Source organism: Caulobacter sp. GW822-FHT07D08, from assembly GCF_058798735.1.
Window position 1 is genome coordinate 1 of record NZ_JBXAKU010000001.1, and the last position, 110,549, is coordinate 110,549.

Genomic DNA, 110,549 nt, shown 5'->3' on the forward strand with positions numbered 1-110,549 from the left:
GGCGCGGCGTCCTCGGCGGCGATGGCCGCGACGGCCTCCGCGGCCGCGACGGTCTCGGGCGAAGGCGGCGGAGCCAGGCGGCGGGCCTGGGCGGCCAGGGCCAGCGAGCCGGCGCCGGTCGCGGCGGTCAGGGCGCCGCCCAGCACCAGGGTCAGGCCCACTCGCAAGGCCGAGGCGCGGCCTCGCGGCTGCAGGATCGCCGACAGGCGCAGGGCGGCCAGGTCGCGGTCGCGGCCGGTGAAGGCCGACTCGAAGGCCAACTTAGGCGAGGGCTGGGCGTTCATCTTCAGGGCCTCGACAAGCACGCGGGCATAGTCGCGGCGGGCCTCGGGGGCGGCGCCGTCCAGGGCGGTCAGGTCGCAGACGGCTTCGCGGGCGGCCAGCATCCGGCCGCGCAGGGCCTTGACCGGCGGGACCAGCCAGAACAGGCCCGCCAGGGCTTCCTCGGCCGGGATGCGCCAGTTGTCGCCACGACGCAGGTGGGCCAGCTCGTGGCCGCAGACCAGCTCCAGCCGGCGGGTGTCGCCGCTCTGCGCCAGCGCCTTGGGCAACAGGATCACCGGGCGGCGGGCGCCGGCGAGCAGCGGTTCGGAGACGGCGTCGCTGATCCGCACGCGCGGCGCGCTGACCCCCAGGCGGGTGGCGCGGAGGCGGACGGCCTCGACCAGGGCACGGTCCTGGCACGGCTCGGCGGCCGCGCGGACCTGGGCCAGGCGACGCCGGCCGCGGTTCCAGCGCCAGCCGCGCGTCAGCAGGCCGGCGGCCGAGAGACCGACCAGGCTCCAGGCCAGGCCGTTGGTCAGGACGGGCGAGGGCGACCAGGTCGGGGCCGCCGCCGCGGGCTGCGCCACGTCGGGCGTCATCTCGACCACGGCCATACGGACCGGACCCGGAACGACCATGGCGGGCGGCGCGACCGGCCGCGGCGCGGCCGGGGCGAAAGTCAGGGCGATGGTCGCGGCCAGGGCGCCGGCCGGCAGGGCGTAGGCCAGGCTCCAGGCGGCGGCGCGCGGGCGCGGGTCGTCGGTCAGGCGCTCGACCAGGCGGCCGAGGCCAAAGCCCAGGGCGCCGACGGGCCAGGCGGCGACCAGGCCCAGGGCGGTGGAGGTCAGCAACGGATGCATCACTTGGACTCCTTGTCGCCTGAGGGCTGGATGGTGTTGAGCAGGGTTTCCAGTTCCTCGATCTCGGTCTCGGACAGGATCTGGCTGCCGGCGAAGGCCGAGGCGGGCAGGCGGCCGTCGATCTCGAGCAGCCCCCGCAGGCGGTTCAGCACGCCGCCGATCACGTCGACCTTGCCCGTCCGGGCCTCATAGACCGCCAGGCCGTGCACCGAGCGACGGACCAGCAGGCCCTTGGCCACCATCCGCTCCAGCACGGTGCGGGTGGTCGAGGCGCTCCAGCCCAGCTCCGGCTCGATCAGGCCTTGCGCCTCGCGGGCGCTCATCGCGCCGCCGCGCCAGAAGGCCTTCAGCACTTCCAGTTCCAGGTCGGAGGGTTCGGTCATGGGGAACGGCTTTCGTGATGTCGTGAGTACGCTACAAATGTAACGCACGCGCGTCAAGCGTGGTGACCAACGTTCTCTAGTGACAAACATGGCGTCTTGATTTACGTATGTACATCTAATTTACGTGCGTGAGTTCAGCTATGGCGACGGATCAGGTTCGTATCGGTAAAATCCCCCTCACAGGGCGTGCGCCAAGCCGCTGGCGCTGGGTGGCGGTGGCCATCGGCTTCGCGGTCCTGATCGGCGTGGGCTTGGCGGTCACGGCGCGCCACGATCGCGCGGTTCAGGCCCAGCGGGACGCCTTCTGGCGAGTCGAGGGCCCGCCCTGCGCGCCACTGGAGCCCCTGACCTTCCGCAGCCTCCGCAAGCTGCCGCAGGCCACGCCCTATGACGACGTGTTGTTCCGGCGTCTGGGCGGGACGATGACCTGCACGCACCTGATCGACCGGACGGGCGGCGCGGCGGCGCGCTATCCGGTGTGCAAGTTCAACGCGCCCGACTATCTGGTCGTGTCGGTCGGAGGCCATGATCGGTTCTACGACCTGACCGGCGGACACTCCGCCGCCGTCGAGGTGCGCGGCGGCCAGGTGCGTTGCGCGGTCATCCCGCCGTTCCGGATGTAGTCGCCCGCTTGCGCATCCCGAATTCTCATAGCAAGCTATATAGCGTGCTATGAATTTGGAGGCGCGCTATGGAAGTCGATCTGCTGGCGGGGTTTGGCGTGGGATTCCTGGGCAGCCGCCTTAAGCGGCTGGCCGAGCGGATGCAGGCCGACGCGGCCGAGGTGGCGCGGTCTTTGGACCTGCCGGTGCAGCCGGCCCAGATGTCGCTGCTGATGACTATCCGCCTGCATGGCCCGATCGCCGTGGGCGAGTTGGCCCAGCGCCTGCGACTGGCCCAGCCGACCGTCACCCGGGCGCTCGGAGCCCTGGAGCGCGACGGCTTCGTCGAGGCCCGCCGTACGCCGGGCGACGGCCGCTCCAAGCGCTTGGCGCTGACGCAAGCGGGCGAGGCGCTGATGGTCCGGGTGCAGACCGAGCTTCTGCCGCGCATCGAGCCCGCCGCCGCCGAACTGGTCGAGGGGCTTTCCGGCGACTTCATGCAGGGCCTGGCCAAGGTCGAGGCGCGGCTGGACGCGGCCTCGCTGCTGACGCGGATCCAGACCGCTGGCGTGCCGGCCCTTTGGGCGCGCGACTTCTCCGACGACCTGGCGGAGGCGTTCTACCGGATCAACGCCGAGTGGATTGAGGACATGTTCGTCCTGGAGGACAACGACATCGCCCTGCTGTCGCGGCCGCGCGAGCTGATCCTCGACAAGGGCGGGGTGGTGCTGTTCGCGCAGACGGCCGAGTTGGGCGTGGTCGGGACCTGCGCCCTGATGGTCTCGAAGGACGGCTGGGTGGAACTGACCAAGATGGGCGTCCTGGCCAGCGCCCGGGGCCTGAAGGTCGGCGAGTTCCTGCTGGCCAAGACCCTGGAGCGCGCCGCCAGCCTGGGCATGGACAAGGTCTATCTGCTGACCAATCGCAAGTGCGGGCCGGCCATCCACCTCTACGAGAAGCTGGGCTTCGTCCACGACGCCGAGATCATGGCGATGTTCGGCGCGCGCTATGAACGCTGCGACGTGGCCATGTCGTACCGCCCGCGCGGCTAGGCCTTGGCGAGGACCTTGCGCGCCAGCCAGCGCCGGACCGGCTGGTCATAGAGCTTGAGGCAGGCCCAGGCGATCGCCACCGCCAGCACGAACACCCCGGCCCCGACCAGGGCGCCCTGGGCCGGCCCGACCTTCCTGTCCACGACCCAGCCGGTGTAGATATAGATCAGCGGATAGTGGGTGACGTAGAGCGGGTAGGAGAGGTCGCCGAAGAAGCGGGCGATCCGTACGCTGGGGCCATGCCAATCTCCTTTGGCGACATCCTTCTCGCCCGCGCCGATGGCGACGATCAGCGGGAACAGCAGGATGATGCAGGCTGCCTCGTAGAGGCCGTTCACCCAGCGAAGCTCGCCCATGCCGAAGCGTGGCAGGGACAGGCTGGCGATCAGCAATAGGCTGCACACGGCGAAGGCGTTGGGGACCTTGATCCGCTTGCCCAGGCGCATCAGCAGAACGCCGGCGAAGAACGGGAACATCACCCGCGTCAGGCCGATCTGGACGCCGCTCCTGTCCAGCGCCCAGCCGCCGATCACGTCGCCGCGCGGGCCCAGGACCAGCAGGCCGATCAGCGCCAGCGCCGACGCCGCGACCAGCGCGCCCAGCCAGCGGTTCGACAGCTTCCGCAGGCCCACGGCATAGAGGATGTTGGCGATGTACTCGTAGAACAGCGACCACTGCGGTCCGTTCAGCGGATAGATCTCGCCCCAGCCGCGCGGCTCGGCCGCCGGGGTCATGGGGATCATCACGAAGCCCAGCAGCACCATCACCAGCACCTGCAAGGCGGTGACGGTCGCCAGCTTGGGGAACAGCGACCAGTGCTGGAAGCCCAGCAGGGCCGCGCCGATCAGCGCGCCGACGATGATCATCGGCTGCAGGCGGACCAGGCGGCGCTTGTAGAATTGCCAGACGCTCATGCCGCCCCAGTGGTCGTCATAGGCGTAGGCGACCACGAAGCCCGACAGCAGGAAGAAGAAGTCCACCGCCAGGTAGCCGTGATTGATGATCTGCCGTTCCGGGTCGCCGCCGGCGTGGGCCTCGAACAGGTGGAACAGCACCACCATCAGGGCGGCGACGCCCCGCAGTCCATCGAGGATGACGTAGTGGCTCTTGGCGGGCGCGGTGGCGTCGGTCGAGGTCGCGGCGGCGTCGGAACTCATGCGCGATCAGGGCCTCCCCGCCCCTTTTCAGTATTGGGCGGGAGGCTTGCTGTATTCGTCGGCGGACGACAAGGGGGTTTTCGAATTTGTCCCTAGGACAAATTCAAGGATCACTTCGCCGGCTTGCGCGTGAACGCGACCTTGTCGTCGCGCAGGATCAGGGCGCCGTGGTCGGGATCGCTGAACACGATCCTCAGATCCTGGGCGGTGATGAAGAAACTGCTGGGCGTGTCCGGAAACAGCGGGTCGACGACGCCGGTCCAGATGTCGGCCGCCAGCCGATCGCCATCGCGACGGATCGTGAAGTCGCCGGCCTCGCCGATCGTGAAGGTCCCGACGAACTTGGCCTGCTCGGCCATCGGCGCCGGAATGACGGGACGTTCGATGGGGTGATAGTCGGGCCAGCCATATTCGATCGCGACGGCGCGGACGATCGCCTCGCTGAGCTGGTAGCCCTGGTCGCCGTTGGTCAGCACGACGACGCCGTCGCCGGTGTCGGGATAGGCCAGGATCACCGCCTTGTACCCGGCGTTGGACCCGTTGTGATAGAAGTACTTGCGCGCCGTGGCGCCCTGGACCGACAGGCCAAGGCCATAGCCCGACTTCACCGGCGTCAGCATCTCGCGAGCGGTCTTGGGCGACAGGACGTGGCCGCTCTCGCCGTTCGCCGACTTCGCCAGGTCGATCACGAACTTGGCCAGGTCGTTGGCGGTGGTCCACAGGCCGGCGGCGGCCATTTCCGGATAGGTGTGGGGACCGCCCGCGACGGGCGCGCCCTTGGTGTCGTGCGGCCAAGCCGCGTGGGCCGCGCGCGCGGCGTCCAGCGGCTGGTCCTCGGTGCTGCGGGTCATGCCGATCGGCGCGAACACCTTGTCGCGGACGACGACGGGGAAGGTCTGGCCCGTGGCGTCGATCATCATCTGCTGGGCGATCGAATAGCCCCCGCCGGAATAGCGATAAGCGCTTCCCACGGCCTGATCGACGACGACGGGGGCGGAGTTGGCCGGCGCTGTGCCGCTCAGCACCTGGGGAAGGGTGGGGACGGGCGCGCCGGCCGCGTAGCCGGCGAAGCCATGCACACTGGTTCCGGCCGTGTGCGACAGCAGCGCGCGCAGGGTGACCGGCGTGGTCGCGGTGAAGGGGCTGGCCGGCAGGGTCCAGCTCTTGAGGGTCTTGTTGACGTCGGTGTCCAGCGACAGTCGGCCGTCCTGGACCACGGCCAGGGCCGCCATGGCGGCGACCGGCTTGCTGACCGAACCGGCCTGAAACAGGGTGTCGGCGGTGACCGGTTCGCCGCCCTGGCGGGTGACGCCGAAGCCGCGCGCCCACTCGACCTTGCCGCCCCGGATCACCGCGATGGCGACGCCCGGCACGTGCAGGGCCGCCATCTGGTTTTCGAGCGTACGCCTGGCCGGCGGCGCGCCCTTGATCTCGACGGCGGATCGCAGGCCGGTGGTGACGCTTTGGACGCGCTGCTCGACCGTCGGGCTCGCGGCCCAGCTTGGCGCCGCGATGGCGCAGGCGATCGCGAGGATGCCGGCGGGTCTGATGATGGTCATGTGGCGAGCCCCCTTGTGCGGCAAGGAGTTCAGAGGCTCCGGACCGCGAGGGCAACACAACAATCGGTAATGTACGCTCGCGCCTAGTCGACCTTGGCGAGCACCTTCCGGAGCGTCTCGACCATCCGGTCGATGTGCGTCTTCTCCAGGATCAGGGGCGGCGACAGGGCGATGATGTCGCCGGTGACGCGGATCAGCAGGCCTTCGTCGAAGCAGGTCTCGAACGTCTCCATCGCCCGGGCGGTTGGCGCGCCGGCGCGGGGAGCGAGCTCGATGCCGGCGACGAGGCCGAGGTTGCGGATGTCGATGACGTGGCGGGCGTCGGCCAGGCTGTGCAGGGCGTCCTGCCAGTAGGCCTCCATCGACGCGGCGCGATTGAAGAGGTCGTCCTCCTGATAGGTCTCCAGGGTGGCGAGGCCCGCCGCGCAGGCCAGGGGGTGGGCCGAATAGGTGTAGCCGTGGAACAGCTCGATCGGCGCGTCGGCGCCTTCGAGCATCGTGTCGTAGATCTGGGTGGAGGCCGCCACCGCGCCGCACGGGACCGTGGCGTTGGTCAGGCCCTTGGCCAGGCAGATCAGGTCGGGCGTGACGCCGAAGCGGTCGGTGGCGAACGGGGCGGCCAGGCGTCCGAAGCCGGTGATCACCTCGTCGAAGATCAGCAGGATGTCGTGCTTGTCGCAGAGGACCCGCAGGCGCTCCAGATAGCCCTTCGGCGGAACCAGCACGCCGGTGGAGCCGGCCACGGGCTCGACGATCACGGCGGCGATGTTGGAGGCGTCGTGCAGGGCCACGATCCGCTCCAACTCGTCGGCCAGATGGGCGCCATGCTCGGGCTGGCCCTTGGCGAAGTGGTTGCCTGGGACGCCGTGGGTGTGGGGCAGATGGTCGACGCCGGTGAGCAGGGAGCCGAAATACTTGCGGTTGGTCGGGATCCCGCCGACCGAGATGCCGCCGAAGCCGACGCCGTGATAGCCGCGCTCGCGGCCGATCAGCCGGGTCTTGGTCCCCTTGCCTCGGGCGCGGTGGTAGGCCAGGGCGATCTTAAGCGCGGTGTCGACCGACTCCGAACCGCTGTTGGTGAAGAAGATCCGGTCCAGCCCCTTCGGCGTGATCTGCGCCAGGCGCGAGGCGAACTGGAAGGCCAGCGGATGGCCCATGTTGAAGCAGGGCGCGTAGTCCATCTCGGCCGCCTGCTTCTGGATGGCCTCGCGGATCCTCGGGCGATCATGGCCGGCGTTGACGCACCAGAGGCCCGCCGTGGCGTCCAGCACCTCGCGGCCCTCCGGCGTCTTGTAGATCATGCCCTTGGCGGACGAGAGCATCCGGGGATGGGCCTTGAATCGCCGGTTCGGGGTGAACGGCATCCAGAAGGCGTCGAGGTCGTTGGCGCTGGGCATGGCGGGTCCTTCGCGAGAGCCTTGCATTGTGATCGCAATTTGATCTTCTTCGGAAGTGTTCTCTTCCATCCGATCTCCCCGGCGAATGCCGGGGCCCAGATGGAAGAGCGCTGAAGCGCGTTCCAGAAGCGCGGCGCCCATCCCATCAGCATTGACGCTTTGGGATCTGGATCCCGGCGTTCGCCGGGAAGATCGGAAGGAGGTGGAAAAGATGGTTCAGACCCGCCGTCCGCTGGCCGACCAGACCGCCGTTCATGACCAGGTCTATGAGGCCATCCGGCAGGCCCTGATCACTGGCCGGATCGCGCCCGGCAAGGGCGTGTCCCTGCGCAGCCTGGCCGCCGAACTCGGCGTCAGCCCCATGCCGGTGCGCGACGCCGTGCGCCGTCTGGTCGCCGAGCGGGCCCTGGCGATCAATCCGGCCAACAAGCGATTGTCCGTCCCATCGCTGACCGCCGACCGGCTGGAGCAGCTGTCCCTGGCCCGGCTATGGGTCGAGCCGGAGCTGGCGGCCCGCGCCGCGACCCACGCCGACGCCGGCCTGGTTCGCCAGCTGCAGGCGATCGACGCCGATGTCGACGAAGCGCTGCGGCTGGGCGATGTCGACCGCTACATGACCGCCAACCACGCTTTCCACTTCGCCCTCTATGAGCGGGCGGGGGCGGACGTACTGCTGTCGATGGCCGGCGGCCTGTGGCTGCAGGTCGGACCGTTCATGCGGGTGGTGTTCGGCCGGGTGGGGGCCGACGGCCTCATCGCGGATCGCCATGCCGAGGCCATCGACGCCCTGAAGGCTGGCGACGCGGACGGCGCCCGCCGCGCCGTCGCCGCTGACCTGTCCGAGGGCATGGACAAGATGCGCGTCGCGGTAGACGCGGCGAGATAAAGTCGGATGCTTGACACTTCCGGTGGTCCGGCAAACTGTGATCACAATCAGTACGGATATCCCGCGTGACCTTGCCCGCCGACATTGCCGAGCGTCTCGCCCGACTGGAGCTGCCCTGCCTGGCGGTGATCGACGGCGCGCGGGTCGAGGCCGTCACGGGGGCGACCTTCCACAATGTCTCGCCGCGCGACGGCCGGGTGCTGAACCTGGTGACGGCCTGCCAGCCCGAGGACGTGGCCCTGGCCGTGTTCAGCGCCCGCACGGCCTTCGAGGATGGCCGCTGGCGCGACCAGGGCCCGCGCGCCAAGAAGAAGGTGCTGTTCCGCCTGGCCGAACTGATGGAGCGCGACGCCGAGGACCTGGCGCTGCTGGAGAGCCTGGACGTCGGCAAGCCGATCAGTGACGCGCGCAATGTCGATGTGCCGTTGGCGATCAACACCTGCCGCTGGTACGCCGAGGCGCTGGACAAGGTCTATGGCGAGGTCGGGGCCTCGCCGGTCGACCGCCTGAGCTACGCGGTCCATGAGCCGCTGGGCGTGATCGGGGCGATCGTGCCGTGGAACTTCCCGCTGCACATGGCGATGTGGAAGGTCGCGCCCGCGCTCGCCATGGGCAATTCGGTGGTGCTGAAGCCGGCCGAACAGTCGCCGCTGACCGCCCTGAAGCTGGGCGAGCTGGCCCTCGAGGCTGGGCTCCCGGCGGGGGTGCTGAACGTCGTCCCCGGCCTCGGCGGCGTCGCCGGCGAGGCCCTGGCCCTGTCGATGGACGTCGACATGATCGCCTTCACCGGCTCGGGTCCGGTCGGCCGCAAGCTGATGGAATATTCGGCTCGCTCGAACCTCAAGCGGGTCAGCCTGGAGCTGGGCGGCAAGTCGCCCCAGATCGTCTTCGCCGACTGTCCGGACCTGGACGCCGCCGCCCAGGCCGCCGCCTGGGGCGTGTTCTATAACCAGGGCGAGGTCTGCACCGCCGCCTCGCGCCTGCTGGTCGAGGCTTCGATCAAGGACGAATTCCTGGAGAAGGTCGTGGCCGTCGCCAGGGGCATGGTCGTCGGCGATCCGCTGGATCCGGCCACCCAGTTCGGCGCCATGGTCAGCGAGCGGCAGATGAACACCGCGCTGGACTACATCGCCACCGCCGACAGCCAGGGCGCGCGCCGCGTTCTGGGCGGCCAGCGCATCCGCCAGGACAGCGGCGGCTTCTATGTCGAGCCGACCATCTTCGACCGGCTGGACGCCGACCACACCCTGGCCCGTGAGGAGGTGTTCGGGCCGGTGCTGGGGGTGATGAGCTTCAAGTCCGAGGACGAGGCGCTGCAACTGGCCAACGACACCGTCTATGGCCTGGCCGCCGGCCTGTGGACGTCCGACATCAACCGCGCCCTGCGCGGCGCGCGGCGGCTGAAGGCGGGGCTGGTCTGGGTCAATGGCTGGGACGCCTGCGACATCACCATGCCGTTCGGGGGCTTCAAGCAGTCGGGCTTTGGTCGCGACCGCAGCCTTCATGCGTTGCACAAGTACGCCGACCTGAAGTCGGTGTCCGTGACGTTGAGGTAGCCCGCCCATGACCAGTTCTTCCCGCCTGAATCTCGTTGAAACCGAAGCCTTCATCGACGGCCTCTGGATCGAGGGCGACGCGACGTTCGAGGTGCTCAATCCGGCCGACGGGACGGTGATCGCCAACGTGGCCGACCTGGGCGCCGGCGAGACGCGGGTCGCGATCGAGGCCGCGCACCGCGCCTTCCCGATCTGGGCCGCCAAGACCGCCAAGGAGCGTGGGGCGATCCTGCGCAGGTGGAGCGACCTGATGCTCGCCCACGCCGACGACCTGGCGCGGCTGATGACCGCCGAGCAGGGCAAGCCCTTGGCCGAGGCGAAGGGCGAGGTGGCCTATGGCGCGGCGTTCATCGACTGGTTCGCCGACGAGGCCAAGCGCGGCTACGGCCACACCATTCCGACCCCGATGCCCGGCAAGCGGCTGATGTCGATCAAGCAGCCGGTCGGAGTCTGCGCGGCCATCGCGCCGTGGAACTTCCCGATCGCCATGATCACCCGCAAGGTTGGGCCGGCCCTGGCCTCGGGCTGCACGGTGGTGGTGAAGCCCGCCGCCGAGACGCCGCTGTGCGCCCTGGCCATCGCCCGGCTGGCGGTCGAGGCGGGCGTGCCGGCCGGGGTGCTGAACGTCGTCACCGGCAAGGATTCCAGCGCCATCGGCAAGGCGCTGTGCGAGGACGGCCGGGTCCGCAAGCTGTCGTTCACCGGCTCGACCCCGATCGGAAAACTCCTCTACGCCCAATGCGCCGGCACGATGAAGAAGCTCAGCCTGGAGCTGGGCGGCAACGCGCCCTTCATCGTCTTCGACGACGCCGACCTGGAGGCCGCCGTCGACGGCGCGATCGCCAGCAAGTACCGCAACACCGGCCAGACCTGCGTCTGCGCCAACCGGCTGATCGTGCAGGCGGGAATCCACGACGCCTTCGCCGCGCGGCTGGCCGAGAAGGTCGCGGCGCTGAAGGTCGGTCCGGGCACGGGCGACGGGGTCCAGATCGGTCCGCTGATCAACGACAAGGCGCTGTGCAAGGTCGACCGCCTGGTGACCGAGGCGGTCCGCGACGGGGCCAAGGTGCTGACCGGCGGCGACCTGCACGGCCTGGGCGGCCTGTTCTACCAGCCGACGGTGCTGGTCGACGCCACGCCCCAGATGGCGCTGTTCCAGGAGGAGATCTTCGGCCCGGTCGCGCCGATCGTGAAGTTCGAGACGGAAGCCGAGGCCATCGAGCTGGCCAACGCCACGCCGTTCGGCCTGGCGTCCTACTTCTACAGCCGCGATGTCGGCCGCTGCTGGCGGGTGGCCGAGGCGATCGAGGCCGGCATGGTCGGCATCAACGAAGGCCTGATCTCGACCGAGGTCGCGCCGTTCGGCGGGGTCAAGGAGTCGGGCCTGGGCCGCGAGGGTTCGTCCGAGGGTTTGGACGAGTATCTGGAGACCAAATACCTGTGTTTTGGCGGGGTGGGATGAGACAAGCGTCCGCCATCCAAATTTGTCATCCCGGACAAGCGCGTAGCGCGCCGATCCGGGACCGCCAGGAGCTCAGCGTTTCCGGCGGTCCCGGGTCTTCGCCCGGGATGACAGTTTTCATCGAGGCCGCGGGATGATCGCCGACCTCACCCGCTCCCTCTCCGACCTCCTCGCCAGCGAACGCGCCCGCTTCCTCGCCGAGCATCCGCGCTCGATCGCCATGGCCGAGGCGGCGGCCGTCCACTGGCGCGGCGGCGCGCCGATGCACTGGATGAACGACTGGGCCAGCCCCAGCCCGATCTTCGCCGTTCAGGGGGTGGGCGCGCAGGTCACCGACGTGGACGGGAAGTTGTATGACGACTTCTGCCTGGGCGACACGCCCGCGATGTTCGGACACGGCGATCCATCCGTGGCGGCCGCCGTCGCCGACCAGATCCGGCGCGGCGCGGGCTTCATGCTGCCGACCGCCTCGGCCGCGATTGTCGGCAAGCTGCTGGCCGAGCGCTTCGGCCTGCCGCTGTGGCAGACGGCGACCACGGCCAGCGACGCCAACCGCGCGGCGATCCGCTGGGCGCGGGCGGTGACCGGGCGGCCGGTGATCCTGGTGTTCGACGGCTGCTACCACGGCATGGTCGATGACGCCTTCGTGGTGCTGAAGGACGGCGCCCGGGTCATGAAGCCGGGTCTGCTGGGCCAGGTCCACGACCTGACCGCCACCACCTGGGTGGTTCCGTTCAACGACCTGGCGGCCCTGGAGAACGCGCTCGCGTCCGACCAGGTCGCCGCCGTGCTGGCCGAGCCGGTGATGACCAACTGCGGCATGATCCTGCCAGAGCCGGGTTTCCATGACGCGCTGCGCCGGCTGACCCGCGAGGCCGGGACCCTGCTGATCCTCGACGAGACGCATACGATCTCGACCGGCCCCGGCGGCTATACCCGCGCCCACGGGCTGGAGCCCGACATCTTCGTCCTGGGCAAGGCCGTCGCCGGCGGCGTGCCGGCCGCCGTCTGGGGCGTGACCGCCGAGCTGTCGGCGCGGATGGATGAGGCCCAGGCGCGGATCGGTCCGGGCCAGTCCGGCATCGGCACGACGCTGTCGGGCAATGCGCTGGCCATGGCGGCCATGCGGGCCATGCTGTCCGAGGTGATGACCGACGCGGCCTACGCCAAGATACTGGCCGGCGCCGAGCGGCTGGTCGCGGGGCTGAAGGCCGTGATCGCCGCGCGCGCGCTGGCGTGGTCCGTCGCCCATGTCGGCGCCCGCGTCGAACTGGTGTTCGCCGATCCTCCGCCGAAGAACGCCGCCGCGATGCGGAAAGTGCTGGACCATCAGGCGGTGGAAGCGCTGCACTTGTGGCTGATCAACCGGGGCGTCCTGATCGCGCCCTTTCACAACATGATGCTGGTCTCGCCCGTCACTGAAGACGCCGCGATCGACCGGCTGGTCGCGGCCGTTGATGGGTTCGCGGCCGCGATGGGGGAGATGCCTGGATGAACGCTTCAAACATCCGATCTTCCCGGCGAATGCCGGGACCCAGATCCGACTTGAGCTTTTGCCGCGATTGGCGCGTCCCAGCCTTACGATCTGGGCCCCGGCATTCGCCGGGGAAATCGGATTTTGGTGGGGCGCGGGCATGAGCATGGTCGCTGATCTCAAAGAATGCCGCGATTTCCTCGCCGCCAATCCGCAGGTGAAGTTCGTCGAGGTGTTCTTCACCAGCATGACCGGCGTGCCGCGCGGCAAGCGGCTGCGGGTGCATGAGCTGGAAGCCATCTATGAGTACGGCCGCTTCCTGCCCGGCTCGGTGCTGGTGGTCGACACCAACGGCGCCGACTGCGAGGACACCGGCCTGGTGTGGGAGGACGGCGACGCCGACCGCCGCGCGCGGCCCGTGCCCGGCACCCTGACCCTGGCCCCGTGGCTCGGTCCCGACGTCGCCCAGGTCATGCTGTCGATGTACGAGCTGGACGGGACGCCCAACGACCTGGACCCGCGCCACGTGCTGCAAAGGGTGCTGGACCGCTACGCCGCCGACGGCCTGACGCCTGTCGCCGCGTGCGAGCTGGAATACTACCTCGTCGACCTGCAGCGCGGCTCGAACGGCGAGCTGCAACCGGCCAAGTCGATGCAGACCGGCCTGCGCCCCACGGGCATCCAGGTCTATGGCCTGCCCGAGCTGGAGGCCCACGCCCCGTTCCTGCGCGAGCTGTGGGACACCGCCGACGTGCTGGGCGTGCCGCTGGAGGGCGCGATCTCGGAGTTCGCCCCCGGCCAGGTCGAACTGACCCTGAAGCACAAGCCCGACGCCCTGCGCGCGGCCGACGACGCGGTGCTCTACAAGCGCGCCGCCAAGGGCGTCGCTCTGCGTCACGGCTGCGAGGCCACCTTCATGGCCAAGCCGTGGAGCGACCGGGCCGGCAACGGCTTCCACGTCCATCTCAGCGTCAATGACGCCGACGGGAACAACCTGTGCGCCGCCGAGGATCTGGAGGGCTCGCCGCTGCTGAAGCAGGCCATCGCCGGCATGAAGGTGCTGCTGGGCGAAGGCATGGCGATCCTGGCGCCGAACGCCAACAGCTATCGCCGCTTCAAGGCCAACAGTTACGCGCCGGTCGCCCCGACCTGGGGCGTCAACAACCGCACGGTCAGCTTGCGCGTGCCGGCTGGTCCGCCCAAGACCCGCCACGTCGAGCACCGCGTCGCCGGCGCTGATGGCAATCCGTACCTGGTGATGGCGGTCCTGCTGGCCAGCGCCCACCACGGCATCGCCAACAAGCTCGATCCGGGCCCGGCGGTGGTCGGCGACGGCTACGCGGCGGCGGCCAAGGAGAACATCCGGCTGCCGTCCAACTGGTTCGCGGCGGTCGACCTGTTCGAGACGTCCGCCGTGCTGCGCGACTATCTCGGCGACCGCTTCGTGGACATGTTCGTCTCGGTCAAGCGTACCGAACAGGCGCGCTTCTTCGAGGTCGTCACCGAACTCGATTTCGACTGGTACCTCCGCAACGCCTGATGGTGGTGTGGTGAATAGGGTTTCTCCCTTCCCCCTCTGATGGGGGAAGGGTTGGGGATGGGGGTGACAGCGGTTCAGGATGTGGCGCGAACGGAGCGCTACCGGCCGACCGTGTCACCCCCACCCCCGCCCCTCCCCCATCCAAGGGGGAGGGATCCAGATTGTGCGGCGGCCGTCATGTCCGTCATCGGACGTCCTAGAGGGAGATAGGGACCATGAGCAGCATCACTCAGAGAGGCGCGAACCGGCGCTCGCTTCTCACGGCCTTCGGGGCGGCGGCCATCGGCCTGTCGTTCACGGCCTGCGGCGAGAAACCCAAGCCGGCCGGCGCGAACGGCGAAGAGCCCAAGCTGAACTTCTACAACTGGGACACCTATATCGGCGAGACCACGCTGGGCGACTTCAAGAAGGCGACCGGCGTCGACGTGAACATGAGCCTGTTCGCGACCAACGATGAGCTGTTCGCCAAGCTCAAGGCCGGCAATCCGGGCTTCGACGTGATCGTGCCGTCGAACGAGTTCGTCACCCGCATGGGCCAGGCCGGCATGCTCGAGGTGCTGGATCACGCCAAGATCCCGAACATGAAGAACATCGACCCGTCCTTCCTGAACCCGGACTTCGATCCGGGCCGGAAGTACTCGATGCCCTACACCTGGCTGCTGCTGGGCATCGGCTATCGCAAGAGCAAGGTCCAGGGCGTGCCCGACAGCTGGAAGTGGCTGTTCGACAGCGACAAGTACAAGGGTCGCATCGCCCTGCTGTCGGAAAGCGCCGACCTGGTGCGCCTGTCGGCCAAGTATCTGGGCCACAGCGTCAACGACATCCCGGCCGACATGCTGCCGAAGATCGAGCAGATGCTGATCAAGCAGAAGCCGTTCGTGAAGGCCTTCCACGACGACAACGGCCAGGACCTGCTAGTCTCGGGCGAGGTCGACCTGGTGCTGGAATATAACGGCGACATCGCCCAGGTGATGAAGGACGACCCGGACCTCGATTTCGTGGTGCCCAAGGAGGGCTCGTTGATCAACAGCGACACCCTGTGCATCCCCAAGGGTGCGCCGCGTCCGAACAACGCCCACGCCTTCATCAACTACCTGCTGGACGCCCAGGCCGGGGCCGAGATCACCAAGACGATCCTCTACCCGACCCCGAACGCGGCGGCCAAGGCGCTGATGCCGGAGAGCTACCGCAACAACCCGGTGATCTTCCCGCCGGCCGACATCATGGCCAAGTGCGAGTACGGCGCGTTCGAAGGGGCCGAGAAGGCCAGTCAGTACGAGGAAATCATCACGCGGGTGCGGGCGGCTTAGGCCGTAAAAGCTGTCATCCCGGCCAAGCGCGAAGCGCGCCGAGCCGGGACCGCCGGAAGCTCCGTATTTCCGGCGGTCCCGGGTCTCCGCCGCGCTCCGCCCGGGATGACAATCTAGGGAGTGGGGAATGGAACAATCCTGGAAACAGGCCAAGGCCGTTTTCGCCGCCGCGCTGGGACCGCCGCTGGTGTGGTTGGTGGTGTTCTTCCTGGCGCCGATGGCGATCGTCTGGGCCTACAGCTTCGGTCACAACGAGGGCCTGACCGAGATCGCCATCACCGGCACGTTCCACAACTACGCCCGGGCGATCGAGCCGCTGTATCTGAAGATCTTCCTGAAGTCGGCCTGGGTGGCGGGGCTGACCACGGGCCTGTGCCTGGTGCTGGGCTTTCCGGTCGCCCTGGCCATCACCTTCGCGTCCGACAAGGCCAAGACCTGGCTGCTGCTGATGATCATGCTGCCGTTCTGGACGAACCTCCTGATCCGCACCTACGCCCTGATCGCCGTGTTGCGCACCGAGGGCTATATCAATCAGAGCCTGGAATGGCTTTGGAAGGGCGGGGGAGGACTGGCCGCCCTGGTCGGCCTGCAGCCGCTGGGCGACTTCCAGCCGCTGGGGCTGCTGCACAACAATTTCGCGGTGATCCTGGGCCTCGTCTACGTGCACCTGCCGTTCATGGTGCTGCCGCTCTATTCGGCCCTGGACCGGCTGGACAAGTCGCTGCTGGAGGCCAGTCTCGACCTCGGCGCCGGGCACATGCGGACGATCTTCAAGGTGGTCGTGCCCCTGGCCCTGCCGGGCATCGCCTCGGGCGTGCTGATCACCTTCATCCCGGCGCTCGGCGCCTATCTGACCCCGGACCTGCTGGGCGGGCCCGACAGCCAGATGATCGCCAACGTCATCGAGCGCCAGTTCAAGCGCGCCAACGACTGGCCGTTCGGCGCGGCCATGTCGTTCGTGCTGATGTACCTGACCTTCATCGCCATCGCGATCCAGGCGGTGCTGGCGAAGAAGACGCCGGAGGCGAAGGCATGATGGTTCCGTTTCATGATCCCTCCCCCTTGATGGGGGAGGGTAGGGTGGGGGTGATGCGGCGGTTCGGCGCGCGCTACGTCCTGACGCGCTGTCACCCCCATCCCCAACCCTTCCCCCATCCAAGGGGGAAGGGGGAGGTGTTCGCATGACCAAGAAATCGCCTCCCGGTCCGCTCGAATACCTCCGCCGCTGGCCGATGCAGGCCTGGCTGGCGATGGTGGGCATCTTCCTCTACGCGCCGCTGGTCGCCCTGATGGCGTTCAGCTTCAACGACAGCCGGCGCAACATCGTCTGGAAGGGCTTCACGCTCAAATACTACGACAAGCTGTTCAACGACTCCGCCCTCCTGGAAGCGTTCGGCAACAGCCTGACGATCGCGGCGGCCTCGACGGTGATCAGCCTGATCCTCGGCGCCTCGGCGGCCCTGCTGCTGTGGCGCTTCCGCTTCCCGGGCAAGACGGTCCTGGACGGCGCCCTGGCCCTGCCGATCGTGGTGCCCGAGATCTGCATGGGCGTGGCCATGCTGGTGTTCTTCGCCCGGGTCATGCCCTGGCCGCAGGGCCTGCCGTGGCCGCTGAACCTGGGGGCGATCATCATCGCCCACGTGTCGTTCTCGTTCCCGTTCGTGGCGGTGGTGGTGCGCGCCCGCATGGCCAGCTTCAACCGCGAGATGGAGGAGGCGGCCCGCGACCTGGGGGCCGGCGAGTTCCGCACCATCAAGGACGTGATCCTGCCGCACATGGCGCCGTCGCTGGTGGCCGGGGCGCTGCTGGCCTTCACGCTGAGCCTGGACGACTTCGTCATCACCTTCTTCACCGCCGGCCCGGACACGGTGACCTTCCCGGTCAAGGTCTATTCGATGGTCCGCTTCTCGGTCACGCCGGAGGTCAACGCGGCCTCGACGGTGCTGATCGTGCTGACCGTGCTGCTGACCGCGGCGGCGCTGAAACTGCAGGGGGACCCGGCGGCGACTGCCGGTCACGGGACGGGGGATCCGAAATGAGCGCTCGCTTCCTTCCGATCTTCCCGGCGAAAGCCGGGACCCAGATTCAGCCTGAGCTTTGGCCGTACCTGGCGCTTCCCAGTTTTACGATCTGGGCCCCGGCTTTCGCCGGGGAAGTCGGGGTTCTGTGTGTCGGGGGACAAGCCCAGTGAGCCAACCGAAACCCATCATCACCTTCGAGAACGTCACCAAGCGCTTCGGCAAGCTGGCGGCGGTCGACAACGTTTCCCTGACCGTGACCGAGGGCGAGTTCTTCGCCCTGCTGGGCCCGTCGGGCTGCGGCAAGACCACCCTGCTGCGGATGCTGGCCGGCTTCGAGACGCCCACCGAGGGGCGGATCCTGATCGACGGCCAGGACATCTCCAAGGTGCCGCCCAACAAGCGGCCGGTGAACATGGTGTTCCAGTCCTACGCCGTGTTCCCGCACATGAGCGTGGCCGACAACGTCGCCTACGGCCTGGTGGTCGACAAGGTGAGCAAGGCCGAGCGCGACCGCCGCGTCGAGGAGGCGTTGGAACTGGTGCAGCTGGGCGGCTACGGCGACCGCAAGCCCGACCAGCTGTCCGGCGGTCAGCGCCAGCGCGTGGCCCTGGCCAGGGCCCTGGTCAAGCGGCCCCGCGTCTTGCTGCTGGACGAGCCGCTGTCGGCCCTGGACGCCAAGCTGCGCGAGCAGATGCGCACCGAACTCTGCACCCTGCAGGAGAAGGTCGGCATCACCTTCATCATGGTCACCCACGACCAGGACGAGGCCCTGGCCCTGGCGTCGCGTTGCGCGGTGATGAGCCGGGGCGTGCTGCAGCAGGTCGCCACGCCCAGCGATCTCTACGAGTTCCCCAACAGCCGCTTCGTGGCCGACTTCATCGGCAGCGTGAACCTGTTCGAGGGCGTGCTGGCCGTCGACGAGCCCAGCCACGCGGTGATCCGTTCGCCGGACCTGCCGGTCGACATCTTCCTCGACCACGGCGTCACCGGCGCCCGCGGCGGCACGGTCTGGGCGGCGATCCGTCCCGAGAAGATCGAGCTGCACAAGAAGGACGGCGACGAGCCGCCCAACCTCGGCGACTGCCCGAAGGGGACCAACGCCATCGCGGGTGTCATCAAGCATGAGGCCTATCTGGGCGGTCAGTCGACCTATGAGGTGGAGATCGAGGGCGGGCGTCGGATCAAGGTCCAGCGCTCGAACCTGACCCGCTGGGACCAGGAGGACTTCAAGCTGGGCGAGACGGTGTGGCTGTGCTGGCACGCCTGCTCGCCGGCGGTGCTGTTGTCGTGACCTATGCTTAGCCATAACCCGACCTTCCCGGCGAACGCCGGGACCCAGATTCACCCAGAGCGTCGATCGACGTCGCGCCTCCGGACTGCGCCGGCCCATCGGACCTTGGCGCCCTCGATCTGGGCCCCGGCATTCGCCGGGGAAATCGGAGGTCTAGAATGACCACCCGCCCCGTCGCTGGAATCATCTGCTGCACGCGCACCGTCGGGGTGGAGTCGGCCCAGGCGGTGATGAGCCGCTATGTCGAGGCGACCATGGCTCATGGCGACGTCGCGGCGCTGCTGGTCCCGTCCCTGCCGGGCCAGATGCGGGCGGCCGAGGTCGCCGGGCGACTGGACGGGCTGATGCTGACAGGCAGCCCCTCCAATCTCGACCCGGCGCTCTACGGCGAGGAGATCGGCGATGCGCCAGGTCCGTTCGACGCCGCGCGCGATGGCATGACCGCCGACCTGATCAAGGCCATGCTGGACCTCCGCAAGCCGGTGTTCGGGATCTGCCGCGGCTTCCAGGAAATCAATGTCGCGTTCGGCGGGACGCTGCGACGGGACATGGCCGCCAACGCCGACCTGATCGCCCACCACGCGCCGGACGACGTCGATTTCAACGGCATGTTCGACCACACCCACGCCGTGGAGCTGACGCCGGGCGGCGTCCTGGCCCGCGCTTTCGGCGTGGAAGAGGCTGTTGTCAACTCGGTGCACTATCAGGGTGTCGACCGGCTGGGCGAGGGGCTGACCGTCGAGGCGCGCGCGCCCGATGGCGTCGTCGAAGCCTTCTCCGCCACCGTCAACGGCGCGCCGGTGCTGGCCGTCCAGTGGCACCCTGAATGGAAGCCGGCGCAGAACCGGCAGTCGCAGATCTTCTTTGAAATCTTCGGACGCGCCCTCAGAGGCGCGCCGCTCGTCGTGTAAGGCCAGGAGCTTCAAGATGACCGTCCCCATCCGCAACCACGACGTCGCCGAGCTCAAGCGTCTCGACCTCGCCCACCACCTGCCGGCCCAGGCCGATCACAAGGTCCTGTTCGAGCTGGGCGGCAGCCGTGTCGTCACCCGCGCCGACGGGGTCTACATCCAGGACGGTGACGGCCACCGCATTCTGGACGGCATGGCCGGCCTGTGGTGCGTCAATGTCGGCTACGGCCGCACCGAGCTGGCGGAAGCCGCCTACGAGCAGATGCTGGAGCTGCCGTACTACAACACCTTCTTCAAGACGACGACGCCGCCGACCGTGAAGCTGGCGGCCAAGATCGCCGAGAAGATGGGCGGCCATCTGACCCACGTGTTCTTCAACTCGTCGGGCTCGGAGGCCAACGACACGGTCTTCCGCCTGGTCCGCCACTATTGGAAGCTCAAGGGGCAGCCGCAGCGCACCGCCTTCATCAGCCGCTGGAACGCCTATCACGGCTCGACCGTGGCCGGGGTGTCGCTGGGCGGCATGAAGCACATGCATGTGCAGGGCGACCTGCCGATCCCCGGCGTCCACCACGTGATGCAGCCCTATCCGTTCGGCGACGGCTTCGGCGAGGATCCGGCCGCCTTCCGCGACCGCGCCGTCAAGGCCGTCGAGGACAAGATCCTGGAAGTCGGCCCCGAGAACGTCGCGGCCTTCATCGGCGAGCCGGTGCAGGGCGCGGGCGGGGTGATCATCCCGCCGGACGGCTACTGGCCGGCGGTCGAGGCCCTGTGCCGCAAGTACGGGATCCTCCTGGTCTGCGACGAGGTGATCTGCGGCTTCGGGCGCCTCGGCCAGTGGTTCGGCCACCAGCACTACGGGATCAAGCCGGACCTGATCGCCATGGCCAAGGGCCTGTCGTCCGGCTATCTGCCGATCTCGGCCGTCGGGGTCGCCGATCACATCGTCGCCGAGCTGCGCGAAAAGGGCGGCGACTTCATCCACGGCTTTACCTATTCGGGCCACCCGACCTGCGCGGCGGTGGCGCTGAAGAACATCGAGATCCTGGAGCGTGAGAGCCTGGTCGAGCGCACCCGCGACGACACCGGGCCCTACCTGGCCAAGGCGTTGGCCAGCCTGAACGACCATCCGCTGGTGGGCGAGACCCGCTCGCTTGGTTTGATTGGAGCTATCGAGATCGTCCGCGAGAAGGGGACCAACCATCGCTTCCTCGACAAGGAGGGCGAGGCCGGCCCGATCGTGCGTGACCTCTGCATCAAGAACGGCCTGATGGTCCGCGCCATCCGCGACAGCATCGTCTGCTGCCCGCCGCTGATCATCACCCACGCCGAGATCGACAAACTTGTCGCGATCATCCGCCAGTCTCTGACCGAGGCCGAGCCCGTGCTGCGGGCGCTCAAGCCGGAGGCGGTGTCATGAGGTTAGAGCACCGAACTCACCTCCAACACCGCTCATCCCCGCGAAAGCGGGGACCCAAGCTGATGTTCAGTCAGGCGGTGCGGGTGGGGATGAACTCTGGACTCGGCTTGGGTCCCCGCTTTCGCGGGGATGAGCGGATAGAGGGATGGTCTCGCGAGGACCCGTCCGCTCCAAACTACTTTCGCCACGAGTACGGCGTGGGTAGCTGGTTAGGCGTCCCCAAGGATTTCAACCACTCTGCTACGCGCTCGTGCGGAACGACCCGACCGGCCGCGATGTCGGCATCGGCTTCAGCTTCCGCTCGACGTTCAGCTTCGTCTTCCAGTTCGTCGAAGATGTCCGGTTCCGGCTCGTCCATATCTCACGATAGCAGAAGCTGGAGCGCGTCATGAAGCCGAAACACAACAAGGCCAAGCGCGAGACCACGCTCAATCGGGGGGTCTCGTCGCTGGAAGAGGCCCAGGCCTGGTTCGCGCGGCAGAGCATTGAGGAGATCGAGTGCGTGGTGCCCGATCTGGCCGGCGTGGCGCGCGGCAAGATCATGCCGGTGCGCAAGTTCCTCGGCACGCCCTCGATGAACCTGCCGCTGGCGGTGTTCTACCAGACCATCACCGGCGACTTCCCCGAGTTCGAGGGGGCGGTCAGCGCGGTGCAGTCCGACACCGACATCTTCCTGACCCCGGACTTCGCGACCCTGGCCGCCGTGCCGTGGGCCCAGGACCCGACGGCCCAGGTGATCCACGACGCCTTCCATCCCGATGGCCGCCCCGTCGAGGAAGCCCCGCGCCAGGTGCTGCGGCGGGTGCTGGCCCTCTATGCCGAGCAGGGCTGGGTGCCGATCGTGGCGCCGGAGATCGAGTTCTATCTCGTCGACAAGAACACCGACCCGGACTACCCGCTCAAGCCGCCCATCGGCCGCTCCGGCCGGCCCGAGACCGGGCGGCAGGGCTATTCGATCAGCGCGGTCAACGAGTTCGATGCGCTGTTCGAGGACATGTACGAGTACTCCGAACGCCAGGGCCTGGAGATCGACACCCTGATCCACGAAAGCGGCGTGGCCCAGATGGAGATCAACCTCCGCCACGGCAATCCGCTGGAGCTGGCCGACCAGGTGTTCATGTTCAAGCGCACCATCCGTGAGGTGGCGCTGGAGCACGAGATCTACGCCACCTTCATGGCCAAGCCGATGGCCAGCGAGCCGGGCAGCGCCATGCACATCCACCAGTCGATCGTCGACAAGGATGGCCAGAACCTGTTCTCCCACCGCAAGTCGGGCGAGGAGACGGCGCTGTTCCATGGCTTCATCGCGGGGCAGCAGACCTATCTGCCGGCGATCATGGCCATCCTGGCGCCGTACGTGAATTCATATCGCCGGATCGCCAAGGACTCGGGCGCGCCGGTCAACACCCAGTGGGGTTACGACAACCGCACCTGCGGCCTGCGGGTCCCGCCGTCCGGGCCGGAGAACCGCCGGCTGGAGAACCGTATTCCCTCGTCGGACGCCAATCCGTACCTGGCCATCGCGGCCTCGCTGGCGGCGGGCTATCTGGGCATGACCCAGGGGCTGAAGCCGAGCGATCCGGTCGCGACCGACGCCAGCGTGGCGGGCGTGCAGCTGCCGCGCAGCCTGTCGGAGTCGCTCAAGCTGTTCGAGCAGTGCGAGCCGCTGGTCGAGATCCTGGGGCCGATCTTCTGCCAGGCCTATGACCGCGTGAAGCAGGCCGAGTACGAGACCTTCATGCGCACGATCAGTCCGTGGGAGCGGGAGTTCCTGCTGCTGAATGTGTAGGCCCTCGAAGCCCTTCCCTCCTCAGGGGGGAAGGGGATGAACTGGTATGAGGCCACGGTCCCCGACCGTCCCGACCTGCCGCCGCTCGACGGCGACACCCAGGCCGACGTCTGCATGGTCGGCGCCGGCTTCACCGGTCTGGGCGCGGCCCTGGCCCTGGCGGCCCGAGCCAAGGTCGTGGTGCTGGAAGCTGGCCGGGTCGGCTGCGCGGCGAGCGGACGCAACGGCGGCCAAGTCCATACCGGTCAGCGGCGCGATCAGGTCTGGCTCGAGAAGACCGTCGGCCGCGATGACGCCCGGGCCCTGTGGCGGCTGGCCGAAGACGCGCGCGCGCACTTCAAGACCCTGACCGACGCCATTCCGTGCGACTGGCGGCCAGGGATGATCCACGCGCGCCACAAGCCGAACGGCGAGGCCGAGGACGCCGACTACATCGCCCTGATGGCCGACCGCTACGGCTACGACCATCTGGCGCTGATCGACGTGGCCGGCCTCGCCAGCGAGCTGGGGACCGACGTCTATCACGGCGGCCTGATCGATCGCGGCGGCGGCCATGTGCATCCGCTGAAGCTGGCCCTGGGCATGGCGCGGCGAGCGATCGCGGCGGGCGCGATGATCCATGAGAACACCCGCGCCGAAAGCTGGACGCGAGCGGGCGGCAAGATCGTCGTCGAGACCGCGACGGGCCGGGTCACCTGCGATCAACTGATCCTCAGCGGCGACGGCCTGCTGAACGCCATGGCCGGCAAGGCGGGCGCGCGGGTCATGCCGATCAACAACTTCATCGCCGTCACCGCGCCGCTGGGCGGCCTGGCCGAGACGATCATCCGCTCCAACGCGGCGGTGTCGGACAGCCGGTTCGTCGTGAACTACTTCCGCAAGACGCCCGACGGCCGGCTGCTGTTCGGCGGCGGCGAGAACTATCGGCCCGGCTTCCCGCGCGACATCGCCGGCATGGTCCGCAAGAACCTCGCCAAGGTCTATCCGCGGTTGGCCGACGTCCCGATCACCCACGCCTGGGGCGGGACCCTGGGCATCACCCTGAGCCGCATGCCCTTCGTCGGCGAGGTCGCGCCGGGCGTCCGCGTGGCCTCCGGCTATTCCGGGCAGGGGGTGATGCTGGCGCCGTATGTCGGCAAGCTGCTGGCCGAGGCGGCCTTCGGCGAGACGGAGGGCGTCGACCTGCTCTCGCGCCTCCCCACCCCGCCGTTCCCGGGCGGGCGCCTGCTGCGCTGGCCGCTGACCGTGGCGGGGCTGAGCTGGTACGCGTTGCGGGATCGGCTGTAGCGCGCCTTCCTCCCCCTGAGGGGGAGGTGGTCGCGAAGCGGCCGGAGGGGGAAGTGCTTCCCCGCCGGCCTCTTCCCCCTCCGTCGTCTCTTCGAGCCGACACCTCCCCTGTCAGGGGGAGGATTTGGCGACGCTCCGATTGACACGCTCCCCGGCGCTCCGCTCTCCTCGCCGCATGACCACCACGACCGCCCAGCCCGCCATGAGTCTCGCCGCGGCGCTCGAACACGCCGAGCGTCTGCTGGAGGTCGATCCGCGCCTGGCGGCCGAACAGGCGCGGGCGATCCTGGAGGTCGTGCCGCGCCACGCCGACACCACCCGCGTCCTGGCCGCGGCCCTGCGGCTGTCGGGGGATCCCGAGGCCGCCGCCGCGACGGTCGGGCCGCTGGCCGAGGCCCTGCCGAACCTGCCTCTGGCCCAACTGGAACTGGCGCTGAGTCTGGAGCAACTGGGCCGCACCGCCGAGGCCGTCCGCGCCTTCGATCGCGCCAGCGCGCTTGAGCCGCGCCTTTCGGAGGCCTGGCGCGGGCTTTCCGAGAACCTGGCGCTGCTGGGCGACGAAGTCGGCGCCGAGAAGGCCCTGGCGCGGCAGCTGCGCGCCTCGACCCGCGATCCTATCCTGGTCGAGGCGGCGACGGCGCTATCCGACAATCGCCTGGGCGAGGCCGAGCGACTGCTGCGCGAGCGGCTGAAGGAAGACGCCGGCGATGTCGCCGCCATCCGCATGCTGGCCGAGACCGGCGCGCGCCTGGGCCGCTACGCCGACGCCGAGGGCCTGCTGACCCGCTGCCTTGAGCTGGCCCCCAACTTCGCCGCCGCGCGGCACAATCTGGCGACCATGCTCTATCGCCAGAACAAGAACCTGGAGGCCCTGAGCGAGATCCAGCGCCTGACCGACAAGGATCCGCGCCATCCCGGCTACGCCAACCTGCGGGCGGCGATCCTGGCGCGGCTGGGCGAGTACGACCAGGCCATCGCCGTCTGCGAGCGGATGCTGGCCGAATACCCCAACCAGCCCAAGGGCTGGATGAGCTATGGTCACGCGCTGAAGACCGTGGGCCGTCAGGCCGACGCCATCGCCGCCTACCGCAAGGCCCTGGCCCAGGCGCCGACCCTGGGCGAGGCCTGGTGGAGTCTCGCGAACCTGAAGACGGTGAAGTTCGACGCGGCCGATGTCGCGGCCATGACCGCCGCCCTCGACGCGCCGAGCCTGTCCGACGACGACCGCCTGCACCTGCGCTACGCCTTGGGCAAGGCGCATGAGGACGCGCAGGCCTGGGACGTGGCGTTCGAACACTACGCGGCCGGGGCGGCGATCCGCCGGAATCAGCTGGACTACGACGCGCAAGAGAATGCCGCCGAGACGGCGCGGGCCAAGGCGGTGTTCACGCCCGGCTTCCTGGCGGCGCGGGCGGGGCAGGGCGCCCAGGCCCCCGATCCGATCTTCATCGTCGGCCTGCCACGCGCCGGCTCGACCCTGATCGAACAGATCCTGGCCAGCCACTCGATGGTCGAGGGCACCATGGAGTTGCCCGACCTGATCGTCATGGCGAGGCGACTGGGCGGCAAGACCGCCAACCGGGCCGAGTCCAGCTATCCCGAGGTGCTGGCCGAGTTGTCGCCGGATGAGCTCCGCGCGCTGGGCGAGGAGTTCATCGAGCGCACCCGCGTCCAGCGCAAGACCGACAAGCCGTTCTTCATCGACAAGATGCCCAACAACTTCGCGCACGCGGGCTTCATCCACCTGATCCTGCCGAACGCGAAGATCATCGACGCCCGCCGACATCCGCTGGGCTGCTGCTTTTCGGGCTTCAAGCAGCACTTCGCCCGGGGGCAGGCGTTCAGCTACGACCTGACCGACATCGGCCGCTACTATGTCGACTACGTGGAGCTGATGGCCCACTTCGACGCGGTGCTGCCGGGGCGCGTCCACCGGGTGATCTACGAGGCGATGATCGAGAATCCGGAACGCGAGATTCGCGCCCTGCTGGACCATTGCGGCCTGCCGTTCGAGGAAGCCTGCCTGTCGCCGCACAAGAACGACCGCGCCGTCCGCACCGCCAGTTCAGAGCAGGTCCGCCGCCCGATCTTCAAGGACGCGGTCGAGCACTGGCAGAAATTCGAATCACACCTCGACCCCCTCAAGCAGGCATTGGGACCGGTCCTCGCCGCCTATCCGGACGCGCCCGTTATTTGACCATCCGCCCGGCGTCCTCCCCCGCGCCTGCCATTTCTGCAACACTTCAAGGAATTGACATCAAACTGAAATTTCCAATCTTGCCGGACGCTTGAGGCCGGCCGAACGTCGTTCCTTCAAAGCCGTAAGGGGAGCGACTGTATGTCGTTGGGTTCGGTTCAAAAGAAGAAGATCGGCGTCTGTTCCGCCGCGCTGTTAGCGACCACCATGTTCACCAGCGTCGCCCATGCTCAAGCGCAGGCGCCGCAATCATCGACCGCTCTGGAAGAAGTGGTCGTCACCGCGCAGAAGCGATCCGAAAATCTGCAGGATGTGCCCGTCAGCATTCAGGCGATGGGCGGCGAGAAGCTGGAGCAACTGCAGGTCGCGGCCTTCGTCGACTATGTGAAGTACCTGCCCAGCGTGTCGTTCACGACCTCCGGTCCCGGCTTTGGCCAGGTTTACATGCGCGGCGTGGCCAGCGGCGGCGACGGAAACCACTCCGGCTCGCTGCCCAGCGTCGGCGTCTATCTGGACGAACAGCCGGTCACCACCATCCAGGGCGCGCTGGACATCCACGTCTACGACATCGCCCGGGTCGAGGCCCTGGCCGGTCCGCAAGGCACGCTGTATGGCGCGAGTTCCCAGGCCGGCACGCTGCGGATCATCACCAACAAGCCGACGACCAGCGGCTTCTCGGCCGGCGTCGACGTCGAGGCCAACAAGGTCGATCACGGCGGCACGGGCCACACGGTCGAAGGCTTCGTCAATATTCCGCTGTCGGACAAGATGGCCGTGCGGGTGGTCGGCTGGGACGTCCGCGACGCCGGCTATATCGACAACGTGGCGGGCTCGCGCACCTATACGCGCGGCGATACCGATCCGACCAATGACGTGACGATCAACAACAAGTCCCGGGTCAGGGACAATTATAACTCCGTCTACACCCAGGGCGGCCGCGCGGCCCTGCGCATCGAGGTCGACGACAACTGGGTGATCACGCCCGCGGTCATGGGCCAGGTGCAGAAGGTGGGCGGCCTGTTCGCCTTCGACCCCAAGGTCGGCGACCTGAAGGTCTCGCACTTCTACCCGGAAAGCAGCAAGGACAAGTGGGTCCAGGCGGCCCTGACCATCGAGGGGCAGATCGCCAATCTCGACGTCACCTATGCCGGCTCGTACCTGAAGCGTAACGACGTCACCAACTCGGACTATACCGACTACTCGTACTTCTACGACCAGTTGGGCTCGGGCTTCGCCTGGACCGACAACGCCGGCAATCTCGTGAACCCCTCGCAGTACATCCAGGGCAAGGACCGGTACCGCAAGGAAAGCCACGAGATCCGCATCGCCTCGCCGCAGGACCAGAAGCTGCGGTTCGTGGTCGGCGGCTTCTACCAGAAGCAGAAGCACCACATCTTCCAGAACTACAAGATCGACGGTCTGGGCAGCACGCTGTCGGCGCCGGGACATACGGGCACCATCTGGCTGACGGCGCAGCAACGGATCGATCGGGACAAGGCCGTGTTCGGCCAGGCCGAGTATGACATCACCGAAAAGCTGATGCTGACCGCCGGTATCCGGTTCTTCAAGTCGAACAACACCTTGGCCGGCTTCTTCGGCTATGGGGCCGGCTATGGCTCGACCGGGGAGCGGGCCTGCTTCGCCTCGACGGTCAAGGTCGACGACGCGCCTTGCATCAACCTGGACAAGGGCACCAAGGAGAGCGGCAACTCGCCGAAGGTCACGCTGACCTACAAGCTCGACAGTTCGAAACTGGTTTACGCCACCTATTCCAAGGGCTTCCGGCCCGGCGGCATCAACCGCCGCTCGACCCTGCCGCCCTATCGCGCCGACTATCTGGAGAATTACGAAGCGGGCTGGAAGACCACCTGGCTGAACAACAGCTTCCGCTGGAACGGCGCGGTGTTCATGGAGGACTGGAAGAACTTCCAGTTCTCGATCCTGGGCGCCAACGGCCTGACCGAGATCAAGAACGCCAACCAGGCCCGCATCAAGGGCGTGGAAAGCGACATCACCTGGGTCCCGGTCCACGGCCTGACGATCAACGCCGCGGCCGCCTATACCGACGCCAAGCTGACGGCTAACTATTGCGGCTTCACCGACGCCTCGGGCAATCCGATCACCACCTGCGCCTCGCCGCAGGCGCCGGACGGCACGGTCCTGCCGATCACGCCGAAGTACAAGGCCAACCTGACGGCGCGCTACGAGTTCAGCCTCGCCGACTGGGACGCCTTCGCCCAGGGCACCGTCGTCGGCCAGTCCGGCAACTGGACCGACCTGCGCTTGAAGGAGCGGGCCATCATCGGCCGGCAGAAGGGCTACACGACCGCCGACTTCTCGGCCGGCGTCGACAAGGATGGCCTGTCGATCTCGGTCTATCTGAAGAACGCCTTCGACAAGCGGGCCAGCCTGAACCGCTACGCCGAGTGCGCCGAAAGCGTCTGCGGAACCCAGTACTACATCGTCCCGAACCAGCCCCGCACCATCGGGGTCAAGCTGGGCAAGACGTTCTAGGACCCGTTCAGGGCCTAGGGGGAAGGGGAGTCTCGATCATTCCCCTTCCCCGTCATTCCCGCCCCAAGGGCGGGAATGACGACAGAATAGCCGGAGCGGGATAGGGAGTGAGTTTAGAGTGAAGACCTCCAATCCAAGACCCCTGGGCCTGTGGATGTGCACGGCCCTGGTCGTGGGCAACATGATCGGCTCGGGCGTCTTCATGCTGCCGGCCTCGCTGGCGCCCTATGGCTGGAACGCCGTCATTGCCTGGTTGATCACCATCGGCGGGGCGCTGTGCCTGGCGCTGGTCTTCGCACGACTGGCCCGGGCCTTTCCCCGCGCCGGCGGCCCGTTCGCCTATACCGAGGAGGCGTTCGGCAGACCCGCGGGCTTCATGGTCGCCTGGTCGTACTGGATCTCGGTCTGGGTCTCCAACGCGGCCCTGGCCATCGCCGCCGTCAGCTATATGAGCGTCTTCGTTCCGGACCTGGTCAAGACCCCAGGTCTGGCGGCCCTGGTCACGGTCGCGATGGTGTGGATCGCCACGGCGATCAACTGCGCCGGGGCCCGCACGGCCGGCTGGACCCAGCTGGTGACCACGATCCTCAAGTTGGCGCCGCTGGTCGCCGTGGCCGGCCTGGCCGGCCTCATCCTGCTGCGCAAGGGACCCGCGGCGATCGCGCCCTTCGAGCCCTCGGCCCTGTCGGGAGGCAGCGTCACCGCCGCCGCGGCCCTGACCCTGTGGGCGTTGCTGGGCGTGGAGTCGGCCACCATTCCCGCCGAGCAGGTTGACCAGCCCGAGCGCAATATCCCGCGCTCGACCCTGTTCGGCACGGCCTTCACCGGCCTGATCTATCTGCTCGTCTCGTCGGGCGTGCTGCTGCTGACGCCGGTTTCGGTGTTGCAGGGCTCCAACGCCCCGCTGGTCGACTTCATGGCCTATCACGGCGGCGGCGACTTTCGCCTGGCCCTGGCCGCCTTCGCCGCGATCAGCGCCCTGGGCGCCCTGAACGGCTGGGTGCTGCTGCAGGGGGAATTGCCGGCGGCCATGGCTCGCGAGGGCGTCTTCCCCGCCTGGATGGGCAAGACCACGGCCAACGGCACGCCGGTTCGCGCCCACCTGATGTCCAGCGTGCTGGTGACGATCCTAGTGGTGATGAACTACGCCAAGTCGATGGCCGACACCTTCACCTTCATGGCCCTGCTGGCCACGGCGTCGAGCCTGTTCGCCTATCTCTTCTGCTCGCTGGCGGTGCTGAAGCTGGGGCGCGAGAAGCGGATGCCCGTCTCGCCGGCCTTCGCCGCCATCGCCGCCTTGGCGGCGGTCTACTCGGCCTGGACCTTCTACGGCGCGGGCTGGTCGGTGACCTTCTGGGGGCTGGTGCTGCTGGCGGCCGGCGCGCCGGTCTATCTGCTGATGCGCCGCGCGCGCCTGGCTCGCGAGGCCGCCCGATGATCGCCCGCCCCTGGATCGCCTATCTGACCGCCGCGGCCCTGCTGGCCGGGCTCGTGGCCACCGCCGCATCGGCCGGCGAGGCGTCCTATGTCCGCGCCGGGCGTCTGATCGACCCGCAGTCGGGCAAGGTGCTGACCGACCGGCTGATCCGCGTCGAGGACGGCAAGATCACCGCCGTCACGGCCTGGACGACCGCGCCGAAAGATGGCCCCGTGACCGACTGGTCAAGGCTGACCGTCCTGCCCGGCCTGATCGACATGCACACCCACCTGGTCGACCAGGAGCAGACCGAGAACATCGCCGAGCCGCTGCTGACCACGGCCGCCTACCAGTCGTTCATCGCCGCCGATCACGCCCGCAAGACCCTGATGGCGGGCTTCACCAGCGTGCGCGACGTCGGGACCTGGCGGGCGTTCGGCGACGTGGCCCTGCGCGACGCGATCAACAACGGTCTCGTGCCTGGCCCGCGCATGTCGGTGGCCGGCGCCTACATCACCGCGCCCGGCGGCGGCGGCGAGGTGACCGGCATCGCCGCCGACGTCGGCATCCCGGCCGAGATGCGGGTCGGGGTTGTCGAGGACGCGGCGGATGCGCGCCGCAAGGCCGCCAATATCCTGGCCCACCACGCCGACTTCCTGAAGCTGATCGCCACCGGGGCGGTGCTGACCGTCGGCACCGAGCCGGGCCAGCTGGAGCTGTCGGAAGACGAGATCCGCGCCGCCGTCGAGGAAGCCGCCCGGCGCGGGACCTACGCCACCGCCCACGCCCACGGGGCCGAGGGCATGAAGGTCGCCATGCGCGCCGGCGTCCGCTCGATCGAGCACGGCTCGCTGATGGACGACGAGGCCATCGCCATGATGAAGGCCAAGGGCGTGTTCCTGGTCGCCGACATCTACGACGGCGACTGGATTGACGAATACGGCAAGGCCCACGGCTGGCCCGCCGAAACCCTGCGCAAGAATTACGAGACCACCGAGGCCCAGCGCGAGGGCTTCCGCAAGGCGGTCAAGGCGGGGGTCAAGCTGGCCTACGGCACCGACTCCGGGGTCTATCCGCACGGCCTCAACGCGCGGCAGCTGCCCTACATGGTCAAGTACGGCATGACGCCGATGCAGGCGATCCAGTCGGCCACGACCGTGGCGGCCGAGCTGATGGGCAAGACCGGCAAGGTCGGCTGCGACGCGGCCGGCTGCTACGCCGACCTGATCGCGGTGTCCGGCGATCCGCTGGCGGACATCGGGATCCTGACCAGGATTCCCAAGGTCATGAAGGGTGGGGCGGTCGTGAAGGACGAGTAGCCCGGTCTCTTCCCGTGGGGGAGGTTGAGCTACAAATGCTCATTCTGAACCTTGGCCCGGACCATGCATTGTGCATCGCAGCGCAATTTGATTGTGCGAGAGCGAAACAACTGTCATGTCGACGTGGTTAGTTCTACGTTGAGTACGTCCAAGGAGGTCTCCATGACCGAGAACCACTATTACGTCCGCCCGGTCGCCGGTGTGTGGCATGTGACCTGGAACGACTCGGTCGAACTGATTGGCTGCTATTCCTCGCAACACGAAGCCGAGGCTCTGGCCCAGCTGCTGGCCCGCCACATGCGCCAGCAGGGCCGCAAGGCCCAGGTTCACGTCGACGCGCCGGAAGTCCGCACGCCCTCGTGGGGCCGCAACCGCGCGGCGCACCAGGCGGCCGCTGCTTAAGCCAGCTAGCCAGCTAGCCAGCTCTCCAGCGCGCGCGTCACGATCACGCGCGCGTCTTGCGGGCTGAAGGTCGCCGGGTCCAGGCACAGCTCCAGCCACAGGCCGTCGACGGTCGCCGTCAGGGCGATGGCGGCCAGGCGGGTGTCGGCGACGTCCGCCTCGCTCAACAGCCCTTCCAGTCGCGCCCGGAAGTCCGCGTAGGACGCCGCGTGGATCGCTGCGATGCGCGGCTTGGTCTTGACCAGGCTCCAGAACCCGATCCAGGCGGCCAGCAGTCGCGGATCCAGCACCGGCGGCGCGAAGCTGGCGCCAAGATAGGCCAGCAGCCGCTGGCGAGACGTCGGTCCGGCCGCGTCCAGCGCGGCGTCCAGCGCGCCGTCGATCCGCTGACTGACGGCCTCGTAGGCCGCCGCGATCAGGTCGTCGACCCCCTCGAAATAGTGGCGCAGCAGGCCCGGCGAGACGCCGGCCTCGGCGCAGATCGCGCGGACGGAGGTTCCGTCGACGCCTTCGCGCGCCAGGACGGTCTCGGCGGCGGCGACGAGGGCTTGCCGACGGACATCGGCGGTCTCGCGGGTGAAGGCGGCGCGCAAGATCTAGCCCTCCCCCTCGATGGGGGAGGGTTGGGTGGGGGGGATGCGGCGTTCGCCGTGCGAGCACCCCCATCCCCAACCCTTCCCCCATCGAGGGGGAAGGGAGCTTATCGCGATCCTCACCACCCCTCCGGCGGCCTTGCCAGCCGGCTCTCCGGGATCAGCGCCCGCATCTTGCGGCCGAAGCTGCGCAAGGACACCTCGCTGGCCGCCAGCGGTCCCGCCGTGAAGGTCCGCGAGGCCATGCCCTGCTGTACGCGCGCCACCAGCTCGGTGTCCTCGGCATTGACCTGGCGGTTGATGCGCCAGTTCAGATAACGCGCCGCCTTCATCTCGCGCCGGTCATCGGGCAGGGCGTAGGCGATCTCGCGGATCATGGTCTCCGTGGCCGAGATCGGGATGAACTGCATGAAGTCCACTTGGTCCGGATAGATGTCGAAGGCGAAGTTCGGCCACAGCTTGAAATAGGTCCACAGCCGCTTGCGATCGGCCGGCAGGTGCGGGACGTCGGGCAGCAGGTCCTGATAGAGCCGCTCGGACGGGCTCTCCGACGGCTCGTCGATCAGCTGGCCCCACATCTTGTCGACGAAGGTCTTGGCCTCGACGCCATAGCCCTTGCCGAACAGCCGCGTCAGGCCGGGGTGGGCGACGGGGATGTGCAGGCCATCCGAATAGTTGTCGCTGATGTTCTTCCAGTTGACCGCGCGCGGCCGCAGGGTGACCCGGCCGAACGGCTGCAGCTCCTCGAAGCGGTAGTGGGCGACCTCGTCCTCATAGGGGGCCATCATCGTCGCCACCGACGGCCCTTCCCCCTCGATCCGCACGAAGACGAAGCCGCGCCAGATCTCGGTCTCGATCGTGGCGAGCCCTTCCTTGGCCATGTCCAGCGCCGGATAGTCGTCGCGCATCGGCACGCCGATCAGCCGGCCTTCCAGGTCGTAGGTCCAGGCGTGGTAGGGGCAGACGATCCGGCCGCCACAGCGACCGACGGGGCCGTCCAGCAGCCGCGCGCCCCGGTGGCGGCAGACATTGGCGAAGGCCCGCGCCCCGCCGTCCTTGCCGCGCACCACCACCAGGCTCTCGCCCACGAAGTCGAAGGTGTGGAAGTCGCCCGCCTTGGGGATGTCGTTCAGGTGACAGACGATCTGCCACGACGGCCGGAAGATCCTGTCCTGCTCCTCGCGAAAGAAGCGCTCGGAGCCGTAGATCCAGCCGGGCAGACCCCAGTCGGCCAAAGAGTCGTTGGATTGAGGGTCTTCGTTGGAGATCTGGGTCATGAGCAGGCCCCCTCCACCGCCGCTCGGCGGTCCCCCTCCCCCAAGAGGGGGAGGAGATCTCTCTCTCCGCCCCGCTTGGGGGCGGACAGACCATGCGGAGCATGGTCAGGTGGGGGCCAGTGCTGAGCTAACCGCACGCTCACCGCCCCACCACCGACAGCTTCAGCGCCGTGACGAAGTCCTTGTCCCTCAGGATCTCCCGCGCCGCGTTCCGCCCCGGATTCCCAGACACCCCGCCGCCGGGGTGCGTGCCGGCCCCGCACATGTAGAGGCCGGCGATCGGCGCGCGGTGGCTGGCGTGGCCCAGGAAGGGACGGGTGGCCCACAGCTGATCCAGCGACATGTGGCCGTGCATGATGTCGCCGCCGATCAGGCCGAACTTCCGCTCCAGGTCCAGCGGCGACAGGATCGTGCGGCCCAGCACCGAGGCCTTGAAGCCCGGCGCCCAGCGCTCGACGGTGTCGATGATCAGGTCGGCGGCGGCTTCGCGCTCGTCGTCCCAGTTGCGGCCGTTCGGCAGGGTCGGGGCGAACTGCTGGCAGAACAGGCTGGCCACGTGCTGGCCCGGAGGCGCGAGGGAGGTGTCGATGGTCGAGGGGATCAGCATCTCGACGATCGGAGCCTTGCTGATCCCGTCCGCCTTGGCGTCGCGATAGGCCGCGTCCATGTAGTCCAGGCTGGGGGCGATCACGATGCCCGACTGGTGGTGCTCGGCGGCGTCCTTGCCGGGCAGGCACGTGAAGCTGGGCAGCTCCGATAGCGCCACGTTCATCCGGAAGGTGCCCGAGCCGTTCTTGTAGCCGTCGACCGTCTTGCGGAAGTCGGCGGTCAGGGCCGAGGGCGGGACCAGCTTTTTGTACAGTAGGGCCGGATTGACATTGGCGCTGACGATCGGGGCCATGATCTGGCGGCCGTCGACCAGTTGCACGCCCACGGCCTTGGCGCCGTCGATGTGGACGCCCTCGACCGGCGCGTTCAGCAGGATCTCGACGCCCGCCGCCTCGCAGGCCTTGGCCATCGCCTGGGTGATCGAGCCCATGCCGCCGACCGCGTGGCCCCAGGCGCCCTTCTTGCCATTCACCTCGCCGAAGGTGTGGTGCAGCAGCACATAGGCCGAGCCGGGCGTGTCGGGACTGGCGAAGTTGCCGACCACGGCGTCGAAGCCGAAGGCGGCCTTGACCGCGTCGCTCTCGAACCAGCCGTCCAGCACGTCGCGGGCGCTCTTGGTGAACAGGTCCAAGAGGTCGCGCTTGCGTTGGCGCGACAGCATGGCCAGCCGCCCGCCCTGGCGCAGGCCGCGCAGCAGACCCGGCAGGCCATCGCCCAGGTTCGGCGGCGTCTCCTGGGCGAAGTCGCGCAGCACGTCGCCGATCTCGTCGAGCATGGCGTAGTAGGCCGGCAGCACCTCGGCGTCGCGATAGCTGAACTGGCGGAACGCTTCCTGGGTGCGCTCCAGCCCGCCGCCCAGCTTCAGATAGCGCTCGTCGCTGATCGGCAGGAAGTTCGAGATCGGCCGTTCCAGGAAGGTCAGGCCGTAGTCGTGCAGGCCCATGTCGGCGATCACCCGCGGGTTCAGCAGGCTGACCGTGTAGCTGGCCACGGAGTTGCGAAAGCCGGGATGGAACTCCTCGGTCACCGCCGCCCCGCCGACCACGCCGCGCGCCTCGCAGACCGTGACCTTCAGCCCGGCCTTGGCCAGGTAGAAGGCGCAGACCAGGCCGTTGTGACCGCCGCCGATGATCACGGCGTCGCGGTTGGTGGTTTCGGCCATGGTGGTGCTCTCCCCAGAATAGGCGGAGAGGTTGCTATACGACTGTATAATAGGCAAGCCTTCTCCCTTCCCCCTTGATGGGGGAAGGGCGGGGATGGGGGTGATGCTGCCGTTCGGCCGCCAAGGCCGTAGTCACCCCCACCCAACCCTTCCCCCATCAAGGGGGAGGGCTCAGTCTTGTTTCCCGCGCGCCGTCAGCCAGTACATCACCGGCGTCGCCACGCGGCTGAGCAGCGTCGAGGTGATCAGCCCGCCGATGATGGCGATGGCCAGGGGCGAGTAGAGACCCGAGCGCTCCAGGGCCAAGGGCAGCAGCCCGCCGATCGCCGTCACCGAGGTCAGCAGCACGGGCAGGAAGCGCACCTCGCCGGCCTTTTCGATGGCGTCGTGCAGGTTCATGCCTTCGCGACGTAGCTGCTCGGTGAAGTCGACCAGCAGGATCGAGTTCTTGATCTCGATGCCGATCAGGGCGATCACGCCGATCGTGGCGGTGAACGACAGGGAATAGCCGGTCAGGGCCAGGGCCAGGACCGCGCCGAACACCCCGAACGGGATGATGCCGGCGACCACCAGGGCGGTCTTGAACTTCTGGAATTCCAGAACCAGCACCGCCAGGATCCCGAACACCGCCACCAGCACCGCCGCGCCAAGGCCGGCGAAGCTTTCCGACGCGGCCTCGGCCTCGCCGCCCAGCGACAGGCGGTAGCCCGGCGGCAGCGGCAGGTCCTTGTTCAGCCGCGCCAGGGCGTCCTGGGTCACGCCTGAGGCCAGGAAGCCGGTGCTGACCCAGGAGCTGACGGTCACGGTCCGCTCGCGGTCGAAGCGGTCGATGCGCGAGGGGCTGGACTTCAGGCGCGGGGTGGCGATGGCGTCCAGCGGCGCGGCCAGGCCGTCGGCGGTCGGAACATAGACGCCCTTCAGGGCCGAGAGCGGGTTGCGCGCCGCGCCGTCGGCCTGGGCCATCGGCAGCCGCACCTTGACCGCGTAGTCGTCGCCGTCCGGGTCGCGGAAGCGGGCGGTCTCCTCGCCGGACAGGGCCAGGCGGGCGATGCGCCGCGTGGCGCCGGCCTGGACGCCCAGGGCCGCGGCCCTGGCCTCGTCGATGCCGAGGTCGAGGTCGGTGCGGTCCAGGCGGACGGGGTTGGTGACGTCGCGGGTTCCGGGCGTGGCCTTGAGGATCGCCTCGGCCCGGGCGGCCAGGGCCTTGAGCACGTCGAGGTTCTGGCCCGTGAGGCGGATGGCGACAGGCGCGTCGATCGGCGGGCCGTTCTCGAAGGTCTGCACGCTGATCCGCGCGCCGGGATAGGCGGCGAACTGCTCGCGCAGACGGTCCAGCACCTGCTCGCTGCGGCCCGGCTCCCAGCGCTTGAGGCTGACAAACACCTCGGCGAAGGTCGTGGCGCTCTCGCGCTGGCTCTTGTTGTAGAAGATCTGCGGATTGCCGCGACCGAGGTTGGCGGCCGCCCAGACGACGTCGGGCTCGGCCCTGACGCGCTGCTCGACATAGCGCAGCACCTGGTCGGTGCGGGCCAGGGACGTGCCGTCGGGGGTCTCGATCCGGATCAGGAACTGCGGGGTCTCGGCGGCCGGGAACAGGCTGGAGCCGACCAGCTTCACCAGCGGGAAGGTGGTCAGGCAGATGGCCAGCAGGACGGCCATGGCCACCCACGGCCGGGCCAGGGCGCGGTGCAGCACCGGCCGGTAGAAGCGGTGGATGCCGTTGTTGACCGCGCGCAGCAGGGCGTTGCCCTCGGGATCGGAATGCTTGTCCAGCAGGCGGCTGGCCAGGAACGGGATGATGGTCATCGACACGAAGAGCGAGGCGGCGATGGTGCACAGCACCGTCACCGGCAGCGACTTGATATAGGCCCCGGAGCCCGCCGGCAGGGCCATCAGCGGCAGGAAGGCCAGCATCAGCGTCGCCGTGCAGCCCAAGACAGCCAGGCTAATCTGGCGGGTGCCGTTGATCGCCGCGTCGACCCGGTCCTCGCCCTCGCGCACCCGGCGGGCGATGTTCTCGGTGATGACGATGCTGTCGTCGACCAGCAGGCCGAGCGCCAGCACGAAGCCGGCGATCGACAGCTGGTTCAGGGTGAAGCCCAGCGCCTGCAGCATGGTCAGGCCGATCAGCAGCGAAAGCGGGATCGACACCATCACCACCAGGCCGGCGCGCGGCCCCAGCGGCAGCAGGGTGATCAGCACCAGGCACAGGGCGATGGCGAAGTCGCGGAACAGGTTGTTCAGGCGGTGCTTGACGTTTTCGGCCTGGACGAAGCCGCGCTCCATCTTCACCCCGGCGGGCAGGGTCTTCTCGTAGTCGTCCAGCACCCGCTGCACGCCCTTGGTGATCTTGGCGACGTCCTGGCCGTCCTTCTGGTTGACGGTCAGGAAGATGGCGCGCTTGCCGTTGAAGCGGGTCAGGTGGGTCGGTTCGGCCTGGGCCCAGGCCACCCGGGCGACGTCACGCACGCGGGTGACCTGACCGCCCAGCGAGCGGACCGGCGTGTCGCCGATGGTCGCCAGGTCATGGAAGGCCCCGCCGGACTTGACGTTGAAGCGCCGCTCACCCGCCTGCACCGCGCCGATCGGCGCCTCGGCCCCGGCCGCCTTCAGGGCGTCGACCACGGCGGTGGGCGGCAGCTTCAGGGCCGACAGGCGGGCCAGGTCCAGCGTGACCTGCACCTCGGACGGCGGCGCGCCCCAATACTTGGCCTCGCGCACGCCGGGCACCCGGTCCAGCCGTTCGCGCAGGCGGTCGGCGGTCTTTTCCAGGCGGCGCATGGGCAGGATGTCAGAGGTCAGGGCGACCTGGACGATCGACACCTCGGTGGTGCGGATCCGCTCGATCTCAAGCCGCTGGACGCCGGCCGGCAGGTTACCGCGGATGGCGTTCACCTCGCGCACCACCTGGTCGAACTTGCGCTCGGTGTCGACGTCCCAGGTGAAGTGGACGCGGATGATGGCCGAGCCGTCCACGGCGGTCGACTCGACCTTGTCGATGTCGTCGAGGCCGTCGACGGCGTCCTCGATCGGATCGACGATCAACTGCTCGATCTCGGACGGCTCGGCGCCGGGCAGGACCGCGCGGACGATGACGATCGGCGTCGGGAAGTGCGGGTCTTCCGAGCGCGGCACATTGTTGAAGGCGTTGATCCCCAGCATGATCAGCAGGCCGAAGGCGACCAGGGTGAACTGCCAGCGCCGGACGGCGAAGGTCGCGAGATCGAACTTCACGGCTTACTGACCCCTAGAGGCGTCGAGGCGCTTGGGGTCGATGACCCGCACGGCCTCGCCGTCGGCGACGAAGCCGGCCCCGGCCGTGATCACCTGGGCGCCGTCCGGCAGGCCCGAAACGAGGGCGTCGTCGCCGTCGAAGCCGCCGAAGCCGACGGCCATGCGCCGGGCCTTGCCGTGGTCGAACCGGTAGACGAAGGCGCGCTGGCCGTTGGCCTCCAGCACCGCCTCGGCGGGGATGCGGGCAAAGGCCGTCGTGGCGCCCGGCGCGGTGCGAACGGAAAGCGTGGCGTGGGCGACCTGGCCGCTGCGCAGGGCGGCGGGCGGGGCGGAGAGCTCGATCTCGACGCTGATGGCGCCGGTGCGGGTGTCGGCGGCCTCGCCGACGCGGGTGACGCGGCCGTTGAGCGCTTGGTCTCCGAAGTCCTCGACCCGAACCCGCGCCACATCGCCGACCCGGACCCGCGCGGCTTCGCGAGCGGAGAGCGGCAGGCGCAGGACCAGCGGACTGGAGAGATCGGCGATCCGCGCCACCACCTGGCCGGCGGCGACGACCTCGCCCGCCTGGGCCCGGCGCTCCAGCACCACGCCCGAAGCCGGCGAAACGAGGCTGGCCCAGCGGCGGTCGAAACGGGCGGCGTCGTAGGCGGCCTGGGCGGCCTTCAGCGCGCTCGTCCGGTCGTCGATGCGCTGGCGGCTGACATAGCCCTTCTCGAACAGGGTCTTGTCGCGCTCGATGTCGCGACGGGCGCGCTCCAGCTCGGCCATGGTCTGCTGCTGGCGGGCGTCGACCCCGGCCGGATCGATGGCGGCGACCAGCTGGCCGGCCGAGACGCGGTCGCCGGCCTCGACCTTCATGGCCGTCAGCACGCCGGGGATGCGGAAGGAAAGCGCCATCTCGCGGCGGCGCTCCAGCGTCCCGGCTCCGGTCACGGCGCCGGCCGCTTCAGGCGCGGCGACGCGGGCGGCCTCGACCGGCGTCGGCGGGGTCGCCGCCTCGGTCTTGGCCTTGCCGCCACAGGCCGCCAGCGCCGTCGTCATCAGCAGCGCCGCCAGGGGAGGGAGCGGGGTCCGCCACATAGACTGTTCCAAATCGATCAATGATAAGTTATCAGTGATTGATAGCGATGGCTTGTCAAGCTTGGATAGCAGTGGTCAACGACCTTCGATGAAGTCTCCCCAAACGCGTTCTCCACGCAAACCCAAGGGCCAGGGCGCCGAGCGCCGCGAGGAGATCCTCGACGCCGCCCAGAGCCTGTTCGCCCAGAAGGGCGTCCACGCCGTCTCGACCCGCCAGATCGCCGAGATCGCCGGCATCTCGCAGCCGGCCCTCTACGCCTATTTCACCACCAAGGACGACATCGCCGCCGAACTGTGCGTGCGGGCCTTCGCGATCCTGGGCCAGCGGATGGCCGATGCGCGGGTGAACTACACCCCGACGACCGAGAATTTCGATCGCTGCCTGCGGGTCTATATCGACTTCGGCCTCGACCATCCCGACGCGTACCGCGTGGCCTTCATGCTGGAGAAAAGCGTCGACGGCTCGTTTCTGGAGAAGACCGGCGGAAAGCCGATGGCCGCCGGCAAGGAAGTGTTCCAGGTGTTCGTCGAGATGGTCGGCGAGCTGCACGCCAGCGGGCTGATGGCCGGCGACGACGTGATGGCCGCGACCCAGTCGCTGTGGGCCGGACTGCACGGTCTGGTCTCGCTGCTGATCGCCCGGCCGGAATTTCCCTGGATCGAGCGCGAGACGTTGATCGCCACCCATGTGGCCATGCTGCGCAGAGGCGCGCTCAAGTAGGGGGCGTTGAAGTAGAGGGCTGGGACCTCTAAGTGAGCGCCTCGCTCTTTCGGGAAGGATCCCCATGGCCCAGCTCCTGCCGCTCCAATCGTTTAGCCTGCAGGAGACCGACGACGGCTACCGCCTGCTGGTCTCGGCCATCGGCGGCGAGTCGCTCTACGTCTCGATCACGCCCGACCAGATGGACGACATCATCGACAGCCTAGAGAACGCCATGGGCGGCGAGGGCGAAGGTGGGAGCGAAGTCGAGGACGACGGGGAGTTCTAGGAACACCCTTGTCCTGGTGGCAGGGTCAGCGCCCGCAGCGCCGTCAGCGCTTGGCCCAAGGTCGCGCGCTTGGTCGCCGCGCCCAGCGAGACGCGTAGGCCCTCACCGACCGCTCCCGGCGCCCGGAAGGCCTCTGCCCCCACAAGCGCCAGGCCTCGGTCCCTGGCGGCCGGCGTCGCGGTCGCGCCGGGCAGCCAGACGTGCAGGCTCTCGGGCCCGCCCGTCGCCGCCGGCAGCAGCGCCGCCGCCAGGGCGCGCCGGGCCGCCGCCTCCTCGCGGACGCCCTCCAGGATCCGGGTCGCGACGCCGTCGCGGATCCAGCCGGTGACCACGGCCGCCATCAGCGGCGCGGGCATCTGGGCGATGGCGTGCAGAGTTCGCGCCGCGCCCTCGGCCTGTCCCGGCGGGGCGACGATGTAGGCCAGGCGCAGGCCCGGCGAGAGCGCCTTGGCGGTGGTGGCGACATGGAACACGCCCTCCGGCCAAAAGGCGGCGAGGGCGGGCAGGGGCGCGGCGGGCAGCAGGCCGTAGGCGTCGTCCTCGATGATGGTCACGCCGGCCGCGCGGGCGATGGCCACGACCGCCTCACGCCGCGCAAGGCTCATGGTCGCCGCCGTCGGGTTCTGGAAGGTCGGGGTGCAGCACAGCAGGCGCGGGCGATGCTGGGCGATCATCCGATCCAGCGCTTCGGGCTCCAGCCCCTCGGCGTCCATCGGACAGGCCACGACGCTCAGGCCGCGCCGGGCGGCGGTGGCCAGCAGGCCCGGATAGGCGAAGGCCTCGGCCAGGATCACGTCGCCTGGCCTCGTCAGGTGGTCCAGCAGGGCCGACAGCGCCGTCTGGGCGCCGCTGGCGACGATCACCCGCTCGGCGGCCGCCTCGCCCAGGCTCGGGGCCAGCCAGGTCGCGCCGGCCGCGCGCTGGGCCAGGGAGCCGGCGCCGGGGTGATAGGCCATCAAGGTCGCCGGATCGGTCCGGGCCAGGATCGCGCCGGTCGCCTCGCGCAGCAGCGCCGCCAGGTTCAGCCCCGCGGGCGGCGGCGGCAGGTTCATCGACAGGTCGACCAGCCCGGCCTCGTCCTCGATCGTGCGAGAGCGGATGAAGGTGCCGCGTCCCGTGGTCCCCTCGATCAGCCCCCGCTCGCGGGCCAGGGCGTAGGCGCGGGTCACCGTCGTGAAGTCGATCCCGACCAGCCGGGCCACCTCGCGCTGGGCCGGAATCTGGTCGCCGGCCTGCAGCTCGCCCTCGGCCACGGCCTGCTCCATGGCCTCGGCGATCCGGCGATAGGCGGGACCGTCCAGGGCCTCGATGCGGCGCAGCCAGGCGGCGGCCGGATTCGGTGATCCCCTAGTTGCGGGCATGGCTCAATATCCATACATTAATCGCACAATGTATGGATCAATCCTGCGATTGTAGGAAGGGGCCACTGATGGCCGACTATGAAGTTTACGACTCCCCGACGCCGATCGAGGCCGGCTTCAAGTGCTGCTGCCCGCGCTGCGGCGAGGGCAAGCTGTTCGGCGGTTTCCTGAAGCTGGCGCCGAAGTGCGACCGCTGCGGGCTGGACTACAGCTTCGCCGACCCGGCTGACGGCCCCGCCTTCTTCGTGATGAGCGGCATCGGCATTCTGGTGATCGCCGTCTTCGCCTGGATCGAGGTGACCTATCACCCGCCGATCTGGGTGCATCTGGTGACGGTGTTCCCGGCGCTGATCATCGGCTGTCTGGCGACCCTGCGCCCGGTGAAGAGCTGGCTGGTCGCCTCGCAATATATCAACAAGGCCGAGGAAGGCCGCTTCGAGAGCCTGGGCCGCCACGACTTCGACTCGCGGCGGCTGTAGGGCTTCCCCAAATCCCCAATCTCCGATCTCCCCGGCGAAAGCCGGGGCCCAGATCTCATGGCGTTTGGGCTGATTGGAAGAGCGCGGCGCTCATAGAACCCGCCTCAGCGCTCCTCCGTCTGGGCCCCGGCTTTCGCCGGGGAGAGCGGGGGAGGGGCTGGCGCTAAACCCCCAGCGACCCGGCCACCTGGCGCGTGGCGGCGTTCAGGCGGTTCCAGACATTGATCGCCGAGATGGTGATCAGCAGGCCCGCCAGCGCCTTCTCGTCATAGTGCCGGGCGGCTTCGTCCCAGACCTCGTCGGAGACCGGGTCGGCCTTGTCGGCGACGCGGGTCACGGCTTCGGCCAGGGCCAGGGCGGCGCGTTCGGCCTCGGTGAAGTAGGGCGTATCGCGCCAGCCGGCGACGGTGGCCAGGCGCTCGGGGCTCTGGCCGGACTTCAGGGCGCCGCGGGCGTGCATCTCCAGGCAGACGCCACAGCCATTGATCTGGCTGACGCGCAGGTGCAGCAGTTCGTGCAGGGCTTCGGGCACGCCCTCGACATGGGCGGACTTGGACAGCGCCATCATCGCCTTCATGGCGTCCGGCAGCAGGTAGGCGGGCTGGGTCATCCTGGCGTTCATTTGGCGAGCTTGCATCGGTGTCTCCTTGCGATTTGGCGACGCCGCCGGTCACATCCGACGGCTTGCGTTCGTCGAAGAGGTGACGAAGCCCGACGGAGCGATGTGACCGATGCCCCAAGAGAATTTTGAGCAGAATTTCCTGGCCGACAGGTTCGAGGCCGACCGGGCCCGTCTGCGCGGCGTGGCCTATCGCCTACTGGGCTCGCTGCCCGAGGCCGAGGATGCGGTGCAGGAGGCGTGGCTGCGCCTGTCGCGCAACGGCGCCGGCGGCGTCGACAATCTCTCGGCGTGGCTGACGACCGTGACCTCGCGCGTGTGCCTGGACATGCTGCGGTCGAGGAAATCCCGCCGCGAGGACGTCCTCTCCAACGGCGCGCCCGAGCCGGCCGTCACCGCCGAGGAGGCGATCGAGCGCGAGACCATCCTGGCCGACTCCGTCGGCCTGGCCCTGCTGGTGGTGCTGCGGACCCTCAGCCCCGCCGAGCGCATCGCCTTCGTGCTGCACGACCTGTTCGACATGCCGTTCGAACAGATCGCCCCGATCGTCGAGCGCACGCCCGACGCCGCGCGCCAGCTGGCCAGCCGGGCGCGCCGCCGGGTGCGCGGCGGCGACAATCTCGACGCCGGCCAGGTGGCCCAGAAGAGCGTTGTCGACGCCTTCCTGCTGGCCGCGCGCACCGGGGACCTAGCCGGGCTGATGGCGGTGCTGGATCCGAACGTCGTGGTCCGCGCCGACGTCTTCGCCGGCGGCGGCCAGACCCGCGAGCTGGTCGGGGCGCAGAAGGTCGCGGCCTTCTACAACGGCAAGGCCCAGACGGCCCGTACGGTGCTGATCAACGGCGAGATCGGCGCGGTCGTGGCCCCGATGGGCAAGCTGCTGATGGCGCTCGACATCCGGATCGAAGGCGGCAGGATCGCCGAGATCACGGTCGTGGGCGACCCCGGCCGGCTGTCCGAGGTTGAGGTGTCGGCGCTGTAGCCTACTTCAGCAGCAACTGGCCGCGCCGCGACAGCTCGTCCTTGATCTTGCCGGCGGCCATGCCCAGCAGGCCCGGCAGGCTGATGTCGAGGCGGGCGTGGTCCTCCAGCACCTGGACGACGCCGGTGATGGTCGAGCCCATGGCGACGGCCGAGAAGTTCAGCACGTCGCCGGCCCAGCTCTGGGTGAAGCCCTTGGCGTCGCCGCCGGGGATCTGGCCGGCCAGTTGCGCCAGGCCCTGTTCCAGCCGCCGTTTGGCCTCGGCCGCGCCCAGCTGGTGGGGGATGTTGATGCTGATGGTCTTGGCCATGGGGTCCTCTGGGCGGCTTTCCTTGGGCGGCTTTCCGGCAAAACGCGGCGGGATACGAAACGGTTTGCGCGATCGGTTCAATACGTCCGATTCTGGCGCATGGCGCGATCAAGTTGGTCCTTACCAGATGAGGCCCCTCATCGGACCGGGGAAAAGACATGACCGACTTCGCCATGACCCAGCCGTTCGCCCGTCGTCCCCGCTTCGTGCGTCCGGGCCGTCCGGGCGGCGTTCTCGGCGCCGTCCACTATGCCGGCGTGCTGCTGGTCTGGCTGGCCCTGTTCGTCGTCGACCGTCCGCTGGCCCTGAAGGTGATGGCCGAGCGCCGCGCGGACTCGCCGATCCCCCGTCGCTGGGGCTGGTGATTTTGGGGGGCTGGTAGGACACCGCGAAACGCGGCATCCCTTCGGGCATGTCGATCGTCGTCTCCGTCCGCCCGGTGTCGCACCTGCTGAAGGCCCCGTTCCGCATCTCGCGCGGGGTCAAGACCGCCGCCGACGTGGTCGAGGCAGTCGCCTCGGCCGATGGTCATGTCGGGCGCGGCGAGAGCGTGCCCTATGGCCGCTACGGCGAGACGGTCGACAGCGTGCTGGCCCAGCTGACGCCGGCCCTGGCCTCGACGGACGTGGACGCCGCCTGCGCCGCCCTGCCGCCCGGCGCGGCCCGCAACGCCCTGGACCTGGCGCTATGGGATCTGCGGGCCAAGCGCACCGGGGTCAGCGTGGCCGCCGCCACCGGCCTGCCGATCCCTTCCGCCCTGGTCACCGCCGTGACGGTCAGCCTCGACACGCCCGAGGCCATGGGGGCGGCCGCCGGCGCCATGGCCGACGCGCCGTTGATCAAGATCAAGCTCTCGGCCGAGGACCCCGCCGCGCGCCTGCGCGCGGTGGCCGCCGCCGCGCCCAATTCCCGCTTCATCGTCGATCCCAACGAGGGCTGGACCTTCGACATCCTCGACGGACTGAAATCCCTGCTAGCCGACCTGCCGATCGCCCTGGTCGAGCAGCCGCTGCCGGCCGACGCCGACCATGAGCTGGAAGGCTGGGACCCGCCGTTCACGGTGTGCGCCGACGAGTCCGTGCATGTCGGCGGCGACCTGGCGGCGCTGAAGGGCCGGTATCAGGCCGTGAACCTCAAGCTCGACAAGACCGGCGGCCTGACCGAGGCCGTGGCCATGCTGAAGGCGGCCAAGGCGCTGGGTTTCCAGGTGATGACCGGCTGCATGGTCGCCTCGTCCCTGGGCGTCGCGCCGGCGCTGCATCTGGGCGGGGCAAGCGACTTCGCCGACCTCGACGGGCCGTGGTGGCTGGCGAGCGATCACCCCGGCGGCCTGCGGGTCGAGCGCGGCCGGATCACGCCGCCGAAGCCGGGCTTCTGGGGCGATGCGGTGACGGCCCAGGGGCTCTGGCTATAGCGAGATCCGTCCGTCCCGTGGTTTGGTGCGTATCTCCGTGGCCCAGCTCGAGGTCTCGACATGCCGCTCCTCACCGTTCTCGCCGTCAACGCCGCCGTCTCGGCCGTCGCCTTCCTGGCGCTCTGGCTCGTCAGTCTGCGGCTCAAGGACGTCAGCTTCATCGACGCCTGGTGGGGCCCGGGCATGGCGCTGCTGGCCTGGAGCACCCTGTTTCAGACTCCGGCGACACCGCATGGCCTGCTGCTGACGGGGCTGTGCACCGTGTGGGCGGCGCGGCTGGGCGGCTATCTGTTCTGGCGCTGGAGCACCCACGGGGCCGACCGGCGCTATGTCGCCATGATCGACCACGCGAAGACGCATCGCGGCTGGAGCTTCGCCAAGACCGCCCTGCTGCTGGTGTTCTCGCTGCAGTTCGCCCTGGGGTTCGTCGTCGCCCTGCCGGTGCAGATGGGACAACAGGCCGGACCGCTGGGACCGCTGGCGTTCGTCGGCGCGGTCTTGGCCGTGACCGGCATCGCCTTCGAGACGATCGGCGACGGGCAACTGGCCCGCTTCAAGGCCGACCCGGCCAACGCTGGCAAGGTCATGGACCGGGGGCTATGGGGCTACACCCGCCACCCGAACTATTTCGGCGACGCCTGCGTCTGGTGGGGGCTCTACCTGATCGCCGCCGAAACGGGCCTGGGCGCCTGGAGCCTGCCGGGGCCGATCCTGATCACCGTGCTGCTGACCCGCTGGAGCGGCGTGCCGACCACCGAGGGCAAGATGCGCAAGTCCAAGCCGGGCTATGAGGACTACGTGGCGCGGACCAGCGGCTTCGTGCCGTGGTTTCCGAAGAAGGGATGAGGAAACCCCTCTCCTTTAGGGAGAGGGAGCTTTCAGACCCCAAGCTTCTCGATCAGCGCCATCGCGGCCGCCGGATTGCGCACCTTCGCGCCGGCGATGAAGTAGGCGAACACGTCGCCGCGCTCGGCCCATTCGCGCGCCTGCTTCACCACCCCGTCCAGCTCCTCAGACGTCATCCCCGTCGGCTCGTCCGGCTTGCTGGACATCAGCCGCGCATAGGTGAAATCCGCCGTCGGCTGGTCGATGCAGGGCCAGGTCGGCTCCTCGTCGTCGACGGCGTAGACGATGGCCGCGCCGTACTGGGCGGCCAGATCGTAGAATTCCTGGCAGGCGAAGGTCGGGCTGCGGACCTCCAGGGCGTGACGAAGCTGGACGCCCTTCCGCTCCTTTGGCAGCAATTTCAGGAAACCCTCGAAATCCGCCGCGTCGAACTTCTTGGTCGCCATGAACTGCCAGTTGATGGGACCCAGTTTCGGCCCCAGCTCCTCGAGCCCCTGGGACAGGAATTTTTCGAGGGAATCGTTGTTTTCGGACAGCACCTTGCGGTTGGTGCAGAAGCGGCTGGCCTTGACCGCGAACACGAAGTCGTCCGGCGTCTCGTCGCGCCACTTCTGCCAGCTGTTGGGCTTGAAGGTCGAATAGTAGGTGCCGTTGATCTCGATGCTGGTCAGCTTCGACGAGGCGTATTTCAGCTCGTCCTTCTGCTTGAGATCGTCGGGATAGAAGGTCCCGCGCCAGGGCTCGAACGTCCAGCCGCCGATACCGGTTCGGATCTTGCCCTTGGCCATGTTTGTTCCCTTCCTGTTCACGGTGAAGCTAGTCGAGGATAACCACGGCGTCGAGGGGAGAATCTCTCCTCCCCCGCTTGGGGGAGGGGGACCGCCGAACGGCGGTGGAGGGGGTTTGCGCCGGGCCATCGAGTCATGACCGGCCCCCTCCGTCTCGTCGCGTATCCGCGCCGATCCACCTCCCCCATGAAGGGGGAGGAGTCTGCGTCTCCCTCAGCACTCCACCCGGTTGACCGACAGGCCCACCGCCAGACCGCCCATCGAGGTTTCCTTGTAGATCTCGTTCATGTCCTCGCCGGTGCGCTTCATCGTGGCGATGACCTTGTCGAGGCTGACCGAGTGCTGGCCGTCGCCGAGCAGGGCCAGGCGCGCGGCGTCGATGGCCTTGATGGCGCCCATGGCGTTGCGCTCGATGCAGGGGATCTGCACGAGACCGCCGATCGGGTCGCAGGTGAGGCCGAGGTTGTGCTCCATGCCGATCTCGGCGGCGTTCTCGATCTGGGCGTTGGTGCCGCCCAGCGCCGCCGCGAGACCGGCGGCGGCCATCGAGCAGGCCACGCCGACCTCGCCCTGGCAGCCGACCTCGGCTCCGCTGATCGAGGCGTTGCGCTTGTAGAGCGCGCCGATCGCCGCGGCGGTCAGCAGGAACACCCGGATCTGCTCGGGGCTGCCCTTGTGGAAGCGCACGAAGAACCGCAGCACGGCCGGGATCAGGCCCGCCGCGCCATTGGTCGGGGCGGTGACGACGCGGCCGCCGGCGGCGTTCTCCTCGTTGACCGCCATGGCCCACAGGTTGACGAAGTCCATGGCCGCCAGCGGGTCGCTCATCTGGCGCTCCATCCGGCCGAGGATCGTCTGGTGGATCTGGTGGGCCCGGCGCTTGACGGCCAGGCCGCCGGGCAGGACGCCGTCCTGGCGCATGCCGCGATCGATGCAGGCCTCCATGGCTCCGAAGATGCGGTCGAGGCCGGCGTTCATCGCGCCCTCGTCCATGCGGGCCATCTCGTTGGCGGCCATGACCTGGGCGACGGTCAGGCCGGCCTGGGCGGCGCGGTCCAGCAGGTCGGCGCCGCTCTCGAACGGGAAGGGGACGGCGGGGCCTTCCTCCGGCGGGGCGTTGCTGCCCATCTCGCGCTCGTCGCGGACGAAGCCGCCGCCGATCGAGAAGTAGGTGCGCTCGGCCAGCACTTCGCCGGCCTTGTCGAAGGCCGTGAAGGTCAGGCCGTTGGGGTGCTGCGGCAGGCGCTCGTGGCCCAGCCAGACGATGTCGCGGGCCTCGTCGAAGGCGATGGCGTGATCGCCGGCCAGATTCAAGGACTGGGTAGCCTGGCTCTCCAGCAGGGCGCGCTCGCCGGCGTCGGGATCGAGCGTCGCGGGGACAAAGCCCATCAGGCCGAGGATCACGGCCCGGTCCGTGGCGTGGCCGCGTCCGGTCAGGGCCAGAGAGGCATAGAGCCGGACCTCGACCCGGTGGACGCTCGTCAGCCTGCCGGCCTCGCGCAGGCGGCCGACGAACAGCACGGCGGCGCTCATCGGCCCCATGGTGTGGCTGCTCGACGGGCCGACGCCGAGTTTGAAGAGGTCGAAGACGGAGGCGGTCATGGGATGTTTTACGCAATAGAGCTTGTCATCCCGGCCGCAGCGAAGCGGAGAGCCGGGACCGCGGGAAACTCAGAGCTTCCGGCGGTCCCGGATCGCGCAAGCGCGTCCGGGATGACAGTTTCAAGATCCTACTTCCGCTGCGCGGCGGTCTTGTCGCGCAGGGCCTTGAACTCCGAGCCCGCCTGCCATTGCGGCCAGACGCGGCTGTTGGCCAGGTCGTGGCCGATCTCGTAGACGAGGCCCAGGTCCATGGCCTGGCCCGACAGGTCCCAGTCGGCCGACCATTCGTCCGCCGGCTGGTGGTAGCGCTTGTCGGTGTAGTCGGCCTCGGCCTTCTCGCCGGCCTCCTTGCCGCCCTTCACCAGGTCGTTGCCCGAGCCGATCGAGATGGCCGGCACGCCGCGCTTGGCGAACGGGAAGTGGTCCGAGCGGTAGAAGTGGCCGGCCTGCGGGACGGGATCCGGCGTGAAATAGCGGCCGTGCAGCTTGGCCTTGGCGACCAGCATGTCCTGCAGGTCGACCTTGCCGTCGCCCGAGGTGCCGATGTCCTTGGCCGGACCGGCGGCCGACAGGGCGTCGATATTTATGTCGCCGACCGTGGCAGCCAGCGGGAAAAGAGGATTCGAAGCGTAATATTCCGAGCCCAGCAGGCCCTTTTCCTCGGCGGTCACGGCCAGGAACAGGATCGAGCGCTGCGGCGCGGGCTGGCTCTTGAAGGCGCGGGCCAGTTCCAGCAGGGCGGCGATGCCGTCGGCGTTGTCGATGGCGCCGTTATAGATCTTGTCGCCCTTGGCGTCCGGAGCGCCGACGCCCAGGTGGTCCCAGTGGCCGCTGTAGATGACGGTCTCGTTCGGGAACTTCGCGCCGACGATGCGGCCGGCGACGTTCTTGGAGATGATCACCTCGTGCTTGACCTTGTAGTCGGCCGAGAAGGTGACGCCCTTCAGCTCGACCGGCTTGAAGTCGCGGGTCTGGGCCTGCTTCTTCAAGGCGTCGAAATCCAGGCCGGATTTCTTGAAGAGGTCGACGGCGGTATCACGCTGGATCCAGGCTTCCATCGCCGGGTGCGACTTGCCCGGCTCCTTGCGAACGATGTCGAACATCGTGTTGGTGTTGGAGTTCTTGACCGTGTTCCAGCCGTACGAGGCCGGGGCCGTCTCGTGGACGATCAGGACGCCGGCCGCGCCCTGGCGCGCGGCTTCCTCGTACTTGTAGGTCCAGCGGCCGTAATAGGTCATGGCCTTGCCGCCGAAGTCGCCGGAACCGGTCTCGAAGTCCGGGTCGTTGATCAGCACGACCAGGATCTTGCCCTTCAGGTCCATGCCCTTGAAGTCGTCCCAGTTGCGCTCCGGCGCCTTGACGCCATAGCCGACGAAGACCAGCGGGGCGTCCTTGATCGAGACGCTGTCGACATTGGTCATGGCCGCGCGGATGGCGACCTGCTCGCCCTGGGTCAGGGCCTGCTTGGCGCCGCCGACCGTGACGCTGGCGGCGACCGGGCCGGCGATCTCGAACTTGCCCAGCGGCACGTTCTGGGTCCAGGCGCGCTTGCCGTCCTTTTGCAGGTCGCCGGCGGGGGAGAGGCCGATGGCCTTCATCTGGTCGACGATGTAGCCGACGGCCTTCTTCTCGCCCTCGGTGGCGGGGCCGCGGCCCTCGAATTCGTCCGACGACAGCACCTTGATGTGGGCCGACAGCCTGGCGGGGTCGATCTTGGGCGCGTCGGCCGCGTGCGCCAGCATGGGCGCGGCGAGCAGGGCGGTGGCGAGCAGCAGGCGTTTCATCTGGGACCCTCTTTGGGGGGAAATCTTGGCGCGGACCCTAGAGAGGGTTTTGGAGTGTGGCTAGGTGGTTTGGTTGGGATGGCGGCGCCTGTACATCTCAACACAGAATCCGATCTCCCCGGCGAATGCCGGGGCCCAGATTCCGCCTGAGAGATTGGGTTGTTCGCGCCCTCTGCCTCGGCCGATCACAGAACGACCGTGGGTTCGATCTGGGCCCCGGCATTCGCCGGGGAGAGCGGTTCAAAAGCTCACTCGCCGACCATCCACCGCCCACCGCTCCAGCCGCTGGCCATCCCAGACGTGCAGGGCGTCATAGAGATTGATGGTCGGATCGCAGTGGCCAGGCTGCAGCCAGACCAGGTCGCCGACCCTGGGCGCATCAGCCGGGACGGCGCGATCGGGATCGGCGTCGGCGTCGGCCACGGCCCGGTCGAAGCTCAGCGGATCGCGGCCGCCGGCCTTCAGCACGTCGATCAGGGCCGGGTGGGCGATCATGCCGTGCTCGTCGCCCATCGGCCGCCAGAGGGAGCCCGGCGCGGCGCCGGCGACCACCCGGGCCGGCGGGCCGTCCATCGACACGGCCTTGAAGCCGGCGTCGACGGTGACGTGGCTCTTGTGGTTGGCCGAGACGACGGTGGAGGCGATGAACAGCGCCGGCTCGAACGCCCAGGCTTCGCCGTCCGGCGCGCCGCAGGCGTCGTACTCGACGTCCATGACGGCGTAGGACCCGGCCTGCAGTTCGGTATAGACGCCCGAGGCCAGGTCGAAGGCGTGGGCGCCCGTGCCGCCGCCCGTCACCACGCCCGGCGGCAGGCCGGCGGCGGTTAGCTCGGCGACCAAGGTCTTCAACACGACGTGGGACGCTTCGGCGGTGCTCCGACGCAGCGCCAGGTCGTCCATATGCTGGATATGGCCGAGATAGGCCTGGATCCCGGCGAACCGCAGGCCCGGCGCGGCGTCGGCGGCGCGGGCCAGATGCGGGGCGTCCTTGGGATAGGCGCCGGCGCGGTGGGTGCCGAGGTCGAGGTCGACGACCAGGTCCAGCGTGACGCCGGCCGCGACGGCGGCGTCGGACAGGCGATCGATCTGGCCCTCGTCATCGGCGACCACGCCGACGGTCGCGCCGGTCTTGGCTAGCGCGGCCAGGCGCGGCGGTCCCCAGGGCGGGACGGGGGCGGTGACGAGGATGTCGGTGATCCCGCCGGCCACATAGGCCTCGGCCTCGCCCACCGTCTGACAGCACAGGCCGACGGCGCCGCCTTCGACGATCAGGCGGCCCAGCGTGGAGCACTTGTGGGTCTTGCCGTGGGCGCGCAGGCGCACGCCGGCGGCGTCGCAGAGGGCCTGCATGCGGGCGAGGTTGCGGGTGAGCGCCGCGCGGTCGACGACCAGGAGGGGCGTCTGGGGGAGATGTTCGGCGCCTGGAAAGTTCACTTTGTTCCCATCCCTCATCGTCATCCCGCGTTTGATGCGCGGGACCTATTTGTCGGCCGCAAGGGCGAAGGAAAGCTAGCCCTCTCGTGCGAGCTGAACCATGGGTCCCGCGCATAAAGCGCGGGATGACGGTTTTGATCGGGAAGGGTGAGCCTAGATCTCACCCCGGAGCACGCTGGCGAACAAGCCCGGATCGACATTGCCGCCCGACAGCACGATCGCGGCCGTCCGGCCTCTCAGGTCGATCTTTCCGGTCAGCGCCGCCGTCAGCGCCACGCAGCCGCCCGGCTCGACCACCAGCTTCAGCACCGAGAACGCGTAGCGCATCGCCTCGGCGACCTCGGCGTCGGTGACGGCGGCGATCCCGCTCAGAGTCTTGCTGTTGATCGCCCAGGTCAGCTCGCCGGGGGTCGGGGTCAAGAGGGCGTCGCAGATCGAGCGGGCGTCCTTGTCGATGGTTTCGCGCCGGCCGCTCTCCAGCGAGCGGCGGGTCTCGTCGAAGCCGGCGGGCTCGGCGCCCCAGACCTCCGTGGACGGAGAAAGCGCCTTCACCGCCGTCGAGGTCCCGGCGATCAGGCCGCCGCCGCCGACCGGCGAGAGCACCCGGTCCAGCGTGACGCCCAGCGCCTTGGCCTGCTCGACGATCTCGATCCCCAGCGTGCCCTGTCCGGCGATGATGTGCGGATCGTCGTAGGAGGGCACGACCACGCAGCCGCGCTCGGCCGCGATCTGGTCGGCGATGGCCACGCGGTCCTCGGTGAAGCGGTCGTAGAAGCGGATCTCGGCCCCGAAGCCCCGGGTGCCCTCGACCTTCACGGCCGGCGAGTCCGACGGCATGACGATCAGGGCCGGGATCTCCAGCAGCTTGGCCGCCAGGGCCACGCCCTGGGCGTGGTTGCCGGACGAGAAGGCCACGACGCCCCGCGCCTTCTCCGCGTCGGTCAGCTGGCTGAGGCGGTTATAGGCTCCCCGGAACTTGAAGGCCCCGGCCCGCTGCAGGGTCTCGGGCTTCAGGAAGATCCGCCCGCTCAGGCGTTCGTTCAGCGCCGGGCTCTCGATCAGCGGTGTCTCGACGGCCAGACCCTTCAGGCGTCCGGCGGCGGCTTGGATGTCGGCGAGGCAGATGTTCATGCCCCCAGGTTTAGGGGTTGCGGCGGCGCTTTTGAAGCACCGCCGCCGCATCGGGGCAAAACCGTTCAAGGAGCGGTCCTGAAACAGTTTGCGACCTTCGTCGTTCAATCCATATAGGGATGGGCTGACTGTTCAGGACGACTCGATGAAGACCGCCATGTTCGCCGCCACGGCTGCTGTCGTGCTGGGGTGCGCCGCCCCCGCCATGGCCGAAGAGGCATTCGTCGGGGTCTACAAGCACGACGTGACCTTCATCGGCAACGCGGTCGGCCTGGGCGCCGCCGGGCGCGAGGACGGGGCCGACATCCACCTCGGCTACCGCACCGACAAGCTGGAAAACCTGCGTTGGCTGGGCAAGCCGCAGGTCCACGCCATGGTGTCGATCAACACCAAGAACACCTCGAACTTCGTGGCCGCCGGCTTCGACTGGAAGATCGAGCTGGGCCAGCCGGGCGGCTTCTATTTCCGCCCCGGGATCGGCCTGGCCTATACCGACGGCAAGGCCGGCCTGCCGCCCGCCAACGCGCCGGGCCTGACCCAGGCCGAGCGCGATCGCCGGACCTATCTCTATTATCACCGCATCGATTTCGGCTCGAAGGTGCTGTTCGAGCCGGAGCTGGCCCTGGGCTACCAGGTCAGCGACAAGGTGTCGGTCGAGCTTTCCTATACCCACCTGTCGAACGGCCAGATCTTCCACCAGGGCAAGAACCAGGGGCTTGACGACGCGGGGGTCAGGCTGGTTTACGCCTTCTGACTTCGCGCCGAGCCGATTTGACGGTTCGCGTGTCGCCCCTTGAAAACAAGGGTGGCCAAAACTGATTGAACGTCCGGGGTCGAGTCCTGTCGAAGGACCCCGCGACGTCACCCGGCAGGCGACAAGGCATATCTCCACCATGGCAAACGTGACCGTTGTCGGCGCCCAGTGGGGCGACGAAGGCAAGGGCAAGATCGTCGACTGGCTCAGCAACCGGGCCGATGTCGTCGTGCGGTTCCAGGGCGGGCACAACGCCGGCCACACGCTGGTGGTCGACGGCAAGGTCTACAAGCTGGCCCTGCTGCCCTCGGGCGTCGTCCAGGGCAAGCTGTCGGTGATCGGCAACGGCGTCGTGGTCGATCCCTGGCACCTGCTCTCCGAGATCGACAAGATCGCCGACCAGGGCGTCAACATCACGCCCGAGCTGCTGATCCTGGCCGACAACGCCTGCCTGATCCTGCCGCTGCACCGCGACCTGGACCAGGCCCGCGAGGCGGCCTCGACCCAGAAGATCGGCACCACCGGCCGCGGCATCGGTCCGGCCTATGAGGACAAGGTCGGCCGCCGCGCCATCCGCGTCGCCGACCTGGCCGATCCCGAAGCCCTGAAGCCGAAGATCGAGCGTCTGCTGAGCCACCACGGCGCCCTGCGGCGCGGCCTGAACCTGCCCGAGGCCAACGCTCAGGAGCTGTTCGACGCCTTGATGGAACTGGCCCCGCGCATCCTGCCCTACGCCCAGCCGGCGTGGCGGGTGTTGGACCAGGCCTACAAGGCCGGCCGCCGCATCCTGTTCGAAGGCGCGCAAGGCTCGCTGCTGGACGTCGACCACGGCACTTACCCCTTCGTGACCTCTTCCAATACAGCGGCGGGCCAGGCCTCGGCCGGCTCGGGCATGGGTCCGTCGGCGACCGGCTTCGTGCTGGGCATCGTCAAGGCCTACACCACCCGCGTGGGCGAAGGTCCGTTCCCGGCCGAGCTGTTCGACGACGTCGGCAAGCACCTGTCGACCGTCGGCCGCGAGGTCGGCGTCAACACCGGCCGCGCCCGTCGCTGCGGCTGGTTCGACTCGGTTCTGGTCCGCCAGTCGGTGGCCATCAACGGCATCCACGGCGTCGCCTTGACCAAGCTGGACGTGCTGGATGGGCTGGAGACCCTGAAGATCTGCGTCGGCTACAAGATCGGCGACAAGGTCCTCGACTACCTGCCGGCCGGCCTGCGCGACCAGGCCGCCGCCACGCCGGTCTACGAGGAGATCGCCGGCTGGACCGAAAGCACCGCCGGCGCCCGCTCGTTCAAGGACCTCAACGCCAACGCCATCAAGTATGTGCGTCGCGTCGAGGAACTGATCGGCGCCCCGGTCGCCCTGCTGTCGACCAGCCCCGAGCGCGACGACACCATCCTGATGCGCGATCCTTTCCAGGGATAGAGCGCAAAAAAGGCGCGGCGGACTGTCGCACGGTAAACGCTTGGTGAACCTTGTTCGCCTAGCCTCCCGCGACCTAGAGCAGGGCGGCCTGAAGCTCTAGTCTTGCGGGAGGAGCGTTTGGCTCTTCGAGATATCCTGGACGACGGACGAGAAGGCGCCTCGCTCTTGATGAGCCGGCGCAGCCGCGTCGCGCGCCTGATCGTCACCACCCTGGTGGGCGGGCTGCTGGCCTTTCACTTCGGCGCCGGGCCGGCCCTGGCCTGGGGCGCGGTGAATGTCGTCCTCGAAGGCTGGCTCGTCTATCTGCAACTGGTCTTCGAACCGCGTCAGACCGGGCGCACGCCGCTGGCTCTGCGGGTGGGGCCGCCGGTCTGCTTCGCGGCCGCCTGGTCGATCATGGCCGGCTGGAGCGCGGTGCATGGTCCGATAGCGATGAAGTTCGCCGCCGTGATCATCCTGTTCGGCATGGTGGTCGAGGGGCTGAAATACGCCACGGTCAGCTGGGCGGCCATGCTCGCCATCCTGCCCGGGCCGTTCGGGGCCCTGACCCTGATCGCCCTGCTGGCCAAGCGCTTCACCGTCTGGGACAAGGCCGTGGTCCTTGTGACGATCGCCGGCCTCATCGGCTACGCCATCGACGCGGTGCGCGTGATGCGCAAGTCCGCCCAGGCTCTCGAGCGCGCCGAGATCGAGGCCCTGGAGGCCAGTCGCGCCAAGTCGGACTTCCTGGCGATGATGAGCCATGAGCTGCGCACGCCGATGAATGGGATGCTGGGTCTGGCCCATGCCCTGCGCGGCACCAACCTCGACGCGCGCCAGATGGACTACCTGGACACGATCGAACAGTCGGGCCACGGCCTGATGACCATTCTCAACGACATCCTCGACCTGTCGAAGGTCGAGGCCGGCAAGCTCGTCCTGGATGTCGCGCCGTTCGACATCCGCAAGTCGGTCTCGCAGATCCGCCTGGTCTGGCGCGAGACCGCGCTGTTGAAGGGCGTCGAGCTGGCCGTCGAGATCGATCCGGCGACGCCGGCCTGGCTGGCGGGTGACGATGCGCGCGTGCGCCAGATCCTGCGCAACCTGATTTCCAACGCCCTGAAGTTCACCGACGCCGGCCGGGTTGTCATCCGCGTCGCGCCGAACGGTCCTGGAGAGGGCGACGGGATCGCCCTGTCCGTGTCCGACACCGGCGTGGGCATGGACGCCGCCCAGGTCGCCCAGCTCTTCACCCCGTTCGTCCAGGGCGACCGCACGACCGCCCGCCGGTTCGGCGGCACCGGCCTGGGCCTGGCCATCTGCCGGCGCCTGGCCGAGCAGATGGGGGGCGAGATCGGCGTGGAGAGCGCGCTGGGCGAGGGCTCGATCTTCACCGCCCGCCTGCCGCTACCCGCCGCCGCGGCGCCGGAGAACGCGTCGGACGACGCCGCCGCCGCCGACTTGACCGGAGCGCGGGTGCTGGTCGTCGACGACAACGCCATCAACCAGACCGTGGCCCGCGCCATCCTGGAAGCCGCCGGAGTCCTGGTGGCGACCGCCGCCGATGGCCACACGGCCCTGGCCCGCCTGCGGGTCGAGGACTTCGACGTCGTGCTGATGGACGTGCACATGCCGGTGATGGATGGCGTCGAGACCGTGCGCCGCATCCGCGCGGGCGAGGGCGGCCGGGTCGACCTGCCGGTTGTGGCCCTGACCGCCGACGCCATGGTCGGCGACGCCGAGCGCCTGCTGGCCCAGGGCTTCGACGACGCCCATCCCAAGCCGATCCAGCCGGCCGGACTGCTGATGACGGTGGCCAGGATGCGCGGCGCGGCGTCGGCGCCCGAAGCGCTGAAGGCCGCGAGCTAGAGCCTATTCCCCGATATAGCGGGCCAGTTCCTCCGGGGCGCCCGTGGGGAAGGATTCGAGCGACCCCGCGTCCCCGCTTCCGGTTGCGTGCGATTGAGCGAACGTCGTTTGGTTAGCGTTTGTTAGCCACCCCGGCCTTATGACGGCGTGTCTACACAAGGGGTTTTCGTGTCCGCACTCGCGCGTCGCCGCAAGCTGAAGCCGATCCACAAGTCCGATCGGATGATGCGCAGCCTGCGCGCCCTGGAGCGCACGGCCTCGACCAGCCGTGTCCTCAACCTGCTGGCCGTCGAAGCCGATAGCGCCCACCGGCCCGAATACGCTCAGGCGCCGCTGTTCCGGAACCGGACCCTGAACACCGCCATCGTGCTGAAGCACCGCCTGCGCAACGACGACATCTACCTGTTCGACGAAGCCCGGCCGACGGCGACCAAGATCATCATCCCGTTCGACCGCAAGGACCTGGGGCTGGGCGGCCAGTCGGTGTTCGTGGGTCAGCGCGGCTGGGCCGATCTGGTGGTCGAGGCCTGCAACGCCTCGGGCGACATGAGCCGCGATCTCGCCACCCTGCGCATGATCGACGTGCTGCCGTCACTGGATCCGTTCCTGCTGCGCGAGCACCTGCGCCGCCACGGCGTGCTGGTGGCCAACTGCTATTTCGCCCTGTCGACGGCCGACTACGAGAACATGCAGGGCTTCGTGACCCTGGAAATCTCGCGGCTGATCGAACTGGCCTATCGCGGGGCCGGCGGCGTCGGCCGCGCGCATGCCGCCCGCCTGGTCGAGGCCCTGCTGTCGACCGATGTCGACGAGCGCCTGGAGCCGCTGCGCGACACCCTGGTCATGGAGGGCGAGAGCTTCAAGGAGGGCGTCTTCAGCTGGAAGGGCTTCCTCTATTACAAGTGGATGCTGACCAAGCTGTGGCCGCAGCTGACCACGGTGGGTCAGGAGATCGGCCGCCTGATCGTCACCGGCAACAAGGACGCCGAGACCGCCAAGTTCGTCGACGACTCCCGCCGCCGCCTGCAGGGCGGGGTGCTGGTCGAGCGCTCGGCGATCCTGCGCACGCTGAAGGTCTATGACGACGCGTTCGAGGATCTGATCGAGAACGGCCGGCCCACGGCCTTCCGCGACTTCCTGTTGCGCGCGCCCGAGATGTTCCTGTCGCTGGGCGAGCGGGTGGGGGTGATCTCCCACATCTCCAGCTACTGGCGTTATCGCTTCCCCCAGAACGAGCCGCTGACGGTCGACGTCGAGGAGGCCATCGATATCCTGATGGACTTCGAGGCCGGCCTGTCGGTGCCCCTGGGCGCCTAGCGAGCGCACGGAGCGAGCACGACAAACTGACGCGATTAATCGCCGCGCGATTATAAGCGGATTTTTACATTCTGGGTCTATTCGTCGGGGTCTAGTTTCGAGGAGTCTGTGGTCCGTGTTCGACGGTAACGTCCGCACAATCCAGCGTGTCGCCGCCAAGGTGCAGCGAGTCATGGTCGTCGATCCGAATCCGGCGACGGCGCGCTTGCTGGCCGAGCACCTGCGCCCGCTGGGGGGCGTGCAGATCTTCGCCGCGCCATCGGCGGAGAAGGGCTACGCCATGGCCCGCGCCACTGATCCCCAGCTGATCTTCGTCGAGCACAACCAGGCCGGCGTCGACGGCCTGGCCTTCACCCGCAAGATTCGCCGCAGCGACCTGATGTGCCGCGAGGCCCCGGTGATCATGTGCACGGCCGAAGCCACCGCCGAAGCGATCTTCGGCGCCCGCGACGCCGGCGTGCACGAGTTCATGCGCAAGCCCTTCAATCTGGGCGATCTGGAGCGCCGCCTCGAAGCGGTGACCCTCAAGCCGCGCGACTGGATCGAGGCCGTGGCCTATGTCGGTCCCGACCGCCGCCGCTTCAACTCGGCCGACTACAAGGGCCCGCGCAAGCGCAAGGCCGACGGGGCCGGCACGCCCGGCGCGCGCCTGTCCCAGGCCCTGCGTATCGTCAAATCCGCCGCCACCGCGCTGGACAGCGATCCGGCCCAGGCCCGCCGCGCCCTGATCGCCCAGGCGGTCGAGTTGCGCAAGGTCGGCGAGTTCATCAAGGACCGCCGCCTGGTCGAGGCCGCCGCGGCGCTGGAAACCTGCATGGGCGCGGACCTGGCCGGTCCTGCGGCCCGCTTGGAGCTGGTCAAGCGCATTGACGCCCTGCTGGGCTTCATGGTCGGCGAGGACAAGGGCCGGGCGGCGTAGCGTTGCTCCTTCCTCTCTAGGGCAGGGGGGAACAACAAAAAAGGCGGCGTCCTCGCGGGCGCCGCCTTCTTCGTTTCAGGTTGTCGGTCCCCTAGAACGCCACGCGGGCGACCAGTTGGAACACCGGACCGGCCTTTTCGCGCTCGAGCTCGTACTCGTCGAAGTCGCGGGTCTGCTGGCTGGTCAGGGTGGTGAACTTGTTGAACGTCTCGCGCTTGTTGGCGTCCAGCAGGTTCGAGCCGGTCAGGCGCACGACCATGCTCTTGCCGATGCGTTTCTCGATGAAGGCTTCAAGGTCGGCGCCGTAGGTGGTGGTGACCTCCTCGCCGACGACGCGGCTGTAGGCCTCGCCCTGCTTGCGATAGGACATGCCGAACGACGCGCCGAACGACGGGATGTCCTGGATGAAGCCGACGTTGAACACCGACTCGGCCTGGCTGTTGAACCGGCGCTTGCCGAACTCGTCGCTGACCTTGGAGTCGAGGTACGAGTAGTTCAGGAACACCCCGGTATTCTCCAGGCCGATGATCGTCAGGGGCGTCGAGAGGTCGAACTCGATCCCGTAGACCTGGCCGTCGCCGGTGTTGCGGGCCGAATAGACCCAGGCGATGTCGTCCGGCGGATCATCGGCCGAGCCGCGCTTGCCGGTGTTGGCCAGTTCGATCAGGTCCTTGATGTCGCGGTAGAAGACATTGACCCCGAACACGCCGTCGCGGCCCATCCGGTGCTCGTAGCCGACGTCCAGACCCCAGGCCTTTTCCGGGTCCAGGTCTGGGTTGCCGACGAAGTCGTTGGAGCCCAGCTCTTCCTCGAGCAGCACCGGCGAAAGGTGCTGGAAGCTGGGACGGCGCACCGTGCGGGCGGCCGAGGCGTAGATCTGGTCGGCGCCCGACAGGTTGTAGCGCACCGAGGCCGACGGCAGCAGGATCTGGTAGTCCTTGTCCGCCTTGGTCCTCAGGACGTAGTCCTCGATCGTGACGTCGGTGGTCTCGTAGCGCAGGCCCGCTTCCCACTTCACGCCGTTCGAGCGGCCCGACGCCATGATGTAAGGGTCGATGCGGGTCTGCTCCAGGCGCGCGCTGCCGACCACGCCATAGGGGCGGTAGGCGGGCGGCGAAGCGGCCGGCAGGCTGTAGCGATTGCGCGGGACTTCCTGCACGTGGGCGTCGCGACGCTTGCCCTCGTACTGGACGCCGAACTCCAGGCTGGCGCTGTCGGTCAGGTCGCGCTTGTGCTCGAGCTTGGCCGAGACCTCGTCGTCGGCGATGCGGGTCTTGGCGCGGTCGCCGGTGAAGCGGTCGCCGTCCGGGAACGGGGTCGAGTCACGCAGATATTCGGTCTCGTACTCGAACTCGTATTCGTTGTTCTCGAACGAGGCGTAGCCCAGCTTGATGCTGGTCTCGCCGCCGGCCATCGGGAACTTGTACTTGCCGTTCAGCGAATAGCTGTCCTGCTGGATGTCGACGTCATTGTCGTTGATGGTCGACAGGTTGGCGGTGACGTTGGAGCCGGTGTTGTACTCGATCGAGTCTTCGTTCTGATATCGGTCGGTGTGGACGTAGAAGCCGTTGACCGACAGCTGGCCGGCGCCGACCGGCACGTCGTAGGCGATGTTGAACGAGCTGTCGGTGCCGTTGCGCTTGTCGGTCTGGATTTCGTTGTTGTTCAGGGCCGCGCCCGGCTTATCGTAGCGCAGGCTGAGCTTTTCCTTCGGATTGCGGCGGCCCTGGACGTTGGCGCCGACCAGCAGGCGGCCGGGGCCGACCTGGCCGCCCCAAACCGCGCCATAGGTCTCGCGCACGCGCTTGTCGTCGAAGTGCAGAGCGCCGACGCGGACATAGCCGCCGTCCAGGTTCATGGCGTCACGCAGCACGATGTTCAGCGCGCCGGCCACGGCGTCGCCGCTGCGGTTGGCGCTGTTGCCGCGGACGATCTCGATGTGGTCGATCAGCTCGGCCGGGATGCGGTCGACGAAGAAGGCCTGGTCCGCGCCGTTGCCGAACGTGCCCGAGCTGGAGCCCGAGCCGGGGACCCTCTCCCCGTTGATCAGGATCTGGGTGTAGGCCGGGTCGAGGCCGCGCAGGCGCACGCCGTCCGACTCCAGCACGTCCGACAAGAACGAGACGCTGGGCACGCGCTTGAGAGCGTCGCCGACGGTCAGCGGCTCGAAGCGCTGGAAATAGTCGAGGCCGTAGTCGAGGACCGGGGCGGTCGATTCGCTGCGGTTGCGATAGGCGATCTTGGCCTGGACCACGACTTCCGAGGCCAGGGTCGGCGTTTCAGCGGTGGCGATCGGCGCGTCCTCAGGCGCGGCGGCGGCGACAGACGCCAGGGCCAGCGGCCCGAAGGCCGCCAGCGCGAAGAGCATGGTCTTCTTCATCAGTATCCCCTTGTTCGTCGCGCATTCTTGAGCAGCGCGCTTGGACAGCCCGGGGTCGGCATAGTTTTAGGAGGCGATGTTTCCCTGACAGTTTTATCTCAGAATCTTGAAGGTCGCCCGGCGCGGTCGCGCCTACCGCGTCCCCGCGGGGCGTTGCAGCCAGTGGCGCAGCGCCCCGTTCACCGGCCCTGGCGCCTCCATCGGCGTCATGTGGCCGGTGTTGGGGATGACCAGCAGGTGCGTGCAGCCGATCGCCGCCGCCATCGCGCGATGACCGGCGGCGGGGGTGATCTGGTCGTTCTCGCCGACAATGATGACCAGCGGCACGCGGAGGGCGCGCAAAGCCGCCTCGCCGTCCTCGCGCTCCAGGCTGTTCTGGCGCAGGAAGACCTCGCGGCCCAGGCGCTGGGTCATGTCGACGATGCGGCCGGTCAGGTCGGCGTCGTCCAGGCGCGAGGCGTCGACATAGCTCTTCATGATCGCCTGGCCGATCCCCAGGAACGTCCCGCCCTTGGCGGCCGCCTTGTTCAGGGCCCGGCGCTGGGCGGCGCGCTCGGCCGTGTCGACGCGCATCGAGGTGTCCAGCAGGGCCAGCCGCTCGATGCGCTGGGGCGCGATCCGCGCGATCTCCTGGGCCACGTAGCCGCCCATCGAGAACCCGGCCAGGGCGAAGGTCGGCTCGGCCTTCTCCAGCACGCTTCGCGCCATGTCGCGGATCGTGGCGTAGGGCGTCAGGTCGGGGACCCACGGCCGGGCGACGTCGGAGAGGCCGCTGATCTGGTCACGCCACAGCGCGGCGTCGTTGAGCAGGCCAGGCAGGAGGATCAGCTGGGGGAGGGGAGCGGTCGTGTCGGTCATTGCCGTGCTCATAGCACCATAGAAAGCTCAGTCATTCCCGCCCGGAGATGGGGGAGTACACCGATACAAGCAACGCCGGCCGCGGACGTCCGATAACGGACCTGCCCATCGTCTGTTCGGGGGGGGGGCGGAGTCGACGCCGTGGCCCGTGGAAGGTTTCGAGCAAGGCGGCGGCCGCAGGACTTCAGGAAGCAGTCGAGACGGCTGCATAGGCGGCGCCATGTACGGGGATCGAGATGGCAACGGCCAGATCGACACGGGTATTCTCTACAACCCCAACACCGGCCTAATCTCGGCTGACTTCGGGTGCGACGGCGTCGGCGATCAGGTCATCGCTCACGTATAAATTCGAGTTATGGGATGCGGCTCTGCGATAATTGGCGCGGGGCCGCATCTTTGCGTTGACGGTGGACAATGAGACGAAACCTGAGCCTAGTTGGCGCCGCGTTCGTGGCGGTGATGCAAGTCGGGGTCGCGCGGGCTCAAATAGGATCGAGTGAGTTTTGCGGCAGTCGGTCGCTCAGCTTTTCTCCTGACGGCCGCTACATTTACGCGTCGAAAGATGCGCAGCTCATCTATGCCGAGGTCGATTGCCTCCTGACGGGTCGCCGAGATTGTCAGGTGGCGATAGCAAGCAATCCTGACGCCTTCCCGCGCGGGACTTACTTTGGCGCTACCGACGACGAAATATACCTCGTGTCGGCGGGCATGGATGGTCAGGGCCGAGCGACCGGCGCCAACGCCATTCGCGCCTTCAGCACCCGCACCCAAGCGGTTGGGGACCAGAGACCATATTTCCCCACTGGCGAAGACGTGTTGGGTTTCATCGAAGCCGGACGGACCGGCGGCCCCTTTGCCAGTAACGAAGAGGCGGCCAAAGACAAAAATACTGGGGTCCTGGTCGACGCCAGCCGCCAGCGCTCACAGCTGAGTCCGAACGCGCGAAACCTCTATGGCCGCGTGGCCGATGATCGATCGATCTATCTCGTTCGCAGCGATCGGGATTACTCCGTCAGCTACCGCTTGGATGGCGGACCAGAACGTCCGCTCTGGATAAACGGCAACCCGTTCTCGCAGCGCCGCGCCAACCTCGAATTCAAGTTCGATGGCCCGGACGCGATCGCTCTGGCTTCCGGCAGCGTTTTACGGATTTCGGCCGGGAGGCCGCTGCGGGACGAGACGGCGCTAAAGTCCCGGGCCGTTCTTCTCTCTGGTGAAGACGATGCTCGGTACTATGGCTACTGGACGGCTGAGGGCCTCGTGGCCAAAGGCGTTCGCCCTGAACTCGTCGCAGCGGTGAACCGATTGGCAAGCCAGCGACGCACCGAGCACATCTCCGGCGTAGCCGTTCACAACGGCATTGGCGCGGCCTTGATCAGCTACGGCCCTTACCGCGGGGCCAACGGGCGGGCGACGACCAGGCACGAAATTGTTCAAGGCGCCCGGAGCGCCACGATCGAGTGCGGCGGGGCGTTGATCGCCGAACAAGAGGTCCGCCGGATCGGCGGCAAGAACGGGATCTTCGTTCAACGATACATGTCCGGAACTCGACCGACGGTGCTCTATCTTGGAGGCGGGCCTGGGCAGCACCTCTCACTCGACAATGGGTTTGACAACGACATCGCCACGCTCCTGGACAACGGGTTCAACGTCGACGTCGTGCAGTACGGCGGGTCGGACTACACATTCGCGCTGTATGATCGCCTGCAGGCCGATGGACCCGCTTCGCTTCGCCGCGACGCAGCGCTGATCCAGGCCTATGCCGAACAAGTCTACGGCCACAGGGGCGATGTGTCGTTGTACGCCTTCAGCTTCGGCGCCAGCTTCTATCGCCATTTCGAACCGGGGTTCCTGGCTCGGATGCGAGGTATCGTCCTTGCTGCGCCATCAGGAACAGTGGCGATGCCCGACTTTTCGTCGATCCAGGATCCTGCCCAACGCGCCCAGATCGCGGCCCTCAGCGCCAGCGTCAATGCGCGTTTGTGGGGGCGGGGTACGGTCAAAGAGGCGGGCGACTATTTCGCTGGCCTTCGAACCTGTCCGGTAGCTTCCCCCACCACGATTGTGGTCGGCGAGAGGGACGACGTAGTCTCGCCCCGGCGCGACTACGTTTCTTGCGAGGCCTCAAGCCGTGTGCGGTTTCTCTCGCATCCGTACGGTCACGTCAGCCCGCTCGATCCCAACTATAAGGGCAGGATCACTGCATTTCGCCAGGTCGTTGAGGCATTGAGGGGCGTGATGCCGAACCGTCGAAATGGTCCTACCGATTAGGACGGGGCGCCTTGCCGGCAACCGGACCTTCAGGACCGTGGCGCAACGAAAAAGGGGCGCTCAGCGAGCGCCCCTTTCCGTCCCACTGACGTGAGCTCTAGCCTTACGCATCCACCATGTTCTTGGCGATCGCCGCCTCGCGCATGGTCTTCTGCAGCTTCTCGAACGCCCGGACCTCGATCTGGCGGACGCGTTCGCGGCTGACGCCGTACCGGGCGGCCAGTTCTTCCAGGGTGGTCGGGTCGTCCTTCAGGCGGCGCTCGGTCAGGATGTGACGCTCGCGGTCGGTCAGCTCGACCATCGCTTCTTCCAGAAGCGACATCCGCAGCGACTTCTCCTCGTTCTCGGCGACGACGGTCTCTTGCGACACCTGGTCGTCGTCGGCCAGCCAGTCCTGCCACTCGCTTTCGCCGTCGGCGCGCAGCGGCGCGTTCAGCGAGGCGTCGGGGCCCGACAGGCGGCGGTTCATCGAAATGACCTCGCTGTCCAGCACGCCCAGCTTGGTGGCGATGGCGCTGACCTGGTCGGGACGCAGGTCGCCGTCCTGGAAGGCTTCGATCTGGCTCTTGGCCTTGCGCAGGTTGAAGAACAGCTTCTTCTGCGCGGCGGTCGTGCCCATCTTCACCAGCGACCACGAACGCAGGATGTATTCCTGGATCGAGGCGCGGATCCACCACATGGCGTAGGTGGCCAGGCGGAAGCCCTTGTCGGGCTCGAACTTCTTGACGGCCTGCATCAGGCCGACATTGCCTTCAGAGATCACCTCGCCGATCGGCAGGCCGTAGCCGCGATAGCCCATGGCGATCTTGGCCACGAGACGCAGGTGCGACGTGACCATCTTGTGGGCGGCGGCGGAGTCCTGATGCTCTTTCCAGCGCTGGGCGAGCATGAACTCCTCGTCCTTGGGCAGCATCGGGAACTTGCGGATCTCGGTGAGGTATCGCGACAGGCCGCCGTCCGGCGACATCACCGATAGAGAATTCACGGCCATACTTTTCATATCCCCTTGCGTGCGGATCCGCTCGCCAATCGCGCGCGATCATCCCCCACACGAGGGACTAGATAGTTCGCGAAGCGGCGGTTGGAAGAGTGGTAACGCATTTGTAATGTCCGAGTTGCCCGCTGGGATATTGTACAAATGCGGCGTCACTTTGATCGGGGGCGGGATTGGGCCAATCTCCGTCCATCGAGAGGGAGTCGCGCCGCATGTTCCGTTTCATCTTCCGCATCCTGATCGCCGCCGCCGGCCTGTGGCTGGCCGCGCGCATCGTGCCCGGCGTCACGGCCGATGGCTGGAAGACCCTGCTGATCGCCGGCCTGCTGCTGGGGATCGTCAACGCCATCGTCCGGCCGGTGGTCACCGTCCTGACCTTCCCGCTGACCCTTCTGACCCTGGGCCTGTTCCTGCTGGTGGTGAACGCGGCGATGATCGGGCTGGTGGCCTGGCTCCTCGACGGGCTGGCGGTGGACGGCCTGTGGGCCGGGGTGCAGGCGGCCGTGGTGACGGGGATCGTCAGCTGGGTTGGCCAGGTGCTGCTGGGGGACGCCAGGAAGGAAATGGGCTGATCACGCCGTCCGGGGCGCCCGCGGGCGCCGCGTTCGACGACCGGAGGAGCCAGTGGTCAAGCTCGCCCCGCCGGAGGATTTCCCGGCCCGGGATTTTCATGGATAGCGGGCGCCGGGTTCAGGTCGCCAGTCAGAGTAGACGGGAACGGTAAACGCGCCCGCAAGCACTGTGACGTCGCTATGAAGTTTTCGCGAAATAACACCGTTCAAGCGGGGCCATTAGCACGTCGTTAGCCGAGGAAATGATCCTTCCCTCCGCGAGTGGAGGCGTTGCCATGTTCACCCTGCGGGATACCGTTTCTTCCCTGACCCCCGCGCGTCAGGACGATCTCGGCAAAGCCCTGTACGAGCGGTTCCGCGAGGAGCCCGACACCCTGATCGTGCCCGTGGTCGACGCCGACGACCGCCCGATCGGCCTGGTCGAACGCAACGCCTTCTTCCTGCGCATGGCCGCCGAATACGGCCGCGCCCTCTACGCCAACCGTCCGATCTCGACGCTGATGGACAGCGAGCCGCTGGTCGTCGACGCCGACACGGCCCTGGCCGAGTTCACCAGCGACAGCCTGTCGTACCGGGCGTCCGACCTGCTGCGCGGCTTCATCGTCACCGAGGGGGGCCGGTATCTCGGCGTTGGCACGGTGCTGGGTCTGCTGCAGGCCGCCAACGAGACCAACCGCCGGGGCGTGGCCGATCTGGCCGCCGCCAAGGCCGATGTCGAGCGCGCTGAAACCTTCATGACCGCCATTGTCGAGGCCATGCCCTCGATGGTCTTCGTCAAGCGCGCCGACGATCACAGCTATGTGCTGCTGAACCGCGCCGGCGAGAAAATGCTGGGCCGGCCGCGCGCCGAGGTGATCGGCAAGACCGACGCCGACTTCCACGACGCCGAGCTGGCGGCGCTGTATGTCGAGCGCGACCGCGAGGTGCTGGAGTCGGGCGAGGTTCGCGTGATCGAGGAAGACCACGTGCCGCGCAAGGACGGCGGCATGGCCATCCTCCGCACCAAGAAGATCGCCCTGCGCAACGCCGAGGGGCAGGCCGAATACCTGCTGGGCGTCTCGGAAGACATCGCCGAACGCAAGCGCGCCGAGGCCCAGATCGCGCGCCTGGCGCACTACGATCCGCTGACCGAGCTGCCCAACCGCGTGCTGTTTCAGCGGCACCTGTCCGAGGCCCTGGCCCGCCGCGCCCGAAAGGGCGACCAGCTGGCCGTCCACTTCATCGACCTGGATCGCTTCAAGACCGTCAACGACACCCTCGGCCACCCGCTGGGCGACGAGCTGCTGCGCGTCGCCGCCGAGCGCCTGCGCGGCTGCGTGCGCGAAGGCGACACCGTGGCCCGCCTGGGCGGCGACGAGTTCGCGGTGGTTCAGGCCGGCCTGTCCGACATGACCGGCGCCACGCGCCTGGCCGAGCGCATCGTCGAGGCGATGTCGGCGCCGTTCGACCTGCAGGGCCACCAGGTGGTGATCGGCGCCAGCGTCGGCGTCGCCGCCGCGCCGTCGGACGGCGAGGACGCCGACGAACTGCTGAAGAAGGCCGACATGGCCCTCTATCGCGCCAAGGCCGACGGTCGCGGCGCCTTCCACTTCTTCGAACGCGCCATGGACGAGCAGTTGCAGGCCCGCCGCGCGCTTGAGCTCGATCTGCGCCGGGCCCTGACGGCCGGCGAGTTCGAGCTCTACTACCAGCCGCTGTACAATCTGGGCGCCGAGCAAGTGACGGGCTGCGAGGCCCTGCTGCGCTGGCGCCACCCCGACCGGGGCATGGTCTCGCCGGCCGACTTCATCCCGCTGGCCGAGGAGATCGGCCTCATCGTCCCGCTGGGCGATTGGGTGCTGCGCACGGCCTGCGCGGAAGCGGCCCGATGGCCCGATCACGTGCGCCTGGCGGTGAACCTGTCGCCGGCCCAGTTCCGCGACCGGGGCCTGGTGCGCACCGTCGTCTCGGCCCTGGCCGCCTCGGGCCTGCCGGCTGAGCGCCTGGAGCTGGAGATCACCGAGTCGGTGCTGCTGCAGGACAGCGCCGCCAACATGTCGATGCTGCACGACCTGAAGGCCCTGGGCGTGCGGATCTCGATGGACGACTTCGGCACGGGCTACAGCTCGCTCAGCTATCTGCGCAGCTTCCCGTTCGACAAGATCAAGATCGACCAGACCTTCGTCCGCGACATCCTGGAAGACAGCGACGCCATGGCCATCATCAAGGCCGTGCTCGACCTCGGCTCGTCCATGGGCATCGTCACCACGGCCGAGGGCGTCGAGACCCTGGAGCAGCTGAACGCCCTGCGCGGCCAGGGCTGCGCCGAGATCCAGGGCTATTTCATCAGCCGCCCGGCCCCGGCCAGCGAGATCGCCAAGCTGCTGGGGATCACCGAGACGAGCGCCAGCGCGGCGGCTGAAGCGGCCGCGGCCCCCGTTGTCACCTTCTCCCAGAGGGAGAAGGAGGGACCCGCGCCGCAGGCGTGGGGGGATGAGGGGTTACAGCGGCTCGGGACTTAGCCCGTCTTTCGCGGTCGACCGCCCAGCTTGCCATTCGCCCTTGCGGCCGCGGCCTTGCTGTCGGTCCGCGCCAGACCACCCTGCTGACCCATTCGGGCCGCCATCCAGGCCTTCGAGCCAAAGACGCCCTCGATCAGGGCGGGGATGTAGAGATCGGCGTCGATCGCTGGGAAATGTAGTCCCGTACCCGCGCCGACAACTTCGATCGCCTTCAATTGGGCGGTCGTCGCACCTTGCAGCGCCTGGGCCAGACTTGGCGGAAAGCTGAAGAAGGCGCCGTTCGCCAGGGCGATCTCCACGAGGCCTCGCGCGGAGTCATAACGCGCCGCTAGGGCCTGGGGGCTTTGGGCCCGCGAAGCCTCGCCACGTCGCGTCGCCGCTTCGATCTCTTCATCGGTAATCGCCATGCACGCGTCTCCATTCCGTGCAGAGCAGCTCGAGGTTGGCCTCGACCTGTTCGATGATTGGCGCCAGTTCCCGCGCTTGCGACAATCTCAACCTATGGATGTTTACATTCGATGACAGCCGCCAAGCGTTAGGCTACCCGCTTCAGCGCCGCGCCCAGGTCTTCGACCATTTCCGGGGTCGTCGCCCACGAGCACATGAAGCGCACGGTCCCGTCCAGGAAGCGATAGACGAACCAGCCTTCGCCGCGCAGGCGCTCCAGGGTGGGGTCGTCCATTTCGACGAAGACGCCGTTGGCCTCGACCGGGTGCTTGATCGGAAACGGCATCAGGTCGGCCAGCTTGCGGGCCATGGCGTTGGCGTGGGCGGCGCGGGCGGCCCAGGGACCGGTGGAGCCGTCCTCGCCCAGCAGGCCCAGCCACGGGGCGGCCAGGAAGCGGCCCTTGGAGACCAGTTGGCCGGCGTGCTTCAGGCGCGCGTCCAGACGACGGGCGTGATCGGGGTTGAGGAACACCACGGCCTCGGTCGGGGTCGAGCCGGCCTTGGTGCCGCCCATCACCAGGATATCGACGCCCATCCTGGCCACGCTCCTCAGGTCAAAGCCGGCGGCCACGGCGTTGGCCAGGCGGGCGCCGTCCAGGTGGACGCCATAGCCCTTGGCCTTCACCGGGGCGATCAGCGCCCGCAGATGCGCCTCCGAATAGACCGTGCCGTATTCGGTGGCGGTGGTCAGGGACAGGGCGTTGGCGGGCTGGTTGTAAGAGACCTCCGGACGGGCGAGCGCGGCTTCCAGGGCGGAGAGCTCGATCTTGCCCGAGGCGCCCGGCAGGCCGATCAGTCCGCCGCCCTGGCTGAAGAAGCCCGGGGCGCCGGTCTCGTCGGTGCAGATGTGGGCGTGCTCGTGGGCCAGCACCGCTTCGTGCGGGGCGGCCAGCAAGGTCAGGGCGAAGGCGTTGGCCGCCGTGCCCGAGGCCGTGAACCTGACCTCGGCGTCGGCGTCCAGCAGGGCGCGGATGCGGTCGCCGGCGGCCTTGCTGACGTGGTCGGTCCCGTAGCCCGAGGCCGTCCCGGCATTGGCGGCGACCAGGGCCTCCATGACCTCGGGCATGGCCCCGGCGACGTTGTCGGACGCGAAATCGTAGCGGGCCATGGATCCTCGGTGCGCGAAGTCTCGGAAAGGCTGATCCGATGCCACGGAGGCGGAGGTCCGTCCAGAGTTCCCCTCCCCCTCGATGGGGGAGGGGCAGGGGTGGGGGTGATGCGGCGGCGGATGTTCGGCGCGGCGGCCAATTCAGCGGTCACCCCCATCCCCGACCCTTCCCCCATCAAGGGGGAAGGGAGCGCGTTCTACAGGTCGCGCGCCCAGCCCCGCACGTCGTCGACGAACAGCCCCGGCTCCTCCATGGCCGCGAAGTGGCCGCCGCGCGGCTGGTCGGTCCAGCGGGTGATGTTGTAGGCGCGGTCGGCCCACGAGCGCGGCGGGGGCTTGTAGATGCTCTCGCCGGGGAAGTTGGCGAAGGCGGTGGGCGTCTCGCAGCGCTGGCCCTGCGCCAGGACGGGGCCGCCTTCCTCCAGCATCGCCCGGTAGTACCAGGCGCCGGTCGTGAACCCGCCGGTCATCACGTAGAGCATCAGGTTGGTCAGCAACTGGTCGCGCGTGAACACCCGCTCGAACGGCTTGGTCGACAGGTCGGCCCAGTCGTGGAAGCGCTCCAGGATCCAGGCGGCCTGGCCGACGGGGTTGTTGGCCCCCAGCCAGGCGACGGACTGCGGCTTGCTCGCCTGCAAGCGGAAATAGGCGCCGTAGGCGTCCATCTGGGCGCCGAAGTCGGTGATCCAGGCGATCTCCTCTGGCGTCGTCGGCGGCCCGGCCGGGCGCAGGCCGATCATGTTGAGATGGATGGCCTTCACATGCGCGGGGTGGTCCAGGCCCAGCCATGAGGTGACGAGGCCGCCCCAGTCGCCGCCCTGGGCGAGATAGGTCGGATAGCCGAGGACCTGCGTCATCAGCGTGTCGAAGATCCGCGCGGTGGCGCGCTGGCCGAGCGGCCGCTTGGGCTTTCCGGAAAAGCCAAAGCCTGGCAGCGACGGGATGACGAGATCGAACGCATCGGCCGGGTCGCCGCCGTGGCGCGAGGGGAAGGCCAGGGGCTCGATGGCGTCCCAGAACTCGAAGTGACTGCCCGGCCAGCCGTGGCTGATCAGCAGCGGCCGCTTGCCGCCGGCCTCGCCGACCACGTGGACGAAGTGGATGTCGAGGTCCTCGATCGTCGTCGTGAACTGCGGGAAGCGGTTCAGGTTGGCCTGCGCCGCCGCGACGTCGAAGCCGTCGGTCCAGTAGGCGCAGAGCGCTTTCAGGAAATCCGCGTCGCAGCCATAGCCCCAGCCGCCGCCTTCCGGCGCCGGCGGGAACTCATAGGCGCGAACCTGGGCGAGGACCTTGTCGATGGCCTCGCGGGTCCAGTTCACCTCGAACGGCGTCATGGCGGCCTCCCTGTTTTCAGGCAGGGTCAGGCGGGTGACGTGGGGGAGGTCAAGTATCCCAACCCCCGTTTCCCCGGCGAAGGCCGGGGCCCAGATTCATCCGGAGCAGTTTGGGATGATGCGCCGACGATCTTTGCCCGGCCCACCGAGACTCGTGAGTTCGATCTGGACCCCGGCCTTCGCCGGGGAGACGGGTATGGGTATCAGGCCGCCGCCAGGAACTTCATCCGCACCTTCGGCCACAGCATGTTCACCGCCAGGCCCGTCAGCACCAGCGCCGCGGCGATCAGCTTCCAGGCCGGCAGACCCTCGCCCAGGATCAGGGCGGAGGCGCTCATGCCGAACACCGGGACCAGCAGGGCCATGGGGGTCACGGTGGCGGCCGGGTGGCGGGCCAGCAGCCAGCCCCAGGCGGCATAGCCGAACATGGTGTTGCCCACGGCCTGCCAGGCCACGGCCAGCCAGGTCCCGAGGCTGGCGCTGGTCACGCCCTGGACGATGGCCGGCCAGCCTTCCAGCCACAGCGACATCAGAAACAGCGGCGGGATCGAGAACAGGCTGGCCCAGACGACATAGCCCAGCATGTTCACCGGCCCGGCCTGGCGCGCGACGATGTTGCCGCCCGACCAGCTGAGCGCCGCCAGCAGGCCCAGCATCACGCCCAGCGGCGTGGCCGCGCCGCCGCCGTGGGCGGCGATCACCACGATGCCGGCGACGGCCAGCAGCAGGGCCGCGACCTGGAAGCCCTGGATCCGCTCCTTGCTGATCCACATGGCCATGCCGATGGTGAAGAACACCTGGGTCTGCAGGATCAGCGAGGCCAGGCCCGGCGAGATGTGGCCCTTCATGGCCACGAACAGCAGGCCGAACTGCCCCGCCCCGATCAGCAGGCCATAGGCCGCCAGGTTCTTCCACGACACCGCCGGCCGCTTGACGATGAACACCATCGGAACCAGCACCATGCAGAAGCGCAAGGTGGCGAACAGCAGCGGCGGCAGGTGGTTCAGGCCGATGCGGATGACCACGAAGTTCGTCCCCCACACCGCCACCACGGCCAGGGCCAGCAGGAAGTGGCGCAAGGGCAGGGGGGCGTTGGCGGTCATGGCGGTTCCAATCGCAAGCTGGACTAGCGCCGACCTGAACCCTTGAGCCGCCCGTCGCAACGGAAACATTGTCCCGGTGACAATCGCCCCGCTCCAGAGCGCGCCGCCGTGTCTGAGGTCAAACGTGTGTTTGACTTGCCGCACGGCCTCCCGCTAACTCCGGTGAAATGAAGCTGGGAGGCTCCGCATGGCCTGGGATTTCGTTGTCGCCAAGGGCGACCTGCGCCGCACGGAATTCCGTGACGCCGCGCCCGCGCCGCTGAACGATGGCGAGGTGCGGCTGGCGATCGAGAGCTTCGCCCTGACGGCCAACAACATCACCTACGCCGTGTTCGGCGAGGCGATGAAGTACTGGGACTTCTTCCCCGGCCCGGACGGCTTCGGCCGGGTGCCGGTCTGGGGTCACGCCCGGGTCGAGGCCTCGGCCCACCCGGACATCGCGGTCGGCCAGCGGTTCTATGGCTACTGGCCGATGTCGACGCATCTGACGGTGCTGGCCAAGCCGGGCAAGACCGGCTTCACCGACGTGGCGCCGCATCGCCAGCATCTGGCGGTGGTCTACAACCAGTATCAGGCGGTGGGCGAGGACGATGGTCTGGAGGCGCACAAGGCGCTGTTGCAGCCGCTGTTCACCACCGCGTTCCTGATCGACGACCAGTTCGACGAGCATGGCTTCTACGGCGCGGCCAGCGTGATCCTGTCCAGCGCCTCGTCCAAGACGGCGATCGGCCTGGCGGCGCTGCTGAAGCGGCGCGGCGGGGTCAAGGTCGTGGGCCTGACCTCCCCACGCAACAAGGCCTTCGTCGAGGGGCTGGGCTTCTACGATCAGGTCGTGCTGTACGACGACCTGGCGACGGCGCCGATCGAGGGGCCGGCGGCCTTCGTCGACTTCGCGGGCGATGCGGCGGTGCTGGCGAGCGTGCACAACCGGTTCGCCGATGCGCTGAAGGCTTCGATCCTGGTCGGCGGCACCCACTGGGAGGCGCCCAAGACTGGGGGCGGCGGCCAGCTTCCCGGCCCGACGCCGGCCTTCTTCTTCGCCCCGGACCGCATCGCCAAGCGGCGGCAGGACTGGGCGCCGGGGGAATTCGAGCGACGCTACGGCGCGGCGTGGTCCGGGTTCGTGGCCGATGCGCCGCGGTGGTTGAAGGTGGAGACCGGACAGGGCCGCGAGGCCGTCCAGGCGGCGTACCTGGCGCAGGTGGACGGCGGGACGCCGGCGGACGTGGGCGTGGTCCTGCGGCCTTAGCAAGCAGCGGATTTATCTCTCTCCTCCCCTTTTGGGGGAGGTGGCGCGGCGCGGATACGCGCCGTGACGGAGGGGGACGGCGCAGGCCCAATGGCGCCGCGGCTGACCCCCTCCACCGCCGTTCGGCGGTCCCCCTCCCCCATAGAGGGGGAGGAGAGGGCAATCCTTAAGCCGCGACCCGTCCCTCATCCTCCAGGCTCAACCCCAGCCGCTCCCGCAAAGCCAGCGCTCCCTCGGCCGTCACCCGCACCGCCCGTCCCTTGGCCTCCAGCGCCAGCCAGCCGCGCGCGGTCATCGCCTCCAGCAGCTTCACCCCCAGCGGTCCGGCCAGGTGATGGCGCCGCTCGGTCCAGTCCAGGCATTGGCGGGCGACGCCGCGCGGCGAGCGCAGGGCGTCCACGGCGACGCCCAGGTCCTCGAACCAGCGTCGCCCTTCGGCCGTGACGTCGTAGAGTTTCCCATCCGCCGGTCGGATCAGGTCGCGCTCGACCAGCGCTTCGCAGACCTTCACGCCCAGACGCCCCGCCAGATGGCCGTAGCAGCACCGCGCGTCCCGCAGCGCCCGGGCCTTGGGCGAGCGTGGGATCTCCAGGGAGCGCACCGGCGCGGCCAGCACCGACAGCGCCTCGATCGCGTGGGCCACGTCCGCGCTGGCCAGCCTGTAGTACCGATGCCGGCCCTCGCGCTCGACCGCCAGCAGGCCGCCGTCGACCAGCTTGGAGAGGTGGTTGCTGGCCGCCTGGGCGGTGACCCCGGCGGCCCAGGCCAGGGCGCCGGCGGGCTGGGCGCGGCCGTCCTGCAAGGCCTGCAGCATGGCCGCGCGGGTCGGGTCGCCGATCAGGGCGGCGGGGGAGGCGATGTTGGCGTCCATGATCGGCATCCTAGACCGATCGCCGCCGGAATGGTTCATCGGCGCGTGTAGCAATCGCGCGCCGGACCGGGGCATGACGGAGGCCATGAGCACCAAGCCCTCCCGCCTCGGCTGGATTACCGCCGCCGCCAGCTTCGGCTTCCTGGTCACCCAGCTGGACGTGACCATCGTCAATGTCGCGCTGGACGCCATCGGCCAGGCCTTCGACGCCCCGACCGCGCAGCTGCAATGGGTGGTCGACGCCTATGTGCTGGCCCTGGCGGCGATGCTGCTGTCGGCCGGCGCGATCGGCGACCGGGTCGGACCCAAGCGGGCGTTCATGGCGGGGCTGGCGCTGTTCGGCCTGGCCTCGGCCGCCTGCGGCCTGGCGGGGAGCCCGCTGGCCCTGATCCTGGCCCGGGTGGCCCAGGGCGCGGCCGGGGCGCTGCTGATCCCGCCGTCGCTGGCCCTGATCGCCCACGCGGCTCATGGAGACGACAGGAAGCGCGCGGCCGCCGTCGGCTGGTGGACCGCCGCCGGCGGGGTGTCGATCGCCGCCGGGCCGGTGCTGGGCGGTCTGCTGGTCGAGGCGGTCGGCTGGCGCTGGGTGTTCTTCGTCAACCTGCCGCTCTGCGTGGCCGGGGCGGTGCTGACCCAGCTCGTCGCCCCCAAGACGCCGCCCAGGCCCAGGGTCCCGTTCGACATCGCCGGCCAAGCCCTGGCCGTCGCCGCGGTCACCCTGCTGGTCGGCGGGCTGATCGAGGGGGGACATCGCGGCTGGAACGGCTGGCCGCTGGCGGCCCTGGCCGCCGGCCTGCTCCTGGCCGTCGCCTTCGTGCTGGTCGAGCGGAGGGCCAGGCATCCGGCCATGCCGCTGGCGGCCTTCCGCGAGCGCCCGGCCTGGACGGCGGTCGTGGTCGGCTCGGCCCTGAACTTCACCTATTACGGCCTGATCTTCGTGCTGGGCCTCTACATGCTGCGCGCCCTGCACTGGGCGCCGGGCAAGGCCGGGATCGCCTTCCTGCCGCTGACGGCGACCTTCGTGCTGTCGAACCTGGTCAGCGGCGGCCTGGCAGCGCGGCTGGGGGCCAGGACGGTGACGACCGGCGGCGTGCTGATCGCCGCCTGCGGCTACGGCCTGACCGCCCGACTGGGCGCGGACAGCGGCCTGCTGGAGATGCTGCCCGGCTTTGCTTTGATCCCCGGCGGCATGGGCCTGGCGATCCCGGCCCTGACCAGCGGGCTGTTGGCCAGCGTCGACCGCCACGACGCCGGCGCGGCCTCGGGAACCCTCAACGCCTGCCGCCAGGTCGGCGGCGCGGCCGGCGTGGCGATCTTCGGGGCGCTGGCGGGGGCGGACGTGGCGACGGGGTTGCGGGTGTCAGGTATCAGCGCGGCGGTGATCCTGGTCGGGGCGGCGGCGGTGATTCTGCTGCCCGCGCGAAAGGCTTAGCGCCAAGCAAAACGCCCGCCCCGGTCTCCCAGGGCGGGCGTTTCCAATTCAAACCTCAGTCCCCGCTCACACCAGCGAGCCGTGGCACTGCTTGAACTTCTTGCCCGAGCCGCAGGGGCAGGGGGCGTTGCGGTTGGTGCGTTCCCACTCTTCCGGCAGGGACGAGATCGGCAGGGCCTGGCGCTGTTGCGGCGACAGGCCGTCCGGGATCACGCCGGCGACGGCGGCGTTCTCGCCGGTCAGCGGGTCCAGGTGGACCTCGACCAGGTTCTCCAGCGACGAATGCGGGATCTCCGGCTCGGCATAGGCGATCTCGACCGTCATCAGCCAGCGGGTGGTGTTGGTGCGCAGGTCGCCCAGCAGCTTCTCGAACAGCGAGAAGGCTTCGGTCTTGTACTCGTTCAGCGGATCGCGCTGGCCATAGCCGCGCAGGCCGATGACGTTGCGCAGGTGATCCAGGTGCATCAGGTGCTCGCGCCACTGAAGGTCGATCATCTGCAGCAGGAAGTTCTTCTCGACCGAGCGCATCTGCTCGGGCGTGATGATCACTTCGCGCTGGGCGGCGTAGTCGTCGGCGGCCTTGACGATGCGGTCCTTGATCTCCTCGTCGGCGATGCCTTCCTCGGCGGCCCAGGTCTCGATCGGCAGGTCCAGGCCCAGGATCGACTGGACGCGTTCCTTCAGGCCCTCGACGTCCCACTGCTCGGCATAGGCCTTGGGCGGCAGGTGACGGGCGATCAGATCGTCGATCGTGTCGTGACGCATCTCGACGATGATGTCCGAGAGGTCGTCGCTTTCCATGAACTCCTGGCGCTGCTCGAACACGGCCTTGCGCTGGTCGTTGACGACGTCGTCGTACTTCAGGAGGTTCTTGCGGATCTCGTAGTTGCGCTGCTCGACGCGCTTCTGGGCCGTGGCGATGGCGTTGTTCAGCCACTTGTGGGTGATCGCCTCGCCTTCCTGGACGCCGAAGGTGCGCATGATCGCGTCCAGACGCTCGCCGGCGAAGATGCGCAGCAGGTCGTCCTCGCACGACAGGAAGAACTTCGACCGGCCCGGGTCGCCCTGACGGCCGGTGCGGCCGCGCAGCTGGTTGTCGATACGGCGGCTTTCGTGGCGCTCGGTGCCCAGCACGAACAGGCCGCCGGCGGCCAGCGCCTGTTCCCTGGCGACGAGGATCTCGGCCTCGAGGCGCTTGCGCTCCTCGACCTCGTCCTCGTGGGTGACCTCCAGGCCCATGCCCTTCTGCTGCTGGCGCCAGTTGGCCAGGCGCATGTCGATGTTGCCGCCCAGCTGGATGTCGGTGCCGCGGCCGGCCATGTTGGTGGCGATGGTCACCGCGCCAGGCACGCCGGCGTCGGCGACGATGCCGGCTTCCTGCTCGTGGAAGCGGGCGTTCAGCACCTGGTGCGGGATGCCCTTCTGCTTCTTGCCGTCGTTCTCGAACGAGAAGCTGGACAGCAGCTTGGACAGCTCTTCCGACTTCTCGATCGACACGGTGCCGACCAGGATCGGCTGGCCGCGCACGTGGCAGTCGGCGATCTGCTTAAGGATGGCCTCGTTCTTCTCGCGCTCGGTGCGATAGACCTCATCGTCGTCGTCGATGCGCTTGATGACGCGGTTGGTCGGGATTTCCGAGACGGTCATCTTGTAGATGTCGTCGAATTCCTGGGCTTCCGTCGACGCCGTGCCGGTCATGCCCGACAGCTTCTTGTAGAGGCGGAAGTAGTTCTGGATGGTCACCGAGGCCAGGGTCTGGTTCTCGGGCTGGACGTCGGCGCCTTCCTTGGCCTCGATGGCCTGGTGCAGGCCTTCCGACAGGCGGCGGCCGGTCATCATGCGGCCGGTGAACTCGTCGATCAGGATGACCTCGCCGCCCTTGACGATGTAGTCCTTGTCGCGCGTGTACAGCACGTTGGCGCGCAGGGCCTGGTTGACGTGGTGCACCACCGAGACGTTGGCCGCGTCGTAGAGGCCCGCCGAGTCCTCGGCCAGGTGGCCGCCCGACATCAGGATCTCTTCGATCTTCTCCTGGCCGTCCTCGGTCAGGATGACCTGCTTCTGCTTCTCGTCGTGGTCGTAAGTACCCTTGTCCTGGATCAGCTGCTTCACCAGCACGTCGATCGTCTTGTAGAACTCGCTGCGGTCTTCGGTGGGACCCGAGATGATCAGCGGGGTGCGGGCTTCGTCGATCAGGATCGAGTCCACTTCGTCGACGATGACGAAGTTGTGGCCGCGCTGGACCATCTCATCGACGCTGTAGACGAGGTTGTCGCGCAGATAGTCGAAGCCGAATTCGTTGTTGGTGCCGTAGGTGATGTCGCTGCGATAGGCGCGCTGACGCTCACCCTGGCTGAGGCCGTTGACGATCACGCCATAGCTGAGGCCCAGGAAGGTGTAGATCTGGCCCATCCAGTCGGCGTCGCGGCGGGCCAGGTAGTCGTTGACGGTGATGACGTGGACGCCCTTGCCTTCCAGGGCGTTGAGGTAGGTGGGCAGGGTGGCGACCAGGGTCTTGCCTTCACCCGTGCGCATTTCCGAGATGCCCGAGAAGTGCAGCACCATGCCGCCGACCATCTGGACGTCGAAGTGGCGCATGCCCAGCACGCGCTTGCCGGCCTCGCGCACCACGGCGAAGGCTTCGTTCAGAAGATCGTCGAGGGTCTCGCCCTTTTCGAGGCGGGCCTTGAACTCGGCGGTCTTGCCCCTGAGGGCTTCGTCCGACAGGGCGGCGTACTCGGCCTCGTAGGCGTTGATCTTCACCACCCGCGCGGCGAAGGTCTTGACCTTGCGTTCGTTGGAAGAGCCGAAGAGCTTTTTGGCGAAACCAAGCATGCAGGGGGAATCCGGTGGGACGGTTTGACGAGGAGGCCGGCGCTAAGGCTGTGTGGCCTCGACTACGGTAGATGAAGTCGCGCTGGATCAGCGGATAAATCCGCTATTCCGGTGCGGCCGGAGACTTAAGCACCGGTCATCTTGGTGTCAACGCGAAGACCCAGTCGTAAGTAAGGCTTCCAGGCTCCTTAGTGGCCGTCCCGCCTCGGTTTTCGGGGCCTCGAACGCTTTCGGCGCCGAAGCCGTTTCCTCTTGGCGAAAAACCGCGCTAGAGCGGCTTCAGCAAAGCCGGAGATCTTGGCCTTGAACAGCACTTTCCGCCGCGTCGGTATGATCAGCGCCATCGCCTGCGCCTTGTTGCTGGCCGCGTGCGGCCAGAACAAGGTCGCCGACAAGCCGCCGGAGCCTGGCGACACCGCGGTGGCGCGCGTCAACGGCCAGGTGATCTGGGCGTCGGACGTCAAGCGCGAGGCCGTGGCCCAGGGCCTGATCAGCGAGGGCGAGCCGCTGGACATCTCCAGCGAGGTCTTCCGCCAGCGCCTCGACGAGGTGATCGACCAGAAGCTGCTGGCCTCGGAAGCCACCAAGCGCAAGATCGACAAGGAGCCTGTGGCCCAGCGCCGCCTGGCCGCCGCCCGCGAGCGCATCCTGGGCGACATGCTGGTCGAGGGCGTCGTCGAAAAGGCCGTCACCGAGGACGCCATCCGCAAGCTCTACGCCGAGCAGCAGAAGCTTTCGAAGCGCTCGGAAGAGATCCGCGCCCGCCAGATCATCGTCGGCAGCCAGGCCGAGGCCGACAGCATCAAGAAGCTGCTGGCCTCCGGGGCCTCGTTCGACGCCCTGGCCATGGAGCGCTCGACCGACCAGGCCACCCGCTTCAACGGCGGCGACCTGGGCTATTTCACCCTGGACGTGATGCCCGAGCCCTATGGCGTGGCCCTGAAGGACGCCCAGAAGGGGACGCTGGTCGGTCCGTTCGCGGCCGAGGGCGGCTGGGTCATCGTCAAGGTCGAGGACAAGCGCACCGAGGAGCCGATCACCCTGGAGGCCGCCCGGCCGCAGATCGTGCGCTTCCTGACCTATGACCAGGTGCGCGACATTCTCGAGAAGCTGCGCGGCTCGGCCAAGGTCGAGATGCTGGTCGCCAAGCCCCAGGACGTGTCCGGCGCGACCGGCGCCCAGGAACCGGCTTCGGCCCCGGCGGAGCCGCAAGGCGCCCCCCCGCCCGCGGCGGCGCCCGTCCAACCCGCCCAACCCGCCAAGAAGTAAGAGCGGCCCACATGACCAAGACCCCCCAGATGGCCGGTAAGACTTCGGGCAAGACCACCGTCGCGAAGGCCCCCGAGGCCGCGCCGGGTTCGGCCAATCCGGTGGCCGCCGCCGGCGCCGCGATCGAGCGCGCCCTGGTCGATCCTCTGACCTCCGCCTTGAAGCGCGCTGGTCTGCGCCGCGCCCAGAAATCGGCCGGCGAGGACCTCGCCAGCCCGACCGCGCCGGTCCCCGCCAAGCCCGTCTCAGGGGGCGCGGGCAAGCCCGGACTGGCGATCTCGCCCCTGGCCGTGCCGTTCCCGGTGATCCCGCCGATCGCCGGCGTCGAGATCGCCACCGGTCGCGCCGGCTTCTACAAGCACGAGCGCGAGGACCTGGTCCTCATGCGCTTCGCCGAGGGGACTTCGGCGGCGGGGGTGTTCACCCGCCACGGCGTCGGCTCGGCGCCCGTCGACTGGTGCAAGCGCCAGCTGGCCGCCACGGGCGGCGCGGACGTCCGCGCCCTGGTCGTCAACGCCGGCTGCGCCAACAGCTTCACCGGCCGTCCCGGCGCCGACGCGGTGCGCCGCGTGGCCACGGCCGTGGGCAAGCGCCTGGACTGCCGCCAGCGCGATGTGATGATGGCCTCGACCGGCGTCATCGGCGTCATCCTCGACGACAGCAAGATCACCGCCCGCCTGCCGGAGGTCGAAGCCCGCCTGAAGGCCGACGCCTGGGCCGAGGCGGGCCGGGCGATCATGACCACCGACACCTTCCCGAAAGGCGCCTACGCCACGGCGCTGATCGATGGCGTGGAAGTGAAGATCGCGGGGATCGCCAAGGGCTCGGGCATGATCGCGCCCGATATGGCCACCATGCTGGCCTTCGTGGCCACCGACGCGGCCATCGCCCCCGCGGCGCTGCAGACCCTGGTCAGCCTCTATACCCGCACGACCTTCAACTGCGTGACGGTGGACGGCGACCGCTCGACCAATGACACCCTGCTGCTGTTCGCCACCGGCCAGTCGGGCGCGCCCAAGATCCACCGCGCCGGCGACAGGCGCCTGGCCGACTTCCGCGAGAAACTGGAGGCCGTCCTGCTGGACCTGGCCCTGCAGCTGGTCCGCGACGGCGAGGGCGCCACCAAGTTCGTCAAGATCACCGTCAACGGCGCCGAGAGCCCGGCCAGCGCCCGCAAGATCGCCCGCACCATCGCCGAGAGCCCGCTGGTCAAGACCGCCTTCGCCGGCGAGGACGCCAACTGGGGCCGCATCGTCATGGCCGTCGGCCGCGCCGACGAGCCGGTCGCCCGCGAGAAGATCAGCGTCAAGTTCGGCGACCTCTACGCCGCCCGCGACGGCCTGGTCTCGGCCGAATACGACGAGGCCAAGATGAGCGCCTACGTCAAGAACCAGGAGTTCGAGGTCAGCGTCGACGTCGGCGTCGGCAAGGGCTCGTCCACGGTCTGGACCTGCGACCTGACCAAGCAGTACGTGGCGATCAACGGGGACTACCGGAGCTAGGGCATGGAAGGGGAGAGCGCAGCCGGTCGTATTCTTATCGGCATAGCGGTTGTTTTCCTCGCCGCCTTGCCTGTCAGCGCCAGCGAAGGTGATGACGATGCGCAAGGCACTTTTCTCGACGCAGCTAGGACGCTGTGCCTCGTGCGGGCGCGTTCTGGATCGATTGATGATCTTGCTGAAGGGTTTCACTACGAAAAGGTAGAGGCGTCCCTGGTGCCGCTTGCCGGACCAAGACGTGCCTTTTCCATTCCCGTGAAAGGACCGGGCCGTGTCTACGTATCTGTGCGTATCGATCCAGATGGCGCAGAGCGAGATTGTGCAATTACCGGCTATGGCGTTGATGCGGCCGCAGCGGCCTCGGTGTTGCGCGCCTGGTGGGGCAAGGCCGTCAAGAGTGTTGAGGTCGATGGCCGCCGAGTGGAAACGTTCGCACCATTCAAGGGGCCGGAGCACCGGGAGCAGGAGTGGCGCGCGGATAGGATCACATTAGAGACTTGGCTGAACATCGGCGAAGATAAGCCAAGCATCCAAGAAACCTACCATACGCCTGATACGGAGCCCTACCGATGACCGACCTCACCCCCGACCAGGAAGCCGCCCTGCTGGCCGACCTGACCAAGGCCTGCCGCGAGGCCGGCTATGTGGTCGAGGCGATCGATCGCGGGCTGGAAGTGTCCGGCGGCGAGGATGAGGGCGCCTACTACCTGCTTCCCGACCATGGCTGGCTGCAGGCGCGCTGCCTGGTGCTGGATCCCGAGGACCTGGCCGAGGCCCGGGACCTGACGGCCCTGTTCGAGACGGTGGCCAAGGCCCAGTTCCGCCTGATCGGCTGCCGGTTCGGCTATGACATCGAGACCGGCCTGTGGCTGGTCGAGGACCTCTATCCGGGCTTCGACCCCGCCAAGGTCCCCGCGGTGCTGGAACAGCTGACCTTCATCTGGGACGCGCTGGAGGGCCTGTTCGAGAGCGCGCTCGAGGGCGTGGTTCCCAATGACGAGGCCTTCGACGCCGCGTTCGACCTGGAAGCGGCGACGCCGCCGAACTAGTCTAGAACCTGGTCCAAGGGAACCACCGGCCAAGCTTGTCGTTCCTGATCGGTGTTCACTCGTGGAGGGCGTTGTCATGTCTCGGAAGCTATTGGTCATGATCGGAGCGGTGGTCGCCCTGGCGATCGCGCCGACCGCTCACGCCCAGATGAAGCCGCCCACGACGCCGGACGAGCCGGGCGGCCGTTGGGGCGAGGCCAAGAAGAAGGCCGTCGACATCGGCAGCCAGCCGGCGCGCGACGTCGGCATGTCCAAGCGCGAGATCCCGCCGATCCTGGAGAAGGCGTTCGACAATCCCTACAGCCTGCAGGGCCTGAAGACCTGCAAGGCGATCGCCGGCGAGATCACCCAGCTGAACGCCGTGCTGGGTCCCGACTACACGATCGGCAACGAATATACCGAGAACCGCGCCGGCAAGCTGGCCGAGGCCGGCGGCAAGACGATCATCAACAGCATCATCCCGTTCCGCGGCCTGGTCCGCGAAATGACCGGCGCGGCTCCGGCCGACCGCCACATGAACGCGGTGGTCGACGCCGGCCTGGCCCGGCGCGGCTTCCTGCGCGGCGTGCATCTGCGCCAGGGCTGCAAGACGCGGTTCTAGAAATTCCCCTTCTCCCTTGGCGGGAGAAGGGGACCTTCGCCTACAGCGTGCTCATGTCGATCACGAAGCGGTAGCGCACGTCGCTCCTGGCCATGCGCTTGTAGGCTTCGTTGATCTGGTCGATCGCGATGACCTCGATGTCGGCGACGATGTTCTTTTCGCCGCAGAAGTCGAGCATCTCCTGGGTCTCCTTGATCGAGCCGATCATCGAGCCGGCCAGGGTGCGGCGGCCGGGGATCAGGGCGAAGGCGTTCAGCGGCACGGGCTCTTCCGGCGCGCCGACCAGCACCATGGCGCCGTCGACCTTCAAGAGGTTCAGGTACGATCCCCAGTCGATGCCGGCCGAGACCGTGCAGATCAGCAGGTCGAACGTCCCGGCCAGGGTCTCGAAGGTCTTGGGATCGTTGGTCGCGTGATAGTGCGACGCGCCCATCTTCAGGCCGTCGGCCTGCTTGGACAGGGTCTGGCTCAGCACCGTGACCTCGGCGCCCATGGCGTGGGCCAGCTTGACGCCCATGTGGCCCAGCCCCCCCATGCCCAGGATCGCGACCTTCTTGCCGGGACCGGCGTTCCAGTGGCGCAGCGGCGAGTAGAGGGTGATACCGGCGCACAGCAGCGGCGCGGCGGCGTCCAGCGGCAGGTTCTCGGGGATCGACAGGACGTAGTCTTCCTTGACCACCATGTGGTCGGAATAGCCGCCATAGGTCGGCGTGTCCGAACCCGGCTCGAAGCCGCTGTAGGTCAGGACGAGGCCTGGCTGGTACTGCTCGCGGTCCAGGTCGCGGGCGGCCTTGCAGGTCACGCAGCTGTCGACGAAGCAGCCGACGCCGACATGGTCGCCTTCCTTGAACTTGGTGACATTGGCGCCGACGGCGGTGACCACGCCGGCGACCTCGTGGCCGGGCACGATCGGATAGACGCTCTGGCCCCAGCCGTTGTCGACCATGTGGATGTCGGAGTGGCAGACGCCGCAGTACTTGATCGAGATGACGACGTCGTCGGCATTGGGCTCGCGACGTTCGAAGCTGAACGGCGCCAGGGGCGCGCCGGCGGCGGGCGCCGCATAGCCTTTAGCGGTGGCCATTGGGAAGTGTCCTTGAGTTTGGGGACCGATCGGGGAGGATCGAACGACGGGAGGTTTGCCACGCGCCGGGGCGGCGGCGTTATGCCGATCCTGCAAAGCTCATGCACGATCCTGCAAAAGGCCGTGAGGACGGTTTTCGCCTCATCCGCGCGGGCGTAGAGGTTCAGTGTTGCGAAAACCCAGGAAACCAAGCCCTTGAGCGTGTCCGACAACGCCCCCGACAGCGCTGGCGTCTATGCCGAGATCGCCCGGCTGGTCGCCCGTTACGCCAAGGACGACCATCCGGAGTCGGCGATCGACGGCCTCTATCTGACGCGTCGCTGCTCGCCCAGCGGCCGGTTGCACGTCGACCAGCGGCCGTCGTTCTGGCTGGTGGCCGGCGGCCGCAAGTGCCTGACCGTCGGGGACCAGGACCTGCACTACGGCGTCGGCGACTGCCTGCTGGTGGCCCTGGACCTGCCGGCCACGGCGCGGATCCTCCAGGCCAGCGAGGCCGAGCCGCATCTGTGCGTCGGCGTGGCGATCAACCCGGCCCGCCTGGCCGAGCTGATCGGTCGCCTGCCCGAGCAGGCCTCGACGGCTCCGCCTGGCGGCGTGCGCGGCGTGGCGGTGAACCCGGCCTCGCCGGAACTGCTGGACGCCACCTTGCGGCTGCTGCGCCTGCTGGACCGTCCGGGGGACGTGGCGGCGATGGCGCCGCTGATCGAGCAGGAGATCCTCTACCGCCTGCTCAGCGGTCCGCAGGGCGCGCGCCTGATGCATATCGCCATGGCCGAGGGCCAGGGCCAGCGGGTCACCCGCGCCGTCGCCTGGCTGCGCCAGCATTTCGACCAGCCGCTGCGGATCGAACTCCTGGCCGAGCACGTGGGCATGAGCGAGAGCTCGCTGCACCACCACTTCAAGGCCGTCACCAACATGACGCCGATGCAGTACCAGAAGCAGCTGCGGCTCTACGAGGCCCGCCGTCTGATGCTGGTCGAGGGCCTGGACGTCGGCGCGGCCGGCTTCTCCGTCGGCTACCAGAGCCCCTCGCAGTTCAGCCGCGAATACCGCCGCCTCTACGGCCTGCCGCCGGCGCGCGACTTGGAGGCGCTGCGGACCCCGATCGCGGCGGAGTAGGGCGTCAGCCGCACAGCGGCGACCGTGTCGGGCGCAGATAGGTGGTCGACGAGAAGGCGCGGGTGCGGGCGTCGCCCTTCGGGCCAGGCACGGCGATGGTGACGACAGCCCAGACGTTCCTGACCTGGGCGCAATAGACGCTCTGCTCGACGCGGCCGTGGTCGGCCAGCATCGTCGCGCCATGCTTGAAACGCTCGGGGCGGGACAGGATTTCCTTTTCGGCCATGGTCCGTGCGGCGTCCTTGTCGCCTTTCAGCAGCGTGGCGGTGCAGCTGCCGTCGGCCCAGGCCACGGCGTAGGCGGGCGCGGCCGGGTCCGCGCGCCAGGCCTTGTCCGTGGGGCCCGCGCCGACCGTTGTCGGCGAGACCATGGTCATTCCTTCCGCCTTGGCCAGCGGCTCTATCGGACGGGCCTCCACGACGCCGGGCAGGCAGACACGCGCCAGGGCGAGGCGCGCCGCCTGCGTCCCGTCGGTCGGGACGATGGCGAGTTGGCCGGCTCCTGAAAGCAGAATGACCGTGGGAACGAGGATCGTGGAGACCGCCATGGCTTCACCTCTGGTTGTGAGCAACCATAAGGCGGCGCATCGGCGTCTCGTGCAAGCGCCCAGGCGTCGCACCTTGCCTCTCGCGTGCTGATCACGTCACATGCCCGCGTGTGATTTTGGGGGCGGGTTTTGACGGAAGCCTTGATCGTTCGCGGCTTGAACAAGACGTTCGCCAAGCCCGCGGTGTCCGACCTCGACCTGACGGTCCACGCTGGCGAGCTCTACGCCCTGCTGGGGCCCAACGGCGCCGGCAAGACCACCACCTTGCGGATGGTGGCGGGCCTGACCCAGCCCGACAGCGGCGCGGTGGCGATCTTCGGCGTCGACGCCCGCAAGGATCCCGCCGCCGCCAAGGCCCTGCTGGCCTGGGCCCCCGACGAGGCGATGATCTACGACAAGCTCAGCCCGCTTGAATATCTGGAGTTCGTCGCCGGGCTCTGGAACATCGAGCCCAAGGCGGCGAAGGCCAAGGCCGAGCAGCTGCTGGAGACCCTGGGCCTGACCAGCGAGGCGCGGCGCCGGTGCGAGGGCTTCTCGCGCGGCATGAAGCAGAAGGTCGCCCTGGCCGGGGCGTTGATCCACGATCCCAAGCTGCTGATCCTGGACGAACCGCTGACCGGCCTGGACGCGGCCGCCGCGCGCCTGGTCAAGGACATGCTGCGGGCCCGCGTCGACGCCGGCGCCACGGTGATCCTGACCACCCACATTCTCGAAGTCGCCGAACGCATGGCCGACCGCATCGGCATCATCGCCGGCGGCCGCCTGCTGGCCGAGGGCACGCTGGACGAGCTGCGCGGCAAGGCCGGCGAGGCCAGCGGCCGGACGCTGGAGGACGTGTTCCTGCAACTGACCTCAGAGGCCGTCCCTCAGGGCGTCGTCGCGTGAGCCTGCCGTTCAAGCCGGCCAGCACGGCGTGGCTGCTGGCCCACGAGCTGCGCCTGGCCTGGCGCGGCTTTCTGGCGGGACGCAAGGGGCGGGGACCCGGCGCGCTGATCGCCTTCGTGATCCTGGGCGGCCTGATCGTGTTCGGCGGCGTGGCCATGGGCCTGGCTCTGCGCGGCCAGCAGGTTCCGGTGGTCCCGCTGGCGGTGGTCATCGTCGACCTGGCGCTGGCGGTGATCCTGACCCTGATGCTGTCGAGCACCCTGGCGGCCTCGGCGGACGCCCTCTATGAGCGCGGCGATCTCGATCTGCTGTTCTCCTCGCCGCTGGCCCCGCGCAAGGTGCTGTTCGTCCGGGCCCTGGGGCTGGCGGTCAATGCCGGGCTCTGGTTCATGGTCCCGGCGGTGCTGCTGCTGACGCCGTCGATCGTGCTGGGCCATCCGGCCTGGCTGGGCGTGTTCGTGGTGCTGGCCGCCGCCGCCCTGGCCGCCTCGGGCGTCGGCTTGCTGCTGGCCATGGCGCTGTTCGCCCTGATCGGTCCGCGCCGCACGCGCACCGTGGCCCAGGTGATGGCCGCCCTGATCGGCGCGGCGTTCTTCCTGGCCAGCCAGTACCGCAACCTGATGGGCCAGAAGGCCAGCGAGAGCCTGTTCGCCCGCATCGCCACGGACGCCCGCGAGGGGCGCATCCAGCCGCCGCCGTTCGCAGACCTGCCGCTGCGCGCGGCCCTGGGCGAGCCGATCCCGCTGCTGATCCTGGTGGCTCTGGGCGCGGGGATCTTCCTGTTCGCCGCCCAGACCCTGGGCCGCCGTTTCGCCGACGCGGCCGCCGCCACCCAGGGCGCCGAGACCCGCAAGGGCGCCAAGGGCCCGACGCGCGCCTTCGCCGCCGGACCCTTCCACGCCACGGTGCGCAAGGAGCTGCGCCTGATCAGCCGAGACGCGGCGCTGCTGTCGCAGGTGCTGCTGCGGGTGCTGTACATGCTGCCGCTGGCCCTGGTGCTGGCCCGCGGCGCTTCGCACATGCCGGTCTGGGCCCTGGCCGGGCCGGCCGCCGCCGTGACCTTTCTGGCCGGACAGGTGGCCGGGAGTCTCGTCTGGATCACCGTCTCGGCCGAGGACACGCCGGACCTGCTGGCCATAGCGCCCGCCCCGATGGGCGTCCTGCGCCAGGCCAAGCTGACCGCCGCCCTGCTGCCGGTGGCCGTGCTGCTGGCCATCCCGATCGCCGTCCTGGCCTGGTACGCGCCGCTGGCCGGGCTGTGGACCGCGATCGGCGCGGGGCTGTCGGCCTGGAGCACGGGCCTGATCGGCGTCTGGCGTCAGAAGCCCGGCAAGCGCGCTGACTTCCGCCGGCGGCGGGGCGGCTCGCTGCTGGCGACCCTGGCCGAGCTGTTCATCGCCACCCTGATCGGCGCGGCGACGGCGCTGGCCGTGGCCGGCTGGCTGGTCTGGGCGCTGCCGCCGCTGATCGTGGCGGGCGCGGTGATGATGGCGTTGCGAAGGACCGACGAGCAGATCGCCGCGGCGCTGCGCGTGGCGAGCTAAGCCTCCAGCAGGGCCCGGATCCGGCACACCACCCCGTCCGGCTGGAAGTCGATCGCCGCCGAGCCCGACAGCTCCGCCGCCAGGCCGCGCTCGATCAGGCGCGAGCCGAAGCCGCGCTGGGTGGGCGGCGCGACGGGCGGGCCGCCGCTTTCGGTCCAGGTCAGGTCCAGCCGCGCCGCGCCGGGATCGGGAGCCAGCGCCCAGGAGACGCGGACCCGGCCCTCCGGCGTCGACAGCGCCCCGTACTTGATGGCGTTGGTGGCCAGCTCGTGCAGGGCCATCGACAGCGACAGGGCGCTCTTGGGCGAGAGGCGGATGGATGGCCCGCTGAGGTCGAACCGGCCGGGGCCGCCATGCAGCGCCGCCACGCGGCTGATGACGTCGTGCAGCTCGGCCCCCTCCCAGTTCTCGCGGGTCAGGAGGTCGTGGGCCTCGGCCAGGGCGACGATGCGGTTGGAGAAGGCCTCCTGCGCCTGGTCCAGAGCGCGGGCGCCGTTGAAGCTCTGGGCGGCGATGGCTTGGATGGTGGCCAGGCTGTTCTTCACCCGGTGGTTCAGCTCGTTGACCAGCAGGCGCAGGTGCAGCTCGGCGCGCTTGCGCTCGGTGATGTTGACCAGGGCGCCGACGACGCGGTGCGGCTTGCCGTCGTCGCCGAAGAACACCTTGCCCTTCGTGCCCAGCCACCGCTCCACATGGTCGTCGCGGCCGATGACGCGATACTCGACGGCATAGTCGGCGCGTAGGGTCGGATCCGTGGCCCGCCTGGCCGCGTCGCGCACCCGCTCCACGTCGGCCGGATGTATCAGCCCGTAGGCGGTCTCGACATCCACGGGTTCGCCGGACGGGAGGCCGAACATCTGGTAGCAACGATCCGACCAGGTCAGGGCCCCGGTGTCGAGGTCGAGGTCCCAGGTGCCGACATCGGCGGCGTCGATGGCCAGGCGCAGGGTCTCTTCCTGGCGCAGCAGACGGTCAACGGCCTCGCGGCGCTCGGTGACGTCCGAAGCGACGCCGACGAAGCGCACGCATTGGCCGCCCTCGAAGAAGGCCCGGCCGAAGACCTCGACCCAGCGCAGGGCGCCGTCGTCGCCGCGGCGGATGCGATATTCGAGATTGATGGCGCCGTCGCCGGAGGGATCCGTGGCGGCGGCCACGGCCGCGCGCACTCGGGACAGATCGTCCGGATGCAGCAGGCGCTCGAAGGTCTCCTGCGTGGGCTTCTCGTCGGGCGAGAGGCCGAAGATCGAGCGGGCGCGGGCGTCCCAGAAGCGCTGGCCGATATGGGGCTTATGGTCCCAGCGACCCATGCCGGCGGCCTGGGCGGCGAGATCGAGGTCGATGCGCGCCGCGGCCAGTTCGGCCTCGACCTGCTTGCGTTCGGTGATGTCGACGACGACGCCGGTGTTGCGGGCCGGCTGCCCATCCTCGTCCAGATAGGCCCGGCCGCGCGTATAGACCCAGCGGATCGAGCCGTCGGCCTGGACCAGGCGGTACTCGTGCGAGAAGTCGCCGCCGTCGTGGGCCGTTTTCACGGCGGTGTCGCGGACGGTGGGCCAGTCCTCGGGGTGGACGGCCGGCGTGTAGCTCTGGACGGGCAGGCCGGCCTCGGCGAATTCGGGCGAGACGTTGTGCAGCTCGGCGTAGCGGGCGTCGGCATAGACCTTGTTGGCCTTGATGTCCCACTCCCAGGCCCCGACCACCCCGGCCTCGCGCGCCATCTCGTAGCGCTCCTGGGTGGTGCGGAGGGTCTTCTCGGCGGCGACGGACCGCGAGATCTCGACCGCGGTGACCAGCACCCCGCCGACGCCGTTCGGCGCGGCGCCGTCCGGGACGGGGCTGTAGCTGATGGTGAAGTAGCCGGTCTCCTGGGCGCCGCGGCGCGTCACCTTCAGGGGCAGCTTCTCGAACGCGAAGCCGCCGCTGGTTCCGGCCAGGATGTCCTCATGGAAGGCGCGGATCGAGGCCTGGAAGTCGGGCGAGGTCTGGTCCAGCCGCGCGCCCAGCGCCTCGGGGTGCCGCTCGTGCAGGGCGGGCGCGTAGGCGTCGTTGTAGATCAGGACCAGCTCCGGACCCCAGCGCAGGGCCATCGGGAAGTTGGTGGCCAGGATCATGTCCACGGCCAGATGCAGGCTGGGCGACCAGGCGTCGCGGGGGCCGACGGGCGTCTGGGACCAGTCGAACGCGCGCACCCGCTCGGCCATCTCGCCGCCGGCGATTCTAGTCAGCACAGGCGCGGCGCGTGGCCTGCCCTCGCCCATTTGCGGTCCCCCATCCGATCAGACGACCGGCCCTGAACAAGGTGAACCCATAGCCCATCCGGATTCAAGCGGGGCTTTGGTGAACGCACGCACGAAAACGCCCGGAAAACGCGAATGGTTCTCCGGGCGCAACGGATTGTTCGAAATGAGGATTAGTCGATCGGGGACCAGCGTTTTTCGGGCGGAGCGGCCGCGGGCTTGGGGCCGCGGAACTCGTTCCGGGGAGCCCCGGCCTTCTGGCCTTGGCCCTGACCCCGGCCTTGACCCTGGCGCTGCGGGCCCTTGCCCTGGGCCGATTGTCCGCCAGCGGAGCGTCCACCGCCGCCGCCATTGGAGCCATTGCGACCCCGGGGACGCTGACGACGCAGTTCCGACGGCACGTCGTTGCGCGGATCGGCCTTGCGCGGATCGACGTACTTCTCGGCCGGAGCCAGCTTGTCGGCGACGGCCGCGGCGGCGGCCAGCTGCTTGTCGTTGCGGCGGTCGAAGGACGGGATCGTCTGGCGGGTGGCCTTCTGGATGTCCTTCAGCAGGTTGCGTTCGTCATCGGCGCAGAAGCTGATGGCGATGCCGTCCTTGCCCTTGCGGGCGGTGCGGCCGATCCGGTGGACATAGGCCTCCGGCACGTTGGGCAGTTCGTAGTTGATCACGTGGCTGACGTCGTTGACGTCGATGCCGCGCGCGGCGATGTCGGTGGCGACCATGGCCCGCATCTCGCCGGCCTTGAAGGCGGCCAGGGCGCGCTCGCGCTGGCCCTGGGTCTTGTCGCCGTGGATCGAGGCGGCCTCGATGCCCGCCGCGTTCAGATACTTGGCCACCCGGTCGGCGCCGCGCTTGGTGCGGGTGAAGACGATGGTGCGATCAACGCCCGGTTCGGACAGGATCTCGGCCAGCAGGGGGCGCTTGCGTTGCGCCTCGATGAACAGGACGCGCTGGTCGATGCGCTCGACGGTGGTCGCTTGCGGCGCCACCGAGACCTGCACAGGATCCTTCAGCAGTTCGGCGGCCAGCTTGCCGATCTCGGTCGGCATGGTGGCCGAGAAGAACAGGTTCTGGCGGTTCTTGGACATCTGGGCGGCGATCTTGCGGATCGGCACCACGAAGCCCAGGTCCAGCATCTGGTCGGCCTCGTCGAGCACGAAGATCTCGACGCCCGAGACGCTGGCCGACTTCTCGGCCATGTGGTCCATCAGGCGGCCGGGGGTGGCGACCAGCACGTCGATGCCGCCGGCCAGGGCCTTCATCTGCGGGCCGTACTTCACGCCGCCGTAGATGGTGTGGACCGAAAGGCCCATGTGGACGGCGTAGGCCTTGAAGTTCTCGGCGATCTGGGTGGCCAGTTCGCGGGTCGGCGACAGCACCAGGCAACGGAAGCCGCGGCGCGGGGCCGGCATGCGGTTCTCGGCCAGGCGCTGCAGGATCGGCAGGGCGAAGGCGGCGGTCTTGCCGGTGCCGGTCTGGGCGATGCCCAGCAGGTCCTTGCCTTGCAGCACGACCGGGATGGCCTGGGCCTGGATCGGCGTCGGCTCCTTGTAGCCCTTCTCGGCAAGGGCCTTCAGCAGCGGCTTGGCCAGGCCAAGGTCGGAAAATTGAGTCACGTGTGTTTTGTCTTTCGTGCGCCGAAAGACAGCCCATGCGTCCTCGCACGGCTGGCCCCTCGGCTGGTCGTCGGAGGAGCGCCCCGCGTGCACGGGCGATCTAATGAGAATCTCTTCAGGGCGCTCGACAGGCTGGTCCGGAAACGGACCGTCACGCGGCTGGAGCACCGATAGCGCCAATGGAGCGCGAAGCGGATATCGCTTGTTGCAGTGCAAAAGTCAAGGAAGGCGAGGCTCGGGGCCCTTGCCAGCGTCGGAACGCCGCGCCAAACCCGGCTCATGACCAAGCCGATCGTCCTTGTCGCCGCCGCCGCCCTGATCGATGTCGACGGGCGCGTGCTGATCTGCCAGCGGCCTCAGGGCAAGCAGCTGGCCGGCCTGTGGGAATTCCCGGGCGGCAAGGTCGAGCCGGGCGAGACGCCCGAGGAATGCCTGATCCGCGAGCTGGACGAGGAGCTGGGCATCAAGGTCGCCCAGGCCTGCCTCGCGCCGTTCGTGTTCGCGTCCCACGGTTACGAATCTTTTCACCTGCTGATGCCACTTTATCTGCTGCGCCGCTGGGAAGGCCAGGTGACGCGCAGGGAGCATGAGGGCCTGGCATGGGTGAAACCGGACAAGCTTGCGGACTATCCGATGCCGCCCGCGGACGAGCCTCTGGTGGCCTGGCTGCGCGACGTGCTCTGAAGCGTTTCTGGACCGACGAGTCCGGCGCGACCGCGATCGAATACGCCCTGCTGGTCGGACTGCTGGCCCTTGCCCTCGTCGGCGTGCTGACGGGTCTGAGCGGGGCTCTCAACGGGGCCTTCGACAAGGCCAAGGCCGCCCTCGGCGCCTGATCAGGGCCTGGGCTTCTCGCCGGTCGGCTGCTCCTGGACCCCCAGGGCGTCGGCCAGGCGCATCTTGGCCGAGCCCGGCCGCAGCGGCTTCTGCTGGCTGTCGTGCGGCGCCCACCCCGTCACCGCGACGATCTCGAACGTCGCCGGCACGCGGCCGTCGGCCTCCGCGAACCTCTCGACATAGAGCTCCATCGCCCGGAACAGCACCTTGCGGCCCAGCGGCTTGCGCGAGCGGTCCAGCAGCACGCTGGTCTCGCCCATGGCCCGCAGATCCCGCAGCAGCTTGATCGGGTGGGGGTAGCGGACCTTCACGCGATCGACGTCGGCGACGGGCAAGGCGAAGCCGGCCCGTTGCAACAGGCCCGCCGCGTCGATGGCGTCGGCGAACGGCGAGACCCGCATCGACGCGCCGTCCGATATCTCGGCCTCGGCGGCCAGCAGGCACTGGCGCAGCTCGGTCAAGGTGGCGCCGCCGAACATCGCGCCCAGGAACAGGCCGTCGGGGCGCAGGGCGCGGCGGATCTGGATCAGCGCGCCGACCAGATCATTGGTCCAGTGCAGCGACAGGGTCGAGACCACCAGGTCGAGCGTCGCGTCGCCGAACGGCAGGCGCTCCTCGTCGGCGGCGACGCGAAGGGTCTGGCGACCGTCCAGCATCCGCGTCGAGAGGTCGGTCTCGATCAGCGTATCGATGTTGGCGCGGGCGTCGCTGTCGCTCAAGGCCTTGAAAAAATGGCCGTTTCTCGCGCCGAGGTCGACGGCGACCGGAAAGCGTCGCAGGATCGTCTCCAGCCGCATGACCACGTCCTGGGCCACGCGGGCCTTGAGAAAGTCGGCGGAGGCGTAGCCCGGCGCGGCGCGGTCGAGGCGGGCGCGATGCAGGGCGCGGTCGAAGAGCAGGGGGGAGGCGGTCATTGCGCGCGGAACATGGCGACTCCGAACCGTTCTGGAAAGCCGGACCTCTCATGTTCGGACTCGGACGCTCGGTGCTCGACCTGCTGCTGCCGCCCTCCAGCCTGGACGGCGAGGCGGCGCTCAGCGGCGGGCTGACCGCCAGCGCCTTTTCGAAACTCACCTTTCTGGACGATCCGGTCTGCGACGGCTGCGGCCTGGCCATGGCCTATGCGGAGGCGGCGCTGGAGCGCTGCCCCGCCTGCCAGGCCAGGCCCAAGGCGTTCCAGCGCTGCCGCGCGGCCTGCGTCTATGACGAGCACTCGCGCGAGCTGATCCTGAAGCTGAAGCACGCCGACCGCACGGACCTGGCCGGCCTGTTCGCCCGCTGGCTGTCGCGCGCCTCGGTGGATCTGCTGGATGAGGCCGAGGCCATCGTGCCGACGCCCGTCCACCGGTCCCGCCTGCTCAGCCGCCGCTACAACCAGGCCGCCGAGATCGCCCGGCCCTTGGCCCGCATGACCGGGCTGGCCTACCTGCCCGACGTCCTGATCCGAAGGCGCGACACCGACAGCCAGGGCGGCAAGTCGGCCTCGGGCCGGCGGCGCAACGTGGCGGCCGCCTTCGCCGTCCCCGAAGGGAGGCGACACCGGGTTGTCGGCCGGCGGATCGTTCTGATTGATGACGTGTTGACCACAGGCGCCACGGCCGAGGGGTGCGCGCGAGCGCTTCTGGCCGCCGGCGCGGCGTCGGTGACGCTTTCCGTCGTCGCCCGCGTTACAGAAATGCAGGCCCGTCCTATATGAGGACGCACAACACCAGGGTATCGACCGTTCCATGGCTCACGTCACCATCTACACCCGCCCGTTCTGCGGCTACTGCGCCCGCGCCCTCGCCCTGCTGACCGACAAGGGCGCCGACTTCACCGAGGTCGAGGCCGGCATGGATCCCAAGCTGCGCCAGGAGATGATGGACCGTTCGGGCCGCACCACCTTCCCGCAGATCTTCGTCGGCGAGCGGCACATCGGCGGCTGCGACGACATGATGGCCCTCGAGCGCGAGGGCAAGCTGGACGCTCTTCTCGCCGCATGAGCCCGTCCGCGCCCTTGCGAGTCGGATTGATCCAGACCCGGACGCCCGCGACGCACGCGGCGGCGCTGGCCCATGTCGCGCCGCTGGTGCGCGAGGCGATCGGGCAAGGCGCCCGGTTCGTACTGACGCCGGAATGCGCCAATGTCCTGCAGAAGGACCGGAGCAAGCTGCTGCCGACCCTGACGGCGCTGACGGACGACCCGGTGGTCAATGGCCTGCGCGCCATCGCGGCCGAGACCGGGACCTGGATCGACGTCGGCTCGGCCCTGGTGCGGCGCGAGGACGGAAAGGCGGCCAATCGTCAGGTCGTCATCGATCCGACCGGCGCGATCGTCGCCACCTACGACAAGCTGCACATGTTCGACGTGGATCTTCCGACCGGTGAAACGGCGCGGGAGTCGGCGACCTATATGCCGGGCGACAAGGCCGTGGTGGTCGAGACGCCGTTCGCCACGTTCGGTCTGACCATCTGCTATGACATGCGCTTTCCGGCCCTGCATCGCGCCCTGGCCCTGGCCGGAGCGACGGTGATCACCGCGCCGGCCGCCTTCACCCGTCCGACGGGCGAGGCGCACTGGGACGTGCTGCTGCGGGCCCGCGCCATCGAGACCGGCTCGTTCGTCATCGCCGCGGCGCAGGGCGGCTTCCACGAGGACGGCCGCGGCACCTGGGGCCGCTCGATCGTCGTCGGGCCGTGGGGCGAGGTGATCGCCAAGCTTGACCACGATGAGCCCGGCGTGCTGATAGCCGAGCTCGACCTGCCCGCCGCCCTGTCGGCGCGGGCGGCGATCCCGGTCCTTCAGAACGCCAGGCCTTTCGTCGGCCCCTAAAGCTCGCCATCTATAGCCCATGATCAAGTACGCGCTTCAGTGCGACGCGGCCCATGAGTTCGAAGGCTGGTTCGGCTCGTCGTCGGACTATGACGACCAGGCCGCGCGGGGCCTCGTCGAATGTCCGCTGTGCGGGTCGCGCGGCGTCTCCAAGCAGATCATGGCTCCAGCCGTGGCGGGCACGAAGGCGCAAAGCGCCGCGCCGGCCGTCGATCCGAAGATGCGCGAGATGATGATGACGGCCATGGGCGAGGTCCGCCGCCACGTGGAGGATAATTTCGACTATGTCGGCGACGCCTTCGCCAAGGAGGCGCGCGCCATCCACGAGGGCAAGTCCGAGGAGCGCGGCATCTACGGCGAGGCCTCGCCGACCGAGGTCAAGGCGCTGGTCGAGGACGGCGTGCGCGTGGCCCCGCTGCCGCCGCCCGCGCCGAAGAAGACCGAGGTGAACTGAAGGTCCCTGCCAAGGACCGGCAGGATCAGGGCCGCGATCAGCGACAGCGAGCCCGCCGAGATGTTCAGGCCATAAAGCGCCGCGGCGGCCGCGTAGGCCAGCCACTGACGATCCTGTGTCCGCGCGACATAGGCCGCGACCGCCGGGGCCAGCAGCGCCAGCTCGTAGTTCATGGCGTAGGGCGAGATCAGCAGCGCCCCGCCCAGCAAGGCGATCAGCTGGTCGGGCCAGGCGGCGTCGCGGCGGAAAGCCGTCCACACGCCCCACAGGACGGCGGGCGCCAGCAGATAGGCCCAGGCGCCGTTCAGGCCGAGGGCCGTCAGTTTCGCATAGGGCGTGATGGCGGTGTCGAGCAGGCCCTGGCCGGCGACGATCCCGTGGAAGCGCGGCAGGGCGGCTAACCAGTCGACCCAGGTCCGCGGCCCGAACACGCCCGCCGACAGCGCGCAGATCAGCAGGCCCCAGCCGCCGGTGAACAGGATGGCGCGCCACTGTCCCTGAGCCGCCAGGGCCAAGGGCAGCAGGATCAGGAGCTGGGGCTTCAGCGAGGCGGCGACCGCGAACAGGAGGCCCGCGATCAGCGGCCGCCGCCGGAACGACAGGCCCAACACGACGAGGCCGGCGATCAGCAGGCTGAGCTGGCCGCAGAAGATCGCGAAGGCCACCGACGGCAACAGCAGCCACCACCACGGCGCGCGGATCCTCGCCGCCGCCGTCGCCAGGACCGCGACGCTCAGCGCCATCAAGGTCAGGTAGCTGGCCAGGAACGGCAGCCGCGACAGGGGCGCGAACAACAGCAGGGCCGAGGGCGGGTTGAGGTAGGGGCGAAGAATCCCGCTGGCCGGATCGAAGCCCTGGCGCAGGGTCAGATACTGGAAATCGTAGAGCCGGCCGGGATCGACGAGCGCCACGCGGCCGCCGCTCCAGAAGCACAGGAAATCCAGGCCGACGGGCTGGATCGTCACGTCGCGCGCCACCAGCACGCCCAGCACGGCGAATGTGGCCAGCAGCGCCGCCAGCGGCGGTTGGCGATGGTCCTTCCGGCCAACGGACATATCACCCTCGGGGTTGCGACAGGTGTCCCCAAGGTTGCGAAAACTGTTAAAAGGCGTCTTAAAAATTGATCTGTCGGAGAAATGAATCCCTGGGTGGATTTATTGCTCGCCATAGGCTCCAAACACGAAGGGCGCCGGACCGGAGTCCGACGCCCTTTTGTCTGTCAGCGCTGGCGCTTAGCGGTTGCGATAATAGCGGTACTCGTAGTGGCACTTCTTCTTGCCCTTGCCGATCTCGTGACCGGCGACGGCGCCGACACCGGCGCCCAGCAGCGTGCCTTCGGTCTTGTTGCCGCGGCCGGCGACGGTGTTGCCGAGCAGGGCGCCCGACAGGCCGCCGATGATGGCGCCGTTCTTGGCCTTGGACTTGTTGCAGACCAGGACGCGCTCACGGCGTTGCTGGGCTTCGGCGGCGGTGATGGCCACGCTGCTGACGGTGAAACCGACGACGGTGGCCAGGACGATGGTCTTCAGGCGGGCGCGCATGGCGGGCTCTCCGATTAATTGTTCTTGTAGATCCCTCGGCTCGTAAACGCCCAAGCCGACGGTCGGTTGCCGGAAAGTCGGGCAGCCGACCGTCAGGTCAGGTCTTAAACGTGGTCGAAAGACTAGCCTTCGACGCGATAGTGGCCGTTGGCGTCGGGGCAGACGCGGATGTAGCGGGTCTCGACGCGGCCGTTGTACTCGGTCGGGGCCGGGGCCAGGCGGCAGCGTTCGCCGGAGCTGGCGTAGCGGCCGTCGCTGTAGCGGTAGGGCTGGGTCTGCTCGTAGCTGTAGTAAGCGCCGCGCGTGTCGCACTTGGCCGAGGCGTTGCCCACGGCCGCGCCGACGCCGGCCCCGACCAGGGCGCCCAGCACGGTGCCTTCCGGACGGGCGTTGCGGGCGGCGACGTTCGAGCCCAGCGCCGCGCCAGCCAGGGCGCCGATCACGCCGCCGACGGTGGCGTTCCTCTTGGCGTCCTGCCGGCAGTCGTTCGCGGCGGAGACGTTGGCGTTGGTGTCGATGCTGTAGGCGCCCGCATAGGGCGCGGCGAAGCGCGAACCCTCGCCCGGGTGGCGACGGTCATAGGCGCCATTGCCGTAGCGGCGGTCATAGGCGTCGCGGGCCGAGGTGTAGCGATCGCGATCACGCTCCCACTGCTGGCGGCCTGGATCGTAGTTGGAGCCCGAGGCGTAGCTCACGCCGCTGGTGCGGAAGCGGTCGGCGTCGCGCGGATGGCGGCGGTCATAGGCGCCATCGCCGTTGCGGCGATCATAGTTGTAACGGGCGCGCTCATAGTTGGCGCGGGCCCGTTCGAAATTGGCCTGCTCGGAGTAGTAGGCGGCGCTCTCACGATACTGGGCCGTGCTGTAGCGCGTGGCGTAGGTGGGATAGCGACGATCATAGGCGCCGCGGCCGTAGCGACGGTCATAGTCCTCGCGGGCCTGGACGTAGTTGGCGCGGTCGCGCTCATAAGCGTCCTGGCGCTCCTGATACTCGGCGACCTTGTCATAGTAGTTGGAGCGCTGAGCGTCGTAGTTCTGAAGGCTGCGCTGGTACGCGGAATCCTGGGCGAAGGCGGGGGCGACCGCGCCGCACGCCATGGTGGCGGCCAGCACGGCGGCCAAAGTCTTGGAAGTCATGAGAAGTCTCCGTTCCCTCTAGAACGGATCGACGGCCGACCCCCCGAAAGTTGGGTCGCCAATCCGAGTTCAAGTCCCTGCGGAGACGAAAGCCTTGGCTGGCGGCGAAGTTCCGTCGATCAGTCGGTGAGCCATTCCTGGCGGAAGGCTTGGCCGTCCCAGAGAATGACGCTTTGGCTGGCTTCGCTGGCGCCCAACAGCAGGTCTCCACGGGTCACCTGGACGGACGTGCGAGGGCAGGGGGCGCTCTTGGCGCCGACGCCCTTGCCACAAGCCGTGGCGACCGAGCCGCCCTTCTTGGCCGGGATCATGAAGTCGGGCGGGTTCAGGCCCAGGCTCAGCCGCACCGAAGCGCCCGGAGCCGCGCCGCGTGCGATCCGCAGGACATAGACGTCGCGGCCTTCGCGGACGATCGTGGCGGTGTCGACCTTGCCGTCGTGGTCGAAATCCCCGGAGATCGGACCCGGCAAGCCAGTGGGGAGAAGGTTGGTCGCCAGCAGCAGGGCCAGGAGCGTAATCATCGAAACACCTCACGCGCGCATCGTGAGGTGACCGTGACTCAATCTCTGGTGACGGTCATCATGTAATTGATGTCGACATCGGCCGACCGACTCCACCGTCCCGTCAGCGGATTGTAGGCCACGCCGAACGGGCCCTGCATCTCGACCGGCTCGCCGGCCAGGAAGGCGCGCAGCTCCTCGGGCTTGAGGAACTGCTTCCAGTCGTGGGTGCCCGGCGGCACCCAGCGCAGCACGTATTCGGCGCCGATCTTGGCCAGGGCCAGGGCCTTCAGCGTGCGGTTCAGGGTGGCGACGATCATCAGGCCGCCGGGCTTGAGCAGCTTGGCGCAGGTGCGCAGGAACTCGCCCGGATCGGCGACGTGCTCGATCACCTCCATGGTCAGGACGACGTCGAACGGACCCGCGCCCTCGGCCAGCAGCTGTTCGGCGGTGGCGGGACGGTAGCCGATCGCCAGGCCCTGCTCGGCCGCGTGGGTGGCGGCGGTCTTGATGTTCTTCTCGGAGGCGTCGATGGCGGTGACGGAAAAGCCCAGCCGGGCCATGGGCTCGGACAGCAGACCGCCGCCGCAGCCGATGTCGAGCAGGGAGAGGCCCTCGAACGGCTGGCGCTGCGTTCCGTCGCGGTCAAACCGGGCCAGGGCCTGGTCGCGGATGAAGGCCAGGCGGCAGGGGTTGAACACGTGCAGCGGCGCGAACTTGCCCTTGGGGTCCCACCACTCGGCGGCGATGGCCGAGAACCGCGCCACGTCGGCGGGGTCGATGCTCCAGGAAGGCGCGCCGGAGGGCGAGGGCGAGGTGGTGTCCGTCATGAAGCCAATCTAGAGCGGCCCATGCGTCCGGGCTAGGGTCCGGTCGAGCGCCTGGAGTCAAAGCCGATGAAGTCCTTGATCGCCGCCGCCTTGCTGACCGTGGTCGCCGGCCAGGTTTCGGCCCAGGAGCCGTCCCTCAGGACCGTCGAGACCCGCCGCCTGGACGCGCCCGAGGCCAACCAGGGGGTGGCGGCCGACAAGGCCCACCTCTACGCCGTCGATAACGGCAGGATCGCCCGCTACGACAAGGCCACGGGCGTCAAGCAGGCCGAGTGGACGGGCGACCCGGTGCGTTTCAAGCACCTGAACGCCTGCCTGATCGTCGGCAAGGACCTTGTCTGCGCGGGATCGAACTATCCCAGCGTGCCGCAGAACAGCGCGGTCGAGCTGTTCGATCCCGTCAAGATGACCCACACGCGGACCATTCCGCTGGGGCCGGGAATCGGCTCCCTGACCTGGGTCGACCGCCGCGACGGGTTCTGGTGGGCGATGTTCGCCAACTACGACGCCAAGGGCGGCGAGCCGGGGCGCGACCATCGCTGGACCACCCTGGTGAAGTTCGACGACCAGTGGCGGCGCGTCGGGGCCTGGGCCCTGCCGGCGGCGGTGCTGGAGCGCATGGCGCCGTACAGCTGCTCGGGCGGCGGCTTCGGCGACGACGGCCTGCTCTATGTCACCGGCCACGACCGGCCCGAACTCTACGCCCTGGCCATTCCCACCGAGGGCGGGGCGACCCTGGATCTGGTCGCGACCCTGGCGATTCCGTTCGAGGGCCAGGCCATCGCCTGGGATCGCGGCGGCGATCCCCACGCGAAGCGCACGCTGTGGGGCGTCAACCGCGCCACCCGCCAGGTGGTGGCGGTCCAGGTTCCGCCGGTTCCGGACGTTTCGGGCCCAAAATAGCCGTCAGAGCATTGCGGCGCCGCATCAAGGTCGCTAGAAGGCGGCGGCTTGCGCGAGCGGGGGCCTCGCGCCGCGTTCCGCGCAAGAATTGACCGGTTTTCGAGGTGACAGGCACGTGTCTCGGTTGGTGATGAAGTTCGGCGGCACGTCGGTGGCCGACCTGGAGCGCATCCGTCGGGTGGCGCGCCTGGTCGCGGCCGAGGTGGCGACGGGCAAGCAGGTGGCGGTGGTCGTCTCGGCCATGTCGGGCAAGACCAACGAACTGGTCGCCTGGACCGACGGCGCGGGCCGCGCCGCGCAAGGGCTTCCGGAGTCGGACGACGAATACGACGCCATCGTCGCCTCGGGCGAGCAGGTGACCGCCGGCCTGCTGGCCATGACCCTGCGCAACATGGGCCACAAGGCCCGCTCGTTCCTGGGCTGGCAGGTGCCGATCATCACCGACGAGGCCCACGGCCGCGCCCGCATCGAGGACATCCCGCCCGCCAATCTGGAAGCCTGCTTCGCCAGCGGCGAGATCGCCGTGATCGCCGGCTTCCAGGGCGTGACCCCGAACCAGCGCATCACCACCCTGGGCCGGGGCGGCTCGGACACCTCCGCCGTGGCCATCGCCGCCGCCGTGAAGGGCGCCTGCGACATCTACACGGACGTCGACGGCGTCTACACGACCGACCCGCGGATCGAGAGCAAGGCCAGACGCCTGGCCAAGATCAGCTACGAAGAGATGCTTGAAATGGCCTCGCTGGGGGCCAAGGTGCTGCAGACCCGTTCGGTCGAGATGGCCATGGCCCATCGCGTCCCGGTGCGGGTGCTGTCGAGTTTCGTCGAACCCGGGGAAGCTCCCGGCCAAGGTACGATCGTCTGCGACGAGGAAGAAATCATGGAAAAGCGCATCGTCTCGGGCGTCGCCTACAGCCGCGACGAAGCCAAGATCACCCTGCTGGGCCTGCCCGATCACCCGGGCGTGTCCTCGCAGATCTTCGGCCGCCTCGCCGACGCCAATGTGAACGTCGACATGATCGTGCAGTCGCGCGCCCGCAGCGCCGCGACCGCCAACATGGAGTTCACGGTCGGCAAGCGTGACGCCGCCCGCGCCGTCGAGATCGTCCGCACCGCCCAGAAGGAGATCGGCTTCGAGGATGTCGCCGTCGACGAGGACGTCGCCAAGGTGTCGGTGATCGGGGTGGGCATGCGCAGCCACGCGGGCGTCGCTCAGTCGATGTTCAAGGCCCTGGCCGAGAAGAACATCAACATCCAGGTCATCTCGACCTCGGAGATCAAGATCTCGGTCCTGATCGACGCGGCCTACACCGAACTGGCCGTGCGCGCCCTGCACGCGGTGTATGGGCTGGATCAGCTGTAGGGCTGAGCAGCCCCCTCAGTCGGCTTCGCCGACAGCTCCCCCATGAAGGGGGAGCACGCCTAGGTTCTCCTCCCCCTTCATGGGGGAGGTGGCCGCGAAGCGGTCGGAGGGGGCTTCACCGCCATCTTCCTTCTACAAAACGTCGCGTTCGGACGTTATGAGGGCGCCAGCCCACGGAGCCCCCATGTCCGACGTCTTCAAGTTCGATCCCGACGCCAAGACCGTCACCTTCCACGGCGACGCCGGTCTGGACCTGCTCTACGACCTGCTGCTGCGCGCCAAGTTCGGCGACGGCTACGAGAAGCCGCTGCTGATCAGCCCGTGGCTGGCGGCGCTGCTGAACCAGCTGGACCAGGCCCTGCCGGACGACGGCCAGTGGTTCCCGGAAAAGCCCGGCCAGCCGATCTTCGACACCGACGACCTGCTGGCCATGGGCGACGCGGTCATCGAGGAAGGCCATACGGTCGGCTGGTGGACCATGACCAAGGCGGAAAAGCGCGCCTATCTGCGCAACGTCGTCGCCGCCCCGCACCCGCTGACCGATCTCGAGGTCGAGTTCATCGAGACCGACATCGACGCGGCGCTGGAGCAGGCCCGCAAGCTGGTGGCCGACGCCGATGAGCCGCTGGCCCTGCCGGGGCACGGCTAGCCCGAACTCCCACCTCCGTTTTCCCCGGCGAAAGCCGGGGCCCAGATGGAAGAGCGCAGGGGCGGGGTCTCGTCGCGCTGCGCGCCGCCAGTCAGCCCAAACGCCCCGAGATCCGGGTCCCGGCTTTCGCCGGGAAGATCGGAATGGGGTAGGGTGCGCGTCATGGGCCACCACCTCTCAGCCCCCGCCGAACTGTCGTTCCGCCGCTATGGCGAGGACGCGCCGCCGCATGTCCACGCCTTCGACCAGATCGTGCTGCCGCGCCGCGGCGTGCTGGAGATGGAAATCGACGGCCAGGGCGGCCGGGTCGATCCGGGCCGCGCGGCGGTGGTCCCGCCCGGCGCGCGCCACGCCTTCGCCGCCTCGGGCGAAAACCTGTTCGTGGTCGCCGATATCGGCGGGACGCTGATGAAACCGTTCGAACGCCTGCGCGAGCGGCCGTTCGCCCCGGTCACCGGCGCGGTGCGCGGCCTTCTCGAGTACCTGGCCGGCGAGGCGCCCGGCGCGATCGAAACCGGCGTCGCCAGCCTGTGGACGCCGCTGCTGCTGCGCGGCCTTTCGGTGGCCCCGATTGATATCGACCCGCGCCTGGCGCGAGCGGTCGCGATGATCGAGGCCCGCTACGATCAGCCGCTGACCGTCCGCGACCTCGCCGCCGAGGCCGGCATGAGCCAGAGCCGGTTCTTCGCGCGGTTCGCCGACGCCTACGGGACGACGCCGCACGGCGCGCTGTCCGACACGCGCCTGCGCGCGGCCCAGCGCCTGCTGTCGGATACCCGTCTGTCGATCGCCGAGATCGCCGCGCGCACGGGGCACGGCGATCAGAGCGGTCTCACCAAGCGCATGAAGGCGGCGCTGGGCGTCACCCCCGGCGCCTGGCGAAAGCGGCGCTAGCCTTACATCGTCGGATCGAAGTTGACGGTGACCGTGTTGCTGGTCGCCGTCTGGCTGGCGGAGTCGGTCACCACGCAGACCCAGCGCGAGAACTTCGGCGGACCGCCCCACGGGCCATCCCAGTAGAAGGTGGTGGATTCGCCGGCTGGGTCGTTGGGATAGACATAGCCGGTGCCGCCGATGTGCACCCACTCGTAGCTGTAGGGCGGTGTCCCGCCGCTGACGGTGACGTAGGTGGGGTCGGTGGGCGGCCAGCCGGCGCCTTCGAGGGAAGACGGCGAGGCGCTGGCGGTCATGGTTCGGGCTTGGGCGGACGTGGCCACCAGCAGCGCGCCGAGACCAGCGGCGCCGAACATCAATTCGCGACGGGACTTCATTCAACCCTCCTGGTGTTACCTAAGGTTGGATGAATTCATTACTCTACTTAAGAGTCAACCTATGTTGGAGGCCGCTAACCCTCCGGGAGCTTTCGCCAAGCCACCCGTCGCCACGCCCCGCGCCTCGCTGTCCGACACGCGCCTGCGCGCGGCCCAGCGCCTGCTGTCGGACACCCGCCTGTCGATCGCCGAGATCGCCGCGCGCACGGGGCACGGCGATCAGAGCGGTCTCACCAGGCGCATGAAGGCGGCGCTGGGCGTCACCCCCGGCGCCTGGCGGAAGGGGCGTCCTTAGGCGCCGCCGTAGGCGACGTGGACGCTGTTGGTGCTGACCGTGTCGTTAGCGCTGTCGGTCACCTGGCACACCCAGGCCGAGAGACGCGGCGGTCCGCTCGAGGGGCCGACCCATCCGAACTCGACCACCGGACTGTTGGGGTCCGACACCTCGATATTGGTCGAGCCCGAGATGCGGGTCCACTGGTAGCTGTAGGGGCCGACGCCGCCGCTGACGCTAACGGTCACGTAGCCTTCGCCGACACCGATAGCCGACGGCGAGGCGCTGGCCGAGAGCGTCCGCGCGTGGGCGGCGGTCGCCACCAGCAGGGCGCCGACGCCAACCCCGGCGGCTCCGAACATCAGTTCACGACGAGATTTCATGAAAGCCTCCTGTGTTTACCCAGGGTTGGATTTCGTCACCACTCTACCAAAGAGTCAACCTCTGGGAGAATTCGCCAAACCTCCGGGAGATTTCGCCAAGCCGGCCGCGCGGCGACCTGTTAACTCCGCCCCATGAGCACCTCCCGCAACCTCCTTCTGGGCCTGCTGTTCGGCCTGATCGCCGGCGCGTTCTGGGGCGGGGTGTTCCTGGCGCCGAAGCTGCTGGCCGCCTTCACGCCGCTGCAGATGACGGCCGGGCGCTACATCGCCTACGGCCTGGCGTCGGCCGTGCTGCTGGCCCCGGGCTGGAAGACGGTGATGGGCAAGATGACCGGCAAGGACTGGCGGGACCTGGCCGCGCTGAGCCTGCTGGGCAATCTCATCTACTATGTCGGCCTGTCGGTCTCGGTGCAGAGTTCGGGCGTGGCCCTGGCCTCGCTGATCATCGGCCTGCTGCCGGTGACCGTCACCCTGGTTGGGGCGAAGCCAGGGGAGGGCGTGGCGCTCCGCCATCTGGCCGCGCCGCTGGCGCTGGTCGTGGCCGGCGGGGTCTGCATCAACGTCTCGGTGTTCACCGACAGCCACGGCGTCGGGATCGGCAAGCAGGTGGTGGGCGTGCTGGGCGCGACCCTGGCCCTGGCGATGTGGACCGCCTACGCCGTCTGGAACGCCCGCCGCCTGGCCGCGACGCCGAAGTTCACCAGCCACGAGTGGTCGCTGCTGACGGGCCTGGCCACCGGCCTCCTGTCGCTGGCGCTGGTGATCCCGGCCTTCGCCCTGGGCGGCGAGGCCCACGCGCCGGCCGCCCATACCCCGGAAGCTTGGGGCTGGTTCTGGACGGTCAGTTTCGCCGTCGCGATCGGGGCCTCGGTGATCGGCAACGGCCTGTGGAACGCGGCCAGCCGCCTGCTGCCGCTCAGCCTGTCGGGCCAGCTGATCGTGTTCGAGACCCTGTTCGCGCTGCTCTACGGCTTCCTGTACGAGGGCCGCTGGCCGCGCGGGCTGGAGACGATGGCGATCGTGCTGATGCTGGCCGGCGTGCTGTGGTCGGTGCGGCTGCACCGGCCGGCCAAGGAAGTGTTGGCTGCGGCCTGAATCTCTTTCTCAACATGAAGCGAACCTGAACAGCGCGGTTCAGATCAGGTTCAAGCGCGGGGTCCTACAACGGACATCAACAGCGCCGCCCAGTCTCCGTTTCGGGAAGGGGGCGACGCTTCTGGAACAGGAGCCCCGCCATGAAGACCATCGGCAAGTTCACCAAGACCATCGTCGCCGTCGCCATCACCGGCGCGCTGGTCGCCCCCGCCTCGGCCGCCTTCGCCGGCGAGAAGACCGATCGCGCCGTGGTCGGCGCTCTGATCGGCGGCATCGCCGGCGCGGCCCTGGGTCACGGCAAGGGCGAGGCGGTCGCCATCGGCGCGGTGGCCGGAGCCGCCCTGGGCGCGACGACCGCCAGGGACAAGTACGACCGTCGCTACAGCCAGTCGTACCGGACCGCCCCCCGCTACAGCGACAACCGCTACGGCGACAACCGCTACAGCGACAATCGCTACGGCCACGACAACCGCTACGCCTACGATCGCGGCGGCTATCGCAACGACCGTTATGACGCCCGCTACGACAACCGTTACGCCTACGGCTATCGCCGTTAAGCGTCCTCCAACGCCGCTCGTGTTCCGATCCCTCCCCGAGCGAGCTCACTGCGCCGCCCTGACAAGGGCGGCGCTTTTCTGCGCGGTCACACCTAATCGCCGTTCGGTTGTCCGCGCCGGCTATCGCGCTGGCGGAATCTGCTGTAGCCCCCATCTGGAAGGCTTGGACCGGCCTTAACCCTTGGCGCTTCAAGCTGGGCTACACCGGTTCCAGCGAGAGGGAGCGCGTAAAGGCGTCATGGCGGCATCCGGCATCGCCGTTCGAGGACCACGCAGCCTGCTGCGGCAGATTCGCGAGGCCATGGCCGGCGGCGGTCCCGCCCAGGCCAAGCTCGACATGGTGGTGCGCACCATCGCCATCTCGATGGTCGCCGAGGTCTGCTCCATCTATCTGCGCCGCGCCACCGGCGATCTCGAACTGTTCGCCACCGAAGGCCTGGCCCGCGAGGCCGTCCACGTCACCCGGCTGAAGCCGGGCGAGGGCCTGGTCGGCGAAACCATGCGCCTGGGCCGGCCGCTGAACCTGTCCGACGCCGCCAGCCATCCGCAGTTCTCGTACCGTCCCGAAACCGGCGAAGATCCGTATCACGCCTTCCTGGCCGTGCCGCTGCTGCGCGGCGGCCGGGCGATCGGCGTGCTGGTCGTCCAGAACCGCACCGAGCGCAACTATGACGAGGAGGAGGTCGAGGACCTCCAGATCATCGCCATGGTGCTGGCCGAGATGGTCAGCTCCAGCGAGCTCCTGGGCGCCGCCGAACTCAAGGACGTCGAGCTGGCGCCGCACAAGCCCGAGCGGCTGAAGGGCTCGCGCTTCGCCGAAGGTCTCGCTTACGGCGTCGCGGTGCTGCACGAGCAGCCGGTCGCGCCCGAGACCTTGCTGTCCGACGACGCCCTGGCCGAGGAAGCCCGGCTCTCCTACGCCATCGAGGCGCTGCAGACCCAGATCGACCAGATGCTGGAGGGCCAGCACGGCCTGGTCGGCGCCAGTTACGAGGTGCTGGAGACCTACCGCCTGTTCGCCCACGACCGGGGCTGGAACCGGTCCCTGAACGAAGCCGTGCGCTCGGGCCTGACCGCCGAGGCCGCCGTCGAACGCGTGCGGTCCGAGCACCGCGCCCGCCTGGGCCAGGCCCGCGACCCCTATCTGCGCGAGCGGCTGCACGACCTGGAAGACCTGAACGACCGGCTGCTGCGCCACCTGTCGGGCGACGTCCACGCCGTGCGCAAGCTGCCCGACGACGCCATCCTGATCGCCCGCAACCTGGGTCCGGCCGACCTGCTGGAATACGACCGCACCAAGCTGAAGGGCATCCTGCTCGAGGAAGGCTCGGCGGCCAGCCACGCCGGCATCGTGGCCCGGGCGCTGGACATCCCGTGCGTGGGCCGCCTGGCCGGCCTGCGCGACCGGCTCAGCGAAGGCGACCCCGTCGTGGTTGACGCCGAGACCGCCGAGGCCTGGCTTCGCCCGCGTCCAGACGTCATCAAGGCGCTGAAGGTGCGGATGGAGGTCCGGGCCCAGCGCAAGGCCGAGTTCGCCCGCCTGCGCGACACCCCGCCGATCACCAAGGACGGCGCCAAGATCACCCTGCTGATGAACGCCGGCCTGGCGGTCGATCTCGACATCCTGGCCGAGACCGGGGCGGAGGGCATCGGCCTGTTCCGCACCGAGTTCCAGTTCATGGTCGCCGAGGAGCTGCCGCGCCTGGAGGCCCAGACGGCGCTCTACGAGAAGGTCCTGGAAGCCGCCGACGGCATGCCGGTGACCTTCCGCACGCTCGACCTGGGCGGCGACAAGCTGCTGCCGTACATGGAGCTGGAGCGCGAGGACAATCCGGCCCTGGGCTGGCGCGCGGTGCGCATGGGCCTGGACCGCCCGGCCCTGCTGCGCATGCAGATCCGCGCCCTGATCAAGGCCGCCGCGGGCCGGCCGCTGAAGGTGATGTTCCCGCTGGTGGCCAATGTCGACGAGTTCCGCGCCGCGCGCTCGTTCGTCGACCAGGAAGTGGCCTGGGCGCTGAAGCGCGGCCGGCCCGCGCCGTCGCGCCTGGACGTCGGGGCGATGATCGAGGCCCCGTCGCTGCTGTGGCATCTGGACGCACTGTTGCCGATGACCGACTTCGTTTCGGTCGGCACCAACGACCTGATGCAGTACCTGTTCGCCGCCGATCGGGGCAATCCGAAGGTCTCGGACCGCTACGATCCCCTGTCGCCGGCCGCCCTGCGCGCCCTGAAGACCATCCAGCAGGCCTGCGCCGACACCGGCACGCCGGTGTCCGTGTGCGGCGAGATGGCGGGCCGTCCGCTGGAGGCCTTCACCCTGGTGGCCCTGGGTTTCGAAGCCCTTTCCATGCCGCCGGCCGGCATCGGGCCGGTCAAGCAGATGGTCCTGTCGTGCGATCGCGAGGCCGCCCGGCGCAATGTCGAGGCCCTGCTGAAGGGCTCCGGCGGATCGCTGCGCGGCGAGATCGAGACCCTGGCGAGAAAGCTCTACGTGGCGGTGTGACGAAA

101 protein-coding genes are annotated in these 110,549 nt (G+C 68.7%); 60 read left to right on the forward strand and 41 right to left on the reverse strand.

The window, feature by feature from the left end; translation table 11 throughout:
• Together AC1RJ9_RS00005 and AC1RJ9_RS00010 are read right to left on the reverse strand one after the other, a co-directional pair.
• On the reverse strand, positions 1–1,124 hold a 1,124-nt coding region (locus AC1RJ9_RS00005; RefSeq protein WP_492881525.1), incomplete at its 3' end, for a M56 family metallopeptidase.
• Positions 1,124–1,507, reverse strand: coding sequence for a BlaI/MecI/CopY family transcriptional regulator (locus AC1RJ9_RS00010; protein ID WP_492835900.1), 384 nt, complete (start codon positions 1,505–1,507; stop codon positions 1,124–1,126). The genes AC1RJ9_RS00010 and AC1RJ9_RS00005, both read right to left, overlap by 1 nt.
• A gap of 140 nt (positions 1,508–1,647) precedes the next feature.
• Here AC1RJ9_RS00010 and AC1RJ9_RS00015 point away from each other — a divergent pair, with 140 nt between their 5' ends.
• Both AC1RJ9_RS00015 and AC1RJ9_RS00020 read left to right on the forward strand, forming a co-directional pair.
• The gene (locus AC1RJ9_RS00015) at positions 1,648–2,130 is read left to right on the forward strand and encodes a hypothetical protein (RefSeq protein WP_492835898.1); all 483 of its coding nucleotides are present in this window, start codon (positions 1,648–1,650) and stop codon (positions 2,128–2,130) included.
• 68 nt (positions 2,131–2,198) lie between these two features.
• Positions 2,199–3,161, forward strand: coding sequence for a bifunctional helix-turn-helix transcriptional regulator/GNAT family N-acetyltransferase (locus AC1RJ9_RS00020; RefSeq protein ID WP_492835896.1), 963 nt, complete (start codon positions 2,199–2,201; stop codon positions 3,159–3,161).
• Here the strand turns inward: AC1RJ9_RS00020 and AC1RJ9_RS00025 are convergent.
• From AC1RJ9_RS00025 to aptA, 3 genes are all read right to left on the reverse strand, one after another.
• Positions 3,158–4,318, reverse strand: a complete 1,161-nt coding sequence (locus tag AC1RJ9_RS00025; RefSeq protein ID WP_492835894.1) for an acyltransferase family protein — start codon at positions 4,316–4,318, stop codon at positions 3,158–3,160. The genes AC1RJ9_RS00020 and AC1RJ9_RS00025 overlap by 4 nt on opposite strands.
• Positions 4,319–4,428: 110 nt before the next feature.
• Positions 4,429–5,877: a serine hydrolase domain-containing protein gene (locus tag AC1RJ9_RS00030; RefSeq protein WP_492835892.1), complete on the reverse strand. Its 1,449-nt coding sequence runs from the start codon at positions 5,875–5,877 to the stop codon at positions 4,429–4,431.
• Positions 5,878–5,960: 83 nt separating this feature from the next.
• The gene (gene aptA, locus AC1RJ9_RS00035; protein ID WP_492835890.1) at positions 5,961–7,274 is read right to left on the reverse strand and encodes an omega-aminotransferase AptA; all 1,314 of its coding nucleotides are present in this window, start codon (positions 7,272–7,274) and stop codon (positions 5,961–5,963) included.
• 211 nt (positions 7,275–7,485) lie between these two features.
• Between aptA and AC1RJ9_RS00040 the strand changes: the two genes are divergently transcribed.
• The 11 genes from AC1RJ9_RS00040 (at position 7,486) to AC1RJ9_RS00090 (ending at position 21,145) form a co-directional block, all read left to right on the forward strand.
• The gene (locus tag AC1RJ9_RS00040; RefSeq protein WP_492835888.1) at positions 7,486–8,160 is read left to right on the forward strand and encodes a GntR family transcriptional regulator; all 675 of its coding nucleotides are present in this window, start codon (positions 7,486–7,488) and stop codon (positions 8,158–8,160) included.
• 56 nt (positions 8,161–8,216) lie between these two features.
• Positions 8,217–9,716, forward strand: coding sequence for an aldehyde dehydrogenase (locus AC1RJ9_RS00045; RefSeq protein WP_492836113.1), 1,500 nt, complete (start codon positions 8,217–8,219; stop codon positions 9,714–9,716).
• Positions 9,717–9,723: 7 nt separating this feature from the next.
• Positions 9,724–11,178 (forward strand): NAD-dependent succinate-semialdehyde dehydrogenase, encoded by a 1,455-nt coding sequence (locus tag AC1RJ9_RS00050; RefSeq protein ID WP_492835886.1) that lies wholly within the window; start codon positions 9,724–9,726, stop codon positions 11,176–11,178.
• 133 nt (positions 11,179–11,311) lie between these two features.
• On the forward strand, positions 11,312–12,673 hold the full coding sequence (locus AC1RJ9_RS00055) for an aspartate aminotransferase family protein (RefSeq protein WP_492835884.1): 1,362 nt from the start codon (positions 11,312–11,314) through the stop codon (positions 12,671–12,673).
• A 139-nt stretch (positions 12,674–12,812) separates the two neighbouring features.
• Complete coding sequence (locus tag AC1RJ9_RS00060; protein WP_492835882.1) at positions 12,813–14,192, forward strand: glutamine synthetase family protein; 1,380 nt, start codon at positions 12,813–12,815, stop codon at positions 14,190–14,192.
• A 215-nt stretch (positions 14,193–14,407) separates the two neighbouring features.
• Positions 14,408–15,502, forward strand: a complete 1,095-nt coding sequence (locus AC1RJ9_RS00065; protein WP_492835880.1) for an ABC transporter substrate-binding protein — start codon at positions 14,408–14,410, stop codon at positions 15,500–15,502.
• Positions 15,503–15,629: 127 nt separating this feature from the next.
• Positions 15,630–16,538 carry an ABC transporter permease gene (locus AC1RJ9_RS00070; protein WP_492835878.1) on the forward strand — a complete coding sequence of 303 codons (909 nt, stop codon included), beginning with the start codon at positions 15,630–15,632 and terminating at the stop codon, positions 16,536–16,538.
• A gap of 145 nt (positions 16,539–16,683) precedes the next feature.
• Positions 16,684–17,541 carry an ABC transporter permease gene (locus tag AC1RJ9_RS00075; protein ID WP_492835876.1) on the forward strand — a complete coding sequence of 286 codons (858 nt, stop codon included), beginning with the start codon at positions 16,684–16,686 and terminating at the stop codon, positions 17,539–17,541.
• Positions 17,542–17,668: 127 nt separating this feature from the next.
• The gene (locus AC1RJ9_RS00080; RefSeq protein ID WP_492835874.1) at positions 17,669–18,814 is read left to right on the forward strand and encodes an ABC transporter ATP-binding protein; all 1,146 of its coding nucleotides are present in this window, start codon (positions 17,669–17,671) and stop codon (positions 18,812–18,814) included.
• 158 nt (positions 18,815–18,972) lie between these two features.
• Positions 18,973–19,725: a gamma-glutamyl-gamma-aminobutyrate hydrolase family protein gene (locus AC1RJ9_RS00085; RefSeq protein ID WP_492835872.1), complete on the forward strand. Its 753-nt coding sequence runs from the start codon at positions 18,973–18,975 to the stop codon at positions 19,723–19,725.
• A gap of 16 nt (positions 19,726–19,741) precedes the next feature.
• Positions 19,742–21,145: an aspartate aminotransferase family protein gene (locus tag AC1RJ9_RS00090; RefSeq protein WP_492835870.1), complete on the forward strand. Its 1,404-nt coding sequence runs from the start codon at positions 19,742–19,744 to the stop codon at positions 21,143–21,145.
• Positions 21,146–21,320: 175 nt separating this feature from the next.
• On the opposite strand, the gene AC1RJ9_RS00095 is transcribed toward AC1RJ9_RS00090, so the two are convergent.
• On the reverse strand, positions 21,321–21,503 hold the full coding sequence (locus tag AC1RJ9_RS00095; RefSeq protein ID WP_492835868.1) for an antitoxin: 183 nt from the start codon (positions 21,501–21,503) through the stop codon (positions 21,321–21,323).
• Between the two features lie 30 nt (positions 21,504–21,533).
• Between AC1RJ9_RS00095 and AC1RJ9_RS00100 the strand changes: the two genes are divergently transcribed.
• The 7 genes from AC1RJ9_RS00100 (at position 21,534) to AC1RJ9_RS00130 (ending at position 32,070) form a co-directional block, all read left to right on the forward strand.
• Complete coding sequence (locus tag AC1RJ9_RS00100) at positions 21,534–22,934, forward strand: glutamine synthetase family protein (RefSeq protein ID WP_492835866.1); 1,401 nt, start codon at positions 21,534–21,536, stop codon at positions 22,932–22,934.
• A gap of 36 nt (positions 22,935–22,970) precedes the next feature.
• Complete coding sequence (locus AC1RJ9_RS00105) at positions 22,971–24,221, forward strand: NAD(P)/FAD-dependent oxidoreductase (RefSeq protein ID WP_492835864.1); 1,251 nt, start codon at positions 22,971–22,973, stop codon at positions 24,219–24,221.
• Positions 24,222–24,396: 175 nt separating this feature from the next.
• Positions 24,397–26,418 carry a tetratricopeptide repeat-containing sulfotransferase family protein gene (locus AC1RJ9_RS00110; protein WP_492835862.1) on the forward strand — a complete coding sequence of 674 codons (2,022 nt, stop codon included), beginning with the start codon at positions 24,397–24,399 and terminating at the stop codon, positions 26,416–26,418.
• Between the two features lie 141 nt (positions 26,419–26,559).
• Entirely contained in the window at positions 26,560–28,932 is a 2,373-nt protein-coding gene (locus AC1RJ9_RS00115; protein WP_492835860.1) for a TonB-dependent receptor, read from the forward strand.
• 154 nt (positions 28,933–29,086) lie between these two features.
• The gene (locus tag AC1RJ9_RS00120) at positions 29,087–30,370 is read left to right on the forward strand and encodes an APC family permease (protein WP_492836111.1); all 1,284 of its coding nucleotides are present in this window, start codon (positions 29,087–29,089) and stop codon (positions 30,368–30,370) included.
• Positions 30,367–31,668 carry a Xaa-Pro dipeptidase gene (locus tag AC1RJ9_RS00125; RefSeq protein WP_492835859.1) on the forward strand — a complete coding sequence of 434 codons (1,302 nt, stop codon included), beginning with the start codon at positions 30,367–30,369 and terminating at the stop codon, positions 31,666–31,668. The genes AC1RJ9_RS00120 and AC1RJ9_RS00125 overlap by 4 nt, the downstream gene beginning before the upstream one ends.
• 162 nt (positions 31,669–31,830) lie before the next feature.
• On the forward strand, positions 31,831–32,070 hold the full coding sequence (locus AC1RJ9_RS00130; protein ID WP_492835857.1) for a hypothetical protein: 240 nt from the start codon (positions 31,831–31,833) through the stop codon (positions 32,068–32,070).
• A 5-nt stretch (positions 32,071–32,075) separates the two neighbouring features.
• Here AC1RJ9_RS00130 and AC1RJ9_RS00135 read toward each other — a convergent pair whose 3' ends face one another.
• The 5 genes from AC1RJ9_RS00135 to AC1RJ9_RS00155 form a co-directional block, all read right to left on the reverse strand.
• Positions 32,076–32,666, reverse strand: coding sequence for a TetR/AcrR family transcriptional regulator (locus tag AC1RJ9_RS00135; RefSeq protein WP_492836109.1), 591 nt, complete (start codon positions 32,664–32,666; stop codon positions 32,076–32,078).
• A 116-nt stretch (positions 32,667–32,782) separates the two neighbouring features.
• Positions 32,783–33,940: an aromatic ring-hydroxylating oxygenase subunit alpha gene (locus AC1RJ9_RS00140; RefSeq protein ID WP_492835855.1), complete on the reverse strand. Its 1,158-nt coding sequence runs from the start codon at positions 33,938–33,940 to the stop codon at positions 32,783–32,785.
• A gap of 139 nt (positions 33,941–34,079) precedes the next feature.
• Positions 34,080–35,711: a phytoene desaturase family protein gene (locus AC1RJ9_RS00145; RefSeq protein WP_492835853.1), complete on the reverse strand. Its 1,632-nt coding sequence runs from the start codon at positions 35,709–35,711 to the stop codon at positions 34,080–34,082.
• A 171-nt stretch (positions 35,712–35,882) separates the two neighbouring features.
• Positions 35,883–38,945 carry an efflux RND transporter permease subunit gene (locus tag AC1RJ9_RS00150; protein WP_492835851.1) on the reverse strand — a complete coding sequence of 1,021 codons (3,063 nt, stop codon included), beginning with the start codon at positions 38,943–38,945 and terminating at the stop codon, positions 35,883–35,885.
• A gap of 3 nt (positions 38,946–38,948) precedes the next feature.
• The gene (locus AC1RJ9_RS00155; protein WP_492836107.1) at positions 38,949–40,037 is read right to left on the reverse strand and encodes an efflux RND transporter periplasmic adaptor subunit; all 1,089 of its coding nucleotides are present in this window, start codon (positions 40,035–40,037) and stop codon (positions 38,949–38,951) included.
• Between the two features lie 76 nt (positions 40,038–40,113).
• Here AC1RJ9_RS00155 and AC1RJ9_RS00160 point away from each other — a divergent pair, with 76 nt between their 5' ends.
• Positions 40,114–40,746, forward strand: a complete 633-nt coding sequence (locus AC1RJ9_RS00160) for a TetR/AcrR family transcriptional regulator (RefSeq protein WP_492835849.1) — start codon at positions 40,114–40,116, stop codon at positions 40,744–40,746.
• Positions 40,747–40,810: 64 nt separating this feature from the next.
• Positions 40,811–41,014, forward strand: a complete 204-nt coding sequence (locus AC1RJ9_RS00165; protein WP_492835847.1) for a hypothetical protein — start codon at positions 40,811–40,813, stop codon at positions 41,012–41,014.
• On the opposite strand, the gene AC1RJ9_RS00170 is transcribed toward AC1RJ9_RS00165, so the two are convergent.
• The gene (locus AC1RJ9_RS00170) at positions 41,011–42,375 is read right to left on the reverse strand and encodes an aminotransferase-like domain-containing protein (RefSeq protein WP_492835845.1); all 1,365 of its coding nucleotides are present in this window, start codon (positions 42,373–42,375) and stop codon (positions 41,011–41,013) included. The genes AC1RJ9_RS00165 and AC1RJ9_RS00170 overlap by 4 nt on opposite strands.
• Positions 42,376–42,443: 68 nt before the next feature.
• Here AC1RJ9_RS00170 and AC1RJ9_RS00175 point away from each other — a divergent pair, with 68 nt between their 5' ends.
• The gene (locus AC1RJ9_RS00175) at positions 42,444–42,854 is read left to right on the forward strand and encodes a DUF983 domain-containing protein (protein WP_492835843.1); all 411 of its coding nucleotides are present in this window, start codon (positions 42,444–42,446) and stop codon (positions 42,852–42,854) included.
• A gap of 163 nt (positions 42,855–43,017) precedes the next feature.
• On the opposite strand, the gene AC1RJ9_RS00180 is transcribed toward AC1RJ9_RS00175, so the two are convergent.
• Entirely contained in the window at positions 43,018–43,491 is a 474-nt protein-coding gene (locus tag AC1RJ9_RS00180) for a carboxymuconolactone decarboxylase family protein (RefSeq protein WP_492835841.1), read from the reverse strand.
• Positions 43,492–43,585: 94 nt separating this feature from the next.
• Here AC1RJ9_RS00180 and AC1RJ9_RS00185 point away from each other — a divergent pair, with 94 nt between their 5' ends.
• A complete protein-coding gene (locus AC1RJ9_RS00185; protein WP_492835839.1) occupies positions 43,586–44,455 on the forward strand; it encodes a sigma-70 family RNA polymerase sigma factor in 870 nt (289 codons plus the stop codon).
• 1 nt (position 44,456) lies between these two features.
• Here AC1RJ9_RS00185 and AC1RJ9_RS00190 read toward each other — a convergent pair whose 3' ends face one another.
• A complete protein-coding gene (locus AC1RJ9_RS00190; protein WP_492835837.1) occupies positions 44,457–44,765 on the reverse strand; it encodes a polyhydroxyalkanoic acid system family protein in 309 nt (102 codons plus the stop codon).
• Positions 44,766–44,923: 158 nt separating this feature from the next.
• Here AC1RJ9_RS00190 and didA point away from each other — a divergent pair, with 158 nt between their 5' ends.
• Genes didA through AC1RJ9_RS00205 form a run of 3 tightly spaced genes read left to right on the forward strand, consistent with a single transcriptional unit; the run spans position 44,924 to position 47,025 of the window.
• Positions 44,924–45,130 carry a DNA damage-induced SOS-independent cell division inhibitor A gene (didA, locus tag AC1RJ9_RS00195; RefSeq protein WP_492835835.1) on the forward strand — a complete coding sequence of 69 codons (207 nt, stop codon included), beginning with the start codon at positions 44,924–44,926 and terminating at the stop codon, positions 45,128–45,130.
• A 47-nt stretch (positions 45,131–45,177) separates the two neighbouring features.
• The gene (locus tag AC1RJ9_RS00200) at positions 45,178–46,179 is read left to right on the forward strand and encodes a dipeptide epimerase (RefSeq protein ID WP_492835833.1); all 1,002 of its coding nucleotides are present in this window, start codon (positions 45,178–45,180) and stop codon (positions 46,177–46,179) included.
• Between the two features lie 60 nt (positions 46,180–46,239).
• Positions 46,240–47,025: a DUF1295 domain-containing protein gene (locus AC1RJ9_RS00205; protein ID WP_492835831.1), complete on the forward strand. Its 786-nt coding sequence runs from the start codon at positions 46,240–46,242 to the stop codon at positions 47,023–47,025.
• A 32-nt stretch (positions 47,026–47,057) separates the two neighbouring features.
• Here AC1RJ9_RS00205 and AC1RJ9_RS00210 read toward each other — a convergent pair whose 3' ends face one another.
• The 5 genes from AC1RJ9_RS00210 to AC1RJ9_RS00230 all read right to left on the reverse strand — a co-directional run bounded on the left by AC1RJ9_RS00210 (position 47,058) and on the right by AC1RJ9_RS00230 (position 53,764).
• Positions 47,058–47,942, reverse strand: coding sequence for a DUF72 domain-containing protein (locus tag AC1RJ9_RS00210; protein WP_492835829.1), 885 nt, complete (start codon positions 47,940–47,942; stop codon positions 47,058–47,060).
• Positions 47,943–48,026: 84 nt separating this feature from the next.
• A complete protein-coding gene (locus tag AC1RJ9_RS00215; RefSeq protein WP_492835827.1) occupies positions 48,027–49,415 on the reverse strand; it encodes an L-serine ammonia-lyase in 1,389 nt (462 codons plus the stop codon).
• 128 nt (positions 49,416–49,543) lie between these two features.
• Complete coding sequence (locus tag AC1RJ9_RS00220; RefSeq protein ID WP_492835825.1) at positions 49,544–51,199, reverse strand: M28 family metallopeptidase; 1,656 nt, start codon at positions 51,197–51,199, stop codon at positions 49,544–49,546.
• Between the two features lie 240 nt (positions 51,200–51,439).
• Positions 51,440–52,651, reverse strand: coding sequence for an alanine racemase (locus tag AC1RJ9_RS00225; RefSeq protein WP_492835823.1), 1,212 nt, complete (start codon positions 52,649–52,651; stop codon positions 51,440–51,442).
• A gap of 135 nt (positions 52,652–52,786) precedes the next feature.
• Positions 52,787–53,764 (reverse strand): threonine ammonia-lyase, encoded by a 978-nt coding sequence (locus AC1RJ9_RS00230; RefSeq protein ID WP_492835821.1) that lies wholly within the window; start codon positions 53,762–53,764, stop codon positions 52,787–52,789.
• A 145-nt stretch (positions 53,765–53,909) separates the two neighbouring features.
• On the opposite strand from AC1RJ9_RS00230, the gene AC1RJ9_RS00235 reads away from it, so the two are divergent.
• From AC1RJ9_RS00235 to AC1RJ9_RS00255, 5 genes are all read left to right on the forward strand, one after another.
• Positions 53,910–54,518: an acyloxyacyl hydrolase gene (locus tag AC1RJ9_RS00235; protein ID WP_492835819.1), complete on the forward strand. Its 609-nt coding sequence runs from the start codon at positions 53,910–53,912 to the stop codon at positions 54,516–54,518.
• A 139-nt stretch (positions 54,519–54,657) separates the two neighbouring features.
• Positions 54,658–55,944, forward strand: a complete 1,287-nt coding sequence (locus AC1RJ9_RS00240) for an adenylosuccinate synthase (RefSeq protein ID WP_492835817.1) — start codon at positions 54,658–54,660, stop codon at positions 55,942–55,944.
• 168 nt (positions 55,945–56,112) lie between these two features.
• Entirely contained in the window at positions 56,113–57,792 is a 1,680-nt protein-coding gene (locus AC1RJ9_RS00245; protein ID WP_492835815.1) for an ATP-binding protein, read from the forward strand.
• Positions 57,793–57,960: 168 nt separating this feature from the next.
• Complete coding sequence (locus AC1RJ9_RS00250; protein ID WP_492835813.1) at positions 57,961–59,109, forward strand: hypothetical protein; 1,149 nt, start codon at positions 57,961–57,963, stop codon at positions 59,107–59,109.
• A gap of 172 nt (positions 59,110–59,281) precedes the next feature.
• Positions 59,282–60,028 (forward strand): response regulator, encoded by a 747-nt coding sequence (locus AC1RJ9_RS00255; protein ID WP_492836105.1) that lies wholly within the window; start codon positions 59,282–59,284, stop codon positions 60,026–60,028.
• A 91-nt stretch (positions 60,029–60,119) separates the two neighbouring features.
• On the opposite strand, the gene AC1RJ9_RS00260 is transcribed toward AC1RJ9_RS00255, so the two are convergent.
• Together AC1RJ9_RS00260 and AC1RJ9_RS00265 are read right to left on the reverse strand one after the other, a co-directional pair.
• On the reverse strand, positions 60,120–62,408 hold the full coding sequence (locus AC1RJ9_RS00260; protein WP_492835811.1) for a TonB-dependent receptor plug domain-containing protein: 2,289 nt from the start codon (positions 62,406–62,408) through the stop codon (positions 60,120–60,122).
• A 132-nt stretch (positions 62,409–62,540) separates the two neighbouring features.
• Positions 62,541–63,266, reverse strand: coding sequence for an alpha/beta fold hydrolase (locus tag AC1RJ9_RS00265; RefSeq protein ID WP_492835809.1), 726 nt, complete (start codon positions 63,264–63,266; stop codon positions 62,541–62,543).
• A gap of 220 nt (positions 63,267–63,486) precedes the next feature.
• Between AC1RJ9_RS00265 and AC1RJ9_RS00270 the strand changes: the two genes are divergently transcribed.
• Entirely contained in the window at positions 63,487–63,612 is a 126-nt protein-coding gene (locus AC1RJ9_RS00270; protein WP_492835807.1) for a hypothetical protein, read from the forward strand.
• Positions 63,613–63,716: 104 nt separating this feature from the next.
• The gene (locus AC1RJ9_RS00275) at positions 63,717–65,537 is read left to right on the forward strand and encodes an alpha/beta fold hydrolase (protein WP_492835805.1); all 1,821 of its coding nucleotides are present in this window, start codon (positions 63,717–63,719) and stop codon (positions 65,535–65,537) included.
• A gap of 103 nt (positions 65,538–65,640) precedes the next feature.
• Here AC1RJ9_RS00275 and rpoH read toward each other — a convergent pair whose 3' ends face one another.
• A complete protein-coding gene (rpoH, locus tag AC1RJ9_RS00280) occupies positions 65,641–66,537 on the reverse strand; it encodes an RNA polymerase sigma factor RpoH (RefSeq protein WP_492835803.1) in 897 nt (298 codons plus the stop codon).
• Entirely contained in the window at positions 66,534–66,638 is a 105-nt protein-coding gene (locus tag AC1RJ9_RS00285; RefSeq protein WP_125155962.1) for a hypothetical protein, read from the reverse strand. The genes rpoH and AC1RJ9_RS00285 overlap by 4 nt, the downstream gene beginning before the upstream one ends.
• 105 nt (positions 66,639–66,743) lie before the next feature.
• Here AC1RJ9_RS00285 and AC1RJ9_RS00290 point away from each other — a divergent pair, with 105 nt between their 5' ends.
• Positions 66,744–67,103, forward strand: coding sequence for a phage holin family protein (locus AC1RJ9_RS00290; RefSeq protein ID WP_492835801.1), 360 nt, complete (start codon positions 66,744–66,746; stop codon positions 67,101–67,103).
• Between the two features lie 275 nt (positions 67,104–67,378).
• Positions 67,379–69,604, forward strand: a complete 2,226-nt coding sequence (locus AC1RJ9_RS00295) for a putative bifunctional diguanylate cyclase/phosphodiesterase (RefSeq protein WP_492835799.1) — start codon at positions 67,379–67,381, stop codon at positions 69,602–69,604.
• On the opposite strand, the gene AC1RJ9_RS00300 is transcribed toward AC1RJ9_RS00295, so the two are convergent.
• The 4 genes from AC1RJ9_RS00300 to AC1RJ9_RS00315 form a co-directional block, all read right to left on the reverse strand.
• Positions 69,601–70,011: a DUF2442 domain-containing protein gene (locus AC1RJ9_RS00300; protein WP_492835797.1), complete on the reverse strand. Its 411-nt coding sequence runs from the start codon at positions 70,009–70,011 to the stop codon at positions 69,601–69,603. The two genes, AC1RJ9_RS00295 and AC1RJ9_RS00300, sit on opposite strands and share 4 nt — an antisense overlap.
• A gap of 128 nt (positions 70,012–70,139) precedes the next feature.
• Positions 70,140–71,159 carry a threonine aldolase family protein gene (locus AC1RJ9_RS00305; protein WP_492835795.1) on the reverse strand — a complete coding sequence of 340 codons (1,020 nt, stop codon included), beginning with the start codon at positions 71,157–71,159 and terminating at the stop codon, positions 70,140–70,142.
• A gap of 197 nt (positions 71,160–71,356) precedes the next feature.
• Positions 71,357–72,493, reverse strand: a complete 1,137-nt coding sequence (locus AC1RJ9_RS00310; protein WP_492835793.1) for an epoxide hydrolase family protein — start codon at positions 72,491–72,493, stop codon at positions 71,357–71,359.
• A gap of 203 nt (positions 72,494–72,696) precedes the next feature.
• Positions 72,697–73,596 carry an EamA family transporter gene (locus AC1RJ9_RS00315; protein WP_492835791.1) on the reverse strand — a complete coding sequence of 300 codons (900 nt, stop codon included), beginning with the start codon at positions 73,594–73,596 and terminating at the stop codon, positions 72,697–72,699.
• Between the two features lie 187 nt (positions 73,597–73,783).
• Here AC1RJ9_RS00315 and AC1RJ9_RS00320 point away from each other — a divergent pair, with 187 nt between their 5' ends.
• Positions 73,784–74,845: a DUF2855 family protein gene (locus AC1RJ9_RS00320; protein ID WP_492835789.1), complete on the forward strand. Its 1,062-nt coding sequence runs from the start codon at positions 73,784–73,786 to the stop codon at positions 74,843–74,845.
• Between the two features lie 166 nt (positions 74,846–75,011).
• Here the strand turns inward: AC1RJ9_RS00320 and AC1RJ9_RS00325 are convergent, their stop codons facing one another.
• Positions 75,012–75,716: an ArsR/SmtB family transcription factor gene (locus tag AC1RJ9_RS00325; protein ID WP_492835787.1), complete on the reverse strand. Its 705-nt coding sequence runs from the start codon at positions 75,714–75,716 to the stop codon at positions 75,012–75,014.
• A 73-nt stretch (positions 75,717–75,789) separates the two neighbouring features.
• On the opposite strand from AC1RJ9_RS00325, the gene AC1RJ9_RS00330 reads away from it, so the two are divergent.
• On the forward strand, positions 75,790–77,148 hold the full coding sequence (locus AC1RJ9_RS00330) for an MFS transporter (RefSeq protein ID WP_492836103.1): 1,359 nt from the start codon (positions 75,790–75,792) through the stop codon (positions 77,146–77,148).
• Positions 77,149–77,214: 66 nt separating this feature from the next.
• Here AC1RJ9_RS00330 and secA read toward each other — a convergent pair whose 3' ends face one another.
• The gene (gene secA, locus AC1RJ9_RS00335) at positions 77,215–79,983 is read right to left on the reverse strand and encodes a preprotein translocase subunit SecA (RefSeq protein WP_492835785.1); all 2,769 of its coding nucleotides are present in this window, start codon (positions 79,981–79,983) and stop codon (positions 77,215–77,217) included.
• 330 nt (positions 79,984–80,313) lie between these two features.
• Here secA and AC1RJ9_RS00340 point away from each other — a divergent pair, with 330 nt between their 5' ends.
• The 5 genes from AC1RJ9_RS00340 (at position 80,314) to AC1RJ9_RS00360 (ending at position 84,401) form a co-directional block, all read left to right on the forward strand.
• Entirely contained in the window at positions 80,314–81,252 is a 939-nt protein-coding gene (locus AC1RJ9_RS00340; RefSeq protein ID WP_492836101.1) for a peptidylprolyl isomerase, read from the forward strand.
• Between the two features lie 29 nt (positions 81,253–81,281).
• Complete coding sequence (gene argJ / locus AC1RJ9_RS00345; RefSeq protein ID WP_492836099.1) at positions 81,282–82,754, forward strand: bifunctional glutamate N-acetyltransferase/amino-acid acetyltransferase ArgJ; 1,473 nt, start codon at positions 81,282–81,284, stop codon at positions 82,752–82,754.
• 3 nt (positions 82,755–82,757) lie between these two features.
• On the forward strand, positions 82,758–83,324 hold the full coding sequence (locus tag AC1RJ9_RS00350) for a hypothetical protein (protein ID WP_492835783.1): 567 nt from the start codon (positions 82,758–82,760) through the stop codon (positions 83,322–83,324).
• Positions 83,321–83,800, forward strand: a complete 480-nt coding sequence (locus AC1RJ9_RS00355) for a hypothetical protein (RefSeq protein WP_492835781.1) — start codon at positions 83,321–83,323, stop codon at positions 83,798–83,800. The genes AC1RJ9_RS00350 and AC1RJ9_RS00355 overlap by 4 nt, the downstream gene beginning before the upstream one ends.
• A 76-nt stretch (positions 83,801–83,876) precedes the next feature.
• Positions 83,877–84,401 (forward strand): hypothetical protein, encoded by a 525-nt coding sequence (locus AC1RJ9_RS00360; RefSeq protein ID WP_492835779.1) that lies wholly within the window; start codon positions 83,877–83,879, stop codon positions 84,399–84,401.
• A gap of 40 nt (positions 84,402–84,441) precedes the next feature.
• Here AC1RJ9_RS00360 and AC1RJ9_RS00365 read toward each other — a convergent pair whose 3' ends face one another.
• Complete coding sequence (locus AC1RJ9_RS00365) at positions 84,442–85,485, reverse strand: NAD(P)-dependent alcohol dehydrogenase (RefSeq protein ID WP_492835777.1); 1,044 nt, start codon at positions 85,483–85,485, stop codon at positions 84,442–84,444.
• Positions 85,486–85,686: 201 nt separating this feature from the next.
• Between AC1RJ9_RS00365 and AC1RJ9_RS00370 the strand changes: the two genes are divergently transcribed.
• Positions 85,687–86,604, forward strand: a complete 918-nt coding sequence (locus AC1RJ9_RS00370; protein WP_492836097.1) for an AraC family transcriptional regulator — start codon at positions 85,687–85,689, stop codon at positions 86,602–86,604.
• A gap of 4 nt (positions 86,605–86,608) precedes the next feature.
• Here the strand turns inward: AC1RJ9_RS00370 and AC1RJ9_RS00375 are convergent, their stop codons facing one another.
• Positions 86,609–87,151: a hypothetical protein gene (locus AC1RJ9_RS00375; protein ID WP_492835775.1), complete on the reverse strand. Its 543-nt coding sequence runs from the start codon at positions 87,149–87,151 to the stop codon at positions 86,609–86,611.
• Between the two features lie 129 nt (positions 87,152–87,280).
• Here AC1RJ9_RS00375 and AC1RJ9_RS00380 point away from each other — a divergent pair, with 129 nt between their 5' ends.
• Together AC1RJ9_RS00380 and AC1RJ9_RS00385 are read left to right on the forward strand one after the other, a co-directional pair.
• On the forward strand, positions 87,281–88,036 hold the full coding sequence (locus AC1RJ9_RS00380; RefSeq protein ID WP_492835773.1) for an ABC transporter ATP-binding protein: 756 nt from the start codon (positions 87,281–87,283) through the stop codon (positions 88,034–88,036).
• The gene (locus tag AC1RJ9_RS00385) at positions 88,033–89,580 is read left to right on the forward strand and encodes a hypothetical protein (protein ID WP_492835771.1); all 1,548 of its coding nucleotides are present in this window, start codon (positions 88,033–88,035) and stop codon (positions 89,578–89,580) included. The genes AC1RJ9_RS00380 and AC1RJ9_RS00385 overlap by 4 nt, the downstream gene beginning before the upstream one ends.
• Here AC1RJ9_RS00385 and AC1RJ9_RS00390 read toward each other — a convergent pair.
• Positions 89,577–91,808 (reverse strand): PAS domain-containing protein, encoded by a 2,232-nt coding sequence (locus AC1RJ9_RS00390; RefSeq protein WP_492835769.1) that lies wholly within the window; start codon positions 91,806–91,808, stop codon positions 89,577–89,579. The genes AC1RJ9_RS00385 and AC1RJ9_RS00390 overlap by 4 nt on opposite strands.
• Before the next feature lie 182 nt (positions 91,809–91,990).
• Complete coding sequence (locus AC1RJ9_RS00395) at positions 91,991–93,436, reverse strand: DEAD/DEAH box helicase (RefSeq protein ID WP_492835767.1); 1,446 nt, start codon at positions 93,434–93,436, stop codon at positions 91,991–91,993.
• 279 nt (positions 93,437–93,715) lie between these two features.
• Between AC1RJ9_RS00395 and mutT the strand changes: the two genes are divergently transcribed.
• Positions 93,716–94,120: an 8-oxo-dGTP diphosphatase MutT gene (gene mutT / locus AC1RJ9_RS00400; protein ID WP_492835765.1), complete on the forward strand. Its 405-nt coding sequence runs from the start codon at positions 93,716–93,718 to the stop codon at positions 94,118–94,120.
• A complete protein-coding gene (locus AC1RJ9_RS00405) occupies positions 94,036–94,272 on the forward strand; it encodes a Flp family type IVb pilin (RefSeq protein ID WP_492835763.1) in 237 nt (78 codons plus the stop codon). The genes mutT and AC1RJ9_RS00405 overlap by 85 nt, the downstream gene beginning before the upstream one ends.
• Here AC1RJ9_RS00405 and AC1RJ9_RS00410 read toward each other — a convergent pair whose 3' ends face one another.
• Positions 94,273–95,187 carry a methyltransferase domain-containing protein gene (locus tag AC1RJ9_RS00410; protein WP_492835761.1) on the reverse strand — a complete coding sequence of 305 codons (915 nt, stop codon included), beginning with the start codon at positions 95,185–95,187 and terminating at the stop codon, positions 94,273–94,275.
• Here AC1RJ9_RS00410 and AC1RJ9_RS00415 point away from each other — a divergent pair.
• From AC1RJ9_RS00415 to AC1RJ9_RS00430, 4 genes are read left to right on the forward strand one after another with little or no spacing between them, the layout of a single operon-like run.
• Positions 95,187–95,969, forward strand: a complete 783-nt coding sequence (locus tag AC1RJ9_RS00415) for a ComF family protein (RefSeq protein ID WP_492835759.1) — start codon at positions 95,187–95,189, stop codon at positions 95,967–95,969. The two genes, AC1RJ9_RS00410 and AC1RJ9_RS00415, sit on opposite strands and share 1 nt — an antisense overlap.
• 31 nt (positions 95,970–96,000) lie before the next feature.
• On the forward strand, positions 96,001–96,255 hold the full coding sequence (gene grxC, locus AC1RJ9_RS00420; protein ID WP_492835757.1) for a glutaredoxin 3: 255 nt from the start codon (positions 96,001–96,003) through the stop codon (positions 96,253–96,255).
• Positions 96,252–97,085: a carbon-nitrogen hydrolase family protein gene (locus tag AC1RJ9_RS00425; protein WP_492835755.1), complete on the forward strand. Its 834-nt coding sequence runs from the start codon at positions 96,252–96,254 to the stop codon at positions 97,083–97,085. Before grxC ends, AC1RJ9_RS00425 begins: the two co-directional genes overlap by 4 nt.
• A 19-nt stretch (positions 97,086–97,104) precedes the next feature.
• Entirely contained in the window at positions 97,105–97,539 is a 435-nt protein-coding gene (locus AC1RJ9_RS00430; protein ID WP_492835753.1) for a DUF1178 family protein, read from the forward strand.
• Here the strand turns inward: AC1RJ9_RS00430 and AC1RJ9_RS00435 are convergent.
• From AC1RJ9_RS00435 to ubiG, 5 genes are all read right to left on the reverse strand, one after another.
• Positions 97,437–98,594, reverse strand: a complete 1,158-nt coding sequence (locus AC1RJ9_RS00435) for a glycosyltransferase family 87 protein (RefSeq protein ID WP_492835751.1) — start codon at positions 98,592–98,594, stop codon at positions 97,437–97,439. The two genes, AC1RJ9_RS00430 and AC1RJ9_RS00435, sit on opposite strands and share 103 nt — an antisense overlap.
• 177 nt (positions 98,595–98,771) lie before the next feature.
• Positions 98,772–99,080: a glycine zipper 2TM domain-containing protein gene (locus AC1RJ9_RS00440; protein ID WP_492835749.1), complete on the reverse strand. Its 309-nt coding sequence runs from the start codon at positions 99,078–99,080 to the stop codon at positions 98,772–98,774.
• Between the two features lie 122 nt (positions 99,081–99,202).
• Positions 99,203–100,216, reverse strand: coding sequence for a YMGG-like glycine zipper-containing protein (locus AC1RJ9_RS00445; RefSeq protein WP_492835747.1), 1,014 nt, complete (start codon positions 100,214–100,216; stop codon positions 99,203–99,205).
• 119 nt (positions 100,217–100,335) lie between these two features.
• Positions 100,336–100,737 carry a hypothetical protein gene (locus AC1RJ9_RS00450; protein WP_492835745.1) on the reverse strand — a complete coding sequence of 134 codons (402 nt, stop codon included), beginning with the start codon at positions 100,735–100,737 and terminating at the stop codon, positions 100,336–100,338.
• Positions 100,738–100,775: 38 nt separating this feature from the next.
• On the reverse strand, positions 100,776–101,546 hold the full coding sequence (gene ubiG / locus AC1RJ9_RS00455; protein ID WP_492835743.1) for a bifunctional 2-polyprenyl-6-hydroxyphenol methylase/3-demethylubiquinol 3-O-methyltransferase UbiG: 771 nt from the start codon (positions 101,544–101,546) through the stop codon (positions 100,776–100,778).
• Between the two features lie 66 nt (positions 101,547–101,612).
• Between ubiG and AC1RJ9_RS00460 the strand changes: the two genes are divergently transcribed.
• From AC1RJ9_RS00460 to AC1RJ9_RS00475, 4 genes are all read left to right on the forward strand, one after another.
• Positions 101,613–102,449 carry a hypothetical protein gene (locus tag AC1RJ9_RS00460; RefSeq protein WP_492835741.1) on the forward strand — a complete coding sequence of 279 codons (837 nt, stop codon included), beginning with the start codon at positions 101,613–101,615 and terminating at the stop codon, positions 102,447–102,449.
• A 115-nt stretch (positions 102,450–102,564) separates the two neighbouring features.
• Positions 102,565–103,812, forward strand: coding sequence for an aspartate kinase (locus AC1RJ9_RS00465; protein WP_492835739.1), 1,248 nt, complete (start codon positions 102,565–102,567; stop codon positions 103,810–103,812).
• A gap of 184 nt (positions 103,813–103,996) precedes the next feature.
• On the forward strand, positions 103,997–104,461 hold the full coding sequence (locus AC1RJ9_RS00470) for a hypothetical protein (RefSeq protein WP_492835737.1): 465 nt from the start codon (positions 103,997–103,999) through the stop codon (positions 104,459–104,461).
• Between the two features lie 162 nt (positions 104,462–104,623).
• Positions 104,624–105,355, forward strand: coding sequence for a helix-turn-helix domain-containing protein (locus tag AC1RJ9_RS00475; protein ID WP_492835735.1), 732 nt, complete (start codon positions 104,624–104,626; stop codon positions 105,353–105,355).
• A 2-nt stretch (positions 105,356–105,357) separates the two neighbouring features.
• On the opposite strand, the gene AC1RJ9_RS00480 is transcribed toward AC1RJ9_RS00475, so the two are convergent.
• Positions 105,358–105,732, reverse strand: coding sequence for a hypothetical protein (locus tag AC1RJ9_RS00480; protein WP_492835733.1), 375 nt, complete (start codon positions 105,730–105,732; stop codon positions 105,358–105,360).
• 61 nt (positions 105,733–105,793) lie between these two features.
• Between AC1RJ9_RS00480 and AC1RJ9_RS00485 the strand changes: the two genes are divergently transcribed.
• Positions 105,794–106,027 carry a helix-turn-helix domain-containing protein gene (locus AC1RJ9_RS00485; protein ID WP_492835731.1) on the forward strand — a complete coding sequence of 78 codons (234 nt, stop codon included), beginning with the start codon at positions 105,794–105,796 and terminating at the stop codon, positions 106,025–106,027.
• On the opposite strand, the gene AC1RJ9_RS00490 is transcribed toward AC1RJ9_RS00485, so the two are convergent.
• Positions 106,024–106,389: a SprB repeat-containing protein gene (locus AC1RJ9_RS00490; protein ID WP_492835729.1), complete on the reverse strand. Its 366-nt coding sequence runs from the start codon at positions 106,387–106,389 to the stop codon at positions 106,024–106,026. The two genes, AC1RJ9_RS00485 and AC1RJ9_RS00490, sit on opposite strands and share 4 nt — an antisense overlap.
• A 132-nt stretch (positions 106,390–106,521) precedes the next feature.
• Here AC1RJ9_RS00490 and AC1RJ9_RS00495 point away from each other — a divergent pair, with 132 nt between their 5' ends.
• The 3 genes from AC1RJ9_RS00495 to ptsP all read left to right on the forward strand — a co-directional run bounded on the left by AC1RJ9_RS00495 (position 106,522) and on the right by ptsP (position 110,544).
• The gene (locus tag AC1RJ9_RS00495) at positions 106,522–107,484 is read left to right on the forward strand and encodes a DMT family transporter (protein WP_492835727.1); all 963 of its coding nucleotides are present in this window, start codon (positions 106,522–106,524) and stop codon (positions 107,482–107,484) included.
• Between the two features lie 140 nt (positions 107,485–107,624).
• Positions 107,625–108,041 carry a hypothetical protein gene (locus AC1RJ9_RS00500; protein ID WP_492835725.1) on the forward strand — a complete coding sequence of 139 codons (417 nt, stop codon included), beginning with the start codon at positions 107,625–107,627 and terminating at the stop codon, positions 108,039–108,041.
• 238 nt (positions 108,042–108,279) lie between these two features.
• A complete protein-coding gene (ptsP, locus tag AC1RJ9_RS00505; RefSeq protein WP_492835723.1) occupies positions 108,280–110,544 on the forward strand; it encodes a phosphoenolpyruvate--protein phosphotransferase in 2,265 nt (754 codons plus the stop codon).
• Positions 110,545–110,549 lie beyond the last annotated feature (5 nt).

What these genes read in the sequence shown, in the direction of transcription:
- AC1RJ9_RS00010 (WP_492835900.1), bottom strand. Translation starts at nt 1,507, where the DNA reads ATGACCGAACCCTCCGACCTGGAACTGGAAGTGCTGAAGGCCTTCTGG.
- AC1RJ9_RS00015 (WP_492835898.1), top strand. Translation starts at nt 1,648, where the DNA reads ATGGCGACGGATCAGGTTCGTATCGGTAAAATCCCCCTCACAGGGCGT.
- AC1RJ9_RS00020 (WP_492835896.1), top strand. Translation starts at nt 2,199, where the DNA reads ATGGAAGTCGATCTGCTGGCGGGGTTTGGCGTGGGATTCCTGGGCAGC.
- AC1RJ9_RS00025 (WP_492835894.1), bottom strand. Translation starts at nt 4,318, where the DNA reads ATGAGTTCCGACGCCGCCGCGACCTCGACCGACGCCACCGCGCCCGCC.
- AC1RJ9_RS00030 (WP_492835892.1), bottom strand. Translation starts at nt 5,877, where the DNA reads ATGACCATCATCAGACCCGCCGGCATCCTCGCGATCGCCTGCGCCATC.
- aptA (WP_492835890.1), bottom strand. Translation starts at nt 7,274, where the DNA reads ATGCCCAGCGCCAACGACCTCGACGCCTTCTGGATGCCGTTCACCCCG.
- AC1RJ9_RS00040 (WP_492835888.1), top strand. Translation starts at nt 7,486, where the DNA reads ATGGTTCAGACCCGCCGTCCGCTGGCCGACCAGACCGCCGTTCATGAC.
- AC1RJ9_RS00050 (WP_492835886.1), top strand. Translation starts at nt 9,724, where the DNA reads ATGACCAGTTCTTCCCGCCTGAATCTCGTTGAAACCGAAGCCTTCATC.
- AC1RJ9_RS00055 (WP_492835884.1), top strand. Translation starts at nt 11,312, where the DNA reads ATGATCGCCGACCTCACCCGCTCCCTCTCCGACCTCCTCGCCAGCGAA.
- AC1RJ9_RS00060 (WP_492835882.1), top strand. Translation starts at nt 12,813, where the DNA reads ATGAGCATGGTCGCTGATCTCAAAGAATGCCGCGATTTCCTCGCCGCC.
- AC1RJ9_RS00065 (WP_492835880.1), top strand. Translation starts at nt 14,408, where the DNA reads ATGAGCAGCATCACTCAGAGAGGCGCGAACCGGCGCTCGCTTCTCACG.
- AC1RJ9_RS00070 (WP_492835878.1), top strand. Translation starts at nt 15,630, where the DNA reads ATGGAACAATCCTGGAAACAGGCCAAGGCCGTTTTCGCCGCCGCGCTG.
- AC1RJ9_RS00075 (WP_492835876.1), top strand. Translation starts at nt 16,684, where the DNA reads ATGACCAAGAAATCGCCTCCCGGTCCGCTCGAATACCTCCGCCGCTGG.
- AC1RJ9_RS00085 (WP_492835872.1), top strand. Translation starts at nt 18,973, where the DNA reads ATGACCACCCGCCCCGTCGCTGGAATCATCTGCTGCACGCGCACCGTC.
- AC1RJ9_RS00090 (WP_492835870.1), top strand. Translation starts at nt 19,742, where the DNA reads ATGACCGTCCCCATCCGCAACCACGACGTCGCCGAGCTCAAGCGTCTC.
- AC1RJ9_RS00095 (WP_492835868.1), bottom strand. Translation starts at nt 21,503, where the DNA reads ATGGACGAGCCGGAACCGGACATCTTCGACGAACTGGAAGACGAAGCT.
- AC1RJ9_RS00100 (WP_492835866.1), top strand. Translation starts at nt 21,534, where the DNA reads ATGAAGCCGAAACACAACAAGGCCAAGCGCGAGACCACGCTCAATCGG.
- AC1RJ9_RS00105 (WP_492835864.1), top strand. Translation starts at nt 22,971, where the DNA reads ATGAACTGGTATGAGGCCACGGTCCCCGACCGTCCCGACCTGCCGCCG.
- AC1RJ9_RS00110 (WP_492835862.1), top strand. Translation starts at nt 24,397, where the DNA reads ATGACCACCACGACCGCCCAGCCCGCCATGAGTCTCGCCGCGGCGCTC.
- AC1RJ9_RS00115 (WP_492835860.1), top strand. Translation starts at nt 26,560, where the DNA reads ATGTCGTTGGGTTCGGTTCAAAAGAAGAAGATCGGCGTCTGTTCCGCC.
- AC1RJ9_RS00120 (WP_492836111.1), top strand. Translation starts at nt 29,087, where the DNA reads ATGTGCACGGCCCTGGTCGTGGGCAACATGATCGGCTCGGGCGTCTTC.
- AC1RJ9_RS00125 (WP_492835859.1), top strand. Translation starts at nt 30,367, where the DNA reads ATGATCGCCCGCCCCTGGATCGCCTATCTGACCGCCGCGGCCCTGCTG.
- AC1RJ9_RS00130 (WP_492835857.1), top strand. Translation starts at nt 31,831, where the DNA reads ATGACCGAGAACCACTATTACGTCCGCCCGGTCGCCGGTGTGTGGCAT.
- AC1RJ9_RS00140 (WP_492835855.1), bottom strand. Translation starts at nt 33,940, where the DNA reads ATGACCCAGATCTCCAACGAAGACCCTCAATCCAACGACTCTTTGGCC.
- AC1RJ9_RS00145 (WP_492835853.1), bottom strand. Translation starts at nt 35,711, where the DNA reads ATGGCCGAAACCACCAACCGCGACGCCGTGATCATCGGCGGCGGTCAC.
- AC1RJ9_RS00160 (WP_492835849.1), top strand. Translation starts at nt 40,114, where the DNA reads ATGAAGTCTCCCCAAACGCGTTCTCCACGCAAACCCAAGGGCCAGGGC.
- AC1RJ9_RS00165 (WP_492835847.1), top strand. Translation starts at nt 40,811, where the DNA reads ATGGCCCAGCTCCTGCCGCTCCAATCGTTTAGCCTGCAGGAGACCGAC.
- AC1RJ9_RS00170 (WP_492835845.1), bottom strand. Translation starts at nt 42,375, where the DNA reads ATGCCCGCAACTAGGGGATCACCGAATCCGGCCGCCGCCTGGCTGCGC.
- AC1RJ9_RS00175 (WP_492835843.1), top strand. Translation starts at nt 42,444, where the DNA reads ATGGCCGACTATGAAGTTTACGACTCCCCGACGCCGATCGAGGCCGGC.
- AC1RJ9_RS00180 (WP_492835841.1), bottom strand. Translation starts at nt 43,491, where the DNA reads ATGCAAGCTCGCCAAATGAACGCCAGGATGACCCAGCCCGCCTACCTG.
- AC1RJ9_RS00185 (WP_492835839.1), top strand. Translation starts at nt 43,586, where the DNA reads ATGCCCCAAGAGAATTTTGAGCAGAATTTCCTGGCCGACAGGTTCGAG.
- AC1RJ9_RS00190 (WP_492835837.1), bottom strand. Translation starts at nt 44,765, where the DNA reads ATGGCCAAGACCATCAGCATCAACATCCCCCACCAGCTGGGCGCGGCC.
- didA (WP_492835835.1), top strand. Translation starts at nt 44,924, where the DNA reads ATGACCGACTTCGCCATGACCCAGCCGTTCGCCCGTCGTCCCCGCTTC.
- AC1RJ9_RS00200 (WP_492835833.1), top strand. Translation starts at nt 45,178, where the DNA reads ATGTCGATCGTCGTCTCCGTCCGCCCGGTGTCGCACCTGCTGAAGGCC.
- AC1RJ9_RS00205 (WP_492835831.1), top strand. Translation starts at nt 46,240, where the DNA reads ATGCCGCTCCTCACCGTTCTCGCCGTCAACGCCGCCGTCTCGGCCGTC.
- AC1RJ9_RS00210 (WP_492835829.1), bottom strand. Translation starts at nt 47,942, where the DNA reads ATGGCCCGGCGCAAACCCCCTCCACCGCCGTTCGGCGGTCCCCCTCCC.
- AC1RJ9_RS00215 (WP_492835827.1), bottom strand. Translation starts at nt 49,415, where the DNA reads ATGACCGCCTCCGTCTTCGACCTCTTCAAACTCGGCGTCGGCCCGTCG.
- AC1RJ9_RS00220 (WP_492835825.1), bottom strand. Translation starts at nt 51,199, where the DNA reads ATGAAACGCCTGCTGCTCGCCACCGCCCTGCTCGCCGCGCCCATGCTG.
- AC1RJ9_RS00225 (WP_492835823.1), bottom strand. Translation starts at nt 52,651, where the DNA reads ATGAGGGATGGGAACAAAGTGAACTTTCCAGGCGCCGAACATCTCCCC.
- AC1RJ9_RS00230 (WP_492835821.1), bottom strand. Translation starts at nt 53,764, where the DNA reads ATGAACATCTGCCTCGCCGACATCCAAGCCGCCGCCGGACGCCTGAAG.
- AC1RJ9_RS00235 (WP_492835819.1), top strand. Translation starts at nt 53,910, where the DNA reads ATGAAGACCGCCATGTTCGCCGCCACGGCTGCTGTCGTGCTGGGGTGC.
- AC1RJ9_RS00240 (WP_492835817.1), top strand. Translation starts at nt 54,658, where the DNA reads ATGGCAAACGTGACCGTTGTCGGCGCCCAGTGGGGCGACGAAGGCAAG.
- AC1RJ9_RS00245 (WP_492835815.1), top strand. Translation starts at nt 56,113, where the DNA reads ATGAGCCGGCGCAGCCGCGTCGCGCGCCTGATCGTCACCACCCTGGTG.
- AC1RJ9_RS00255 (WP_492836105.1), top strand. Translation starts at nt 59,282, where the DNA reads ATGGTCGTCGATCCGAATCCGGCGACGGCGCGCTTGCTGGCCGAGCAC.
- AC1RJ9_RS00260 (WP_492835811.1), bottom strand. Translation starts at nt 62,408, where the DNA reads ATGAAGAAGACCATGCTCTTCGCGCTGGCGGCCTTCGGGCCGCTGGCC.
- AC1RJ9_RS00265 (WP_492835809.1), bottom strand. Translation starts at nt 63,266, where the DNA reads ATGACCGACACGACCGCTCCCCTCCCCCAGCTGATCCTCCTGCCTGGC.
- AC1RJ9_RS00270 (WP_492835807.1), top strand. Translation starts at nt 63,487, where the DNA reads ATGTACGGGGATCGAGATGGCAACGGCCAGATCGACACGGGTATTCTC.
- rpoH (WP_492835803.1), bottom strand. Translation starts at nt 66,537, where the DNA reads ATGAAAAGTATGGCCGTGAATTCTCTATCGGTGATGTCGCCGGACGGC.
- AC1RJ9_RS00285 (WP_125155962.1), bottom strand. Translation starts at nt 66,638, where the DNA reads ATGCGTTACCACTCTTCCAACCGCCGCTTCGCGAACTATCTAGTCCCT.
- AC1RJ9_RS00290 (WP_492835801.1), top strand. Translation starts at nt 66,744, where the DNA reads ATGTTCCGTTTCATCTTCCGCATCCTGATCGCCGCCGCCGGCCTGTGG.
- AC1RJ9_RS00295 (WP_492835799.1), top strand. Translation starts at nt 67,379, where the DNA reads ATGTTCACCCTGCGGGATACCGTTTCTTCCCTGACCCCCGCGCGTCAG.
- AC1RJ9_RS00300 (WP_492835797.1), bottom strand. Translation starts at nt 70,011, where the DNA reads ATGGCGATTACCGATGAAGAGATCGAAGCGGCGACGCGACGTGGCGAG.
- AC1RJ9_RS00305 (WP_492835795.1), bottom strand. Translation starts at nt 71,159, where the DNA reads ATGGCCCGCTACGATTTCGCGTCCGACAACGTCGCCGGGGCCATGCCC.
- AC1RJ9_RS00310 (WP_492835793.1), bottom strand. Translation starts at nt 72,493, where the DNA reads ATGACGCCGTTCGAGGTGAACTGGACCCGCGAGGCCATCGACAAGGTC.
- AC1RJ9_RS00315 (WP_492835791.1), bottom strand. Translation starts at nt 73,596, where the DNA reads ATGACCGCCAACGCCCCCCTGCCCTTGCGCCACTTCCTGCTGGCCCTG.
- AC1RJ9_RS00320 (WP_492835789.1), top strand. Translation starts at nt 73,784, where the DNA reads ATGGCCTGGGATTTCGTTGTCGCCAAGGGCGACCTGCGCCGCACGGAA.
- AC1RJ9_RS00325 (WP_492835787.1), bottom strand. Translation starts at nt 75,716, where the DNA reads ATGGACGCCAACATCGCCTCCCCCGCCGCCCTGATCGGCGACCCGACC.
- AC1RJ9_RS00330 (WP_492836103.1), top strand. Translation starts at nt 75,790, where the DNA reads ATGACGGAGGCCATGAGCACCAAGCCCTCCCGCCTCGGCTGGATTACC.
- secA (WP_492835785.1), bottom strand. Translation starts at nt 79,983, where the DNA reads ATGCTTGGTTTCGCCAAAAAGCTCTTCGGCTCTTCCAACGAACGCAAG.
- AC1RJ9_RS00340 (WP_492836101.1), top strand. Translation starts at nt 80,314, where the DNA reads ATGATCAGCGCCATCGCCTGCGCCTTGTTGCTGGCCGCGTGCGGCCAG.
- argJ (WP_492836099.1), top strand. Translation starts at nt 81,282, where the DNA reads ATGGCCGGTAAGACTTCGGGCAAGACCACCGTCGCGAAGGCCCCCGAG.
- AC1RJ9_RS00350 (WP_492835783.1), top strand. Translation starts at nt 82,758, where the DNA reads ATGGAAGGGGAGAGCGCAGCCGGTCGTATTCTTATCGGCATAGCGGTT.
- AC1RJ9_RS00355 (WP_492835781.1), top strand. Translation starts at nt 83,321, where the DNA reads ATGACCGACCTCACCCCCGACCAGGAAGCCGCCCTGCTGGCCGACCTG.
- AC1RJ9_RS00360 (WP_492835779.1), top strand. Translation starts at nt 83,877, where the DNA reads ATGTCTCGGAAGCTATTGGTCATGATCGGAGCGGTGGTCGCCCTGGCG.
- AC1RJ9_RS00365 (WP_492835777.1), bottom strand. Translation starts at nt 85,485, where the DNA reads ATGGCCACCGCTAAAGGCTATGCGGCGCCCGCCGCCGGCGCGCCCCTG.
- AC1RJ9_RS00375 (WP_492835775.1), bottom strand. Translation starts at nt 87,151, where the DNA reads ATGGCGGTCTCCACGATCCTCGTTCCCACGGTCATTCTGCTTTCAGGA.
- mutT (WP_492835765.1), top strand. Translation starts at nt 93,716, where the DNA reads ATGACCAAGCCGATCGTCCTTGTCGCCGCCGCCGCCCTGATCGATGTC.
- AC1RJ9_RS00405 (WP_492835763.1), top strand. Translation starts at nt 94,036, where the DNA reads ATGGGTGAAACCGGACAAGCTTGCGGACTATCCGATGCCGCCCGCGGA.
- AC1RJ9_RS00410 (WP_492835761.1), bottom strand. Translation starts at nt 95,187, where the DNA reads ATGACCGCCTCCCCCCTGCTCTTCGACCGCGCCCTGCATCGCGCCCGC.
- grxC (WP_492835757.1), top strand. Translation starts at nt 96,001, where the DNA reads ATGGCTCACGTCACCATCTACACCCGCCCGTTCTGCGGCTACTGCGCC.
- AC1RJ9_RS00425 (WP_492835755.1), top strand. Translation starts at nt 96,252, where the DNA reads ATGAGCCCGTCCGCGCCCTTGCGAGTCGGATTGATCCAGACCCGGACG.
- AC1RJ9_RS00430 (WP_492835753.1), top strand. Translation starts at nt 97,105, where the DNA reads ATGATCAAGTACGCGCTTCAGTGCGACGCGGCCCATGAGTTCGAAGGC.
- AC1RJ9_RS00435 (WP_492835751.1), bottom strand. Translation starts at nt 98,594, where the DNA reads ATGTCCGTTGGCCGGAAGGACCATCGCCAACCGCCGCTGGCGGCGCTG.
- AC1RJ9_RS00440 (WP_492835749.1), bottom strand. Translation starts at nt 99,080, where the DNA reads ATGCGCGCCCGCCTGAAGACCATCGTCCTGGCCACCGTCGTCGGTTTC.
- AC1RJ9_RS00445 (WP_492835747.1), bottom strand. Translation starts at nt 100,216, where the DNA reads ATGACTTCCAAGACTTTGGCCGCCGTGCTGGCCGCCACCATGGCGTGC.
- AC1RJ9_RS00450 (WP_492835745.1), bottom strand. Translation starts at nt 100,737, where the DNA reads ATGATTACGCTCCTGGCCCTGCTGCTGGCGACCAACCTTCTCCCCACT.
- ubiG (WP_492835743.1), bottom strand. Translation starts at nt 101,546, where the DNA reads ATGACGGACACCACCTCGCCCTCGCCCTCCGGCGCGCCTTCCTGGAGC.
- AC1RJ9_RS00460 (WP_492835741.1), top strand. Translation starts at nt 101,613, where the DNA reads ATGAAGTCCTTGATCGCCGCCGCCTTGCTGACCGTGGTCGCCGGCCAG.
- AC1RJ9_RS00470 (WP_492835737.1), top strand. Translation starts at nt 103,997, where the DNA reads ATGTCCGACGTCTTCAAGTTCGATCCCGACGCCAAGACCGTCACCTTC.
- AC1RJ9_RS00475 (WP_492835735.1), top strand. Translation starts at nt 104,624, where the DNA reads ATGGGCCACCACCTCTCAGCCCCCGCCGAACTGTCGTTCCGCCGCTAT.
- AC1RJ9_RS00480 (WP_492835733.1), bottom strand. Translation starts at nt 105,732, where the DNA reads ATGAAGTCCCGTCGCGAATTGATGTTCGGCGCCGCTGGTCTCGGCGCG.
- AC1RJ9_RS00485 (WP_492835731.1), top strand. Translation starts at nt 105,794, where the DNA reads ATGTTGGAGGCCGCTAACCCTCCGGGAGCTTTCGCCAAGCCACCCGTC.
- AC1RJ9_RS00490 (WP_492835729.1), bottom strand. Translation starts at nt 106,389, where the DNA reads ATGAAATCTCGTCGTGAACTGATGTTCGGAGCCGCCGGGGTTGGCGTC.
- AC1RJ9_RS00495 (WP_492835727.1), top strand. Translation starts at nt 106,522, where the DNA reads ATGAGCACCTCCCGCAACCTCCTTCTGGGCCTGCTGTTCGGCCTGATC.
- AC1RJ9_RS00500 (WP_492835725.1), top strand. Translation starts at nt 107,625, where the DNA reads ATGAAGACCATCGGCAAGTTCACCAAGACCATCGTCGCCGTCGCCATC.
- ptsP (WP_492835723.1), top strand. Translation starts at nt 108,280, where the DNA reads ATGGCGGCATCCGGCATCGCCGTTCGAGGACCACGCAGCCTGCTGCGG.